100 protein-coding genes and 4 tRNA genes (1 of these 104 running past the window's edge) are annotated in these 115,343 nt (G+C 64.5%); 49 read left to right on the top strand and 55 right to left on the bottom strand.

The genetic code is table 11. The annotated features are described in order from the left end of the window. Nucleotides 1–325 precede the first annotated feature (325 nt). Nucleotides 326–1,909, top strand: coding sequence for an L-aspartate oxidase (nadB, locus tag PQU89_RS12165; RefSeq protein ID WP_272766081.1), 1,584 nt, complete (start codon nt 326–328; stop codon nt 1,907–1,909). 49 nt (nt 1,910–1,958) lie between these two features. On the opposite strand, the gene PQU89_RS12170 is transcribed toward nadB, so the two are convergent. Beyond that, complete coding sequence (locus tag PQU89_RS12170) at nt 1,959–4,262, bottom strand: PAS domain-containing sensor histidine kinase (RefSeq protein ID WP_272766082.1); 2,304 nt, start codon at nt 4,260–4,262, stop codon at nt 1,959–1,961. Nucleotides 4,263–4,428: 166 nt separating this feature from the next. On the opposite strand from PQU89_RS12170, the gene PQU89_RS12175 reads away from it, so the two are divergent. The 5 genes from PQU89_RS12175 to PQU89_RS12195 all read left to right on the top strand — a co-directional run bounded on the left by PQU89_RS12175 (nt 4,429) and on the right by PQU89_RS12195 (nt 10,147). Next, a complete protein-coding gene (locus PQU89_RS12175; protein WP_272766084.1) occupies nt 4,429–5,427 on the top strand; it encodes a TRAP transporter substrate-binding protein in 999 nt (332 codons plus the stop codon). A gap of 81 nt (nt 5,428–5,508) precedes the next feature. After that, entirely contained in the window at nt 5,509–6,120 is a 612-nt protein-coding gene (locus PQU89_RS12180; protein WP_272766085.1) for a TRAP transporter small permease, read from the top strand. Then, nucleotides 6,117–7,400: a TRAP transporter large permease gene (locus PQU89_RS12185; protein WP_272766086.1), complete on the top strand. Its 1,284-nt coding sequence runs from the start codon at nt 6,117–6,119 to the stop codon at nt 7,398–7,400. Before PQU89_RS12180 ends, PQU89_RS12185 begins: the two co-directional genes overlap by 4 nt. Nucleotides 7,401–7,541: 141 nt before the next feature. After that, on the top strand, nt 7,542–9,818 hold the full coding sequence (locus PQU89_RS12190) for an NADP-dependent malic enzyme (protein ID WP_272766087.1): 2,277 nt from the start codon (nt 7,542–7,544) through the stop codon (nt 9,816–9,818). 35 nt (nt 9,819–9,853) lie between these two features. Further along, nucleotides 9,854–10,147, top strand: coding sequence for a PhaM family polyhydroxyalkanoate granule multifunctional regulatory protein (locus PQU89_RS12195; RefSeq protein ID WP_373322816.1), 294 nt, complete (start codon nt 9,854–9,856; stop codon nt 10,145–10,147). A gap of 55 nt (nt 10,148–10,202) precedes the next feature. On the opposite strand, the gene PQU89_RS12200 is transcribed toward PQU89_RS12195, so the two are convergent. The 15 genes from PQU89_RS12200 to PQU89_RS12270 form a co-directional block, all read right to left on the bottom strand. Then, a complete protein-coding gene (locus PQU89_RS12200; RefSeq protein WP_272766088.1) occupies nt 10,203–10,703 on the bottom strand; it encodes a hypothetical protein in 501 nt (166 codons plus the stop codon). 80 nt (nt 10,704–10,783) lie between these two features. Next, nucleotides 10,784–12,166 (bottom strand): sodium-dependent transporter, encoded by a 1,383-nt coding sequence (locus PQU89_RS12205; RefSeq protein WP_272766089.1) that lies wholly within the window; start codon nt 12,164–12,166, stop codon nt 10,784–10,786. A 276-nt stretch (nt 12,167–12,442) separates the two neighbouring features. Further along, complete coding sequence (gene argE, locus PQU89_RS12210; RefSeq protein WP_272766090.1) at nt 12,443–13,606, bottom strand: acetylornithine deacetylase; 1,164 nt, start codon at nt 13,604–13,606, stop codon at nt 12,443–12,445. A 7-nt stretch (nt 13,607–13,613) separates the two neighbouring features. Beyond that, nucleotides 13,614–14,576, bottom strand: coding sequence for a flagellar hook-associated protein FlgL (gene flgL / locus PQU89_RS12215; protein ID WP_272766091.1), 963 nt, complete (start codon nt 14,574–14,576; stop codon nt 13,614–13,616). 21 nt (nt 14,577–14,597) lie between these two features. Then, nucleotides 14,598–16,436 (bottom strand): flagellar hook-associated protein FlgK, encoded by a 1,839-nt coding sequence (gene flgK / locus PQU89_RS12220; RefSeq protein ID WP_272766092.1) that lies wholly within the window; start codon nt 16,434–16,436, stop codon nt 14,598–14,600. Nucleotides 16,437–16,482: 46 nt separating this feature from the next. Further along, nucleotides 16,483–17,394, bottom strand: a complete 912-nt coding sequence (gene flgJ, locus PQU89_RS12225; RefSeq protein ID WP_272766093.1) for a flagellar assembly peptidoglycan hydrolase FlgJ — start codon at nt 17,392–17,394, stop codon at nt 16,483–16,485. A gap of 115 nt (nt 17,395–17,509) precedes the next feature. Continuing rightward, a complete protein-coding gene (locus tag PQU89_RS12230; RefSeq protein WP_272766094.1) occupies nt 17,510–18,607 on the bottom strand; it encodes a flagellar basal body P-ring protein FlgI in 1,098 nt (365 codons plus the stop codon). A gap of 10 nt (nt 18,608–18,617) precedes the next feature. Beyond that, nucleotides 18,618–19,307 (bottom strand): flagellar basal body L-ring protein FlgH, encoded by a 690-nt coding sequence (locus tag PQU89_RS12235; RefSeq protein ID WP_047967014.1) that lies wholly within the window; start codon nt 19,305–19,307, stop codon nt 18,618–18,620. A 17-nt stretch (nt 19,308–19,324) separates the two neighbouring features. Beyond that, a complete protein-coding gene (gene flgG, locus PQU89_RS12240) occupies nt 19,325–20,107 on the bottom strand; it encodes a flagellar basal-body rod protein FlgG (RefSeq protein ID WP_047967015.1) in 783 nt (260 codons plus the stop codon). Between the two features lie 24 nt (nt 20,108–20,131). Beyond that, nucleotides 20,132–20,875, bottom strand: a complete 744-nt coding sequence (locus PQU89_RS12245) for a flagellar basal body rod protein FlgF (RefSeq protein ID WP_272766095.1) — start codon at nt 20,873–20,875, stop codon at nt 20,132–20,134. Between the two features lie 36 nt (nt 20,876–20,911). Then, nucleotides 20,912–22,222: a flagellar hook protein FlgE gene (flgE, locus tag PQU89_RS12250; RefSeq protein WP_272766096.1), complete on the bottom strand. Its 1,311-nt coding sequence runs from the start codon at nt 22,220–22,222 to the stop codon at nt 20,912–20,914. 32 nt (nt 22,223–22,254) lie between these two features. Beyond that, the gene (locus PQU89_RS12255; RefSeq protein ID WP_272766097.1) at nt 22,255–22,926 is read right to left on the bottom strand and encodes a flagellar hook assembly protein FlgD; all 672 of its coding nucleotides are present in this window, start codon (nt 22,924–22,926) and stop codon (nt 22,255–22,257) included. A 16-nt stretch (nt 22,927–22,942) separates the two neighbouring features. Then, nucleotides 22,943–23,353: a flagellar basal body rod protein FlgC gene (flgC, locus tag PQU89_RS12260; protein ID WP_047967019.1), complete on the bottom strand. Its 411-nt coding sequence runs from the start codon at nt 23,351–23,353 to the stop codon at nt 22,943–22,945. 2 nt (nt 23,354–23,355) lie between these two features. Then, the gene (gene flgB / locus PQU89_RS12265) at nt 23,356–23,766 is read right to left on the bottom strand and encodes a flagellar basal body rod protein FlgB (protein WP_272766098.1); all 411 of its coding nucleotides are present in this window, start codon (nt 23,764–23,766) and stop codon (nt 23,356–23,358) included. 231 nt (nt 23,767–23,997) lie between these two features. After that, entirely contained in the window at nt 23,998–24,417 is a 420-nt protein-coding gene (locus tag PQU89_RS12270; RefSeq protein ID WP_272758385.1) for an OsmC family protein, read from the bottom strand. Between the two features lie 105 nt (nt 24,418–24,522). On the opposite strand from PQU89_RS12270, the gene tsaD reads away from it, so the two are divergent. After that, the gene (gene tsaD / locus PQU89_RS12275; protein WP_272766099.1) at nt 24,523–25,548 is read left to right on the top strand and encodes a tRNA (adenosine(37)-N6)-threonylcarbamoyltransferase complex transferase subunit TsaD; all 1,026 of its coding nucleotides are present in this window, start codon (nt 24,523–24,525) and stop codon (nt 25,546–25,548) included. A gap of 46 nt (nt 25,549–25,594) precedes the next feature. After that, complete coding sequence (locus tag PQU89_RS12280) at nt 25,595–27,496, top strand: ATP-binding cassette domain-containing protein (RefSeq protein WP_272766100.1); 1,902 nt, start codon at nt 25,595–25,597, stop codon at nt 27,494–27,496. Between the two features lie 87 nt (nt 27,497–27,583). Here the strand turns inward: PQU89_RS12280 and PQU89_RS12285 are convergent, their stop codons facing one another. The 4 genes from PQU89_RS12285 to PQU89_RS12300 all read right to left on the bottom strand — a co-directional run bounded on the left by PQU89_RS12285 (nt 27,584) and on the right by PQU89_RS12300 (nt 33,937). Beyond that, complete coding sequence (locus PQU89_RS12285; RefSeq protein WP_272766101.1) at nt 27,584–29,503, bottom strand: B12-binding domain-containing radical SAM protein; 1,920 nt, start codon at nt 29,501–29,503, stop codon at nt 27,584–27,586. A gap of 261 nt (nt 29,504–29,764) precedes the next feature. Further along, the gene (locus PQU89_RS12290) at nt 29,765–32,161 is read right to left on the bottom strand and encodes a S8 family serine peptidase (RefSeq protein WP_272766102.1); all 2,397 of its coding nucleotides are present in this window, start codon (nt 32,159–32,161) and stop codon (nt 29,765–29,767) included. Nucleotides 32,162–32,686: 525 nt separating this feature from the next. After that, on the bottom strand, nt 32,687–33,013 hold the full coding sequence (locus PQU89_RS12295; RefSeq protein ID WP_272766103.1) for a hypothetical protein: 327 nt from the start codon (nt 33,011–33,013) through the stop codon (nt 32,687–32,689). A 228-nt stretch (nt 33,014–33,241) separates the two neighbouring features. Beyond that, nucleotides 33,242–33,937 (bottom strand): pirin family protein, encoded by a 696-nt coding sequence (locus tag PQU89_RS12300; protein ID WP_272766104.1) that lies wholly within the window; start codon nt 33,935–33,937, stop codon nt 33,242–33,244. Nucleotides 33,938–34,352: 415 nt separating this feature from the next. Between PQU89_RS12300 and PQU89_RS12305 the strand changes: the two genes are divergently transcribed. Beyond that, nucleotides 34,353–34,679, top strand: coding sequence for a hypothetical protein (locus PQU89_RS12305; protein WP_272766105.1), 327 nt, complete (start codon nt 34,353–34,355; stop codon nt 34,677–34,679). Between the two features lie 275 nt (nt 34,680–34,954). Here the strand turns inward: PQU89_RS12305 and PQU89_RS12310 are convergent, their stop codons facing one another. After that, on the bottom strand, nt 34,955–36,655 hold the full coding sequence (locus PQU89_RS12310) for an AMP-binding protein (RefSeq protein WP_272766106.1): 1,701 nt from the start codon (nt 36,653–36,655) through the stop codon (nt 34,955–34,957). 133 nt (nt 36,656–36,788) lie between these two features. On the opposite strand from PQU89_RS12310, the gene PQU89_RS12315 reads away from it, so the two are divergent. From PQU89_RS12315 to PQU89_RS12365, 11 genes are all read left to right on the top strand, one after another. Further along, nucleotides 36,789–37,190 carry a MerR family transcriptional regulator gene (locus tag PQU89_RS12315; RefSeq protein WP_047967030.1) on the top strand — a complete coding sequence of 134 codons (402 nt, stop codon included), beginning with the start codon at nt 36,789–36,791 and terminating at the stop codon, nt 37,188–37,190. Between the two features lie 179 nt (nt 37,191–37,369). Next, complete coding sequence (locus tag PQU89_RS12320; protein ID WP_272766107.1) at nt 37,370–38,539, top strand: isovaleryl-CoA dehydrogenase; 1,170 nt, start codon at nt 37,370–37,372, stop codon at nt 38,537–38,539. A gap of 72 nt (nt 38,540–38,611) precedes the next feature. Next, on the top strand, nt 38,612–40,210 hold the full coding sequence (locus PQU89_RS12325) for a carboxyl transferase domain-containing protein (protein WP_272758373.1): 1,599 nt from the start codon (nt 38,612–38,614) through the stop codon (nt 40,208–40,210). A 142-nt stretch (nt 40,211–40,352) separates the two neighbouring features. After that, nucleotides 40,353–41,144, top strand: coding sequence for an enoyl-CoA hydratase/isomerase family protein (locus PQU89_RS12330; protein WP_272758372.1), 792 nt, complete (start codon nt 40,353–40,355; stop codon nt 41,142–41,144). A gap of 135 nt (nt 41,145–41,279) precedes the next feature. Further along, nucleotides 41,280–43,247, top strand: coding sequence for an acetyl-CoA carboxylase biotin carboxylase subunit (locus tag PQU89_RS12335; protein ID WP_272766108.1), 1,968 nt, complete (start codon nt 41,280–41,282; stop codon nt 43,245–43,247). A gap of 111 nt (nt 43,248–43,358) precedes the next feature. After that, complete coding sequence (locus tag PQU89_RS12340) at nt 43,359–44,252, top strand: hydroxymethylglutaryl-CoA lyase (protein ID WP_272766109.1); 894 nt, start codon at nt 43,359–43,361, stop codon at nt 44,250–44,252. A gap of 192 nt (nt 44,253–44,444) precedes the next feature. Then, entirely contained in the window at nt 44,445–45,512 is a 1,068-nt protein-coding gene (rfbB, locus tag PQU89_RS12345) for a dTDP-glucose 4,6-dehydratase (protein WP_272766110.1), read from the top strand. Then, nucleotides 45,509–46,420 (top strand): dTDP-4-dehydrorhamnose reductase, encoded by a 912-nt coding sequence (gene rfbD, locus PQU89_RS12350; RefSeq protein ID WP_272766111.1) that lies wholly within the window; start codon nt 45,509–45,511, stop codon nt 46,418–46,420. Before rfbB ends, rfbD begins: the two co-directional genes overlap by 4 nt. Continuing rightward, a complete protein-coding gene (gene rfbA / locus PQU89_RS12355) occupies nt 46,417–47,295 on the top strand; it encodes a glucose-1-phosphate thymidylyltransferase RfbA (RefSeq protein ID WP_272766112.1) in 879 nt (292 codons plus the stop codon). Before rfbD ends, rfbA begins: the two co-directional genes overlap by 4 nt. Next, nucleotides 47,296–47,841: a dTDP-4-dehydrorhamnose 3,5-epimerase gene (gene rfbC, locus PQU89_RS12360; protein WP_272766113.1), complete on the top strand. Its 546-nt coding sequence runs from the start codon at nt 47,296–47,298 to the stop codon at nt 47,839–47,841. It begins immediately after the preceding gene. 108 nt (nt 47,842–47,949) lie between these two features. Next, complete coding sequence (locus PQU89_RS12365) at nt 47,950–48,288, top strand: DUF2249 domain-containing protein (protein WP_047967039.1); 339 nt, start codon at nt 47,950–47,952, stop codon at nt 48,286–48,288. A 117-nt stretch (nt 48,289–48,405) separates the two neighbouring features. Here PQU89_RS12365 and PQU89_RS12370 read toward each other — a convergent pair whose 3' ends face one another. Both PQU89_RS12370 and PQU89_RS12375 read right to left on the bottom strand, forming a co-directional pair. Then, a complete protein-coding gene (locus tag PQU89_RS12370) occupies nt 48,406–49,170 on the bottom strand; it encodes an IclR family transcriptional regulator (RefSeq protein ID WP_189373891.1) in 765 nt (254 codons plus the stop codon). Between the two features lie 2 nt (nt 49,171–49,172). Continuing rightward, entirely contained in the window at nt 49,173–49,415 is a 243-nt protein-coding gene (locus PQU89_RS12375) for a hypothetical protein (protein WP_272766114.1), read from the bottom strand. Here PQU89_RS12375 and PQU89_RS12380 point away from each other — a divergent pair. Next, entirely contained in the window at nt 49,395–49,934 is a 540-nt protein-coding gene (locus PQU89_RS12380) for a VOC family protein (RefSeq protein WP_120811800.1), read from the top strand. The two genes, PQU89_RS12375 and PQU89_RS12380, sit on opposite strands and share 21 nt — an antisense overlap. A gap of 195 nt (nt 49,935–50,129) precedes the next feature. Continuing rightward, a complete protein-coding gene (locus tag PQU89_RS12385) occupies nt 50,130–52,091 on the top strand; it encodes an acetoacetate--CoA ligase (RefSeq protein ID WP_272766115.1) in 1,962 nt (653 codons plus the stop codon). 105 nt (nt 52,092–52,196) lie between these two features. Here PQU89_RS12385 and PQU89_RS12390 read toward each other — a convergent pair whose 3' ends face one another. Then, nucleotides 52,197–53,072: a LysR family transcriptional regulator gene (locus PQU89_RS12390; RefSeq protein ID WP_272766116.1), complete on the bottom strand. Its 876-nt coding sequence runs from the start codon at nt 53,070–53,072 to the stop codon at nt 52,197–52,199. 139 nt (nt 53,073–53,211) lie between these two features. On the opposite strand from PQU89_RS12390, the gene PQU89_RS12395 reads away from it, so the two are divergent. Together PQU89_RS12395 and PQU89_RS12400 are read left to right on the top strand one after the other, a co-directional pair. After that, nucleotides 53,212–53,889: a class I SAM-dependent methyltransferase gene (locus PQU89_RS12395; protein ID WP_272766117.1), complete on the top strand. Its 678-nt coding sequence runs from the start codon at nt 53,212–53,214 to the stop codon at nt 53,887–53,889. Between the two features lie 69 nt (nt 53,890–53,958). Then, a complete protein-coding gene (locus tag PQU89_RS12400; RefSeq protein WP_272766118.1) occupies nt 53,959–55,371 on the top strand; it encodes an MFS transporter in 1,413 nt (470 codons plus the stop codon). 236 nt (nt 55,372–55,607) lie between these two features. On the opposite strand, the gene PQU89_RS12405 is transcribed toward PQU89_RS12400, so the two are convergent. The 3 genes from PQU89_RS12405 to cysS form a co-directional block, all read right to left on the bottom strand. Continuing rightward, on the bottom strand, nt 55,608–57,251 hold the full coding sequence (locus PQU89_RS12405; RefSeq protein ID WP_272766119.1) for an ArnT family glycosyltransferase: 1,644 nt from the start codon (nt 57,249–57,251) through the stop codon (nt 55,608–55,610). Between the two features lie 93 nt (nt 57,252–57,344). Further along, nucleotides 57,345–57,560: a 50S ribosomal protein L31 gene (rpmE, locus tag PQU89_RS12410; protein ID WP_047967044.1), complete on the bottom strand. Its 216-nt coding sequence runs from the start codon at nt 57,558–57,560 to the stop codon at nt 57,345–57,347. 127 nt (nt 57,561–57,687) lie between these two features. Further along, nucleotides 57,688–59,058 (bottom strand): cysteine--tRNA ligase, encoded by a 1,371-nt coding sequence (gene cysS / locus PQU89_RS12415; protein ID WP_272766120.1) that lies wholly within the window; start codon nt 59,056–59,058, stop codon nt 57,688–57,690. Between the two features lie 162 nt (nt 59,059–59,220). On the opposite strand from cysS, the gene PQU89_RS12420 reads away from it, so the two are divergent. Further along, nucleotides 59,221–61,005, top strand: a complete 1,785-nt coding sequence (locus PQU89_RS12420) for an ABC transporter ATP-binding protein/permease (protein ID WP_272766121.1) — start codon at nt 59,221–59,223, stop codon at nt 61,003–61,005. Between the two features lie 171 nt (nt 61,006–61,176). On the opposite strand, the gene PQU89_RS12425 is transcribed toward PQU89_RS12420, so the two are convergent. Both PQU89_RS12425 and PQU89_RS12430 read right to left on the bottom strand, forming a co-directional pair. Next, nucleotides 61,177–61,521, bottom strand: a complete 345-nt coding sequence (locus PQU89_RS12425; RefSeq protein ID WP_189352195.1) for a RidA family protein — start codon at nt 61,519–61,521, stop codon at nt 61,177–61,179. Nucleotides 61,522–61,623: 102 nt separating this feature from the next. Further along, nucleotides 61,624–62,805, bottom strand: a complete 1,182-nt coding sequence (locus tag PQU89_RS12430; RefSeq protein ID WP_272758352.1) for a DesA family fatty acid desaturase — start codon at nt 62,803–62,805, stop codon at nt 61,624–61,626. A 158-nt stretch (nt 62,806–62,963) separates the two neighbouring features. Here PQU89_RS12430 and PQU89_RS12435 point away from each other — a divergent pair, with 158 nt between their 5' ends. Both PQU89_RS12435 and PQU89_RS12440 read left to right on the top strand, forming a co-directional pair. Continuing rightward, on the top strand, nt 62,964–64,544 hold the full coding sequence (locus tag PQU89_RS12435) for a YdgA family protein (protein ID WP_272766122.1): 1,581 nt from the start codon (nt 62,964–62,966) through the stop codon (nt 64,542–64,544). 294 nt (nt 64,545–64,838) lie between these two features. Next, a complete protein-coding gene (locus tag PQU89_RS12440; RefSeq protein WP_272766123.1) occupies nt 64,839–65,876 on the top strand; it encodes an oxidoreductase in 1,038 nt (345 codons plus the stop codon). 76 nt (nt 65,877–65,952) lie between these two features. Here PQU89_RS12440 and PQU89_RS12445 read toward each other — a convergent pair whose 3' ends face one another. Then, nucleotides 65,953–66,690, bottom strand: a complete 738-nt coding sequence (locus PQU89_RS12445; RefSeq protein WP_272766124.1) for a response regulator transcription factor — start codon at nt 66,688–66,690, stop codon at nt 65,953–65,955. Then, on the bottom strand, nt 66,672–68,711 hold the full coding sequence (locus PQU89_RS12450) for a PAS-domain containing protein (protein WP_272766125.1): 2,040 nt from the start codon (nt 68,709–68,711) through the stop codon (nt 66,672–66,674). The genes PQU89_RS12445 and PQU89_RS12450 overlap by 19 nt, the downstream gene beginning before the upstream one ends. Before the next feature lie 211 nt (nt 68,712–68,922). On the opposite strand from PQU89_RS12450, the gene PQU89_RS12455 reads away from it, so the two are divergent. Next, nucleotides 68,923–70,569: an acyl-CoA synthetase gene (locus PQU89_RS12455; RefSeq protein ID WP_272766126.1), complete on the top strand. Its 1,647-nt coding sequence runs from the start codon at nt 68,923–68,925 to the stop codon at nt 70,567–70,569. A gap of 200 nt (nt 70,570–70,769) precedes the next feature. Here PQU89_RS12455 and alkB read toward each other — a convergent pair whose 3' ends face one another. Further along, a complete protein-coding gene (alkB, locus tag PQU89_RS12460; protein ID WP_272766127.1) occupies nt 70,770–71,417 on the bottom strand; it encodes a DNA oxidative demethylase AlkB in 648 nt (215 codons plus the stop codon). Nucleotides 71,418–71,475: 58 nt separating this feature from the next. Beyond that, nucleotides 71,476–72,555 carry a bifunctional DNA-binding transcriptional regulator/O6-methylguanine-DNA methyltransferase Ada gene (ada, locus tag PQU89_RS12465; protein ID WP_272766128.1) on the bottom strand — a complete coding sequence of 360 codons (1,080 nt, stop codon included), beginning with the start codon at nt 72,553–72,555 and terminating at the stop codon, nt 71,476–71,478. A gap of 203 nt (nt 72,556–72,758) precedes the next feature. Here ada and PQU89_RS12470 point away from each other — a divergent pair, with 203 nt between their 5' ends. Beyond that, a complete protein-coding gene (locus PQU89_RS12470) occupies nt 72,759–73,454 on the top strand; it encodes a DNA-3-methyladenine glycosylase family protein (protein ID WP_272766129.1) in 696 nt (231 codons plus the stop codon). A 96-nt stretch (nt 73,455–73,550) separates the two neighbouring features. On the opposite strand, the gene pnp is transcribed toward PQU89_RS12470, so the two are convergent. From pnp to rimP, 7 genes are all read right to left on the bottom strand, one after another. Then, the gene (pnp, locus tag PQU89_RS12475; RefSeq protein WP_272766130.1) at nt 73,551–75,698 is read right to left on the bottom strand and encodes a polyribonucleotide nucleotidyltransferase; all 2,148 of its coding nucleotides are present in this window, start codon (nt 75,696–75,698) and stop codon (nt 73,551–73,553) included. Nucleotides 75,699–75,862: 164 nt separating this feature from the next. Continuing rightward, nucleotides 75,863–76,132 (bottom strand): 30S ribosomal protein S15, encoded by a 270-nt coding sequence (rpsO, locus tag PQU89_RS12480; protein ID WP_047967077.1) that lies wholly within the window; start codon nt 76,130–76,132, stop codon nt 75,863–75,865. Between the two features lie 75 nt (nt 76,133–76,207). Next, entirely contained in the window at nt 76,208–77,131 is a 924-nt protein-coding gene (gene truB / locus PQU89_RS12485; protein ID WP_272766131.1) for a tRNA pseudouridine(55) synthase TruB, read from the bottom strand. Beyond that, a complete protein-coding gene (gene rbfA / locus PQU89_RS12490) occupies nt 77,128–77,595 on the bottom strand; it encodes a 30S ribosome-binding factor RbfA (RefSeq protein WP_272766132.1) in 468 nt (155 codons plus the stop codon). Before rbfA ends, truB begins: the two co-directional genes overlap by 4 nt. A gap of 81 nt (nt 77,596–77,676) precedes the next feature. Then, nucleotides 77,677–80,616, bottom strand: coding sequence for a translation initiation factor IF-2 (gene infB / locus PQU89_RS12495; protein ID WP_272766133.1), 2,940 nt, complete (start codon nt 80,614–80,616; stop codon nt 77,677–77,679). A 36-nt stretch (nt 80,617–80,652) separates the two neighbouring features. Beyond that, nucleotides 80,653–82,131, bottom strand: coding sequence for a transcription termination factor NusA (gene nusA / locus PQU89_RS12500; protein WP_272758339.1), 1,479 nt, complete (start codon nt 82,129–82,131; stop codon nt 80,653–80,655). A gap of 54 nt (nt 82,132–82,185) precedes the next feature. After that, complete coding sequence (gene rimP / locus PQU89_RS12505) at nt 82,186–82,614, bottom strand: ribosome maturation factor RimP (protein ID WP_272766134.1); 429 nt, start codon at nt 82,612–82,614, stop codon at nt 82,186–82,188. Between the two features lie 276 nt (nt 82,615–82,890). On the opposite strand from rimP, the gene PQU89_RS12510 reads away from it, so the two are divergent. The 4 genes from PQU89_RS12510 to dapE all read left to right on the top strand — a co-directional run bounded on the left by PQU89_RS12510 (nt 82,891) and on the right by dapE (nt 87,298). Continuing rightward, on the top strand, nt 82,891–84,549 hold the full coding sequence (locus PQU89_RS12510) for a long-chain-fatty-acid--CoA ligase (protein WP_272766135.1): 1,659 nt from the start codon (nt 82,891–82,893) through the stop codon (nt 84,547–84,549). A 127-nt stretch (nt 84,550–84,676) separates the two neighbouring features. Continuing rightward, on the top strand, nt 84,677–85,798 hold the full coding sequence (locus tag PQU89_RS12515; RefSeq protein ID WP_272766136.1) for a PilT/PilU family type 4a pilus ATPase: 1,122 nt from the start codon (nt 84,677–84,679) through the stop codon (nt 85,796–85,798). 25 nt (nt 85,799–85,823) lie between these two features. Continuing rightward, the gene (locus PQU89_RS12520) at nt 85,824–86,174 is read left to right on the top strand and encodes an ArsC family reductase (RefSeq protein ID WP_255908337.1); all 351 of its coding nucleotides are present in this window, start codon (nt 85,824–85,826) and stop codon (nt 86,172–86,174) included. Beyond that, a complete protein-coding gene (dapE, locus tag PQU89_RS12525) occupies nt 86,171–87,298 on the top strand; it encodes a succinyl-diaminopimelate desuccinylase (protein WP_272766137.1) in 1,128 nt (375 codons plus the stop codon). Before PQU89_RS12520 ends, dapE begins: the two co-directional genes overlap by 4 nt. Nucleotides 87,299–87,360: 62 nt before the next feature. Here the strand turns inward: dapE and recR are convergent, their stop codons facing one another. From recR to hrcA, 5 genes are all read right to left on the bottom strand, one after another. Further along, nucleotides 87,361–87,960: a recombination mediator RecR gene (gene recR / locus PQU89_RS12530; protein ID WP_272758334.1), complete on the bottom strand. Its 600-nt coding sequence runs from the start codon at nt 87,958–87,960 to the stop codon at nt 87,361–87,363. Nucleotides 87,961–88,036: 76 nt separating this feature from the next. Further along, nucleotides 88,037–88,375, bottom strand: coding sequence for a YbaB/EbfC family nucleoid-associated protein (locus tag PQU89_RS12535; RefSeq protein WP_272758333.1), 339 nt, complete (start codon nt 88,373–88,375; stop codon nt 88,037–88,039). Between the two features lie 4 nt (nt 88,376–88,379). Beyond that, nucleotides 88,380–90,341 (bottom strand): DNA polymerase III subunit gamma/tau, encoded by a 1,962-nt coding sequence (gene dnaX / locus PQU89_RS12540; RefSeq protein WP_272766138.1) that lies wholly within the window; start codon nt 90,339–90,341, stop codon nt 88,380–88,382. Nucleotides 90,342–90,371: 30 nt separating this feature from the next. Beyond that, nucleotides 90,372–91,388, bottom strand: a complete 1,017-nt coding sequence (mltB, locus tag PQU89_RS12545; protein WP_272766139.1) for a lytic murein transglycosylase B — start codon at nt 91,386–91,388, stop codon at nt 90,372–90,374. Between the two features lie 47 nt (nt 91,389–91,435). Then, nucleotides 91,436–92,452, bottom strand: a complete 1,017-nt coding sequence (hrcA, locus tag PQU89_RS12550; protein ID WP_272766140.1) for a heat-inducible transcriptional repressor HrcA — start codon at nt 92,450–92,452, stop codon at nt 91,436–91,438. A 241-nt stretch (nt 92,453–92,693) separates the two neighbouring features. Here hrcA and recA point away from each other — a divergent pair, with 241 nt between their 5' ends. The 3 genes from recA to alaS all read left to right on the top strand — a co-directional run bounded on the left by recA (nt 92,694) and on the right by alaS (nt 96,962). After that, a complete protein-coding gene (gene recA, locus PQU89_RS12555; RefSeq protein WP_272766141.1) occupies nt 92,694–93,758 on the top strand; it encodes a recombinase RecA in 1,065 nt (354 codons plus the stop codon). Continuing rightward, a complete protein-coding gene (gene recX, locus PQU89_RS12560) occupies nt 93,758–94,213 on the top strand; it encodes a recombination regulator RecX (RefSeq protein WP_272766142.1) in 456 nt (151 codons plus the stop codon). Before recA ends, recX begins: the two co-directional genes overlap by 1 nt. 118 nt (nt 94,214–94,331) lie before the next feature. Then, a complete protein-coding gene (gene alaS / locus PQU89_RS12565; RefSeq protein WP_272766143.1) occupies nt 94,332–96,962 on the top strand; it encodes an alanine--tRNA ligase in 2,631 nt (876 codons plus the stop codon). Nucleotides 96,963–97,102: 140 nt separating this feature from the next. Here alaS and crcB read toward each other — a convergent pair whose 3' ends face one another. From crcB to PQU89_RS12595, 6 genes are all read right to left on the bottom strand, one after another. Beyond that, nucleotides 97,103–97,480, bottom strand: a complete 378-nt coding sequence (gene crcB / locus PQU89_RS12570; protein WP_189354085.1) for a fluoride efflux transporter CrcB — start codon at nt 97,478–97,480, stop codon at nt 97,103–97,105. Nucleotides 97,481–97,550: 70 nt separating this feature from the next. Further along, nucleotides 97,551–97,626 (bottom strand) — tRNA-Asn (locus PQU89_RS12575). 68 nt (nt 97,627–97,694) lie between these two features. Further along, a tRNA-Asn gene (locus tag PQU89_RS12580) sits at nt 97,695–97,770 on the bottom strand. A 71-nt stretch (nt 97,771–97,841) separates the two neighbouring features. Then, nucleotides 97,842–97,917 (bottom strand) — tRNA-Asn (locus PQU89_RS12585). 69 nt (nt 97,918–97,986) lie between these two features. After that, a tRNA-Asn gene (locus PQU89_RS12590) sits at nt 97,987–98,062 on the bottom strand. 89 nt (nt 98,063–98,151) lie between these two features. Then, on the bottom strand, nt 98,152–101,058 hold the full coding sequence (locus PQU89_RS12595; RefSeq protein ID WP_272766144.1) for an Rne/Rng family ribonuclease: 2,907 nt from the start codon (nt 101,056–101,058) through the stop codon (nt 98,152–98,154). A 512-nt stretch (nt 101,059–101,570) separates the two neighbouring features. Between PQU89_RS12595 and PQU89_RS12600 the strand changes: the two genes are divergently transcribed. From PQU89_RS12600 to PQU89_RS12635, 8 genes are read left to right on the top strand one after another with little or no spacing between them, the layout of a single operon-like run. Further along, complete coding sequence (locus tag PQU89_RS12600; RefSeq protein ID WP_272766145.1) at nt 101,571–102,512, top strand: RluA family pseudouridine synthase; 942 nt, start codon at nt 101,571–101,573, stop codon at nt 102,510–102,512. Next, a complete protein-coding gene (locus tag PQU89_RS12605) occupies nt 102,509–103,168 on the top strand; it encodes an HAD-IA family hydrolase (RefSeq protein WP_272766146.1) in 660 nt (219 codons plus the stop codon). Before PQU89_RS12600 ends, PQU89_RS12605 begins: the two co-directional genes overlap by 4 nt. Beyond that, nucleotides 103,144–103,506: a Rieske (2Fe-2S) protein gene (locus PQU89_RS12610; RefSeq protein WP_272766147.1), complete on the top strand. Its 363-nt coding sequence runs from the start codon at nt 103,144–103,146 to the stop codon at nt 103,504–103,506. The genes PQU89_RS12605 and PQU89_RS12610 overlap by 25 nt, the downstream gene beginning before the upstream one ends. 39 nt (nt 103,507–103,545) lie before the next feature. After that, on the top strand, nt 103,546–104,478 hold the full coding sequence (locus tag PQU89_RS12615; protein ID WP_272766148.1) for a S49 family peptidase: 933 nt from the start codon (nt 103,546–103,548) through the stop codon (nt 104,476–104,478). Nucleotides 104,479–104,497: 19 nt separating this feature from the next. Further along, nucleotides 104,498–105,310, top strand: a complete 813-nt coding sequence (gene motD, locus PQU89_RS12620; RefSeq protein WP_272766149.1) for a flagellar motor protein MotD — start codon at nt 104,498–104,500, stop codon at nt 105,308–105,310. A 27-nt stretch (nt 105,311–105,337) separates the two neighbouring features. After that, nucleotides 105,338–105,928: a malonic semialdehyde reductase gene (locus PQU89_RS12625; RefSeq protein WP_272766150.1), complete on the top strand. Its 591-nt coding sequence runs from the start codon at nt 105,338–105,340 to the stop codon at nt 105,926–105,928. Nucleotides 105,929–105,972: 44 nt separating this feature from the next. Then, nucleotides 105,973–107,001, top strand: a complete 1,029-nt coding sequence (locus tag PQU89_RS12630; RefSeq protein WP_272766151.1) for a quinone-dependent dihydroorotate dehydrogenase — start codon at nt 105,973–105,975, stop codon at nt 106,999–107,001. 25 nt (nt 107,002–107,026) lie between these two features. Then, complete coding sequence (locus PQU89_RS12635; protein ID WP_272766152.1) at nt 107,027–107,497, top strand: outer membrane lipoprotein; 471 nt, start codon at nt 107,027–107,029, stop codon at nt 107,495–107,497. Between the two features lie 66 nt (nt 107,498–107,563). Here the strand turns inward: PQU89_RS12635 and PQU89_RS12640 are convergent, their stop codons facing one another. Genes PQU89_RS12640 through fur form a run of 3 tightly spaced genes read right to left on the bottom strand, consistent with a single transcriptional unit; the run spans nt 107,564 to nt 109,411 of the window. Beyond that, nucleotides 107,564–108,289, bottom strand: a complete 726-nt coding sequence (locus PQU89_RS12640) for an arginyltransferase (protein WP_120811710.1) — start codon at nt 108,287–108,289, stop codon at nt 107,564–107,566. Then, the gene (gene aat, locus PQU89_RS12645) at nt 108,273–108,938 is read right to left on the bottom strand and encodes a leucyl/phenylalanyl-tRNA--protein transferase (protein ID WP_272766153.1); all 666 of its coding nucleotides are present in this window, start codon (nt 108,936–108,938) and stop codon (nt 108,273–108,275) included. Before aat ends, PQU89_RS12640 begins: the two co-directional genes overlap by 17 nt. Before the next feature lie 35 nt (nt 108,939–108,973). Continuing rightward, nucleotides 108,974–109,411 (bottom strand): ferric iron uptake transcriptional regulator, encoded by a 438-nt coding sequence (gene fur / locus PQU89_RS12650; protein WP_202902742.1) that lies wholly within the window; start codon nt 109,409–109,411, stop codon nt 108,974–108,976. Between the two features lie 89 nt (nt 109,412–109,500). On the opposite strand from fur, the gene PQU89_RS12655 reads away from it, so the two are divergent. The 5 genes from PQU89_RS12655 to PQU89_RS12675 all read left to right on the top strand — a co-directional run bounded on the left by PQU89_RS12655 (nt 109,501) and on the right by PQU89_RS12675 (nt 114,017). Further along, nucleotides 109,501–109,881: an outer membrane protein assembly factor BamE gene (locus PQU89_RS12655; protein WP_272766154.1), complete on the top strand. Its 381-nt coding sequence runs from the start codon at nt 109,501–109,503 to the stop codon at nt 109,879–109,881. Continuing rightward, nucleotides 109,881–110,684 (top strand): 4-hydroxy-tetrahydrodipicolinate reductase, encoded by an 804-nt coding sequence (gene dapB, locus PQU89_RS12660; RefSeq protein WP_373322817.1) that lies wholly within the window; start codon nt 109,881–109,883, stop codon nt 110,682–110,684. The genes PQU89_RS12655 and dapB overlap by 1 nt, the downstream gene beginning before the upstream one ends. Before the next feature lie 18 nt (nt 110,685–110,702). After that, complete coding sequence (locus tag PQU89_RS12665; protein ID WP_272766156.1) at nt 110,703–111,674, top strand: FecCD family ABC transporter permease; 972 nt, start codon at nt 110,703–110,705, stop codon at nt 111,672–111,674. Further along, nucleotides 111,667–112,413 carry an ABC transporter ATP-binding protein gene (locus PQU89_RS12670; RefSeq protein ID WP_272766157.1) on the top strand — a complete coding sequence of 249 codons (747 nt, stop codon included), beginning with the start codon at nt 111,667–111,669 and terminating at the stop codon, nt 112,411–112,413. Before PQU89_RS12665 ends, PQU89_RS12670 begins: the two co-directional genes overlap by 8 nt. Before the next feature lie 212 nt (nt 112,414–112,625). Then, nucleotides 112,626–114,017 (top strand): sensor domain-containing diguanylate cyclase, encoded by a 1,392-nt coding sequence (locus tag PQU89_RS12675; RefSeq protein ID WP_272766158.1) that lies wholly within the window; start codon nt 112,626–112,628, stop codon nt 114,015–114,017. Nucleotides 114,018–114,243: 226 nt separating this feature from the next. On the opposite strand, the gene PQU89_RS12680 is transcribed toward PQU89_RS12675, so the two are convergent. Continuing rightward, nucleotides 114,244–115,343, bottom strand: the 3' portion of a protein-coding gene (locus tag PQU89_RS12680) for a SpoVR family protein (RefSeq protein WP_120811693.1). The gene runs 415 nt beyond the window's last position; 1,100 of the gene's 1,515 nt are visible here — the last part of the coding sequence; its start codon lies off the right edge, out of view; its stop codon occupies nt 114,244–114,246.

Consider the following 115,343-nt stretch of genomic DNA (forward strand, 5'->3'; position numbering starts at 1 on the left):
GTGCAAGTATTTGGCTTGGCCAGACACTTACACCTATCGGTTATTCGTTTTGTTAAAGAGCAGTGCTGAACCGCGTTTCGTTTGCGGCGTCAGCTGAGGAGGCGAACTATAGCGAAGCCCGACACCCGCGTCAACACCCGCAAACACACTTTCCACCAAGAAATCGGCAAGCCATTGATTACAAAGCCAGCCGACCACCAAGAAAAATGAAAAAGGTTGGCCGCAACGATTCTTCGGCGTGACGCAGCACGCGGCAGGCGATTCTGCTAATCTTGCTTTTTTGTTTCAGCGCGTGCTTTCACCACGGTTTCAGAGCGATTCGACAATGACAACACTGAAGTTTGATGTCCTGATTATTGGTAGCGGCCTGGCCGGCATGACCCTGGCGCTGCATCTGGCCGAGCATTACGAGGTCGGCCTGATCACCAAGCGGGATTTGCTGGAGGGCAGTTCTTCTTATGCACAGGGCGGCATTGCCGCAGTGCTGGACACCGGCGACTCGGTCGCCAAGCATATAGATGACACGCTGATCGCCGGTGCCGGGCTATGTAATGAAGAAACCACCCGCTTCATCGTCGAGAACTCGAAGGATGCCATCGACTGGCTGGTGGATCTCGGTGTGCCGTTCACCCGGGATGCCAGTCACCAGACCGGTTTTCACCTGACCCGCGAGGGCGGCCATAGCCATCGCCGCATCATCCACGCCGCCGATGCCACCGGCGCGGCGGTAACGTCCACACTGGGCCAGAAGATCAAGGCTCATCCGCGCATCCGCGTGCTGGAAAACCATATTGCGGTCGACCTGATTACCGGCAAGAAGCTGGGGCGCACCGAGAACCGCTGCTATGGCGCCTATGCGCTAGACAAGGATCTGGACGAGGTGGTGACCATTGCGGCCAACCATACCATCCTCGCCTCCGGCGGCGCCGGCAAGGTCTACCTCTATACCACCAATCCGGATACCGCCACCGGCGACGGCATTGCCATGGGCTGGCGCGCCGGTTGCCGGGTCGGCAATATGGAATTCATCCAGTTCCACCCGACCTGCCTGTATCACCCGCACACCAAGTCGTTCCTGGTCTCGGAGGCGGTGCGCGGCGAAGGCGGCATCCTGCGCCTGCCGGACGGCACCCGCTTCATGCCGCAGCACGACGAGCGCGCCGAACTGGCACCGCGCGACGTGGTGGCGCGTGCCATCGACTTCGAAATGAAGAAGCACGGCCTCGACTGCGTCTATCTGGACATTTCCTACAAGCCGGCCAGCTTCATCCAGGAGCACTTCCCCAATATCTACGCGCACTGCCTGGAGCTGGGCATCGACATCACCCAGCAGCCGATTCCGGTGGTACCGGCGGCGCACTATACCTGCGGCGGCCTGGTCACCGATCTGGAAGGTCGCACCGATGTCGACGGCCTGTACGCGGTCGGCGAAGTCGCCTGCACCGGCCTGCATGGCGCCAACCGCCTGGCCAGCAACTCGCTGCTGGAATGCATGGTGATCGGCAAGGCGGCCGCGGCCAACATCGTGGCGTCGAAGACGGTGCCGCTGCCGGCGATCCCGGACTGGGACGACAGCCGCGTCACCGATCCGGATGAAGAGGTGGTGATCTCGCACAACTGGGACGAGCTGCGCCGCGCGATGTGGGACTACGTCGGCATCGTGCGTACCAACAAGCGGCTGGAGCGGGCGCTGCACCGCATCAACCTGCTGTCGGAAGAGATCAACGAGTACTACAGCCACTTCCACGTCACCAACGACCTGATCGAGCTGCGCAACCTGGTGCAGACCGCCGAGCTGATCGTGCGCTCTGCCCTGCTGCGCAAGGAGAGCCGCGGCTTGCACTTCAGCCGCGACTATCCGCAGACCGACGCCAGCTGCCACGATACCGTGCTGACGCCGGCAGGCTGAGGCACAAGGTTGGCCGCAGCCGTTGCGGCCAACCTTTGCCGGCGTCCGGCTACTGCGCGCCGTTATGGCCGGACAGCGGCAGGGTGAACCAGAACACGCAGCCGCCGGCCAGCGTATCGCTGACGCCGAATTCGCCATGGTGGAATTCGACGATGGAGCGGCAGATATTGAGGCCGATCCCCATCCCGTCCGGCTTGGTGGAATAGAACGGCGTAAACAGGTTGTCCTTCACCTCCTGCGCCAGCCCCGGCCCGCTGTCGCTGACCTCCACCCGCCAGAAGCGTTCGCCGGCCTCGGTGCGGATCGCCACCAGCGGCCGCCGCACGTCGGCCTCGCGCATCGCCTCCACTGCATTCTTGATCAGGTTGAGCAGCACCTGCTCGATCAGCACCGGGTCCATCTGTACCGTCACCGGCTTGCTCCCCGGCTCCCACAGCAGCTGGGCGCCGTACTTCTCCGCCAGCGGCAGAGCCAGCGCATGGGCGCGCGACACCGACAGATCAGGATCGGCATTCTCCAGCTGCGGCGCGTGCTTCTTGACGAAGGCGCGGATGCTGTTGACGATCTGCCCGGCCCGGCGCGCCTGCTGCACGATGGCCTGGATCGCCTCCTGCACGCCGTGCTGTTGCTGCACCGCCTCCGGCAGCCGCCGCGACACCCCGGCGGCGTAGGTGGAAATGGCGGTCAGCGGCTGGTTCAGCTCGTGCGCCAGGCTGGACGCCATCTCACCCATCGCGATCAGCCGCGAGGTGGTCTGGAAGCGCTCGTCCTGCGTGCGCGCCCGTTCGTCGCGCTGGCGCTGCTCGGTGACATCGACCAGCATCGCCAGCCACGCCTCTTCCTCGTTGACCCAGCTGATCTTGCGGTACTGCAGCTGGAACCAGTGCTCGTCGTGGTCCGGCGAAAACTCCAGCGACACGCGGTCTGCCGGTGCGGCGCCGGCCAGCCCCGGCAGCATCGGGCAATACAGCCCCGCCGGTTCGAACTGCGCCCACATCTCGGCAAAGGCCGGGTTGGCGTACAACAGCTGCGAGCTGGCGCCATCGGTCACGCACAGGCCAACATCGAGACCGTTGAGCACCGACAGGAAGCGCTGGTGCGAATAGTTGAGCGCCAGCCGCTTTTTCTTCAGTTCGGTGATGTCGTACAGCGACGCCACCCAGCCGGTGTGACGTCCGTCGTTGCCGCGCAGCGGCGTGGCATAGAAGCGCACCTCGAAACGCTCACCGTCGCGATGGCAGAACGGCAGCTCGAAGCCGTGCTCCGGCAATTCGCCGCCCAGCACCGCCTGCATTGCCGCCTGCAACAGCGCCCCCTCCTCCTGCGGCCAGAAGGAGTACGGCGGCGACTGGCCGACCAGCTCGGCCGCCTCCAGCCCAGTCAGCTCGCAAAAGGCACGGTTGACGTGCACGATCTGGCCGCGCAGATCCAGCGCCAGCAGCCCGCTTTTCATGCTGTTCTCGATCGCCTGGCGCAGGATCATCTCGTGCTGCAACGCCTTTTCCGCCTGCGCCCGCTCGCGCACGTGGCCACGGATGCGCCACAGCGAGTACAGCAGCGCCAGGGTCAGCAGGCCGATGAAGCTGGACAGCACCGGCAGCGCCAGCCCGACACCGGCGCGGTAGCTGACCGCGCGCAGGCTGAGGCCATAGCCGGGCGGATCGAAACTGATCTGGTGGAACAGCGTGTTCTGCGGCGGCGTCTGCTCGAACTTGCTGGCCAGCGCCTTGCCGTCCAGGTCCACCACACTGATGTGGTATTGCGAGGCGATCCACCACGGCACCTGGTGGTGCAGTAGCGCTGCCATGTCATAGACGATGCGCACCCCGCCCTGATAGCGGCCGTGCACCAGCACCGGTACCGCCAGATCGAAACGGTACTTGCCGTCCGCGGCACGGTACGGCGTGCCGAACACCGGCCGCTTCAGGCGCTCGGCGCGCCACAGGGCGTCGTAGCTGCCGCCTTCGAGTTGCTGGCCGCCATTGGCCATGCCACTGCCGTCGAGCAGCACGCGGCCGCGGCCGTCCACCCACTGCACCTCGGCGATCTCGCGGCTCTCGCGCCGCAGCAGGCTGGCGGCGGCGACAAAACGCTGCTGCCCGGCTTCGCCGCCCTGCAGGTCCGGCGTCATGCTCTCCACCGTCTGCTGGTGCCCTTCCAGATGCAGGCGCAGGCTCTGTTCCAGCCACAGCAGCTCCTGCACCAGGCTGTCGCGCTGTTCGTCGACCCAGTCGCGATAGACCACGGAGTAGAGACCAGCCAGTGCCGCCAGCAGTGCGGCCAAGGTCAGGGTCACCCCCAACCACAGCAGGCGGGGCGACGATTTCAACGGGGGAGTAGCTATCAATTGCATACGGGCAACCTTGGCAAACAGCATCAATCATTAGGGAAAACCCCAATGCGGAAGTCCCCAATGGTCAGCCCCCATTGCGGGAACTACTGTTGATGTGGCGGACAGTCCGTTTGTCTGACACGGACGATAACACGCACAACACAACAAATAACAGGAGAGTACCGAGATGAAACTGAAATATGCAGCCCTTGTAATCGGGGCCACTTTCGGCTTCGCTGGCGCAGCCCACGCCGCTGATTTCGTCATCAAATTCAGCCACGTCGTGGCGCAGGACACCCCGAAAGGCAAGGCCGCCGAATACTTCAAGAAGCTGGCCGAAACCCGTACCAAGGGCCGTGTACAGGTACAGGTATTCCCCAACAGCCAGCTGTACAAGGACAAGGAAGAACTGGAAGCGCTGCAGCTGGGCGCGGTACAGATGCTGGCACCAAGCCTGGCCAAGTTCGGCCCGCTGGGCGCCAAGGAATTCGAGGTCTTCGACCTGCCGTACATCTTCGACAGCTACGACGAGCTGCACAAGGTGACCCAGGGCCCGATCGGCATGCAGCTGCTGGCCAAGCTCGAAAACAAGGGCATCAAGGGCCTCGCCTACTGGGATAACGGCTTCAAGATCTTCTCCGCCAACAAGCCGCTGAAATCGCCGGCAGACTTCAAGGGCCTGAAGATGCGCATCCAGTCGTCCAAGGTACTGGAAGAAGAAATGCGCGCACTGGGCGCCATGCCGCAGGTGATGGCCTTCTCCGAGACCTACCAGGCGCTGCAGACCGGCGTAGTGGACGGCACCGAGAACCCGCCGTCCAACATGCTGACGCAGAAGATGCACGAAGTGCAGAAGCACGCCACAGTGAGCAACCACGGCTATCTCGGCTACGCCGTGATCGTCAACAAGAAGTTCTGGGACGGCCTGCCGGCCGACATCCGCACCACGCTTGATGGCGCGATGAAGGAAGCCACCGTCTACGCAAACAAGATTGCGCAACAGGAAAACGAAAGCGATCTGGCCAAGATCAAGGCCTCCGGCAAAACCCAGATCTACATCCCGACGGCAGCAGAACGCGCCGCCTTCAAGAAAGCCCTGACTCCGGTTCACTCCAAGATGGACGACCGCATCGGCGAAGGCCTGGTACAGCTGATCTACAAGCAGACCGGCTACACCCCGAACTGAACCGTACCTGACTGACAAAAGGTTGGCCGCATCCCGCAGCATGGCATGCGGCCAACCTTTGTCTTAACCGGAGTCACTATCATGAAATTCCTCGACCACCTCGAGGAGTGGCTGATCGCCACCCTGATGGCCGCCGCGACGCTGATCACCTTCTTCGCCGTCGTGCACCGTTACGGGAGCGGCATCGAGCTGCTTCAACCCCTGCTTGCCGATATCCACACCAGCTGGGCACAGGAACTGACCATCTACCTGTTCGTGTGGATGGCCAAGTTCGGTGCCGCCTACGGCGTACGTACCGGCATCCACGTCGGCGTCGACGTGTTGATCAACAAGCTGTCCGACCGCAACCGCGCCAAGTTCATCATCATCGGCCTGCTGGCCGGCGCACTGTTCACCGGCATCGTCGGCACCCTCGGCGCCACCTTTGTCTGGGAAATCGGCCATACCGAGCAGACCTCGGCCGACCTGGAAGTGCCGATGTGGCTGGTCTACCTCGCGGTACCGTGCGGCTCGTACCTAATGTGCTTCCGCTTCCTGCAGGTCATGGTCAACTTCCTCAAGACCGGTGAGCTGCCGAAACACGACCACAGCCATGTCGAAGGCATGGACGACGTCGCCGAAGACAGCAACTGGTTCGCGCTGGACGACAACCTGCACCCGCATGACGTAGCCAACAAAGGAGGCAAGCAATGAGCGCCCTCATCATTTTCGGCCTGCTGCTGGTGCTGATGCTGACCGGCATGCCAATCTCCATCTCGCTCGGCCTCACCGTGCTGACCTTCCTGTTCACCATGACCGACGTGCCGATCGAGGCGGTGGCGCTGAAGCTGTTCACCGGCATCGAGAAGTTCGAGATCATGGCCATTCCGTTCTTCATCCTCGCCGGCAACTTCCTCACCCACGGCGGGGTGGCGCGGCGGATGATCAAGTTCGCCTCGTCCATGGTCGGCCACTGGCATGGCGGCCTCGGCCTCGCCGGCGTGATGGCCTGCGCGCTGTTTGCCGCGGTATCGGGTTCCAGCCCGGCCACCGTGGTCGCCATCGGCTCCATCCTGCTGCCGGCAATGGTGAAACAGGGCTTTCCCAACAGCTTCGGCGCCGGTGTCATTACCACTTCCGGTGCACTGGGCATCCTGATCCCGCCGTCGATCGTGATGGTGATGTACTCGGTCGCCACCAACACCTCGGTTGGCCAGCTGTTCATGGCCGGCGTGATTCCGGGGCTGATGCTGGCCACCTTCCTCGGCCTCACCACCTGGTACCGGGCGCGCAAGTTCAACTACCCGCGCCTGCCTAAGGCCACCTTCAAGCAACGCGTCAAGGCGCTGCGCGAATCGATGTGGGGCCTGTTCTTGATCGTGGTGGTAATCGGCGGCATCTACACCGGCATCTTCACCCCGACCGAGGCAGCCGCGATGTCGGCGGTATACGCCTTCATCGTCGCCGTGTTCATCTACAAGGACCTGACGCTGAAGCAGGTGCCCAAGGTGCTGCTCGATTCGGCCAGCATGTCGGCGATGCTGCTGTACATCATCACCAACGCGGTACTGTTCTCGTTCCTGATGACCAGCGAAGGCATCCCGCAGGCGATGGCCGGCTGGCTGATCGACGCCGGTCTCGGCCCGATCGCCTTCCTGCTGGTGGTCAACATCCTGCTGCTGCTGGCCGGTAACGTGATGGAGCCGTCGTCCATCGTCTTGATCTTCGCGCCCATCCTGTTCCCGGTGGCGATGCAGCTGGGCATCGACCCGGTGCACTTCGGCATCCTGATCGTGGTGAACATGGAAGTCGGCATGTGCCACCCGCCGGTGGGGCTGAACCTGTACGTTGCCTCCGGCATCACCAAGATGGGCATCACCGAGCTGACGGTGGCGGTCTGGCCGTGGCTGCTGACCATGCTGGCTTTCCTTGGCCTGGTCACCTATGTGCCGATGATCTCGCTGTGGCTACCCAAGACCCTGGGCATGATGTAACAAGCACGTTGGCCGCAAAAACGCGATGGAACCTCCCCATCGCGTTTTTTGTCGGACACGGCATAGCCCGCAACTAAGGGTTGGCCCTATAATGTCAACCCTCTCCACACCCTCATGAAATAATAATCAGGAGCCAACAGAATGGACGAGCAACTGCGTCAAGCCGCACTCGATTTCCACCAGTTCCCACAGCCGGGCAAGATCCAGGTCGCCCCTACCAAGCCGCTGGCCACCCAGCGCGACCTGGCCCTTGCCTACTCGCCAGGTGTGGCAGCACCTTGCGACGCAATCGTGGAAGACCCGCTGAACGCCTACAAGTACACCGCTCGTGGCAACCTGGTCGCCGTGGTCACCAACGGCACCGCCGTGCTGGGTCTGGGCAATATCGGCCCGCTGGCCGGCAAGCCGGTGATGGAAGGTAAAGGCGTGCTGTTCAAGAAGTTCGCCGGCGTCGACGTGTTCGACATCGAGCTGAACGAGAACGACCCCGACAAACTGGTCGACATCATCTGTGCGATGGAGCCGACTTTCGGCGGCATCAACCTGGAAGACATCAAGGCGCCGGAGTGCTTCTACATCGAGAAGAAGTGCCGCGAGCGCATGAACATTCCGGTGTTCCACGATGACCAGCACGGCACCGCCATCGTCGCCGCCGCCGCGGTACTGAACTCGCTGCGCCTGGTGAACAAGGACATCGGCAACGTGCGCGTGGTGGCCTCCGGCGCCGGCGCCGCCGCCATCGCCTGCCTGGAGCTACTGGTCGCGCTGGGCGTGAAGCGCGAGAACATCACCGTCTGCGACTCCAAGGGTGTGATCTACCAGGACCGCGACGACAAGATGGACGAATCGAAGAAGCGCTTCGCCATCCCGGACAACGGTCAGCGCAAGCTGGCGGACGCCATGGTCGACGCCGACATCTTCATGGGTCTGTCCGGCCCGAAACTGGTGACCCAGGACATGGTGAAATCCATGGCCGCCAACCCGGTGATTCTGGCCATGGCCAACCCGGAACCGGAAATCCTGCCGCCACTGGTAAAAGAAGTCCGTCCGGATGCCATCATCGGTACCGGCCGTTCCGACTTCCCGAATCAGGTGAACAACGTGCTGTGCTTCCCGTTCATCTTCCGTGGTGCGCTGGACGTGGGCGCCACCACCATCAACGAAGAGATGAAGCTGGCCACCGTGCGCGCCATCGCCGATCTGGCCATGGCCGAGCAGAACGACGTGGTGGCCACCGCCTACGGTGACCAGGAACTGTCCTTCGGCCCGGAATACGTGATTCCGAAGCCGTTCGACCCTCGCCTGATCGTGAAGATCGCCCCGGCCGTCGCCCAGGCGGCGATGGATTCCGGCGTGGCCACCCGCCCGATCGCCGACATGGACGCCTATGTCGAGCAGCTGGCACAGTTCGTGTACAAGACCAACCTGTTCATGAAGCCGGTATTCACCCAGGCCAAGAAAGCCAAGGCCCGCGTGGTGATGGCCGAAGGTGAAGACGAGCGCGTGCTGCACGCCACCCAGGAAATCATCTCGCAAGGCCTGGCCTACCCGATCCTGATCGGCCGTCCGTCGGTGATCGAGAAGCGTATCGAGAAACTGGGTCTGAAGATGACCGCAGGTGTCGATTTCGACCTGGTCAACAACGAGTCCGATCCGCGCTTTGCCGAGTACTGGAAAGAGTACTACGAGCTGAGCAAGCGCAAGGGCGTGTCGCAGGAACAGGCGCGTCGCCGCGTGATCGGCAACACCACCCTGATCGGTGCGCTGATGGTACGTCGCGGTGAAGCGGATGCGATGATCTGCGGCACCTACGGCCCGTATCGCCAGCACTTCGACATCATCGAGAACGTGATCGGCTACGCCCGCCAGGACAAGGTCGCCGGTGCCATGAACGCGCTGATCCTGCCGACCGGCAACATCTTCATCGCCGACACCTACGTGAACCCGAATCCGGACGCCGAGCAGCTGGCAGCGATCACCGAGATGGCGGCACAGTCGGTACGCCGCTTCGGCATCAACCCGAAAGTGGCACTGCTGTCCAACTCCAGCTTCGGCACCTGGAACTCGGAAGGCGCCTGCAAAATGCGCGACGCGCTGGCTCTGGTGCAGGAAGCGCATCCGGAACTGGAAATCGACGGCGAAATGCAGGGCGATGCCGCGCTGATCGAAAGCATCCGCCAGCAGGCGATGCCGGACAGCACGCTGAAGGGCGCCGCCAACCTGCTGGTGATGCCGAACGTGGAAGCGGCCAACATCAGCTACAACCTGCTGCGCGTATCGGCATCCGACGGTGTGACCATCGGCCCGATCCTGATGGGCATGGCCAAGCCGGTGCACATCCTGACCCCGATCTCCTCGGTACGCCGCATTGTCAACATGGTGGCGCTGGCCGCGGTGGATGTACAAGCAAATGGCTAACCGCCGATAGTGGTTATACTGAACGGGTGAACGTCATGTTCACCCGTTTTTTTTATGTTGCGGCCAACCTTGTGGAGATTCCGATGAGCGCCGATTTCAACCCAGCCGATCCGTTCGCCCTGTTCCGCCAGATGATGCAAAGCGCGACCCCGCCGGGCGCCCAGCCGTTCCTGCCACCGATGAGCGAAGAGGAAATCGACCGCCGCATGGCCGAGCTGCGCGTGGTGGAAACCTGGCTCACCATGAACCTGGGCGCACTGTCGATGCAGATCCGCACCCTGGAAATGCAAAAGGCGGCCCTCGCCGCCCTGCGCCCGAAAGGCGAATAAAAAAACGTTGGCCGCAACAGCTTGCGGCCAACGTTTGCTTGATGGCGTGACCGGCTCAGCCCACCATCGCCGAGATGTCGAAACGGCAGGGGTTGAGCGGCGTTTCACCGTGCGGAATACGGCTGGCGCTGCGTTCGTACTGCTGCCACAGCTGCCGCCGCGCCTGGGTATCGAACATCCGCGCATGCAGCAGGTCGAGGAAGTGCAGCATGGTCTGCGCATCGACCTTGGCCTTGCCCAGCGTGTGCTCGCTCAGCACACAGGACATCGCGTAGCGCACCTGCGTCACTTCTGGCCCCAGCCTGGCCGGATCAGTCTGCCGCACTGCGCGCTGCCACGCCCGCGCCAGCTGGCTGCTGGCGGCAAACGCCGCCGCATTGCCGGCAAAGCGCGCCGCGATCAGCTCGCCGACGTCGTCACGCAGCAGGTCGCCATTGCGATCCGGCGGGAACACGGACTCCGCCACCGGCAGGCGCTCCTGCGACAGCAGCAACCACAGCACCAGTACGCCACCGCAGGCGGCGGCAACGGTGCTGACCAGCAATCGGCCTGCCATCTTCGTCTCCCGTTTCTGCTTGTCCTGTTACCGCTTGTTCCGTAGCCGGGCCGGCCGGCCCAGCCGCCCTGCCCACTCTATTACAGTAGCCCCAGCCCCTTGAGCATCACCAGCAGGATCAGCAGCGGAGTCACGTATTTCAGCAAACCGTACAGCAACTGCACCACGACACGGTTGTGCAGCACGCCTTCGTTCGACAGCGCCGGCCCCATCTTGTCCTTGCCCCACACCCAGGACACGAACAGGCAGATGAAGATGCCGCCTATCGGCAACAGGATGGACGACGACACGAAGTCGAACAAGTCGAAGAAGGTCATGCCAAACAGCTTGACGTCGGCCAGCACGCTGTTGGACAGCGCGCAGCTGGCACCGATCACGCCCAGCAGCAGCAGGTTGATCAGCGTCGCCCTGGCGCGGCTGATATTGAAACGGCCGACCATCACCGACACCGGCACTTCCAGCAGCGACAGCATGGCACCGGTAGCCGCCACCGCCGACAACACGAAGAACAGCACCATGAACAGGTGCCCCATCGGCATGCTGGCGAACACCGCCGGAATGGTGATGAACAGCAGCGACGGCCCGGCTTCCGGCTTGAAGCCGAAGGTGAACACCGCCGGGAACACCACGATACCGGCCAGCATCGACACGAACAGGTCGGCACTCATCACCCGCACCGTGGTGGCCGGAATGTTCTGGTCGTCACGGAAATAGCTGCCATAGGTCATCATGGTGCCCATGCCGATCGACAGCTTGAAGAACGCCAGCCCCATCGCGATCAGCGCCACTTCGGCGGTGATCTTGGAGAAATCGGGAGCGAACAGGAAGGCCAGCCCCTGCGCCGCACCCGGCAGCATCAGGCTGCGCACGCCCAGCACCAGCAACAGGATGAACAGCACCGGCATCAACCGCTTGGTGACCGCCTCGATGCCCTTGGCCACGCCCAGCAACAGGATGCCGCCGATGAACAGCAGCACGCCCCACTGCCACAGCAAAGACTGCAGCGGATCGGACACCAGCGCGCCGAACGCGGCCGAGGTCTGCGCCGGGTCCTTGCTCAGGATGTCGCCGCCGATGGCCTTGAACACATAGGCGAACACCCAGCCCGCCACTTCGGAATAGAACGACAGGATCAGGAACGCCGCCAGCACGCCGGAGGCGCCGATCAGCCACCAGTATTGCCCGGCCGGCGCCAGCACCCGCAAGGTGGTGACCGCGTCGGCCTTGGCTTTGCGGCCGAGCATGATCTCGGCAATCATCACCGGCAGGCCGACCAGCAGCGTGGCCAGCAGGTACACCAGCAGGAAACCGGCGCCGCCATTGGCACCGGTGACATAAGGAAACTTCCAGATATTGCCCAGCCCGACCGCGGAACCGAGCGTGGCCGCCAGCACGCCGAAGCTGCTGGTAAAGGCATCCCGCGCCTGACCCGCGGGTGTCGCGGGTTGCGTAGTTTGTTTCATGGTTTGTCCCACCTTGAAATGACAACAAGCCCGCCGCCGTGGATAACAGCGCGGGCATCACTCTCCACCGCAATGGAGGGTCGGGATTTTGAAGGGGGAACGAAAGACAGTAAAGAAGATTCTTAGAGCGTGTTCATGATCCGCACGCTCACGCGAGACAAGGCGAAAACGGCTGAGGAAACGGCGTTTCTCCAGAGATGAACAAGCATGCCGAAGCCGCTTTCAACGGCCTATCACCCCGCCGGGATCAAGTCGCAGCAGATCGTGAACAGGCTCTTACAGCCCAGCCGGGCGCACAAGGCGCCCAGTCAGCCGCAACAGCCAGTCGCGGCACAGCGCCAGCTGGCTGAGTTCGACAAACTCGTCGGGACGGTGTGCCTGCTCGATCGAACCGGGGCCGCACACCACCGCGGCAATGCCGGCCTCGGCAAAGCGGCCGGCCTCGGTGGTATAGGCCACCGCCTCGCCACGGCAACCGTGGCACAGCGCGTCGACATGCTGGCGCACGCTGCTGTCGGCATCCGATTCGAACGGCGGACAGTTGACCAACGGCTCAAAGCTGATCGCCGCCTCCGGCGCCACCTGCTGCATCTCCGCGCTCAGCAGCGCCGCGTATTCGCGCACCGAATCGACGAAGCGCTGGTGATTGTCACCCGGCAGCCAGCGGCACTCGAACACGAACTCGCAATCCTTGGGCACGATGTTGGCCGCGGTGCCGCCGTTGATGACGCCGGTCTGCAAGGTGGTGAACGGCACGTCATACAACGCCTGCCGCATGCCGAAACTCTGCTCGGCATCGGCCAGCTTGCGGATGTGCACGATCAGCTTGGCGGCATACTCGATGGCGTTGACACCCTTGGGCGTCAGCGAGGAATGCGCGGCGCGGCCGAGCACGCGGCAACGGTAATGGGCTATGCCCTTGTGGGCGATCACCGGCCGCATCATGGTCGGCTCGCCGATGATGCAGCCCTCGATCGGTAGCTGTCGCTGCTGCAGGTCGGCAATCAGGCGCCCGACCCCCAGGCAGCCGACTTCCTCATCGTAAGACAATGCGATACCGATGGCGCGCTGCAGCTGGCCGGCTGCGGCCAACCTTGTCCACTCCTCGACCAGGGACAGCACACAGGCAATGAAGCCCTTCATGTCACAGCTGCCGCGGCCATAGAGGCGGCCATCACGCTCGCTCATGGCAAAGGGGTCGCTCTGCCAGCTCTGGCCGTCGACCGGCACCACGTCGGTGTGCCCGGACAACACCACGATCGGCAGCGCCGGATCCCCGATTACCGCGAACAGGTTGGCCTTGTCGCCGGCATCGGAAAAGGTCAGCGTGCAGCCAACGCCAAACTGCGCCAGGTAGCCCTGCACCCACCGGATCAGGGCCAGATTGGACTCACGACTGGTGCTGTCAAAGGAAATCAGCTGGGCGAGGATGGCTTGCATGGCGCGATCAGAGGTAGTTGAACAGGGACAGGCTCTTCACCTGGGAAAAGGTTTTCTGCGTCACTTCCAGCGCCGTCCTGGCCATCTCGAAGTCGGACACCGCCTTGGCCAGATCCAGGTCTTCCAGATTGCTGATCTGCGACGCGTATTGCACGCTCAGGGCGTCACCCATCTCGATCAGCGAATCGGTCTCCTGCATGCGCGAACCGAGCGAAGCCCGACTGGCCAGCACCTGCGACAGGCCGTCATCCAGTCCCTGGATGACCGTCGCAATATTGGTGGCGTAGTTGGGATCAACCGAGCCGGCTGTCAGTGCCTCGTCGAACACCGACAGCGACTGCCACAGCTCGTTACCAGCCGCGGTCGGCCCTGCCGGAGCGGGTCCGGCCGGAGTTGAGGTACGACCGAACACTACCGAACCGGGCTCGGTGACCGCGATCTCGCGGCTGGACGAGATCGCCATGTACTGGCGCTGGTCATTGCCCTGGTAGTTGATATTCAGCTGCGGCGGGGTCGCCTGCACCGCCATGGTAAACGGCGGCTTGCTCTTGTCGGTGCCGCCGAAGATATAGTTGGAGGCACCATCGGTGGTGTTGGCGAGCGAAACCAGCTCTTTCACTTTCTCGCGCATCTCGTTCTGGATCGACTGCCGGTCCTCATTGGTCAGCACGGTGTTGCCCGCCTGCACCGCCAGGGTCTTGATCGAGATGATGGTATTGGAGACGTTGCCGAGAATGGTATCGGTAATCGCCAGCTGCGAGGCCGCCGCCTTGGCATTGCTGGATTGCTGCGTGTTCATCGACTTGGACTGGTTGATGTCGACCAGCGTGGCCGCCGCCACCGGGTCATCCGATGCCCGGTTGATGCGTTTCAGGGTCGACAGCTGCTCGTTGAGGCGGTTGAGCTGGGAACCCTTGCTTTGCAGGTTATAGGTGCCCATGATGTACTGGGTATTGCTGCTGACTCTCATTGCCTTATCCTCTGAAAACTATCAACGCAGGTCCAGCAGCGACTGGAAAATTTCCTGCGCCACCTGGATGACCTTGCTCGATGCCTGGTAGGCCTGCTGATAGCGTATAAGATTCGCCGCTTCCTCGTCGAGATTGACGCCGGAGAACGATTCCCTCTTCAATTTTACTTCCTGCAACGCCGCTTCCTGCGCCGTCAGGCTGACCTGCACCACGTTGGTACGGCTACCGACATAGCTGACGGTCTGGCCATAAAACGACTGCAGGCTGCCGGTACGCGCGGCGCCGACGGCGGGCAGGAAGGTCGAGGTGGAATTGGGCGTCGCCGCCATCAGTGGCCGCGTCTGCAAGCGAGCCATTTCCAGCAGGTTGGCGTTATCCAGCTGCGCCGACTCGCCTGGGGCGCCGGTGCGCGGAGTCACCGGGATGGTCTGGTTGGTTGCCGCCTGGCCCTCGAACTTGAAGGCGATATGCTGGCCACTGGCGAGGGTAAATTCGTAGACCCCGGCCTGGCTTGCCGACTGCGTCACCGGCACGATGGTGCCGCCAAAGTCCGCCTCGAACGGCGGGGTGTTGCCCGGAATATAGTTCAATGCCAGCGCCGGTGCTGCCGGCAGGGTCGGGTTGGCCGCCGGCGACAGATTGGATACCTGCCAGATCGCCGAAATGGACGGCTTGCCGCCCGGCACCTCGGTCGGGTCGACCGGCGTGGTGGCACCGGCCTGGATGCCGGAGGCGACCGCCAGCTGCGATGGCTCCTGCACCGCCACGGCAAAGCGGCGCAAGGCATCGCGCATCGCCTTGGCTTCACCGGCCGGCGTGGTCGCGTTCTCCGCCGTGGTGCGGAAGGCGGTCAAGTCGGCAAACATCGGCGTACTGGCCGGCAGGCCGTTGAGGTCGACACCCAGCGCCTGCTGCCGGTTCATCGCATCGGAAAACTCGACAGCCATGCGGCCGAGGTCGGCCTGCACGCGGGCAACATCGTAATTCAGCGTGGTCATGGCGCCGGCGATGCTGCCGCCGGCGATCAGCTGCGAATTGAGCACCACCGTGTTGTTGGTGCCCGGCAGCTTGATGCCCAGTGACGGCGCTTCCGGATCCTCCGGCTGCGCCGGTGCGCCACGCATCATGGTCATTTCGTAACTGGTCTCGCCTATCACCAGCGGATGACCCTGGCCGATGTAGACGCTGTACATGCCATCGGATTGCTCGACCACGTCGGTCTTGATCAGCTTGTTCAGGTCGCGCACCAGCGTATCGCGCTGGTCCAGCAGGTCGTTGGGCGCACGGCCCTCGCCCTGGTTCAGGGAAATGATCTGTTCGTTGAGGGCGGCAATCTGCCTGGCGTAGGAGTTGACCCCCTCCACCGAGGTATTGATCTGGTTGATCAGGCCGTTACGCACCTCTTCCATACGGGTGTTCATCGACTGGAAACGGCCGGACAGCGACTCGGCCTGGCTGATCACCGACTGCCGCGCGGCGATGGAGGTCGGCTGCTGGCTGAGGGTTTGCAGGCTGGCGTAGAAACCCTGCATCAGGTTGGAAAGGCCGGCATTGCCATCGGTAATCAGGTTGTCGATATCGGACAGGGCGGTGGCCTGGGTCTGGAAGCCGCTACTGGACGCGGTGACATTCTGCAGCTGCTCGTCCATGAAGCCGTCGTACAGCCGCGATACCGCGTACAGGTCGACACCACGGCCGGTGTAGCCGTAACCGACAAACTGCGGCGTCGCCGCACTCTGGGAAAGACGCTGGCGGTTGTAGCCATCGGTATTGACGTTGCTGATGTTGTGGCTGGTCACGTCCAATGCCGCGCGTGCCGCATTGAGACCACTGATACCGATACTGAAAATACCACTCATGATTCACTCTCCCGTTGTTCTTTATCGGCAGCTAGGCGGCTGAACTTTAGCGTGCCAGCAGGGACTGGGCGACGCCGGCCAGTTTGCGCGCATACGCCGGATCGGTGGCGTAGCCGCCCTGCTGCAGCGCCACGGCAAAGCCCTGCGCGTTATCGCCCTGGTTCAGCGCGCGCTGGTAGCGGCTGCTGCCTTCCAGCAACTTGGCGTAATCGTCGAAGGCCGCTTGCAGGCTCGGATAGGAACGGAACGATTCCACCTGCTTGCGTGCCTTGCCGTCGACGTATTCGGTGGTCAGCGTCGCCACCGATTCACCGCGCCACGCGCCGCCGGCCTTGATGCCGAACAGGTTGTAGCTCTCGCGGCCATCCGGATGACGGATGCTGCGGCTGCCCCAGCCGCTTTCCAGCGCGGCGTGACCGACCAGCAACTCCGGCGCCACGCCGAGGCGCTCGGCCGCCTGGCCGGCATGCGGCAACAGAGTGCTGACAAATGCCTGCCGCTCGCTCGGAATCGCCACCGGTGCCGGTGCCGGTGCCGCCGTGGCGGTGCCGGCAGCTTCCGTGTACTGGCGGATGGCTTTCGCCGTCGCGGCGGGCAGCGCCGGCAAGGGCAGCATGCCGCTGCTGGCGGCCGGCGTCGCGGTCTTGTCTATCCGCGCTACACCCTCGATCTGGCGGGCCAGCATCTCAGCCAGCCCGGTACCGCCGCCCTGCACCATCGCGTTGACCATCTGCTGGTCGAGCATGCCGCGGTAGGTGCCCAGCTCCGAGGAATCCTCTTCGCCGTCAAAACCGTTGCTGCGCATCGACGCCATCATCTGGTTCAGCAGGATGGCCTCGAACTGGCTGGCGACCTGCCGGATCGCTTCCTTCGGATTGCTGCGCGCAAGGGAAGACAAACGTTCGGTCGCATTGGGATCGATCGCTAACTGATTGCTGGCATCGCGGGAAACTTGCATGGCGGGAACGCTAAACAGACACAGACGCCGGATTTACAGCAAGAATCAGGCCAGCAAAAAAGGCGATGCCCGTCGGGACATCGCCTTGCCAGTGGCTTGCGGCCAACCTTGCCGCTCAGATGATCTGCAATTCCGCCTTCAGCGAGCCGGAGGCCTTCATCGCCTGCAGGATGGAGATCAGGTCCTGCGGTGTGGCGCCGACCGAATTCAGGGCGCCCACCACCTCCGACAGCGAGGCACCGCCGGGAATGTTGACCACCTTGCTGCCGTCGGCGCTGACACTGACGTCGGCCTTGCGGGTGACGGCGGTCTGGCCGCCGCTCAGCGGTGGCGGCTGGCTCACTGTCGAGGTGCTGTTGACCGTCACCGACAGGTTGCCGTGGGCAATCGCGCAAGGGTCGATGCGCACCGCCTTGTTCATCACGATGGAGCCGGTGCGGGCATTGATGATCACCACGGGGGAAACTTCTGCCGCCTCGACGGCAATATTTTCCAGCCGCGACAGAAACTGGATCCGTGCATTGCTGTCCTGCGGCGCCCGCACCTCGATCTGGCGGCCATCCAGCGCACGCGCCGTCTGCCCACCCAGCTCGCGATTGATCGCCTGCACCACGCGGTTGGCGGTGGTGAAATCCGACTCCAGCAGCTGCAGCGCCACCATATCGCCCATGCCCAGCGAGGCCGGCAACTCGCGCTCGACCGTCGCCCCCGCCGGAATGCGACCAACGCTGAGGTGGTTGATCTGCGTCTTGCTGCCCCCGGCAGCGGCGCCGGCACCGCCGACTACCACATTACCCTGTGCCAGCGCGTAGATCTGGCCATCGATGCCTTTCAGCGGCGACAGCAGCAAGGTGCCGCCGCGCAGGCTCTTGGCGTCGCCGATCGACGACACCGTGATGTCCAGCGCCTGACCGCGCCGCGCGAACGGCGGCAGGGTCGCGGTCAGACTCACCGCGGCCACATTCTTCGGGTCGATCTTCATCCCCTGCGGGATCTGCACCCCGAGCTGGTTCAGCATATTACCCAGCGACTGGCCGGTGAACGGCGAGGCACTGGCCTTGTCGCCACTGCCGTCGAGGCCGACCACCAGGCCGTAACCGATCAGCGGGTTGGAGCGCACCCCGGCCACGCTGGCCAGTTCCTTGATCTTCTGGGCGGCAAACAGCGGGCTGGCCACCAGCGCCAGACAGACCACCACAACAAAACGCGACATCGCTTATCCCTTAAAACGGCAGCAGTGACAGGAAGATTTTCTGCAGCCAGCCGGTGTCATTATAAGCGCGGCTACGACCCTGGTTGATCTGCTCGATGCGGGCATCCGCCATCCGCGTCGATTCGACGTTGTTGCCCTGCTTGATGTCGCGTGGATTGATCACCCCGGACAGGCGGATAAACTCGTGCTCGCCGTTGATCTTCATCTGCTTCTCGCCGCTGACCAGCAGATTGCCGTTCGGGTAGACGTCGATCACGGTCACGGTGATGGAGGCATTGAAGGAGCTGCTGTTGGTATTGCTGCTGGAACCGCTCTCGCTGGCGCTGCCACTGCCGTTCAGGCTGGCACCGCCCAGTTTCTTCTCAATGGCGCCGGGGAAGAACGGCAGCGACACGCCGGCATTGATGCCGCCGTTGATCGATGAGTCGCGTTCGCCCTCGGTCTCTTCCTTGCTGCTGGAGCGGTTGTTCTCGCGGATGGTGACGGTGAGGATGTCGCCGACACGCACCGGCACCTTGTCCTCGAACAGCGGCTGGTAGCTGGCGGCCTGGAAGATGGAGCCGTCGGCCGGCAGCTGCGCCGGCTGCGGCTGCGGCCGCACCGCCATCGGCTGATGCGTGATCGGTGCCGTCTGTACCGCGCAGGCGGCCAGCAGCAGCGCCGAGCACAGCGGCAACACGAGATTCAGCAGGCGCTTCATGGGCTACTCCTTAGACTTTAGAGCTGGGTCAGCTTCTGCAGCATTTCGTCGGCGGTCTTGATCGCGCGCGAGTTGATCTCGTAGGCGCGCTGCGCGGTGATCATGTTGATCAGTTCTTCGGTCACGTTGACGTTGGAACCCTCGACATAGCCCTGCGAAATGGTGCCGCGGCCATCGAGGCCGGGCTGGCCTTCGATCGGGTCGCCGGACGCGCCGGTCGCCAGATACAGGTTGCCGCCGATGCTTTCCAGCCCTTGCGGGTTGATGAAGGTGGCGGTGTTGATCTGGAACGAGCCGGTGGCGGTCGTCGCCCCGGCATCGAAATACTCCAGCAGGCCTTCCGGCGACAGTGTGATCTTGGTGGCGGTCGCCGGAATGGTGATCGCCGGATCCAGTGCGAGGCCGGCGGCATTGACCACCAGGCCCTCATTGTTGCGCTTGAACTCGCCGTTGCGGGTGTAGGCGATGGTGCCGTCGGTCTGCTGGATGCGGAAGAAACCGTCGCCGGCGATCGCCATGTCCAGCGACTGCTCGGTGCGGATCATCTCGCCCTGGGTGTGCACCCGCGCGGTGGCCACCGGTGCGGCACCGGTGCCGGCGTGCAGGCCGGTCGGCAGCACGTTGCCGTTCGACAGCTGGGCGCCGGGCTGGCGCAAGGTCTGGTAGTACAGGTCTTCAAAAATGGCGTTGGAGCGCTTGAAGCCCTTGGTATTCACGTTGGCGAGGTTGTTGGACACCACGTCCAGCTTGAACTGGCTGGCATCCATACCGGTCTTGGCCACATACAAGGCACGAATCATGTTGTTATCCTGTTATTGCTTCGTTTAGCCGGTAATCGACAGCAATTCTGTCGCCTGGCGGGCATTCTGCTCCGCCGTTTGCATCAGCTTGATATTGAGATCGTAATGGCGGGAGTGGCTGATCATCTGCACCAGGCTCTCGACCGCATTGACGTTGCTGGCTTCCAGGAAGCCGCTCTTCAGTTGCACGTTGGCCGCAGCCGGCGCGTCCTGGCCATCGTGCTGACGGAACAGGCCGTCATCGCCCTTGTACACCGCCCGCTCCGCCGGATTGACCAGCTTGATGCGGCCCAGCACCTGCACGGTACGGTCGGCGCCGACACTGGCCGAGGCCGATACCGTGCCGTCGATGCCGAGGGTGATGCGCGAGCCCGGCGGTACCACGATCTGGCCGCCCTCACCCTGGATTGCCAGCCCGGAACGGGTGCGCATCACACCTTCGGTGTCGACGATGTAGCCGCCGTCGCGGGTGTAGGCCTCGCCACCACCCGGTGCCTGCACCGCAAAAAAGCCCGGCGTTGCCAGCGCGAAATCGCTTTCGTTGCCTGTCAGCTGCAGCGAGCCCTGGCTCATGTCGTGACCGACGGTATTGTCGACCTGGTAGGTGCGCGTCGGCGCGCCGTCGCCGACCACGCGCAGCGCCCGGAAAGACGCCAGATCGGCCTTGAAGCCGTTGGTATGGACGTTGGCAAGATTGTTGGAAGTGGTCGCCTGTTGCCATGCGACGTGCTTCGCACCATTCATTGCCAGATACAGCACCTTATCCATGAATCCGTCTCTCCGCGCTTAGCGTGTCAACCCGCATTAACGCAGGTTGAGCAGGGTCTGCATGATAGTGTCTTGGGTCTTGATGGTCTGCGCGTTGGCCTGATAGTAGCGCTGCGCAATGATCATATTCACCAGCTCGGCGGTGGTATCGACGTTGGATTCCTCCAGCGCCGACGGCTTGATGTAGCCCATGCCGCCGGAGTTGGGGTCGGCCATGCTGCGGGCACCGGCGTCGCTGCTGTACAGCCAGCGGTTGTTGCCGTTAGGCACCAGACCCTGGATGTTGGAGAAGTTGTACAGCGTGATCTGGCCGATCGGCTCGGTCACGCCGTTGGTGTAGTTGGCGTAGATCACGCCGGCGGAGTCGGCACCGATACCGGTGAACTTGCCGGCCGGATAGCCGCCGGCCACCTGGCGGGAGACGCTGTAATCGCCGCTGTACTGGGTGCTGTTGGTGAAGTCGATATCGAATGCCGGGTGGGCACTGGCGGCACTGGTATCGGCAGCGATGGTGATGATGTTGTCCGACCACGCGGTCAGCTGACCCGACTGGTCAAACTTGACCTGGGTCGGCGCGCCCGCCACCAGGGTGCCGTCTACCGAGTGGTACACGTCCCAGTTGTTCACGTCCAGCGTCGATGGCGGCACGGTAGCCGGCACCACCGGATCGACGGTCGAGGCGCGGCGGGCAAAGTACACCGACACGGTATGCACGTTGCCGTAGTTGTCGTAGAACTTGGCACCGCTGGTATAGGAATAGGTGGACGCGTCCAGCGGGTCAAACGGCTTGACCGCCGGGTCGATCACCGCGCCACCACCGTTCAGGTTGAAGCTCCAGTCGATACCGCGCTCGCCGGGAGCACCGGTCGCCTTGGCGATGCCGCTGTTGATGGTGGACACCTGCAGCGGCTGTTCGGCACCGGTCTTCACGCCGTTGACCATCTGGTAGCCGTTCAGGTAGTAGCCGTTGTTGACGATGTAGCCTTCCTTGTCCAGCTTGAATTCGCCGTTGCGGGAAAACGCCTCGATGCCACCGTTGCCGGTGTTCTCGCTGGTCAGCCGGTAAAAGCCGTTACCGGAAATCGCCATGTCCAGCGGGTTGTTGGTGGTGGTGATGTTGCCCTGCTGGAACTGCTGCGACACCGCCAGCACCTGCACCCCGACGCCGGCCTGGGTATTGGTACCCGCCTGGGTCGAGGCCGAGGCCAGCGAACGGGCGTACAGATCGCCAAACTCGACGCGCGAGCCCTTGAAACCGATGGTGCTGCCGTTGGCAATATTGTTGCCAATCACGTCCAACTGCTTGGACGCCGCGCTCAGACCACTCAAACCTTGCTGGAAACCCATGTTCTATCCCCCGAATGCTTAACCGGAATGTCTTAGATAAGTTGCGTCACGTCGCTCATCGACATCCGCTTGCCGTTTTCCAGCACCAATGATGAAACACCCTTGTCGATCGCCACACTGCTGATCTTGATCGGATTCAGGATCTTGGCATCCACCGCCACCGAGCCGTTCACCGCCTTGATCGAGATCGAATACTGGCCGTCCGGCTGTTGCACGCCGGCCGCGTTCTTGCCGTCCCAGCCGACCGTCAGCTGGCCGGCAGTCTGTGCGCCAAGCTTGATCTCGCTGACCACCACGCCGGCAGAGTTCTTGATGGTGACCACCGCGTCGCTGGCCGACTGCGGAAAGTCCACCACTGCCTTGGCCGCGCCGCCGTTGAGGCTGACTTCGTTACCGGGGATCAGCGCGTAGCGGCCGATCATCAGCGTCGCCAGCAGCGACTGGCTGGCGGACTGGTTGTCCGACAGCGCCTTGATCGAGGCGTTGACGCTTTCCAGGCCGCTGACGGTACTGATCTGCGCCATCTGGCTGGTCATCTGCGCGTTGTCCATCGGGTTCGACGGATCCTGGGTCTTCAGCTGCGTGGTCAGCAGCTTCAGGAAGCGGTTCTGGATGTCTTCGGCGTTACTGGCCGCCTTGTTGCTGGCGACGTTGAACGACTCATAGTCGATGCCGGTGGCGGTGGCGCTGTTTACGGTTGCCATGCGAGACCTCTAACGGTTACTGGCCAAGCTGCAAGGTTTTTTGCAGCAAGGTCTTTGCGGTATTCATTACTTCGACGCTGGTCTGGTAGGAGCGCGAAGCGGAAATCATGTCGGCCATTTCTTCCACCGGGTTGACGTTGGGCATCTTGATGTAGCCACGCTCGTCGGCCAGCGGATGGCCCGGTTCGTACTTGAGGCGGAACGGCGAGGTGTCCTCGACGATCGAGGTCACCCGCACCCCGGCCACCTGCGGCATGTCGGCGGTCACCGGCGTGGCGGTGAACACCGCGTGGCGGCCGCGGAACGGCTCGCCGGTGGAGCTGGTGGCGCTCTCCGCGTTGGCGATATTGCTGGCCACCAGGTTCAGACGCATCGACTGCGCCGTCAGCGCCGAGCCGGCAATATTGAAGACATTAGACAGCGACATGCTTATTGCCCACCCTTGATTGCGTCCATCAGCCCGCTGATTCTCCGGTTAAGGAAGGTCAGCGTGGACTGGTATTTCATCGCGTTATCGGTAAACGCGGCGCGCTCGACGTCCATGTCGACGGTGTTGCCGTCGAGGCTGGGCTGTACCGCGCTGCGATACTGCAGACCGCCTTCATCGACGCTGGCGTGGCCCTGGGCCGCCAGATGGCGCTCGTTGCTGGTCGCCAGCGCCAGCCCGCTTTGCGATGCGCGCAGCTGGCCTTGCAACGCCTTGCCAAAATCGAAATCCACCGCCTTATAGCCTGGCGTGTCCGCATTGGCGATATTGCTGGCAATCACTTCCACCTTCTTGGCGCGCAGGCCAAGCGATTGCTGGAAGAAATTGAGGTGGTCGGAAATCTTGTCGAGCATGATCGGTCATCCGTTAAGTTGGCATCCTCAAAGCATGAACTGTGCCAATCAAAAAACGGCCGGCCAGCGCTCAAGTTTTGCCGGAGACGGCCGAAAACCCCTGCCCGGCGCCGTATCCGCCGCCGGCAAGGCGGCAAGATTTGCCGCCGCGCGCCGGAAACGGCAACGCCACCGGCAAGGGTGGCGTTGGGAACGGCAATGGCGGCCAACGTTGGCCGCAAGGTAGCGCGCTTAGTCGTCGCTGCGGATCTCGAAATCGTGAGTGATGTCGGCGGTCTTGCCGAGCATGATCGAGGCCGAGCAGTACTTCTCCGCCGACAGCTTGATGGCGCGCTCCACCACGTCCGCCTTCAGCTCGCGCCCCACCACCACGAAGTGGAAGTGGATCTTGGTAAACACCTTCGGATCGGTGTCGGCGCGCTCGGCGTCCATCTCCACCCAGCAGTCGCGCACGTCCTGGCGCGACTTCTTCAGGATGTTCAGCACGTCATAGCTGGTGCAGCCGGCGGTGCCCAGCAGCAGCAGTTCCATCGGCCGCGGGCCGAGGTTGCGGCCGCCGCCTTCCGGCGCGCCGTCCATCACCACCGCATGGCCGCTGCCGGTTTCGCCCATGAAACACACGCCGTCCACCCACTTCAGTCTTGCTTTCATCTTGCCTTCCCCTTGGATTCAGACCGCAAGCGTATCACTGCCGATTTGGGCGAACAAAGAATCACCGGTAAAATGGAAAGATTGTTTAGTTTTGAAGCCACTCACATGCTCGTATTGGGAATTGAATCGTCTTGCGACGAAACCGGCGTCGCGCTGTACGACACCGAACGCGGCCTGATCGCCGACCAGCTGCACTCGCAGATGGCGATGCACGCCGAATACGGCGGCGTGGTGCCGGAGCTGGCCAGCCGCGACCACATCCGCCGCGTCACGCCGCTGACCCGCGCCTGCCTCGCCGAAGCCGGCAAGACGCTACAGGACATCGACGCCATCGCCTACACCGAAGGCCCGGGCCTCGGCGGTGCGCTGCTGGTCGGCGCCAGCTTCGCCAATGCGCTGGCGGTGGGGCTGAACATCCCGGTGATCAGCGTGCACCACCTCGAAGGCCACCTGCTGTCGCCGCTGCTGGCCGAGCCGCGGCCGGAATTCCCGTTCCTCGCGCTGCTGGTCTCCGGCGGCCACACCCAGATCATGGCGGTGCGCGGCGTCGGCGATTACGAGATCCTCGGCGAGACCGTGGACGACGCCGCCGGCGAAGCCTTCGACAAGACCGCCAAGCTGCTCGGCCTGCCCTATCCCGGCGGCCCGCTGCTGTCGAAACTGGCGGAAGAAGGCGACCCGGAACGCTTCACCCTGCCGCGCCCGATGCTGCACAGCGACAACCTGGACATGAGCTTCTCCGGCCTGAAAACCGCGGTGCTGATGCTGAAGAAGCAGGTCGAGGCCGAATACGGCAGTATCGATGAACAAACCCGCAAGGACATCTGCCGCGCCTTCCAGGAAGCCATCGTCGACGTGCTGGTCAGCAAGTGCATGAAGGCGCTGAAACGGTACGGCCTGGAGCGCATCGTGGTCGCCGGCGGCGTTGGCGCCAACAAGCAGCTGCGCGCGGCGCTGGATGCCGCCGCCGCCAAACGCCGCTTCGGCGTGTTCTACCCGCCGCTGAAGCTGTGCACCGACAACGGCGCGATGATCGCCTTCGCCGGCGCCATGCGCCTGCAGTACGCGCGCACCGCCGGCAGCTTTACCGTGAAGCCGCGCTGGGACCTATCCACCCTGCCCAAGGCCTGACCCTCACCCGCCGGCCGCCACCAGGCGGCCGCCCTACCGAATCGCTATGATCCAGCTAAAAAACCTGTCCCTGCGCCGCGGCCTGAAAGAACTGCTTGTTGCGGCCAACCTCACCATCAACCCCGGCAACAAGGTCGGCATGACCGGTGCCAACGGCGCCGGCAAGTCCAGCGTGTTCGCGCTGCTGAAGGGCGAACTGCACGCCGAAAGCGGCGAAGTGCTGCTGCCGCCACAGTGGACCATGGCGCACGTGGCGCAGGAAACCCCGGCGCTGCCGCAATCGGCACTCGACTTCGTACTCGACGGCGATGCCGAGCTGCGCCGCCTGCAGCAAAGGTTGGCCGCAGCCGAAGCCAGCGCCGACGGCAACGCCATCGGCAGCCTGCACGCCGAGCTGGACCGCATCGACGGCTACTCCGCCGCTGCCCGTGCCGGCAAGCTGCTGGCCGGCCTCGGCTTTCCCGTCGAACACCAGAGCCGCGCGGTATCCACCTTCTCCGGCGGCTGGCGCATGCGTCTGAACCTGGCGCAGGCGCTGATGTGCCGCTCCGACCTGCTGCTGCTGGACGAACCGACCAACCACCTGGACCTGGAAACGGTGCTGTGGCTGGAAGACTGGCTGAAGGCCTACGAAGGCACGCTGATCGTGATCTCGCACGACCGCGACTTCCTCGACAGCGTGGTCACGCACATCGTCGACGTGTCGCAGCAGAAGCTCACCCTCTACACCGGCAACTACAGCCAGTTCGAGGTGATGCGCGCGGAAAAGCTGGCCCAGCAGCAGGGCAACTACGAGAAGCAGCAGCGCCAGGTCGCACACCTGGAATCGTTCATCACCCGCTTCAAGGCCAAGGCCAGCAAGGCACGCCAGGCGCAGAGCCGCATCAAGGCGCTGGAGAAGCTGGAACGCATCGCGCCGGCGCACGTCGATTCGCCGTTCGACTTCCACTTCGACACCCCGGACAACCTGCCCAACCCGCTGCTGAAGCTGGAACGCGCCGATGTCGGCTACGGCGACACCCCCATCCTGCGCCAGCTGTCGCTGTCGGTGGAATCCGGCAGCCGCATCGGCCTGCTCGGCGTCAACGGCGCCGGCAAGTCGACGCTGGTGAAGCTGCTGGCCGGTGAGCTGCAACCGCTGGCCGGCGAGGTGATCGGCGCCAAGATGCTGCGCATCGGCTACTTCACCCAGCACCAGCTCGACACCCTGCGTTCCGACGAATCGCCGCTGTGGCACATGCAGAAGCTGGCGCCGCAGGCACGCGAGCTGGAGCTGCGCAGCTTCCTCGGCGGCTTCAACTTCCGCGGCGACACCGTCAACAACCTGGTCGGCCCGATGTCCGGCGGCGAAAAGGCGCGCCTGGCGCTGGCGCTGCTGGTGTGGCAAAAGCCGAACCTGCTGCTGCTGGACGAACCGACCAACCACCTCGACCTCGACATGCGCCACGCGCTGATGCTGGCGCTGCAGGACTTTGGCGGCGCACTGATCGTGGTATCGCACGACCGCTCGCTGCTGGAATCCACCACCGACGCCTTCTGGCTGGTGGCCGGCGGCAAGGTGCAGCCGTTTGACGGCGATCTGGAAGACTACCGCCAGTGGCGGCTGCAGCAGCAGGCCGACAACGGCAAAGCGCCGGGCAGCGCCGCCAGCGACGGCGTCAACCGCAAGGAACAGAAGCGGCTGGAAGCCGACGCCCGCAACAAGCTGGCGGCGCAACGCAGGCCGCTGCAGACCAAGCAGAACAAGCTGGACAAGGACATGGCGCTGCTGGGCAGCGAGAAGGCCGAGCTGGACGCCTTCCTGCTGCTGGAAGAGGCCTACCAGGAGCACAACAAGGCACGCTTGGCCGCCGCGCTGAAGCGGCAGGGCGAACTCTCCGCCCAGCTGGACGAGATGGAAATGGCGTGGCTGGAACTGCAGGAAGCGATGGAGGCACTGGAGGGCTAAGCCGGCGGCGCCCGCCAAACCCGTCCTGAACAGCACTGCGGCCAACCTTGTTACCAAGGTTGGCCGCAGTGTTTTGTGCCTGTCGTCTCAGCGCTGGCTGAACAGCGCCTTGCTGATGAAGTGGCGCGACACCCGCGTGCGCGGCACCTTGCTGTCGAACCACTCGCGCACGTCCGCCTCCAGCCCGATGCCGTGCATGTAGTTGTACAGCGCCTTGTTCAGCGCGCGGCCCATGGCGTCGTGGTCGGTGCCAGTCGGGTCGATGAAGCCGATGTCGTTCTTGGCGAAGGTCACCTCCGGCAGTGGAATCAGCTTGACGCCGTACTCCTCCGGGTTCTGCCCCACTGGCGAGTGCACGGTGCAGGCGAAGCGGTGGAAGAAGCCGCTCTGGATGCAGCCGTTCTCGAACAGCTGGCGCACGTACTCCAGCGCGTCCACCGTGTCCTGCACCGTCTGCGTCGGAAAGCCGTACATCAGGTAGGCGTGCACCAGCACCCCGGCCTCGGTAAAGCCCTGCGTCACCCGCGCCACCTGGTCCACCGACACGCCCTTCTTCATCAGCTTCAGCAGGCGGTCGGAGGCCACCTCCAGCCCACCGGAGATGGCGATGCAGCCGGATTCGGCCAGCAGCTGGCACAGCTCGGGGGTGAACGACTTCTCGAAGCGGATATTGCCCCACCACGAGATGCTGACATTGCGGCGCAGCAGCTCCTCGGCCAGCGCTCGCAGCATCTTCGGCGGTGCGGCCTCGTCGACGAAGTGAAAACCGGTCTGGCCGGTCTCGGCGATGATGGCCTCGATGCGGTCGACCAGCGTGGCGGCGGACGCCGTCTCGTAGCGCGAGATGTAGTCCAGCGTCACGTCGCAGAAGCTGCACTTCTTCCAGTAGCAGCCGTGCGCCACGGTCAGCTTGTTCCAGCGCCCGTCGCTCCACAGCCGGTGCATCGGGTTGAGCATGTCCAACAGCGACAGATAACGATCGATCGGCAGCCCGTCCCAAGTCGGCGCGCCGACGTCCTCGAAGGCGATATCGCCTTCCATCATGTTGACGTAACGCACGGCACCGTCCTCGCGCACATAGGTGCGCACCAGCCGGCTGACGCCGCGCTGCCCCTGCAGGTGCTCCAGCAGCGCCAGGATCGGCTTTTCGCCGTCATCCAGCGTCACGAAATCGAAGTAGTCGAACACGCGCGGCTCGCGCAGTTCGCGCAGCTCGGTATTGGCAAAGCCGCCGCCGAGCGCAGTACGGATCTGCGGCCAACGTTGCTTGATGGTCTGCGCGATGCGGAACGCGGCGTACACCGAGCCGGGGAACGGCACCGACAGCAGCACCAGGTCCGGCTGGTGCTTCTCGATGGCGGCAAGGGTCAGCGCCTGCAAGGTGTCATCCACCAGCGTCGGCGGCGCCGAAAGCGCAGCGGCCAGCGGCTCGAAGGTCGGCTGGCTCATCGCCAGCGATTCGGCGTAGCGCACGAACTCGAAGCGCTCGTCCACCGCGTCGCGCAGCACGTCAGACAGGTCATTGAGGTACAGCGTGGCCAGATGCCGCGCCCGGTCCTGCGCCCCCAGCGCGCCGAACGCCCACGCCAGCGGATCGCCACCGTCCGGATCATCCGGGTCGACGTAATTGTCCAGCGCGGCAAAGCGCGCCCCCTCCGGCAGAAAGCCGCGGCTGCAGATGCGGTGGCTGACGGTGGAATCGCCGCCCTGCAAGAAGCGGATCACCGGGCCGATGGTGGCGAGATAGCGCTCGAAAAACTCGACAAAATGGCGCACCTGATGGCTGCGCTTTTTCGGCGCGATGGCGTCGATGCGCTCGCGCACCGCCTTCAGGCCGGCCACCGAGAACAGCTGCAACACCAGCGCCAGCGCCAGATCCTCCTGCACCGCATCGATCTGGCGCGAGCGCAGAAAGCCGGTGATATAGGCGGTGGACGGGTAAGGCGTGTTCAGCTGTGTCATCGGAGGGATGACGGACAGCACGTGGGGTGAAGCATTGTGGGGCATGGCAAGGTTCCGGCTGCAAAACAAGGCGGGCAGCTGCAAGCTGCCCGTGATGGCGGGGATTTTCTCATGAAACGGCGAGCGTGGGCAGCATTGCGGCCAACCTTGCGACCGTAGCCTCTGAGAGCGTGCTCAGGATCTCGCGAGCTAGAGCGAGACAAGGCGAAAACGGATGAGGAAGCGGAGTTGACATGGGGTCAATGAGCATTCCGAAGCCGTTTTCAACGCGGTACCGCCGAAGCACAGCAGATCGTGAACAGGCTCTTAGCGCACGACCAGCTCCACGCTCTGGCTATGGCTCAGGCTGCCGCTGCTGCCGGTGACCAGCAGGCTGCGGCTGCCGACCGGTGTCGTCTTGGCTGTCTTGACGGTCAGCGTGGACGAGCCGGCGCCGGCCACCGGATTGGGGGTGAAGCCGAAGGTGGCGCCGGCCGGCAGGTTGGACACGCTGAGCGTGACGGCGCCGCTAAAGCCGTTCAGCGCGCTGATGGTGGCGGTATAGCTGGCGCGGCCGCCGCGCTTCACCGTGCGGCTGGCCGGCGACACCGCCAGCGCAAAGTCGGCATTGGGCGCCGTCACCACCAGCGTGGCCGTGCTGCTGCGGCTCAGCCCGCCGCCTATGCCGCCGATCAGCAGCGGGTAGCTGCCGGCCGCGGTGGCGCTGCTGGTGCTCACGCTGAGGGTGGCCGTACCGCTCCCGCCGCTGAGCGGATCGGGGCTGAAGCTGCCGCTGGTGCCGGACGGCAGGCCGCTGACGCTGAGATCGACACTGCTGCCGAAGCCGCCCGTGGCGGTGACGGTGGTGGTGTAGCTGGTGCTGCCGCCGCTGACCACGCTGCGACTGGCCGGGGTCGTGCTCAGCGAGAAGTCCGGGCTGGCCACCGCGGCGGCCAGCGGGCCGCGCGACAGGTCGAACGCGAAGCTGCCGCCCTTGCCGTTATTGACGTCATCGACGGCGCCCTTCACCTCGATGCGGTAGGTGCCGGCCACAGTCGGCATCGCGTGCAGCGTTTCCTGGCGCCCGAGCGCCACCAGCGGCGCGCGCGGCGCGGCGCAGTCGCTACCCTCGCCCATGCAGCCGCTGGCCGACAGCAGCGTGCCGTCCGGCGCCAGCAGCCTGGCGTCGAGATCCGGGTCCCACTGGTAGGCAAAGCAGAAACCGCCAAACTGCAGCACGCACAGCGGCTGGCCGACGATGGTCACCGTGGCCGCCAGCGGCTGGCCGAGATCGCCTTCTGCAAGATTGAAACTATGGCTCCACACCTGGTTGTTGCCGACACTGGCATCCACATGCACGGCGGTGGGCATCGAGGTGCGGACGCTGGCAGCGGCATTCTGCGCGCGAGCGACAAAGGCGTAGCCGTCGAGCAGGCCGGCACCCCATTCGTTGTCCTTGCCGCTGGCGCCGCGATCCTGCGCACTGCTCTCCAGCAGGCTGCGCACCTGCGCCGGATTGCCCTTCAGCGCCGGATTGGCCTCTAGCGCCAGCGCCACGGCACCAGCGACAAACGGCGTCGCCATCGAGGTGCCGCTATAGACCACATAGTCGCCGACGCTGCCGGACTTGGCCGCGGCAATGCGGTGCCCCGGTGCGCAAACATCGGGCTTGATGTAGCTGGTGGTGGCGTTCACCGTGATCGGGCCGCGGCTGGAAAACGCCGTCAGGTAGACGCCGTCGGAATGGTTGGCCGCAGCCGGTGCCGCCGACCACTCGGCACAGGCGCCGACGGTGATCGCCCCCGCCGCCGCGCCGGGCGAGCCGACGGTGCCGGGTTCGTCGCCATCATTGCCGGCGGCTACCACCAGCACCTTGCCCGCCGCCACCGCGGCGTCCACCGCCTGGCTCATCGCGTCCTTGCCGTCGGCAGGCGGCAAGGCGGCCAGGCTCATGGAAATGACGTGTACCCCGGTCTGGGCGGCGCACCACTGGATGCCGGCGACCACATTGCTTTCCGCCCCGCTCCCCTGCGCGTCGAGCACCTTGGCGGCGTACAGCGCCGCGCCGCTGGCCACGCCCTGGAACGCCGCAGCGGCCGATCCGCCGCTACCGTCGCCGGCGGCGATGGCGGCGACATGGGTGCCGTGGCCGTTATCGTCATAGGGTGCGCTGCGGCCGGCGACATAGTCGATGAAGGCGGCCACCTTGCCGTTGTCCAGCTGCTCGTGCAGCGGATCGACGCCGGTGTCGACGATACAGATACCGACATTGCGCCCGATCAGGCCGCTGGCCCCCAGCCCACGTGCGGCCTCGATGCCGAAGTCGGCGCGCGCGGCGTCGAGCTGGGTCTGCACCGTGGCGTCTTCCTCGATGCGCAGCAGGCCCGGCGCGTGCATCAGCCCGCGGATCTGCGCCGCGCTGAGGCGGCCGGCAAAACCGGGGATCAGCTTGAATTCATGACGCGGCACGAAGTTGCCCAGCGTCTGGCGTGCGGCCGCCGCCTGCGCCGGCTGCCGGAAGGTGACCACCACGTCGAAGCGCGCATCCGGCGCCGCCGTGGCCAACTGCTGCTGCAGGCTGTCGCCGAGGCCGTCGCCGTCTCGGTCCGCCAGTACTGCCGGCGGCGCCAGCAGCGGTGCCGCCGCGGTCGGCGCAAGGTTGGCCGCAGTGGCGAAACACGGCAACAGCAAGGCCAGACAGCAAAGCAGGATCGAACGATGCATGGCATCCACCTTCGCGCCGGATCGCAGCCAGACCGCAACGGCCACCGCTCACCACGCCCAGTACCGGCCACGCCACGGCCAGCGCCGCCAGCCGCACGCGGCGGTGGCGCGCCTGAGCAGCGGCCGGTTTTGTTGCAACGGCGCGGCCGGTTACCGCGCGCCAAGCCGACCTTTCCGGCGGAGCACGGCCGGAAACGTCATCTCACCGTTATAGAAGGCCGCCGACGAAAAACCCACACCCGCCATCGGCCGGCAACGAGCATCGCGACATGGCATGGATAACGGCGATGACAGCAGCAAGCGCTTTGCGCACGAGACGATCAAGCGGGGGCACGCGGCGGCGAATGGGAGGCAAGTGACAGCCAGCACAGCAGGCCGCCACGCGGAGGAAGGCCGGGAGAAGACATGGATCAGACAAGTGCACGGTGACTGGGCAGCGGCGGCCCGGCATGCCGCTCAATGGCAACGACAGGGTGGCGCTGACAGGCATTGCGCCCGCCCACACCGGCAAGCTGGCGGCGACCCTCACGCCGCGCCGTCGTCACCGTGCCGGAAGCGTCGCAGCAGGGCCTGCCACTGCGCGTCGCTGCCGCCTTCCGGCTGCTCCAGACGCAGCAGCTGCAGGTGCAGCAGCAGGTTTTCCAGTACCAGCCGCGCGGTTGACAGCAGGTAGATCAGCTGGCACTCCTCCGCCGAGGCGCTGGCCTGCAGTTGCTGGTCACGCTGCAGCAGGTCGCTCAGTACCAGCCGTCGCAGCTGGTCTTCGTCCATTGGCAGGTCGCCAAAATCCAGCGGGTCGCCCTGCTCCACTTCCTGCAGCAGCTGCAGCATTTCCTCCAGCCCCAGCTTCATCGCTCGCCCTCCCGGCTCCCTGACTTTGAGTGTAGCCAGTAAATACCGGCGCGCTGGCACGGGGCGACGCTCGGCAATGGCTGACGCGCCATGCCGCGCGAGCGGCAGCCGGTGCGGCAGCAGACCTTGCGGCTAAACTTGGCCAGCCCCGAGCCGCCAAGCGGCGCGATGGCAGGACCTTGCGCCCTACCGGCCGCGCAGACAGCGGCAGGCGGCGAGCGCAACGGCTCAGGCCAAATCGAACAGCAGCGCCTGCAGCGGCTCGCTGCCGTTGTTGCGCAGGGTGTAGGCCGGCAACTCGCTGACCCTGGCGCCATCGCCCGGCTCCAGTTGCGTGTCCGCCAGTTGCAGGCTGCCGCGGATCAGGTGCACATAGCTGCGACGGCCGCTGTCCTGTGCAAAATCCAGCGCCTCACCCGGCGCCAGCAGCAGCTGGTACAGGCGTGCATCCTGGCGGATGGCGAGGCTGCCGGCGGCACCGTCCGGCGAGGCCACCAGCGTCAGCCCCGGCTGCAGGCCGAAGCCCTTCTGCCGGTAAGCCGGCACGCCGCCGGTCTCGCGCGGCTCGATCCAGATCTGCAGGAAGTGCAGCGGCGCGTCGTTGCTGGCGTTGAACTCGCTGTGCATGATGCCGCGACCGGCGCTCATCACCTGGAATTCGCCGGCGCGCAGCACCGCCTCGTTACCGGCGGAATCGCGGTGGCGGATGGCGCCGTCGAGCACGTAGCTGATGATTTCCATGTCGCGGTGGCCGTGAGTGTCGAAGCCGGCGCGCGGCGCGACGCGGTCGTCGTTGATCACGCGCAGATCGGAAAAGCCCATGTGCGCCGGATCATAGTAGTTGCCGAAGGAAAAGCTGTGGCGGCTCTGCAGCCAGCCAAAGTCGGCCTTGCCGCGGGCGTGGGCGGGACGGATAGCAATCATGTTCTGGCTCCTTGGGCGTGCGCTGACTGGCGATTGCCAATCTCGATGCCGGCATCGTAGCGCCCGCGCCGCGCGCACCATAGCGGAAAAAACCGACTGCCCGTTCAGGAAAACCGAACAAGGTACAGGACACCATCCGCCAAGGAAGCGGGACAAGCCGAGCCGCCGTCCGGCGGCAAGCGGCCGGGGCGCAACCGCGACAACGGCCACGCCGCGTTGGGCGCCTCCGGTTGCAGGTGGCCGGCGAGCGCAGCCGACCATGACCACCGCCCTCACCACGCCTGCCGCACACCACGGCAACGCCGTGGGCCAGCCTGCTCGCCGGCGCAGGACATCCCAATTCGCGATACAGCGGCTATAAAGCACTACAGGGTGCGGCGTCGATGCACCCGAAACCAATACGGAGGCAGAGACCATGGGTGACAAGATCAATGAACTGGTTGCCAGCTGGTGTAGCGGCACCGCCAGTGCCTATAGCTGCGACCTGCGCAGCTCCTCGGTACGCAATGTGTCCGGCCCGGTGCCGGCAGCGCTGGTGCGCGAGCTGGAAGCGCTGGCCCACCTGCGACAGCGCGATCCGGCGTGCATGGTCGGCGATCTGCTCGCCGCCGCCATCAGCGACGCCATCTCCGCACTGCCGGACACGGTGCGCGCCCAACTGAAGGAAGACCGCATCGCCACCGCCCGTGCCGAAGCGGAAGAACAGCGCGAAGTGCTGAGCTGGCACGTGGGCGGCACCTAGCCGCTAGCGGTCGCCGGCAGCCTGCCGGTGAGCACTTGGCCGCACAGACACCGCCGTCGGCTAAATTTGCCACCGGCAGCAGCGTTTGCCGCTGGCGCCAAGGCACGCCGGACACGGACCAACATTCGCTGCAGCGTCACGCACCGCCCGGCAGCGGGAGACCGCGGCCGGCAAGCCGCGACGGTTGCGGCCAACGTTGGCCGCAAATAAAGCCGTGGCGGTGGCGACACCGCGCACGGCTGTTGCTGCCCCGGCGCGCCGCAGGGGCTGCCGCGTCAGGCGGTTTTGGCTTCGTCCAGCCCCAGCTTTTCCTTCATCTGCTGCCGCATCATGAATTTCTGGATCTTGCCGGTGATGGTCATCGGGAAGGCGTCGACGAACTCTATGTAGCGCGGGATCTTGTAGTGCGCGATCTGGCCGTCGCAGAAGGCGCGGATCTCTGCCGCGGTGCAGCTTTCGCCGTCACGCAGCCGTATCCACGCGCACAGCTCCTCGCCGTACTTGGCGTCCGGCACACCGACCACCTGCACGTCCTGCACCTTGGGATGGCGGTACAGGAATTCTTCGATCTCGCGCGGGTAGATGTTCTCGCCGCCGCGGATCACCATGTCCTTCACTCGGCCGACGATATTGCAGTAGCCGTCGGCGTCCAGCACCGCCAGGTCGCCGGTGTGCATCCAGCCGGCGGGGTCGATCGCTTCGCGGGTTTTCTCCTCGTCGCCCCAGTAGCCGAGCATCACCGAGTAGCCGCGGGTCAGCAGCTCGCCGGTTTCGCCGCGCGGCACGATGCGACCCTCGACGTCGACGATCTTGACCTCGACATGCGGGTGGATGCGGCCCACGGTGGCCACCTTTTTCGCCACCGGGGTGTCGGTCGCGCTCTGGAAACTGACCGGGCTGGTCTCGGTCATACCATAAGCAATGGTCACCTCGGCCATGTGCATCTGCGCCACCACCCGCTCCATCACCGAGATCGGGCACGGGCTGCCGGCCATGATGCCGGTGCGCAGCGCGGACAGGTCGAACTCGGCGAAGCGCGGGTGATCCAGCACCGCGATGAACATGGTCGGCACGCCGTGCAGCGCGGTGCATTTTTCTTCCGCCACCGTCTGCAGCACCGCCAGCGGCTCGAACGCTTCCGCCGGGAACACCATCGCCGCGCCGTGGGTGAGGCAGGCCAGCACCCCCAGCACCATACCGAAGCAGTGGTACAGCGGCACCGGAATGCACAAGCGGTCGTGCTCGGTCAGCCGCATCGCCTCTCCGACGAAAAAGCCGTTATTGAGAATGTTGTGGTGGGTGAGCGTGGCACCTTTCGGGCTGCCGGTGGTGCCGGAGGTAAATTGAATGTTGATGGCGTCGTCGAACTGCAGCGTGGCGCCGACTGCGGCCAACGTGGCGCGCTCTGCCGCCGTCGGCTCGGCCAGCAGGGCCGGGAAGTTGAGCATCCCCGCCGTCGCCTCTTCGCCGAGGCGGATCACCCAGCGCAGCGCCGGCAGCTTCGCCGCCTGCAGTTCGCCCGGTTGGCTTACGGCCAGCTCCGGCGCCAGGTCGGCAACCATCGCCAGGTAGTCGCTGCTCTTGAAGCTCGGCGCCAGCACCAGCGCGCGGCAATCGACCTTGTTCAGCGCGTACTCCAGTTCGCTGCGGCGGTAGGCCGGGTTGATGTTGACCAGCACCAGCCCGGCCTTGGCGGTGGCGAACTGCATCAGCAGCCACTCGCTGTTGTTCTGCGACCAGATGCCGATACGCTCGCCAGTCTGCAGCCCCAGCCGGCGCAGGCCGCAGGCGAGGCGCTCGACCTGCTCCTGCAGCTCGGCGTAGCGCCAGCGTATGCCCTGGTGGCGCACGATCAGTGCGTCGCGCTCGGCAAAACGACGGCAGGCGTCGTCAAAAAACTGGCCGATGGTCTGGCCGATCAGCGGCTTGTCACCGGTGCCGTGCACATAACTGGGTAGAGCGGACATCGACGTCATGGTGTGTTCTCCGTTGCATTGTGCTGTTATCGCTTTGCCACTAACTTACTATTACGTTAACGTAATCTCAAGCCTTGTCGCGGCAAGGCCGGCAAAAAACGCTACAATCGCGCCAGACCAACAGGAACCATTCATGAGCGAAGAACGCCTTTTCACCATTTCCGACCTGGCACGGGATTTCGACATCACCCTGCGCACCATCCGCTTCTACGAGGAACAGGGCCTGATCGAACCGCAGCGCGAAGGCCGTCAGCGCCTGTTCACCCACCGCGACCGCGCGCGGCTGAAGCTGATCCTGCGCGGCAAGCGCATCGGTCTCGCACTGTCGGAAATCCGCGAGATCCTCGACCTGTACGAGCTGGCACGCGACGAGGCCAGCCAGTCGCTGAAGCTGCTGCAACTGCTGTCCGAGCGCAAGAAGCAGCTGGAAGAACAGCGCAACGACATCGACGCGGTGCTGTCCGAGATCGTGGTACTGGAAGGCCACTGCCGCCAGGTGATCGACACCATGACCGGCAAGGACGCCACAGCCTGAGGCTTTACCGCCATCCTGACGGATGGTTTCGTCATTTTGTATTGACGTTAACGTAAGCGTAATTCAAGATTAAGTCATGCCACAGTGCAGATGGCGCAATCGCCGCCATCCGCTACAACACAGAGATAGCCGCCACGAGATGCCAACGGCACCGGGCAGTTCGCACAAAGGAGAGAGACATGTACAGCAGCTTGCGCTTTGCCCACGGTGACACCTACGACATGCTGCGCGAAACGGTGCGCGACTTCGCCCAGAGCGAGATCGCGCCGCGCGCCGCCGACATCGACCGCGACAACCTGTTCCCGGCCGACCTGTGGCAGAAGTTCGGCGACCTGGGCCTGCTCGGCATCACCGTCAGCGAAGAGTACGGCGGCGCCAATATGGGCTACCTCGCGCACATGATCGCGATGGAGGAAATCTCCCGCGCCAGCGCCTCGGTCGCACTCTCCTACGGCGCGCACTCCAATCTGTGCGTGAACCAGATCTACAAGAATGGCAACGAAGAACAGAAACGCAAGTATCTGCCCAAGCTGATTTCCGGCGAACACGTCGGCGCACTGGCGATGTCGGAGCCGAACGCCGGCTCCGACGTGGTGAGCATGAAGCTGCGCGCCGACAAGGTCGACGGCGGCTACAAGCTCAATGGCAGCAAGATGTGGATCACCAACGGTGGCGATGCCGACACCCTGGTGGTGTACGCCAAGACCGACGTGAGCGCCGGCGCCAAGGGCATCACCGCCTTCATCGTGGAAAAAGGCTTTGCCGGCTTCAGCCACGGCAGCAAGCTGGACAAGCTGGGCATGCGCGGCTCCAACACCTACCCGATCTTCTTCGACGACTGCTTCGTGCCGGAAGAGAGCGTACTGGGCGGCGAAGGCAATGGCGTCAAGGTGCTGATGAGCGGCCTCGACTTCGAGCGCGCGGTACTGTCCGCCGGTCCGCTGGGCATCATGCAGGCGTGCATGGACGTGGTGGTGCCGTACCTGAACGATCGCAAGCAGTTCGGCCAGGCCATCGGCGACTTCCAGCTGATGCAGGGCAAGCTGGCCGACATGTACGTGAAGCTGTCCGCCAGCCGCGCCTACGTCTACGCCGTCGGCCAGGCGCTGGACCGCGGTGAATCCGGCCGCCAGACCCGCAAGGACGCCGCCGGCGCCATCCTGTACGCCGCCGAAGCGGCGACGCAGATGGCACTGGACGCCATCCAGTGTCTGGGCGGCAACGGCTACATCAACGAATACCCGACCGGCCGCCTGCTGCGCGACGCCAAGCTGTACGAGATCGGCGCCGGCACCAGCGAAATCCGCCGCTGGCTGATCGGCCGCGAACTGATGGCCGAGACCCGCTAAGCCCGGCCCGCCAGCAACCAGTGGTGCGGCCAACCTTGCCGCACCTTGTTCCGTACCGATAGAGGCGCAACCATGCCCATCATCGAATCCAAGCTCTCCCCCCGCGCCGCCGACTTCCAGGCCAATGCCGACAAGATGCGCGCGCTGGTGGCCGACCTGAAAGAAAAAGTCGCCAAGGCCGCGCTGGGCGGCGGCGACAAGGCGCGCGAGAAACACGTCGCCCGCGGCAAGCTGTTGCCGCGCGAGCGCATCAACCTGCTGCTCGACCCCGGCTCGCCGTTCCTGGAGCTGTCGCAGCTGGCCGCCTACGGCATGTATGGCGACGACGCCCCCGGCGCCAGCGTCATCACCGGGGTTGGCCGCATTTCCGGCATCGAGTGCCTGGTCATCGCCAACGACGCCACCGTCAAGGGCGGCACCTACTACCCGATGACGGTGAAGAAACACCTGCGCGCGCAGGAAATCGCCCGCGAAAACCGCCTGCCCTGCGTCTATCTGGTCGATTCCGGCGGCGCCTTCCTGCCGCTGCAGGACGAGGTATTCCCCGACCGAGACCACTTCGGCCGCATCTTCTACAACCAGGCCAAGCTGTCCGCCGACGGCATCCCGCAGATCGCGGTGGTGATGGGCAGCTGCACCGCCGGCGGCGCCTACGTGCCGGCGATGAGCGACGAGACGGTGATCGTCAAGGATCAGGGCACCATCTTCCTCGGCGGCCCGCCGCTGGTGAAGGCGGCGACCGGCGAGGTGGTGACCGCGGAAGAGCTGGGCGGTGGCGACGTGCATACCCGCATCAGTGGCGTTGCCGACCACCTGGCCCAGAACGACGCCCACGCGCTGGCTATCGCCCGCCGCATCGTGTCCGACCTCAACTGGCAGAAGCAGGGCACGCTCGACCGCATCGACCCGCGCCCGCCGCGCTACGGCGCAGAGGAAATCTACGGCGTGATCCCGGCCGACGCGAAAAAGCCGTTCGACGTGCGCGAGATCATCGCGCGCCTGGTCGACAACTCCGATTTCGACGAATTCAAGCAGAACTACGGGACGACTTTAGTAACGGGCTTTGCCCGTCTTAACGGTTACCGCGTCGGCATCATCGCCAACAACGGCATCCTGTTCTCCGAATCCGCGCTCAAGGGCGCGCACTTCGTCGAGCTGTGCTGCCAGCGCGGCATTCCGCTGATCTTCCTGCAGAACATCACCGGCTTCATGGTCGGCAAGAAGTACGAGAACGGCGGCATCGCCAAGGACGGCGCCAAGCTGGTGACCGCCGTGGCCTGCGCCAGCGTGCCCAAGTTCACGGTACTGATCGGCGGCAGCTTCGGCGCCGGCAACTACGGCATGTGCGGCCGCGCCTACTCGCCGCGCTTCCTGTGGATGTGGCCGAACAGCCGCATCTCGGTAATGGGGGGCGAACAGGCCGCCGGCGTGCTGGCGCAGGTGAAGAAGGAACAGCTGGGCGACGCCTTCACGCCAGAGCAGGAAGAAGCGCTGAAGGCGCCGGTGCGCGAGCAGTACGAGCAGCAGGGTCATCCCTACTACGCCAGCGCGCGGCTGTGGGACGATGGCGTGATCGACCCGGCGCAGACGCGCGAGGTGCTGAGCCTGGCGCTGGAAGCGACCCTGTCGGCGCCGGTGGAGAAGACACGCTTCGGCGTGTTCCGCATGTAATTTTCTTTAGCCACGGAATCCACAGAAAACACGGACAACGGCGTCCGCATTGATGGCCGCCACAGCGTAGAAACAGCCAGGCTGGCGTGACTTCGGTGTTCTTCCGTGGCTTCTGTGGCAAATAAAAAGAAAGGGTTTTCCAATGACTTACAGCACCTTGGAAATCGAACGCGCCGGCCAGGTCGCCACCGTGTGGATGAACCGCCCGGAGCTGCACAATGCGATGAACGAGCACCTGATCGCCGATCTCACCGCCGCCTTCCGCATCCTGAACGAGGAGGCCGGCGTGCGCGTGATCGTGCTGGCCGGCCGCGGCAAGAGCTTCTCCGCCGGCGCCGATCTGGACTGGATGCGCCGCGCCGCCGGTTACGGCGAGGCACAGAACCTCGACGACGCGCGCAAGCTGGCGGCGATGCTGAAAGGCATCTACCGCAGCAAGAAGCCGGTGATCGCACGCATCCACGGCGCGGCGATGGCCGGCGGTACCGGCCTGACTGCAGTGTGCGACATCGCCATCGCCACCGACGCCGCCAAATTCGCGCTGACCGAGGTGCGCCTCGGCCTGATCCCGGCCACCATCGGCCCCTATGTCGCCGATGCCATCGGCCCGCGCCAGGCGCGACGCTACTTCCTGAGCGCCGAACGCATCGACGCCGCCACCGCCGAGCGCATCGGCCTGGTACACGAGGTGGTGCCGGCCGAGGCGCTGGATACGCGCATCGCCGAGCTGGCTTCCGAGCTGGCCCGTGGCGGCCCGCACGCGCTGAGCGCCGCCAAGGAACTGCTGGCCGACCTGCGCCAGGGCTCGCCGCTGGACGACACGCTGCTGGACGACACCGCGCACACCATCGCCGCCACCCGCGTCACCGACGAGGCGCGCGAAGGCCTGGCCGCCTTCTTCGACAAGCGTCCCCCACAGTGGGTCAATAACTGAGCCACCCGCTCTTGCGGCCAACCCTTGACGTTGCCCGCAAGAGCCCAAGGTAAAGCACCAGTCAACCCGAACTGGCGGACTCCACCGGATGGTCCTCCCGTCAAGCGAACAGACAAGAAAAGGGAAAGCTCCCATATGTTCACCAAGATCCTGATTGCCAACCGCGGAGAGATCGCCTGCCGCGTGATCAAGACCGCCCGCTCCATGGGCATCCGCACCGTGGCGGTGTATTCCGACGCCGACGCCAGCGCCCGCTTCGTGAAGCTGGCGGACGAGGCCTACCGGCTGGGGCCGGCGCCGGCCGCCGAGTCCTACCTCAAGGCCGATCTGATCCTCGACATCGCCAGGCAAAGCGGCGCACAGGCAGTGCATCCGGGCTACGGTTTCCTGTCGGAGAACGAAGACTTCGCCGCTGCCTGCGAGGCCGCCGGCATCGCCTTCATCGGCCCACCGGCTTCCGCCATCGCCGCCATGGGCAGCAAGTCCGCCGCCAAGGCGCTGATGGAAAAAGCCAACGTGCCGCTGGTGCCGGGCTATCACGGCGACAATCAGGATGAACTGTTCCTGAAGGCCGAAGCCGACAACATGGGCTACCCGGTGCTGATCAAGGCCAGCGCCGGCGGTGGCGGCAAGGGCATGCGCATCGTGGAGCGCAGTGACGACTTCATCGCCGCGTTGGCCAGCTGCCAGCGCGAGGCGCGCGCCAGCTTCGGCGACGACAAGGTGCTGGTCGAGAAATACCTGACCCGCCCGCGCCACGTGGAAATCCAGGTGTTCGCCGACAGCCTGGGCGGCTGCGTCTACCTGTTCGAGCGCGACTGCTCGGTGCAGCGCCGCCATCAGAAAGTGCTGGAAGAAGCGCCGGCGCCGCACCTGCCGGCAGCAACCCGCCAGGCAATGGGCGAAGCGGCGGTGGCTGCCGCCCGCGCCGTCGGCTATGTCGGCGCCGGCACCGTGGAATTCATCATGGACGTGGAGTCGGGGCAGTTCTACTTCATGGAAATGAATACCCGCCTGCAGGTGGAGCATCCGGTTACCGAGATGATCACCGGCCAGGACCTGGTGGCGTGGCAGCTGAAAGTGGCCTGCGGCCAAGCTTTGCCGCTACAACAGCAGCAGCTGGCGATCCACGGCCACAGCATCGAGGCGCGTATCTACGCCGAGGACCCGGACAAGGGCTTCCTGCCGGCCACCGGCACGCTGGTGCACCTGCAACCGCCGGTGGAGAACGCCCATGTGCGCGTCGATACCGGCGTGCTGCAGGGCGATACCATTTCGCCGTTCTACGACCCGATGATCGCCAAGCTGATCGTGTGGGGCGAAACGCGCGAAGCGGCGCTGCAGCAGCTGGACGCCGCGCTGGCCGCCTACCAGGTGGTGGGCGTCACCACCAATATCCGCTTCCTGCGCCGCATTGCCGCCAACCCGGCATTTGCCAGCGGCGACGTGGACACCGGCCTGATCGCCCGTTACCACGACAGCCTGCTGCCCGCCCCCGCCGCACCGTCCAGCGAGCAGCTGGCGCTGCTGGCGGTGGGCGAAACGTTGGCCGCAGCCAGTAACGACAGCCACGCCTTCGGCGCGCTGCAGGGCTGGCGCCTGAACGGCACGCTGGAGCGCCGCCTCGGCTTTGCCCACGGCGACAGCCGCATCGAGGTGCTGCTGCGCCAGCAACAGGAGCAGCAGCTGGTCAGCGTCAACGGCAGCGACATCCCGCTGCGCGCCACGCTGCAGGGCAAGCAGCTGGTGGCCAATCTGGGCGGCAAGCAGATCAGCGCCACGCTGGTACGCCACGGTGCGCAGCGCGTGCTGTTTGCCGACGGCGAACGCGTGGCGGTCGACTACCTCGATCCTTACGCCTATGAAGAAGCAGGCGTGCACGGCGAAACCCACATGAAGGCGCCGATGCCGGGCCGCGTGGTGGCACTGCTGGCCGAAGCCGGCGCCCGCGTGGTCAAGGGCGAACCGCTGCTGATCCTGGAAGCGATGAAGATGGAACACACCATTACCGCGCCGGCCGACGGCAAGGTGCTGGCGTTCTGCTTTGCCGCCGGCGAGCAGGTGAGCGACGGCGACGAGCTGGTGGATTTCGAGGCGGACTGATGCAGTTTTGGCCACCGCAAGCCACGGCACAGCCGGGGGCGCACTGTCACCCGGCAGCCGGCTCCCGGTGCGATGCCGTTCCGTGACGGCGGCGGCAAACAGGAAATGACCATGACACACGTAAAAATCGTCGAAGTCGGCCCGCGCGACGGGCTGCAGAATGAAAAGCACACGGTCGCGCTGGCCACCAAGCTGGAGCTGATTGAAAGGTTGGCCGCAGCTGGCTTGCGCACCATTGAGGCCGGCGCCTTCGTGTCGCCCAAGTGGGTGCCGCAGATGGCCGACAGCCTGCAGGTGCTGCAGGCGCTGGACATGAACAGCCACATCGACTACCCGGTGCTGGTGCCCAACGACAAGGGGCTGGATGCGGCGCTGGAAGCCGGCGTGCGCGAGATCGCGGTGTTCGGTGCCGCCAGCGAGGCGTTCAGCCACAAGAATATCAACGCCAGCATCGCCGAGAGCCTGCTGCGCTTCGAATCGGTGATGAAGCGGGCGCAGGCGGCAAACATCAAGGTGCGCGGCTATGTGTCCTGCGTGCTGGGCTGCCCGTACGAAGGCGACATCGCCCCGTACAAGGTGGCCGAGGTGGCGCGGGCGCTATACAACATGGGCTGCTACGAAATCTCGCTGGGTGACACCATCGGCGTGGGCACCCCCAACAAGGTGACCGCAATGCTGGACGCGGTGACCGAGGTGGTGCCGGTAGCCAGGCTGGCCGGCCATTTCCACGACACCTACGGCATGGCCATCGCCAATATCCACACCGCGCTGCAGGCCGGCGTGCGCACCTTTGACAGCTCGGTGGCCGGGCTGGGCGGCTGCCCGTATGCCAAAGGCGCCTCCGGCAATGTGGCCACCGAAGACGTGGTCTATCTGCTACACGGGCTGGGTTATCACACCGGGGTGGATCTGGACAAACTGGCCGATACCGCCTGGTTCATTGCCGAGGCACTGGTGCGCGAACCGGGCTCCAAGTATGCCAAGGCCCGCGGCCTGCGCAGCTGAGTCCTTGTCGTTCATGCGGCCAGCCGGCGGCCAACGGTCGCCGGCTGGCCGTTGTGCGTTGCCGCTGCCGGCGTGATGCCGGCGGCTCGTGTTACGCCGCCAAGACCAGTACAATCCCGCAGCAAGCAGTGCCGTGGCCGTGCGCCGCCGCACTGCGATCCTCCCGATCGACCTCCGCAAGCAAAGAGCAACATGACCATACTGGTAACCGGTGGTGCCGGCTTCATCGGCGGCAATTTCGTGCTGGACTGGCTGGCCGGCAACGACGAGCCGGTCGTCAACCTGGACAAACTGAGCTACGCCGGTAACCTGCAGACGCTGGCCGGCCTGCAAGGCGATACGCGGCACCGCTTCGTGCACGGCGACATCGGCGACCACGCACTGCTGGGCCGCCTGCTGGCCGAACACCAGCCGCGCGCGGTGATCCACTTTGCCGCCGAAAGCCACGTCGACCGCTCGCTGCACGGCCCCGGCGACTTCATCGACACCAATATCGTCGGCACCTTCAGCCTGCTGGAAACGGTGCGTGCCTACTGGAGCGAACTGCCCGCCGCCGACAAGGCCGCCTTCCGCTTGCTGCACGTGTCCACCGACGAGGTCTATGGAACGTTGGCCGCAGACGACGCCCCGTTTACCGAAGAGCACCGCTACCAGCCGAACAGCCCCTACTCCGCCAGCAAGGCCGCTGCCGACCACCTGGTGCGTGCCTGGCACCACAGCTACGGCCTGCCGGTGCTGACTACCCATTGCAGCAACAACTACGGCCCCTACCACTTCCCGGAGAAGCTGATCCCGCTGGTCATCCTCAACGCGCTGGCCGGCAAGCCGCTGCCGGTTTACGGCGACGGCCAGCAGATCCGCGACTGGCTGTACGTGACGGACCACTGCGCCGCTATCCGCCGCGTGCTGGACGCCGGCACGCCGGGCGAGACCTACAACGTCGGCGGCTGGAACGAGAAGACCAACCTCGACGTGGTGCGCACCATCTGCCGCCTGCTGGACGAATTGCGCCCGCGCGCCGACGGCAAGGGCTACGCCGAACAGATCACCTTTGTTACCGACCGCCCCGGCCACGACCGCCGCTACGCCATCGACGCGCGCAAGCTGGAACGCGAGCTCGGCTGGAAACCGGCCGAAACCTTCGACTCCGGCATCCGCAAGACCGTGCAGTGGTATCTGGACAACCCGGACTGGGTCGCGGGCGTCAGCAGCGGCCGTTACCGCGACTGGCTGGACCGACAATACGGTAAGCAGCCATGAGCCGGCCGGCCACCATCCTCCTCACCGGCGGCAGCGGCCAGGTCGGTTTCGAGCTTAGGCGCGCGCTGGCGCTGCACGGGGTGCTGAGCTGCCCCGGCCGCCGGCAATTCGATCTGGCGGCACCGCACACCCTAACCGCGACGCTGGACGCCTTGCAGCCAGACATCATTGTCAATGCCGCGGCCTATACCGCGGTCGATCAGGCCGAGGATGAAATCGCGCTGGCCCATGCCGTCAACGCCACCGCACCGGCGCTGCTGGCGCAGTGGGCCGCGGCCAACAACGCGCTACTGGTGCACTACTCCAGCGACTACGTTTTTGACGGCAGCAAGTTCGGCGCCTGGCTGGAAGACGACACCCCCAATCCGCAATCGGTGTACGGCCGCAGCAAATGGCTGGGCGAACAGGCGATCCGCGACAGCGGCTGCCACCACTACATCCTGCGCAGCTCGTGGGTGGCCGGTGTCTACGGCCAGAACTTCCTGAAAACCATGCTCAGGTTGGCCGCAACCCGCGACCGCCTGGACGTGGTCGACGACCAGTTTGGCGCGCCGACCCCGGCCAGCCTGCTGGCGGACGTGTGCGCGCTGTTGCTGCCGCACTACGCCAACTACCCTGACAGCACCAGCTACGGCACCTACCACCTTGCCGCCAGCGGCCGTACCAGCTGGCACGACTACGCCGCCCACGTCATCGCGCTGGCCCGCGACGCCGGCTGGGCGCTGATGCTGCCGCCGGATGGCCTGCACCCGGTCAGCAGCGACGAGTACCCGCAACGGGCCACGCGGCCGGCCAATTCCGTGCTCGACTGCAGCAAGCTGCGCCTGACCTTCGGCCTGCAGCTGCCGTCGTGGCAGGAAGGCGTGGCCCAGTTGTTCCAGACCCTCGATAACGCAAGAAAACCATGAACCGCAAAGGCATCATCCTCGCCGGTGGCGCCAATAGCCGCCTGTATCCGGCCACCCTGGCGGTCAGCAAGCAGTTACTGCCGGTCTACGACAAGCCGCTGATCTACTATCCGCTGACCACGCTGTTGCTGGCCGGCATCCGCGACATCCTGATCATCTCCACGCCGCAGGACACGCCGCGCTTCCAGCAGTTGCTGGGCGACGGCAGCCAGTGGGGCATCCGGCTGCAGTACACGGTACAACCCAGCCCGGACGGCCTGGCGCAGGCCTTCATTCTCGGCGAATCGTTCCTCGCCGGTGCGCCGTCGGCACTGGTGCTGGGCGACAATATTTTCTACGGCGCCGAGCTGGCCAGCCAACTGCAGCGCACCGCGGCGCAAGCACAGGGCGCCACCGTGTTCGCCTATCGCGTCAACGATCCGGAGCGCTACGGCGTGGTCGAGTTTGATGGCGCCGGCCAGGCCATCAGCATCGAAGAGAAACCGGCGCGGCCCAAGTCCCATTACGCCGTCACCGGCCTGTACTTCTACGACGCGCAAGTGGTCGACATCGCCAAGTCGATCAAGCCGTCGCGACGCGGCGAGCTGGAGATCACCGACGTCAATGCCGCCTACCTCGCACGCGGCACGCTCACGGTCGAGACCATGGGCCGCGGCTACGCCTGGCTGGATACTGGCACCCACGACTCGCTGCTGGAGGCCAGCCAATTCATCGCCACCCTCGAAAAACGCCAGGGCCTGAAGGTGGCCTGTCCGGAAGAAGTGGCGTGGCGCATGGGCTATATCGACGACAGCCAGCTGCAAAGCTTGGCCGCACCGCTGGCCAAGACCGGCTACGGCCGCTACCTGCTGCAATTACTGCAAGAAGGGCGCTGAATGAGCCTGTTCCGCGAAACCAACCTGCCCGGCCTATGGCTGATCGAACCCCGCATCCACGGCGACGAGCGTGGTTTTTTCTACGAGAGTTTCCACCAGCAGCAGTTCGATGCCGCCATCGGCCGCCATGTCACCTTCGTGCAGGACAACCACTCCCGCTCCAGCCGCGGCGTGCTGCGCGGCCTGCACTACCAGCTACCGCCACAGGCGCAGGGCAAGCTGGTGCGCTGCGTGGCCGGCGAAGTGTTCGATGTCGCCGTCGACCTGCGTCGCGGCTCTGCCACCTTCGGCCGGCATTTCGGCACCCTGCTATCGGCTGCCAACCATCGCCAGCTGTGGATACCGGAAGGCTACGCCCACGGCTTTGTCACGCTGAGCGAACACGCCGAATTCCTGTACAAAACCACCGCCTACTGGAGCCAGCAGCACGAGCGTGCGCTGCGCTGGGACGACCCGCAACTGGCGATAGCGTGGCCGCTGCACGACCAGCTGCAGTTGTCGGCCAAGGATCTCGCCGCGCCCTTACTGGCGGACGCCGAATACTGAACGCCAAATACTGCCCCCTGGCGCCAGCGCGCCGGCGCTTATCTTGCCTCAAGGAAAGCGGTGCGGCGGGTGCGTAAGCTGGGCACTGTTACAGACAGGAGTCCATCCATGCACACCCACACCTCTGATTTGTCGGTTTTCCCTTTTGATGCGCGCGGCGTGGCCAAGCGTTTCCGTCATGCCGCCATTTTTGGCGCGCTGGAATCGCTGAACCATGGCGAGCGCATGCGCTTCGTCAACGACCACGACCCGCTGCCGCTGCTCGGCCAGATCGAGCAGCGCTATGGTGGTCAGGTGCTGATCAACTACGTGGAGCGCTCGCCGCAACAGGTTGTCATCGACTTCACCATCCATGTCGCCGACAGCGAGCCGGCACCGGCCCAGGCGCCGGCAGCCCAGCAAGGCGGTTGTGGCGGCGGCGGCGGTTGCGGCTGCTCCGGCGGCTAAGCAAGACGGCAACGGGCTGGCATCTGCCAGCCCGTTTTGCTTTTTGTGAGCTACGCCCCCGCGGTACCGGCCTCGCTACGGCAGCAAATACGGCCGGGCATCCCGCTCCCCCGCGACTCAGCCGCGGTAACCGATCTGCGCGGAGATGTCGGCCGCCGTGCTGCGCAGCCGCTGCGCGATCGTCCCGTTCCAGTCTGAGGAAAACGTCGCCGCCGGCCCCAGCGTGGTCATCACCAGCGCCAGCTGGCCGGCGTGATCGAACACCGGCACGCTGAAGGCGTTGATGCCGGGCAAGGGATAGCCCACCGCCCGCGCCATGCCCCGCTCGCGCACCCGCTGCAGCGCCGACTGGAACGCGGCCTGCTCCTCGATGCCGGCCTGCCGCGCCGCCATCTCGCTGGCGATCATCTCCTCGGTCAGCCTCGGCGGCAGATAGGCGGCAAACACCTTGCCGGTGGCCGAATCCAGCAGCGACATCACCGTGCCGGTACGCATATTGATGTGCACCACCCGATTGCACTCCTGGATCCGCACCACGGTCGGCCCGTGGTTGCCCCACACCGCCAGCGCCACGTTCTGCTGGATATCCAGTGACAGCGCCGCCGCCCGCTCGGTGGCGATCTTGACCGCGTCCAGCTCGTGCAGCGCCACCAGCCCCATCTGCAGCGCGAACGGCCCCAGCTTGTACAGGCCGCTGCCCGCGTCCTGCTCGATCAGCCCCAGCTTGCCGAAACTCACCAGATAGGGGTGCGCCTTCGCCGCCGGCATGCCGGCCTCGCCGGCCAGGTCCTTCAGCATCATCGGCGCCCCGTGGCGCACCAGCGTCTGCAGCAGGCTGCCGCCCACCTCGATTGATTGGATTCCGCGCCGGTCTTTTTCCATCGTTACCCCGTCTTGCCCGCTGGCATGGTCAGTGTTGTCGAAACGGCGGCAATTCTAGCATTTTCGCCACGCCGGTCACCGCGATAATATTTGTTATTATCGAACAAATTGACCAATAACGAATTAATGGTTAACTTGCCAGCATCGCCACTGGCCGCCACCGCGATCAGTGCCAGACTGAAATCAGCGCCGCACCCCGGCCACCGTTCACGGAGAGAACCATCATGCTGATCAAGAAAATCCACCACGTCGCCTATCGCTGCAAGGACGCCAAGGAAACGGTGGAGTGGTACGTGAAACACCTCGACATGAAGTTCGTGCTGGCGATCGCCGAGAACGAAGTGCCGTCCACCAAGGCGCCGGATCCGTACATGCACGTGTTCCTCGACGCCGGCCAGGGCAACATCCTCGCCTTCTTCGAGCTGCCGACACGGCCGCCGATGGACCGCGACCAGAACACGCCCAACTGGGTGCAGCATCTGGCGATGGAAGTGGACTCGCTGGACACCCTGCTCGCCACCAAGGCACGGCTGCAGGCCGCCGGCATCGACGTGATCGGCCCCACCGATCACACCATCTTCAAGTCGATCTACTTCTTCGACCCCAACGGCCACCGCCTGGAGCTGGCCTGCAATACCGGCACGCCGAAGATGATGCAGATGCTGGACGAGGTGAAGTGGGACATGCTCAACGAATGGGCGGAAACGCGGAAGGCGCCGCAGCACGCGCGCTGGATGCACGACGGCAGTTATTCGGAAGACTGAGCCGCCACGCTTGCGGCCAACCCGGCACAAGGTTGGCCGCAACACGCCGCCAGCTGGCCACACGCGGCACCGATCGCGCGGCCGGCGACCTATACCGCAGGCATGGCTGTGCAGTAAACTGGCCGGCAAACAGCTTTCATAATAAAGAATGACACCCTTGAGCGACCCCACACGCTTCCTGAGGAGAGACTTGATATGCACGCAGCAGACCATCCGATCTGGCAGCCGTCGCCGGCCCGCCTGAGCGCGACCCACCTGACCGCCTTTACCCGGCTGGCGGAAACGCTGGACAACCAGCGCTATCCCGACTACTCCAGCCTGTGGCACGCCAGCATCGCGCGCCCGGAGCGCTTCTGGAGCCAGCTGTGGGATTACGCCGGGGTGATCGGTGACAAGGGCAGCGTGGCGCTGGAAGACAAGGACGGCATGCGCGCCGCGCGCTTCTTCCCGCAGGCCGCGCTGAACTACGCGGAAAACCTGTTGCGCCGCCGCGATGACACGCTGGCGATGGTGTTCTGGGGCGAGGACAAGGTCAAACGCGAGCTGACCTGGTGGGAGTTGTCCGATCTGGTGTCGCGCCTGCAGCAGGCGATGCTGGCGCACGGCATTGCCGAAGGCGACCGTGTCGCCGGCTACATGCCCAACATGCCGGAAACGGTGGCCGCGATGCTGGCCGCCAGCAGCATCGGCGCGGTGTGGACCAGCTGCTCGCCGGACTTCGGCACCGACGGCGCGCTGGATCGCTTCGGCCAGACCGCGCCGCGCCTGCTGTTCTGCCCGGATGGCTACTGGTACAACGGCAAGCAGGTCGACATCAGCGAGAAGATGCAGATCATCGCCAGCGGCCTGCCGTCGGTGGAAAAAGTGATCGTGGTGCCCTACCTGGAGCGCGCCGACGCCTTCGCGGAAACAGTGCCCAAGGCCGTCACCCTGGAGCGCTTCGTCGACAGCTTTGTCGCCAGCGAGCTGCTGTTCCGCCGCGTCGGCTTCAACCACCCGCTGTTCATCCTCTATTCCAGCGGCACCACCGGCAAGCCGAAATGCATCGTGCACGGCCACGGCGGCACCCTGCTGCAGCACCTGAAGGAGCACCAGCTGCACGCCGACGTGCACGCCGGCGACCGCCTGTTCTACTTCACCACCTGCGGCTGGATGATGTGGAACTGGCTGGTGTCCGGCCTCGCCAGCGGCGCCACGCTGATGCTGTTCGACGGCTCGCCATTCGCCAAGGGCGGCCACATCCTGTGGCAATACGCCGAGGCCTATCGCTGCGCGCAGTTCGGCACCTCGGCCAAGTACATCGACGGTCTGCGCAAGATCGACCTGCAGCCCAAGCGTGACTACGACCTCAGCTGCCTGCGCGCGGTGTTCTCCACCGGCTCGCCGCTGGTGGCGGAAAGCTTCGACTGGGTGTACGACGCGATCAAGGACGACATCAACCTCGCCTCCATCTCCGGCGGCACCGACATCGTGTCCTGCTTCGCGCTGGGCTGCGCCAGCCTGCCGGTCTACCGCGGCGAGCTGCAGTGCCGTGGCCTGGGCATGGCGGTGGAGATCTGGAACGATGCCGGCCAGCCGGTGGTCGGCGAAAAGGGCGAGCTGGTGTGCACCAAACCGTTCCCGTCGATGCCGGTCGGCTTCTGGGGCGACGCTGATGGCGAGAAGTACCGCAAGGCCTACTTCGAGCGTTTCGACAACGTGTGGTGCCACGGTGACTACGCCGAGCTGACCGAGCACGACGGCATGATCATCTACGGCCGCTCCGACGCGGTGCTGAATCCCGGTGGCGTGCGCATCGGCACCGCCGAGATCTACCGCCAAGTGGAAACCTTCGACGCGGTGCTGGACAGCATCGTCGTCGGCCAGCGCTGGCAGGACGACGAGCGCGTGGTGCTGTTCGTCAAGCTGCGTGACGGCTGCGAGCTGGACAAGACGCTGCAGGCTGCCATCCGCGACAAGATCAAGAACGGCGCCAGCCCGCGCCACGTGCCGGCCAAGATCATCGCCGTCGCCGACATCCCGAAGACCATCAGCGGCAAGATCGTCGAACTGGCGGTGAAGAACGTGATCCACGGCCTGCCGGTGACCAACCTCACCGCGCTGGCCAACCCGGAGGCGCTGCAACTGTTTGTCGATCTGCCCGAGCTGCAGAGCTAGCGCCTGCGGCCAACGTTGGCCACAAACGTCAAACGCCAGCCTACCGGCTGGCGTTTGTCATTGTGGCGCGCACGTCAGGCAAACCTCAGGACGGGCCGGTCCGGCTCACTCCATGCAGACTGCGTGCACCACCGAACGCAGCCACTTGTGTGCAGGGTCGGCATCGAGCCTGGGGTGCCAGAGCATGGAGAGCGTGATCTCCGCCACGGCAAGCGGCAGGGGAAAGGTGGCCATGCCGGTGCGCAAATAGCGGGTATGCCGCTCCGGTACGGTGGCCACCAGGTCGGTATTGCGCGCCAGCGCCAGCGACGTGGCAAAGCCGGCCACCGAGGTCACGATGCGGCGGGGTGTGCCCAGCGCCTCCAGCGCCACATCGACCGGATCATGACCGGGACCGTGCCGCGAATCGGCGACGTGGCCGCAAGCGGCGTAGCGCGGCAGCGAGATGTCGCCCGTCAGCAGCGGGTGCCCCTCGCGCACCGCGCCCACGAAATGATCGCGAAACAGCGCACGGGCGTGCAGCGCCTGTGCCGTGCCCTTGCCGATCACGCCGGTCTCCAGATCGGCCGTGCCATCCCGCAGATAGCTGCTGTCGCGCCGGACTTTGGGCAGGAAGCTCAGGTGCAGGCCGGGCGCCTCGCTGCCGACCCGCTGCAACAGCCGCGGCCCGAAGTTTTCGACAAAGCCGTCGCTGCACAGCAGGGTAAAGCGACGGTTCACCTTGCCAAGGTCCAGCGTCGCGGCGGGGCTCAAGGCCTGCAGCGCCTGCTGCACCAGCCCGCTCACCTGTTCGCGCAATACCACCGCCCGCGGGGTCAGCACCAGGCCGCGGCCCGAGCGCACCAGCAGCGGATCGCCGGTGCTGTCGCGCAGCCGCTGCAGGGCACGGCTCATCGCCGACGGACTCAGGCCGAGACGCCGCGCCGCACCGGCGACACTGCCCTCGCTGAGCAGCGCATCCAGCGTAATCAGAAGATTCAAATCCGGTGTTCCCATGCTGCCCTCCTGCCACCTGCCGTGATGATTGCGTTTCATGCATGTATCAGGTGCAAACCATGCGTCTTCCGCCATGTTATACCCGGACCTAAGCTACTAGAAACCCACTTCAGGAGCCAATGACATGACAACCCGACACGACAATGCACTGCCGCACGAGCCGCAGGCCGCCAGCATTCCCGGTGAACCCTGGCTCATGCAGGTAGACGACTGGAACCGGCGCTACGCCAACGATGACTTCATCTGGAGCGTGAATCCCAACCGCTCCCTGGAACAGCATGTGCGGCCACTACCCGCGGGGCGGGCACTGGATTTGGCGGCCGGCGAGTGCCGCAACGCGGTGTGGCTGGCCAGCCAGGGCTGGTCGGTGGAGGCCGTCGATTTTGCCCGGCTGGCGCTGGAGAAGGGCCAGCGTCTGGCGCAATCGCGCCAGGTGGCGGAGCGCATTCGCCTGGTGGCGGCGGATCTCAATGACTACACCCCCGCCGAGCGGGCTTTCGACCTCGTCACCCTGGTTTACCTGCAGCTGCCATGGCAGGAACTGGCGCCCATCCTCTTGCGCGCGGCACGAGCCGTGGCACCGGGCGGCACCCTGCTGCTGATTGCCCACCACACGCACAACCTGATGCACGGCCATGGCGGACCACGGCACGCCGAGGTGCTCTACACCGCGGAACAGGTCGCCACGCTGCTGGCCCCCGAGTTACGGATCGAGCGCGCCGAACGGCTGCGGCGCCCGGTGCACACCGCTGACGGCACCCTCTACGCCATCGACTGCCTGGTGCGTGCCACACGCGGCTGAGGCAACCCACGGCCGGCTTGCGGCCAACGTTGGCCGCAAGCCACGGCAACCCGAACAAAAGGAATCATCATGAACCGCGATAAACAATCCATGCCAGCAGCTACCGCCGGCGAGCGTCACGCCCTGCTGAGCCTGTCCCTGGCCATGCTGCTGTCGGCGCTGGGCACCAGCATCGCCAATGTGGCGCTCCCCACCCTGAGCGAGGTGTTCTCGGCCTCGTTCCAGCAGGTACAGTGGGTCGTGCTGTCCTACCTGCTGGCCATCACCACGCTGATCGTCAGCGCCGGGCGGCTGGGAGACCTGTTCGGCCGCCGGCCGCTGCTGCTGTTCGGGGTCGGGCTGTTCAGCGCGGCCTCGCTGCTGAGCACCTACCCGTCACTGCCGGTGCTAATCGCCGCCCGGGCCGTGCAGGGTCTGGGAGCGGCGCTGATGATGGCCTTAAGCATGGCCTACGTCGCCGATCTCGTGCCAGGGGAAAGAACCGGCAGCGCGATGGGCCTGCTGGGAACCGCCTCGGCCATCGGTACCGCAATGGGGCCGTCGCTGGGGGGCTTGCTGATCGGCACTCTTGGCTGGCAGTCGGTCTTTGCGGCCAACGTTCCGCTCGGCATCGTCACTTTCTTCCTGCTGCAACGCCATCTGCCGGCCACCCCACCACGCCAGACGGCACGCAGCCGCTTTGACTATACCGGCACCGTGCTGCTGAGCCTCGCCCTGGCCGCGTATGCGCTGGCCATGACGGTTGGCCGCGGCGACTGGGGGCTGCGCAATAACGCCCTGCTGGGACTGACGCTGCTGGCGGCCACACTGTTCGTCGTCAGCCAGCAGCGGGCCAGCGCGCCCCTGGTCAAGCTGTCGCTGCTGGGCAGGCCGCTGCTGGTGGCCGGCATGGCGATGAGCACGCTGGTGACGGCAGTGGTGATGGCCACCCTGGTGGTCGGCCCGTTCTATCTGACGCAGGCGCTGGGACTGTCCACCACCCGGCTGGGGCTGGTGATGTCGGTCGGGCCGCTGGTGGCCGCCGTCAGCGGCGTGCCGGCCGGCCAGCTGGTCGACCATTACGGCGCACACCCGATGACACTGCTGGGTCTGCTGCTGATGCTGACCGGCAGCTGCGCCCTGGCACTGCTGCCCGTCGCCGCTGGTATCACGGGCTACGTGGCGGCCCTCAGCGCCACCACCGCAGGCTATGCCTTGTTCCAGGCCGCCAACAATACGCAGGTAATGGCCGGTGTGACTGCCGAGATGCGCGGTCTCGTGTCCGGCCTGCTCAACCTGTCACGCAATCTGGGCTTGATTACGGGCACTGCCGCCATGGGCGCGGTGTTCGCCATGGCCAGCAAGAGCGCCGCCTTGCCGGCAGGCAGCCCGCAGGCCGCCAGTAGCGGCCTGCACGCTACCTTTGCCGTGGCAGCGGCGCTGATCGTGCTGGCCCTGTTGCTGGGGCTGCGCAGCCGGGTTTCGCAGATGCAAACCGCGTAGCAGCCCGCCAAGCTGACGCGCGTTCACCTCGGACCAGTGCGCCTGCGCTCCCGCAACTCAACGGCTACGCCGACCACATCATCCGGATTGCGGCGGCCAACCACCGACCACACACCTCTCGCAACAAGCCTGATCGCGCCTTGCCGTAGAACAGCACCGGGAAAAATCCGCAGAAAAAATGCCGCTCACTGGCCAAGTGAGCGGCATTGCGGCAGCGGTAGCCTTGCTGCGACTCGTCAGTCCTGTCGCTGCCACAGCACGAACTGCTCGCGCTTGTCGCGGGCGCGGTTGCCGCGCCAGCGCTCCTGCCAGCCCGGCAGCGGCGCGTCAGCATGGCGGTCGCGCACCATCAGCAACAGCTTGCAGGCCGGTGCGGCACCGTCGGCCACCGGCTGCAGGCGCAGGCCGGCGTAATAGCCCCAGCTGATGCGCGCCAGCTGCTGGCTGGCCGATACCGACACGCAGTACTCACCGGCCGGCATCGCCCGCATCATGCTCTGCACCACCGGCTGGTAACTCTTGGCGGCATCGAGGAACGGCAGCCACAGCGTCATCAGCAACCCCCACAGTAGCGCCAGTCCGGCGGCCCAGTTGGTCACCGCCTGGCGGCCGCGCAGATGGCGCCGCGTCACCGCCCAACCCCACAGCGCGGTGGCGACCAGTGCCAGCAGCAGCGCCAGCCACGATACCTGTGGCTCATAGTAGGGGCTGAAATAGCTGGCGCGCTGCGCCAGCTTGGCCGGCCAGCCGAAGTTCATCGCCGCCCAGCCCAGCCACACCAGCAGCGAGAACAGGCCGAACGCCATCAGGCCGAACCAGTTGAGGAAGGCAGCTGCGCCACGGCGCAGGCTATCCAGCTCCACCGCCGCCAGCACCGCCAGCGGCAGCAGCAGCGGCATCGCGTCCTCGGTATGGCTGCGATTGGAGAAGGTCAGTAGCAGCAGGATCACCGCGAAGAACAGCAGCGGCAACTGCAACAATGGCAACTCGTAGCGGCGGTTCTTCCACAGCGTCCATGCCGCCAGCGGCCACGCCGGCCAGGCGTACCACAGCACCAGTTTCGGGTAGTAGCCGAACTCGTGGAACAGGCCGAGACCGCCGAAGCCGTCCAGCGGCCCCAGCGCGTGGAACTGCCACCAGGCGTGGAATACCGCCGGCGCGCCGCGATACAGCGCCAGCGGCCACAGCGCCGCCAGCGGCAAGGCAAACAGCAGCGCCATCAGCAGCGTGATGGCGTAGCCCTTGTTGCGCCAGCTGACGAAGGCCGGCAGCATCAGCGCCACGCTCCACACCAGCAGCACCGGCAACAGGCTGGTGGACAGAAACAGCACCACCGTCGCCGCGCCGAGGATGGCGCCGGCCAGCGCCGGCGCCCGCCGTGTCAGCGCCAGCGCGTACAGCGCCGCGGCAAAACCGGCAAAGCCGGCCACTACCGGATTCATCTCGTGGCCGGTGACGATCAGGCCCAGGCAGCCGATCAGGATCAGCACCACGCTGCGGCCATGACGGCGCCCGATCAGCTCGCGGCCGACGCCGCCGGCAAAGGCGAGGCCGATCGCCATGAACAGCGGCGTCGCCAGCCGCGCCGCATCATGCAGCGGCAGCAGCCACGGCGACAGCAGCCGCGCGAACAGCGTCGCCACCCAGTAATACAGCGGCGCACTGTCGAGATACGCCTGGCCGTCGATCGCCGGCAGCCACCACGGGCCGCCGGCCAGCATGTGCTGCACCACGGCGGTGACGTAGGGTTCGTCAGGCTTCCACGGCGTGTGCCCCACAATGCCCGGCCACAGCCAGACAAAGGTCAGCAACAACAAGAGCCACGGTTTTTCGGTGGCGGCAGGCAGGCGGGACTGGGAGGAGTCGCTATAGGTCAGCATGGGACAGCCGTACTCGGACAATGGGCTTCAGGATAAACCGGAACAACAAAAAAGGCAGCCGTGGCTGCCTTTTTCCGGACTGCTGCAAGCGGATTAGCGCTTGAAGAAGCTGCCGAACTTCTGGTTGAAGCGGTCAACACGGCCAGCGGTGTCAACGATCTTCTGTTTGCCAGTGTAGAACGGGTGGCATTCGGAGCACACTTCGATGTGGAAGGCGTCTTTGGCCATGGTGGACTTGGTGGCAAAGGTGTTGCCGCAAGAGCAAGTCACGTTAACTTCTTTGTAGTTCGGCTGGATGTCAGCTTGCATGTTCGGTTTCCTTTTCAATCGGGCGCAGGGGTTTTGCCTGCGCTTCATCTAAAACGCAGCATTATCCGCACTTGACAATGGTTTGGCAAGCAAAAGCTGGCCAGCGGCCAGCCCTGCCCGCCCGCGCTCAGGCACGGCGCCAGGTGGTGGTGCCGGCGCTGTCTTCCAGCACGATGCCGGCCGCGGTCAGCTGGTCGCGGATGCGGTCGGACTCGGCCCAGTTCTTGGCGGCGCGTGCATCCTTGCGCGCCTGGATCAGCGACTCGATCTGCGCCGCCGACAGGCCATCGCCGGCCTCGCCCTGCAGGAAGGCTTCCGGGTCACGCTGCAACAGGCCCAGCACACCGGCCAGGTCCTTCAGCAGCCGCGCCAGCTGCACGTCGCGGCTCTTATTGACTTCGCCGGCCAGCTCGAACAGCACGGAAATCGCCTCGGAGGTACCGAAGTCGTCGTCCATCGCCGCCTTGAAACGCGCCGCGTAGGCATTGCTCCAGTCGATACCGCTGGAGGCCGGCAGTTCCAGCCCGCGCAGCGCGGTGTAGAGCCGGGTCAGGCCCTGCTTGGCGTCGTTGAGGATGCCATCGGTAAAGTTGACCGGGCTGCGGTAGTGGCTGCGCACGATGAAGAAGCGGATCACTTCGCCGTCGAAATGGCCGAGCACGTCGCGGATGGTGAAGAAGTTGCCCAGACTCTTGGACATCTTTTCGCCGTCGACGTTGATGAAGCCGTTGTGCATCCAGTAGTTCACGTACTGCTGGCCGTGCGCGCCTTCGCTCTGCGCGATTTCGTTCTCGTGGTGCGGGAACTGCAGGTCCTCGCCGCCGCCGTGGATGTCGAAATGCTCGCCCAGGTGATGGCAGCTCATCGCCGAGCACTCGATATGCCAGCCCGGACGGCCGGCACCCCACGGGCTCGGCCACTGCGGCTCGCCCGGCTTGGCGGCTTTCCACAGCACGAAGTCGTGCGCGTCGCGCTTGTTGGGATCGACCTCGACGCGCTCGCCGGCGCGCAGATTGTCCAGCGTCTTGCCGGACAGCTTGCCGTAGCCGTCGAACTCGCGCACCGCGTAGTAGACGTCGCCGTTGGCTGCAGGGTAGGCCTTGCCGCGGCTGATCAGCTTGCTGATGATGCCCTGCATGCCGTCGATGTGCTGGGTGGCGCGCGGCTCGAAGGTTGGCCGCAACAGGCCCAGCGCCCCGGTGTCGGCGTGCATGTCGGCGATCGTTTCTTCCACCAGCGCTTCGGCGCTGATGCCGCGCTCGGCGGCGCGCTTGATGATCTTGTCGTCGATGTCGGTGATGTTGCGCACATAGGTGACGTCATAGCCGGAGGCGGCAAACCAGCGGTAGATCACGTCAAACGCGGTCAGCATGCGCGCGTGGCCGATGTGACACAGGTCGTAGACAGTCATGCCACACACATACATCTTTACCTTGCCGGGTTCGATCGGGTTGAATGCTTCTTTCTGGCGGGTCAGTGTGTTGTAAAGATTAAGCATGACTGGATGAGCCTGTGCAGTTGGTTATTGGTGAACCGCTATTGTAGCAAAGCTGTCAATCCCCCCGCAGCGGAGTTTGCCGCTGCCCCGCCCGCGCAAAAAACGCTATGCTGGCGGCCATATCGAACCGGGATTTGCATTACCGCACCATAAGGAGAACCGATGAACTGGAGTCAGGAATTACTGTTGAGCGCGATCTGGCTGGGAAAGGCCTTTGCCATCACGCTAGTGTGCAGTCTGCTGGCGGGCTGGAGCCTGCTGCATTTTTCGCGCTGGGGACGCCAGTTCTGGCGCCTGAGCGGCGACTTGTTCCGCCCCTCGCTCAACGGCTGGCGACCAGTGCTGTCGCTGCTGGTCATCGTACTGCTGACCCTCAGCGGCGTGCGCCTGAACGTACTGTTCTCGCGCTGGTACAACGAGATGTACACCTCACTGCAGAAGCTGGATGCCAAGCTGTTCTGGGCCTCGATACTAATTTTTGCAATCCTGGCCACCGTCCATGTTAGCCGTATCCTGCTCAACACCTACCTGAGCCAGGGCTTCCTGATCCGCTGGCGGGAGTGGCTGAACGAACGCCTACTCACGCGCTGGCTGGATCACCAGGCCTACTACCGCAGCGAGCACCTGGCCAAACCGGCGGATAACCCGGACCAGCGTATCCAGCAAGACATCGCCAGCTTCGTCAATTCCTCACTGTCGCTATCAATGGGAGTAATCGGCTCGCTGGTGTCGATCTTCGAATTCACTCTGATCCTGTGGGGGCTGTCCGGCACACTGGCTCTGCTCGGAGTAGAAGTCCCGCGCGGCATGGTATTCGCCGTTTACCTGTACGTGATCATCGCCACCGTGTTTGCCTTCCGCATCGGCCGGCCGTTGATCATGCTGAACTTTCTTAACGAAAAACTGGGTGCCGATTACCGCTATGCTTTGGTCCGGCTGCGTGAATACAGCGAGAGCATTGCCTTCTATGGTGGCGAAGCCGTCGAAGGCAGCACCCTGCGCCTGCGCTTTGCCAAAATCATCAGCAATGCCTGGGCCATCGTGTTCCGGACGCTGAAGTTCTCCGGCTTCAATCTCACCATCAGCCAGACCGCCGCCATCTTCCCGTTCGTGATCCAGGCACCACGCTTCTTTGCCAAGCAGATCTCGCTGGGTGACATGATCCAGACGGCAAATGCCTTCGGCGAGCTGCAGGACGGGTTGTCGTTCTTCCGCTCTGCCTACGACGAATTCGCCGGCTTCAAGGCGGTGCTGGATCGTCTAACCGGTTTTCTTGATGCCGTCGAAGGCGCCGCCGCGCTACCGACACCGCGCGTGCGCGACCATGCGCGCCGCGTGGAGCTGCAGAATGTCAGCATCCGCACCCCAGCCGGCCGGGTCCTGCTGGACTGCGCCACCATGCACGTCAATGCAGAATCGTCGATGCTGATCCGCGGCCCGTCCGGCAGCGGCAAGACCACGCTGCTGCGCGCCATCGCCGGGCTGTGGCCATACTGCGACGGCGTCATCCTGCACCCGCATGACGTGCTATTCCTGTCACAAAAGCCCTACCTGCCACTAGGCAGCCTGCGGGCGGCCCTGTGCTACCCGCATCCGGCCACCGGCAACGAGGCAGTTAGCGAGGCACTGGAGGCCGTCCATCTGGGACACCTGCAGAGCCGACTGGACGAAGAGGCGGACTGGAGCCACATCCTGTCGCTGGGCGAACAGCAACGGCTGGCTTTCGGGCGCCTGCTGCTGGCGGCACCGGCGGTGGCGTTTCTGGACGAGGCCACCTCGGCAATGGACGAGGAACTGGAAGACACGCTCTACCGGCTGGTACGCGAGCGCCTGCCGCATACCGCACTGGTCAGCGTCGGTCATCGCAGTACCTTGCTGGTCCATCATGCACAGATCCTGCAGCTAGACGGCAAGGGCGGCTGGCAGCTGGCAACCATCAACAGCTGATAGTTGTCGCAAGGTTGGCCGCAGGCCACGCCTACGCACCCCCGGGATGGCCACACCCTGGCGCCCAGTAACAATGCAACAAAATGGCCGCCAGCACTGAAAGATGCTGGCGGCCAACGTTTTTGTCGCCATCGTGCCGGCACCGCCGGCCTCAGCTACCCCACTCAAACCTTAGCGGCTGGCGACGATGCGGATCTCGATCTTCCAGTCCGGATGGGCCAGTTTCGCCTGTACCGTGCAGCGCACCGGGGCATTGCCCTCCGCCACCCAGGCGTCCCATGCCTCGTTCATGGCATCGAAATCGGCGAGGTCGGTCAGGAAAATGGTGGCTTCCACGATCTTGCTCTTGTCGCTGTCCAGTTCGGCCAGCACGGTGTCGATCAGGCCTAGGGTCTCGGCGGTCTGCGCGCGGGCATCACCCTGACCGCTTTCCGGTACCTGTACGGTGTAGATCAGGCCGTTGACGACCACGGCTTCCGACATGCGCTTGCCTGGTTTGTGGCGATACAGACTCATTGCGACTCCCGAATAAATAGATGGTGGCACTGGCGCCGCTCGGCGGCACCAAACAAAACGCCGGAGACTCGCTCCGGCGCTGGGTTCAGACAACAGCGGCGATCAGGCCACCGAGGCGCGGCGCAGGCTCAGCGAGAAACGCTGCAGCGATTCGATACCGCTGGCCTCGGCGCGGGCGCACCAGTCCTGCAGTTCCTTCAGCAGCTCGTCACGGGTCAGCGACGAACGCTCCCACAGGCGAGACAGTTCCTGGCGCATCGAGTACACGGTATGCAGCACCTGGCTCTTTTCCAGTACCACCGCCAGCTGTTCGCGTTCCTGCACCGGGGTGTCCTTGGCGTCCTGCTTCAGCCAGACCTTCATCTTGCGCACCAGCTGCGGCGCCTTCAGCTCCGGCAGGTGCAGCTTTTCCACCTCGACGCGGTAAACGTCCTTCAGCTCGCGAGCATAGCGAGCCGCCACCGCGTAGCGGTTGGCGATGATCGCCTGCAGGTGTTCCAGATCCAGCTGCTGGGTACGCTGCTCTTCCACCAGCCGCGGCGCCACCTTGCGCACCTTGGCCAGACCGGCGATCTCCAGCATGCGGATGTACATCCAGCCGATGTCGAACTCGAACCACTTGTACGACAGCTTGGCCGAAGTGCCGAAGGTATGGTGGTTGTTGTGCAGCTCTTCGCCACCGATCAGGATGCCCCACGGCAGCACGTTGGTGGAGGCGTCTTCGTTCTCGAAGTTGCGATAGCCCCAGAAGTGGCCGATACCGTTGATCACGCCGGCGGCGAAGAACGGAATCCACGCCATCTGCACCGCCCAGATCGACAGGCCGGCGGCACCGAACAGCACCACGTCGATGGCCAGCATCAGCAGGATGCCCTTGCCGGTGTGCTTGGTGTACAGGTTGTGTTCCAGCCAGTCGTCAGGCGTGCCGTGGCCGAATTTTTCCATGATGCTGCGGTCCTTGCAGGCGGCACGGTACAGTTCGGCGCCTTCCCACATGACTTTCTTGATGCCCAGCACTTGCGGGCTGTGCGGGTCTTCCGCCGTTTCGCAGCGCGCATGGTGCTTGCGGTGAATCGCCGCCCATTCCTTGGTGACCTGGCCGGTCGTCAGCCACAGCCAGAAACGGAAAAAGTGGCTCGGAATCGGGTGCAGATCCAGTGCGCGGTGCGCTTGATGACGATGCAGGAAGATGGTCACCGACGCGATGGTGATGTGGGTCAGGACCAATGCCACCACGATATAACCCCACCAGGGCAGGTCGATCAGACCGTTAAGCCATTCCATTCGTAGTCAAACCTCATTGTTTTAATAGAGATAACGCGCCATTTTACACAAATCGCCGGCGTAAACGGCAAAAGAATCGACAGTCGCCAGCGTACCGATTCGTCACACCGGCGCGGCTATTGTAAGATACGCAGTCATTTCGTCACTCAGGCCGGATCGTGAACGTCAACAAGCACGCTATCAAACTCACCGCCGCCGCTGTCGCCGGCACTTTTGCTTTCTATGGCGCTTTTTCCTACTGGGCCGGCATCAAGGCCGAGGAAACGCTGGCAGAGCAACACCAGATGATTGCGGCGATGTCGGTGTTCAAGGTCAAGTCGCACCAGTACCAGCGCGGCTGGTTCTCGTCGCAGGAAACCACCGAGCTGGAGTTCAACCAGGAACTGCTCGGCCCCTACATCGGCCTGCTGCCGGAAAACGTGCGCCCGCTGTTCCAGGGCACCATCCGCTACCACCACGACGTGGCGCACGGCCCGCTGCCGGGCCTGCTCAGCGGCCACTTCAGCCCCGGCCGCGCCCGCGTCGAAACCACCTTCGACATGAGCGAGGGCACGCGCAAGACACTGCAGCGCTTCTTTGGTGACGCCGAGCCGATCACCGTGGTCAACCGCCTCGGCCTCGCTGGCGGCGGCGAACTGAGCGTGGCGGTGCCGCAATTCGACTATGAGGAAACCCTCGCCGGCGTGAAGATGACCTGGCGCGGTTTCGACCTGCACCTGAACTACGCCGCCGGCTACAAGGAATACCAGGCCGAGTCGGTATCACCCGGCTTCGTGCTGGAGGCCGGCCCCAAGGGCCGCTTCAGCTTTGACAACATCCGCTACCTGTCCGACGTGCGTCCCGGCAACACCGGCGTCAAGCTCGGTACCGGCGAGCTGTCGGTGGCCAATGTCAGCCTGAAGTGGAACGAGAGCATTCCGTACAGCATCAAGCTCAACGAGCTGATCCACCTGGTCAGCCGCGTGCGCGTCGGCGAGTTCATCAACCCGAGCGGCGAATTCCGGCCGTCGAATGTCGAGCTGAAGAACCTGAAGTACCAGATCGTCACCAGCGAGCAGGAAGAATTCATCAATACCCGCGGCAAGCTGGATTTCGACACCTTCAGCTACAACGACAGCGTGTACGGGCCGCTGAAGCTGGACATCTCCGCCAACCACCTGCACGGTCCGACGCTGGTGAAACTGGACCAGGCCTTCACTCGCATCCCGTTCGAGGAGAAGGACCCGACCCAGCTGCGCAAGCGCTACATCGAGGCGATCACCAAGCAGGGCCTGCCGCTGCTGATCAACGATCCGAAGATCATGATCAATACCTTCTCGCTGCGCATGCCGACCGGCGAGGCCAAGCTTGACGGGCAGATCGCGCTGCAGGGATTGCAGGAAAGCGATCTGAAGACGCCGCTGGAATTCATCAAGCGCTTCATCGCGCTGCTCAACATCGAGCTGCCGCGTCAGACGCTGGAAAACATGGTGGTGGCGCAGGCGCGCAACCTGTTCACCGTCGACGCCAGCGCCGAAGAGCAGCCGGATCTCGGCGAAATCGACAACCTGGCCAAGAGCCTGCTCGACGCCCAGCTCAGCGAATGGGAAAACCAGAAGCTGATCACGCAGCAGAACGGCCAGCTGGCCACCAAGATCGACTTCAAGAACGGTACGCTGCTGGTCAACAGCACCCGCGTCGCCCTGCCGTGGGAAGAAGAGGAAGATCCGGCGCCGCCGGCCGCCTCGGCCGCCCAGTAAGAGCCTGTTCAAAGTCTCGCGAGCTAGAGCGAGACAAGGCGAAAGCGCCTGAGGAAGCGGAGTTTACAAGTCGTAAATGAGCATTCCGAAGGCGCTTTTAACGCGGTATCGCCGAAGCGCAGCAGACATTGAACAGGTTCTAAGGCCAGCGGCCCCGTATCACGACACGGGGCCTTTTTCTTGCCCCCTGCCGCGCCATGCCAGGCCATTAAAGCGCTGCCGGGCGCGCAATGAATCCAGCCGCCCGCCACCCTTGGACTAGGCTGAAAGTAAAGACCCACCGGAAGACCCACCATGAGCATGCCCCTGAATGTCGCCCTGATCGGCTACGGCTACGCCGGCCGCACCATCCACGCCCCGCTGCTGCACGCCTGCCCGGCGCTGTGCCTGCACACCATCGTCAGCAGCAAGGGCGAACAGCTGCTGCACGAGCACCCCGGCAGCCGCGTACTCAGCGACGTGGCGCTGGTGCTTGCCGACCCGGACATCGATCTGGTGGTGATCGCCAGCCCCAACGACAGCCACTTCCCGCTGGCCGCGGCGGCGCTGGCCGCCGGCAAGCACGTGGTGGTCGACAAGCCGTTCACGCTGACCGCAGCCGAGGCGCAGGAGCTGCAGGTGCTGGCCGGCGTGCACCGGCGCCTGCTGTCGGCCTTTCACAACCGGCGCTGGGATGCCGACTTCCTCACCCTGCGCCAGCTGCTGCAGGACGGCACGCTGGGCGACATCGCGCTGTTCGAGTCGCGCTTCGAGCGCTACCGGCCGCAGGTGCAGGCGCGCTGGCGCGAGTCCGCCAGCGCCGGCGGCGGACTGTGGTTCGACCTCGGCCCGCACCTGCTGGACCAGACGCTGCAGCTGTTTGGCCGACCACGCACCATCCACGCCGACTTCGCCGCGCAGCGCTGCGGCGCCGTCGCCACCGACTACTTCCACGTGCAGCTGCACTACGGCCGGCTGCGGGTGCGGCTGTCGGCCAGCAGCCTGATCAGCGGCGGCGTGCCGCGCTTCGCGGTGCACGGCACGCTGGGCAGCTACGTGAAATACGGGCTGGACACCCAGGAAGCGGCGCTGAAACGCGGCGAGGCGCCGGGCGGCCCCGGCTGGGGCGAGGACCCGCTGCACGGCTTGCACTACTGGCAGCAGGATGGCGAGGAACACGGCGACGTGGTGCCGACCCTGAACGGCGACTACCGCCACTACTACGCCGCGGTGGCGGCGGCGATCCATGGCGAAGGCGCCAACCCGGTGCCGGCTGACGACGCGATCGCAGTGATGCAGCTGATCGAGCTGGGACTGGACAGCGCCCGCAGCGGCTGCGAACTGCCGGTGTAACGGCAAATGTCAAAACGCTGCGGCCAACCTTGGCCACAAGGTTGGCCGCAGCCTTATTCCGCAGCGCGCGAACGCGCTATTCCCACACCACGCTGCTGACGAACAGGTAGCCGGCGCCGTACACGGTCTTGATCAGGCGCGGATTGTAGGAGTCGTCTTCCAGCTTGCGCCGCAGCCGCGAGATGCGCACGTCGATGCTGCGGTCGAACGGCGAGATGTCGTGCTGCCCCAGCAGCTGCTCGCGCGGCAGCACGCGGTTGGGACGCTCCAGGAAGCGCAACAGCATCAGCCCCTCGCCGGCGCTGAGCGGGCGCTCACCACCGTCCGGCGCGTACAGCGACAGCCGCGCCACGTCGAAGCGCCAGCCGGAAAAGTGCGCCACCCGCTGCCGTGCCGCGTCGCCAATCTCGCCCGGCGCCTCGCAGCGGCGCAGGATGCTGCGCACCCGCGCCACCAGCTCGCGGGGCTCGAACGGCTTCATGATGTAGTCGTCGGCGCCGCTCTCCAGCCCCATCACCCGGTCGCCGACATGGCCGCGGCCGGTGAGGATGATCACGCCGCAGCGATGGCGCTCGCGGATCTGTCGCACCAGCGCCATGCCGTCCATGTCCGGCAGGCCGAGGTCGACGATGCACAGGTCCGGCGCCTGCTGCCGCAGCCGTTGCAGGAAGGCCTGGCCGGTACGGAACGATTCGTGACGGAACTGGTACTCCGCCAGCACGCCGCTGATCAGCCGCGCCACCGCCAGGTCGTCTTCCACCACGTAGATCAGTTTTTCGGGCGGCACCGCCGCCGTCAGTTCGTTCTGGGACACAACATCACCTCGTCGAGCATCCGGCCCAGCTGGGCCTCGGTAAAGGGTTTGGCCAGCAGCGGAATGTCGCGGGTGCGGTCATCCGCCGCCTCCGCAGGCGCGGCGTAGCCGCTCATCAGCAGGATGCGGATCTCCGGCCGCTGCTGCCGCGCCAGCGCCGCCAGCTGGCGGCCGCCGAGCCGGCCCGGCATCACGATGTCGCTCAGCAGCAGGCCGATGTCGGCGATGCTGGCCAGCAGCGTCGCCGCCTCGTCGCCGTTTTCCGCCTCCACCACCGGATAGCCGAGCGCGCTCAGCTGCCGCTGCACCACGCGGCGCACCTCCGGATCGTCCTCCACCAGCAGCACCAGCGGCCGTTCGCGGCCACCGGCCCGGCCGCTGAAATCGAGCCGGCCGTGCGGCTGCGCCGTCGGCGTGGTACGCGGCAGGCGCAGGCTGAACACGCTGCCGCCCCCCGGCTGGCTGCTGACGCTGACCTGGCCGCCGGACTGGCGCGCAAAGCCGTACACCATCGCCAGCCCCAGGCCGCTGCCGCTGCCGAACTGCTTGGTGGTAAAGAACGGCTCGAACACGCGCAGCTGCACCTCCGGCGTCATGCCGCAGCCATTGTCGGTCACGTCGATGCGGATGTAGTCGCCGCCGGCCAACTGCCACTCGGCGGCGGCGCGCGCATCCAGCGTCTCGACGTTGGCCGCAATCTGCAGCCTGCCGCCGTCCGGCATCGCGTCGCGCGCGTTCAGCACCAGGTTGAGGATGGCGCTTTCCAGCTGATTGGCGTCGGCCATCACGTAGTCGTGCTCCGCCGCCAGCTGGCAATCCAGCGCAATGTTTTCCGGCAGCGAACGCTGCAGCAGCTGCATCATGCCGCCGATCAGCCCGCCGATCGGCACCGGCTGCGCCAGCAGCGGCTGCTGGCGGGCAAAGCCCAGCAGGCGCCGCACCAGTTCCACGCCGCGTCCGGCGGCGTGCAGCGCCGGGTCGAGATAGTCCAGCAGCGCCGGCTGCTGCGGCAGACGGTGGCGCAATTCGCCGAGGTTGCCCAGCACCACGGTCAGCATGTTGTTGAAGTCGTGTGCCATGCCGCCGGACAGCTGGCCGATGGCTTCCATCTTCTGCGCCTGCACCAGCGCCGCCTGGGTCTGCTTCTGCTCGGTGATGTCGAAGGACAGCACGAAGCAGCCGAGCACCTCGCCGTCGGCGGCGATCTCCGGCACCAGCGTGCTGCGCGCGAAGATGGTGCTGCCGTCGTCCTTTTCCATCGAGTACTCGTAGCTGAGCTGCTTGCCGGTCAGCGCCTCCTCGACATAGTGCTGCACCGCGGCGTAGAACTTGCTGCCAAGCGCCAGCGAGATGTGGCGCCCGCTCATCTGCGCGCTGTCGCGGCCGAACCAGTCGGCGTAGCCCTTGTTGGCGTAACGGTAGATCTGGCCGTGGTCGAAATAGGCGATCAGCGCCGGGATGGTGTCGGTGATCAGCCGCAGCCGCTGTTCGCTGCGCTGCAAGTCGGCGCCAAGCTGCGCGTTGGCCGCCTGTGCGGCACGCAGCTGGTGCCGCGCCTGCTCCAGCTCGGCGGTGCGCTGTCCGACGTGGCCTTCCAGATCCAGCTTCTGCTGCTGCAGCAGTCGTGCGTAGGCCTGCTGTTCGGTCTGGTCGGTGTACAGCGCGATGAATCCACCCTGCGGCAACGGCTCGCCGCGCACGCGCAGCACCGAACCGTCCGGACGCATGCGTTCAGTGTCATGGCGCTCGAAGCGCTGCGCGCGCACCACCCGCTCTGCCACCTGCAACTCCGCATCGCCGGGGCCGTATTCGCCACGGCAGGCGTTATAACGGATGTAGGCTTCGAACGGCGTGCCCACCGCCGCCAGCTGCGGCGGGAAATCCAGCAGCGTCAGGAAACGCTGGTTGCAGGCCACCAGCTTCAGCTCGGCATCGAACACGGTGACGCCCTGGTCCAGCAGGTCCAGCCAGGACAGCAGCATGGCGCCGGGCGCGGCCTCTGGCGGCGGGTGTTGCATCATCACGACGCTCCTTCGCCAGAAAACACTGGCATAGCGAGTAAAAACACCATTTTAGAGCAGCACCACCACAAAATGCCGCGGTGGCAACGATTCGTTACATTTGACACAAAGTTGCGCAAGGTTTTGCCGCAACCATCGACCGGATAACAGTTGGCGCCGCCCTGCCCCGGGCCGGACGGCACGACACAAAGCAGCACCACAGGAGAGCCGGATGTCACAAGCAAGCAAGCCCTACCAGAGCGGTCTTTGCAAGACCGCCGCCAATTTCACCGCGCTGTCGCCGCTGGGTTTCATCGAGCGCGCCGCCAGCGTCTACCCCGAACACATCGCCGTCATCCACGGCAGCCTGCAGCGCAACTGGCGCGACACCTACAGCCGCAGCCGGCGCCTGGCCTCGGCACTGCAACGCCACGGTGTTAGCGCCGGCGACACCGTGGCGGTGATGCTGCCCAATATCCCGGCGATGGTGGAGTGCCATTTCGGCGTGCCGATGTCCGGCGCGGTACTGAACACCCTCAACACCCGGCTCGATCCAGAAGCGATCGCCTTCATGCTGCAGCACGGCGAGGCCAGGGTACTGATCACCGACCGCGAGTTCGCCTTCACCATCGCCCCGGCGCTGGCGCTGCTGCAGACGCCGCCGCTGGTGATCGATGTCGACGATGCGGAATACGACGGCCCCGGCGAGCGTCTGGGGCAGATGGAGTACGAGGAGTTCATCGCCGGCGGCGACCCGGAATTCGCCTGCCAGCTGCCGGCCGACGAGTGGGACGCCATCGCGCTGAACTACACCTCAGGCACCACCGGCAACCCGAAAGGCGTGGTCTACCACCATCGCGGCGCCTACCTCAACGCCATCAGCAACATCGTCGACTGGGGCATGCCGCACCACGCCATCTACCTGTGGACGCTGCCGATGTTCCACTGCAACGGCTGGTGCTTCCCGTGGACGGTTGCGGCCAACGTCGGCACCAACGTCTGCCTGCGCCGCGTCGACCCGCGCCTGATTTTCGAGCTGATCAAGCAGCACAAGGTCAGCCACTACTGCGGCGCGCCCATCGTGCACACCATGCTGATCAACGCGCCGGCGGAGTGCAAACAGGGCATCGAGCACCCGGTCAACTGCCTGGTGGCCGGCGCCGCGCCGCCGTCGGCGGTGATCGAGGGCATGGAGAAGCTCGGCTTCAACATCACCCACGTCTACGGCCTGACCGAAACCTACGGCCCGGCCGCGGTCTGCGCCAAGCAGCCGGCGTGGCAGGCGCTGGACCTGTCCAGCCGCACCGAACGCAACGGCCGCCAGGGCGTGCGCTACACCATGCAGCACGGCATGACGGTGCTGGATCCGGAGACGATGCAGGAAGTGCCGCACGACGGCGAGACCATGGGCGAAATCATGTTCCGCGGCAATCTGGTGATGAAGGGCTACCTGAAGAACGAGGCCGCCACCGCCGAGGCGCTGGCCGGCGACTGGTTCCACACCGGCGACCTGGCGGTGATCCAGCCCGACGGCTACGTCAAGATCAAGGACCGCTCCAAGGACGTGATCATCTCCGGCGGCGAGAACATCTCGTCGCTGGAAGTGGAGGACGTGCTGTGCCGCTTCCCGGACGTGATCGCGGCGGCGGTGGTGGCACTGCCGGACCCGAAATGGGGCGAGGTGCCGTGCGCCTTCATCGAGCTGCGCGAAGGCGTCAGCGGCGACGAGGCGGCGGTGATCGAACACTGCCGCGCCCACCTCGCCCGCTTCAAGGTGCCCAAGCGCATCATCTTCGGCCCGATCGCGCGCACCTCGACCGGCAAGATCCAGAAATTCCTGCTGCGACAGCAGACGCGTGCCAGCTCGGCCATCGAGTAAGGCGCAAGGTTGGCCGCAACGCTGCGGCCAACCTTGTCGCGGCTACCCGCGCCGACCGGTCGTGGCGGCAATACCGATCAGCCATAAAAAGCCAACGCCGCGTCCCCACTGTGGGGTGCGGCGTTGTTGCCGGAACGGGTGCCCAGCTGTGCCGGCAACGCCAGACGCGTGACCGAGCATGACCAGGTCAAGGGCCGCCGCTAGCGCGCCTTGCGGAAAGTGAGATTGATGCGCTGCGCCCCCAGCAGCGGATGGCTGCCCGGCTGCAGCGGCAGCACGCCGTGGTAGCGCAGGCGCGCCGGTCCGCCCCACACCACCACGTCGCCGTGCGCCAGCGACACCCGTTGCGCACGCTCGCTGCGCTGCATGCCGCCAAACAGAAACACCACCGGCAGCCCCAGCGATACCGACACGATGGGCTGGCTGAAGTCGCGCTCGTCGCGGTCCTGATGCAGCGCCATGCGCGCGCCCGGCTGATAGCAGTTGATCAGGCAGGCATCCGGTTCAAAACCGGCAAAACCGGCCGCCGCCGCCGCGCTGGCGGCCAAGCGCAACCAGTCCGCCGGCAGCGGCGGCCATGGCTCGCCGCTGGCCGGGTCCTGCGCCGCGTAGCGGTAGCCGCGGCGATCGCTGACCCAGCCGTAGTCGCCGCAACTGCTCATCGCCACCGACATCGGCTGGCCGCCCGGGGTGAGCATGTGGCGCAACGGCGCCTGCGCCAGCAAGGATGGCAAGGCCTGCAGTAGCGCCGCCGCGTACGGCAGCGCAAAGCCGCGCAGCACCAGCGCACCGTCGCCGAGCGACTCCTGCCACTGTGGCGGCTGGTCGGCAAACAGGTCGGCCGTCATCGTCCGCGTACCCGTTTGAACACCGCAGCCGTCATCGCCGCGCCTTGATCGCCAGAGCTCACGGTTTGGCCTCGCGCGCCAGCAGTGCCTGTTTGCGCGCCACGCCCCAGCGGTAGCCGGACAGGCTGCCGTCGGTGCGCACCACGCGGTGACAGGGAATGGCCACCGCCAGCACGTTGGCCGCACAGGCGCCGGCCACCGCGCGCACCGCCTGCGGCGCGCCGATACGCCGGGCGATGTCGCGGTAACTGGCGGTCTCGCCGGGCGGAATCTCGCGCAAAGCCTGCCACACCCGCTGCTGGAAGGCGGTGCCGCGCACGTCCAGCGGCAGGTCCAGCCCCAGCGCCGGCGCCTCGACAAAGCCGACCACCGTCGCCACCAGTTGCTCGAAGGCGGCGTCACCGCCGATCAGCTCGGCACGCGGGAAGCGGTCCTGCAGCTCGTGCAGCAGCGCCTCGGCGTCATCCCCCAGCGAAATCGCGCACACGCCGCGTTCGCTCTGCGCCACCAGGATCGCGCCCAGCGTGCACTGGCCGACGGCGAAGCGGATCACCGTGCGCGCGCCGCCGGCGCGGTAGTCGCCGGGCGTCATGCCCAGCACCGCGTCGGCCTGCGCGTAGAAGCGGCTGTTGGCGTTGAAACCGGCGTCGAAAATCGCCGCCGTCACCGTGTCATGCTGCTTCAGTCCGTTGCGCACGCGCTCGGCGCGACGCGCGGCGGCGTAGGCCTTCGGTGTCAGCCCGGTGTGCTGCTTGAACAGGCGATGGAAGTGGTAGCGGCTGAGGCCGACCGCTGCGGCCAACGTTGCCAGGTCCGGCAGCGTGTCCGCGTCGTCGATCAGGCGGCAGGCGACGGTGACCTTCTGCGCGTGCTGCTGCGCCAGCGACGGCTGGTCCGGCTTGCAGCGCCGGCAGGGGCGAAAGCCGGCACGTTCGGCGTCGGCGCAGCTGGCATGAAAGCACACGTTCTCCGGCCGCGCCTGCCGCGCCGCACACGACGGCCGGCAGTAGACGCCGGTGCTCTGCACCGAGTAATAGAAGCGGCCGTCGGCGCGCGCATCGCGTGCCAGCACCGCCGCCCAGCGCGGGTCGCTTTCCGTTGCCGCCGCCAGGGCGCGGCGTTTTGCTGTCGCGTTCATGGTCATGTCCTTTTGCACTCGTCAGCCACTGTATGAGCCTACTGTAGCCAACGCGGCGGCGCCCGGCACCCCGCCGCTTGCTGCCGAATTCGCCTATTTTGCGACAGTGGCCGCCATTGCAACAAGCCGGCGCAAGAAACAGGATGCGGTCGGCGCGGCGCAGGGGTAGCGTGCCCTGTCTGCCATCCTCTGCCCTGCTAGCCATGTCTACCCTGCCGCACGCCCCCTACTATGGCCCCTACCACGCCGCCAGCCGGCATCTGGCCGCCATCGATGCCGACTGGGCGCGACTGGTGGCCGAGGTCGGCCACTGCCGGCTGCAGCCCAAGCCGGCGCGCGAACCGTACGAGGCGCTGGTGCGCGCCGTCGCCTACCAGCAACTGCACGTGCGCGCCGGCGATGCCATGCTGGCTCGGCTGCTGGCCTGCCAGCCGCAGCCAGCGTTCCCGACACCGGCGCAACTACTGGCGCTGGACAGCGGACAGTTGCGCGGCTGCGGCTTTTCCGGGCGCAAGAGTGACACCATCCACGCCATCGCCGCCGCCACGCTGAACGGCCGCGTGCCGTCACGGCAGGAGGCCGCGCGGCTGAGCGATGCCGCACTGATCGAACGGCTGGTGACCTTGCCGGGCATCGGCCGCTGGACGGTGGAAATGCTGCTGCTCTACACCCTGGCACGGCCGGACATCCTGCCGGTCGATGACTTCGGCGTGCGCGAGGGCTACCGCTTCCTGAAAGCCCTGCCGGCGCTGCCCGGCCGCCGCGAGCTGCTGGCCGCCACTGCCGCCTGCAGCCCCTACCGCAGCGTCGCGACCTGGTATCTGTGGCAGGTGCCGAGCCTCGCCGACTACCAGCCGCGACCGGGCAAGCGCCGCGCACAGGTCGGCAGCGAAGGCTGAACTTGCCGGCGACCACGCCCAAGGTTGGCCGCACATAAAAAAACCGCCTGCCCGGCAAGCCGGACAGGCGGTTTGTTCATGCGCTAGCGTACGGGCTTAGGCGCCGGTTTTCAGGCCGAAGGCAGCGTCGCCGCTGGCCGGAGCCGCCGCCGGATTGTCCAGCAGCGCCTTGATCGACAGACGCACGCGACCGCGGTCATCCATCTCGATCGCTTTCACTTTCACGATCTGGCCTTCCTGCAGGTAGTCGGCCACGTTCTTGATGCGCTCGTGCGCGATCTGCGAAATGTGTACCAGACCATCCTTGCCCGGCATGATCGAGACGATAGCACCGACGTTGTTGTCGAGGATCTTCACAACCGGACCTTCGTAGACCTTGCCCACTTCCACTTCGGCAGTGATCTCTTCGATGCGCTTCTTGGCCGCTTCCGCGCTTTCGGTCGAAACCGAAGCGATGGTGATGGTGCCGTCTTCGCCGATATTGATCTCGCAACCGGTGTCCTTGGTGATGGCGCGGATGGTTTCGCCGCCCTTGCCGATCACTTCACGGATTTTCTCCGGGTTGATCTTCATCACGTACAGGCGTGGCGCGTGGGTCGACAGCTCTTGCGGGCCTTCGATCGCCTCTTTCATGTGACCGAGGATGTGGATACGACCTTCCTTGGCCTGCTCCAGCGCGATCTGCATGATGTCCTTGGTGATGCCCTGGATCTTGATGTCCATCTGCAGCGCGGTGATACCGGCAGCGGTACCGGCAACCTTGAAGTCCATGTCGCCGAGGTGGTCTTCGTCACCCAGGATGTCGGTCAGCACCGCGAAGCGGTTGCCTTCCAGGATCAGGCCCATGGCGATGCCGGCCACGTGCGCCTTCAGCGGCACACCGGCGGACAGCAGCGACAGGCAGCCGCCACATACCGATGCCATCGACGAGGAGCCGTTGGATTCGGTGATTTCCGACACGATACGCATGGTGTAGCCGAAGTCGGCTTCCGATGGCAGTACCTGCGCCAGTGCACGCTTGGCCAGACGGCCGTGACCGATTTCACGACGCTTCGGCGGGCCCATGCGGCCGGCTTCACCGGTGGAGTACGGCGGGAAGTTGTAGTGCAGCATGAAGCGGTCGGTGTATTCACCGGCCAGCGCGTCGATGATCTGCTCGTCACGCTTGGTGCCCAGCGTGGTGGTCACGATGGCCTGGGTTTCGCCACGGGTGAACAGCGCGGAACCGTGTACGCGCGGCAGCACGCCGGTGCGGATGGCGATCGGACGCACGGTGCGGGTGTCGCGACCGTCGATACGCGGTTCGCCGGCCAGGATCTGGCCACGCACGATTTCGGCTTCCAGCGACTTGAAGATGCCCTTGATCTCGTTGGCCAGCAGGGTGTCGGTGTCTTCGTTGATCAGTACGCTCTTCACTGCGGACCAGGCGGCACCCAGTGCTTCGGAACGGGCGCCCTTCTGGCGGATGCGGAAGGCGTTGGCGATCATTTCGCCGGAGATGTCGCGGATCTTACCGATCAGCTCTTCGTTCTGGGCCGGTGCGGTCCAGTCCCACATCACCGGGTTCACTTCGTCAGCGAATTCGTTGATGGCGTTGATCGCGGCTTGCAGCTGCTCGTGGCCGAACACCACGCCGCCGAGCATGATCGCTTCGGACAGTTCCTTGGCTTCGGATTCCACCATCAGTACGGCACGCTGGGTACCGGCCACCACCAGATCCATGTCCGAAGTCAGCAGCTCGGTAGCGGTCGGGTTGAGGATGTATTCGCCATTGGCGTAACCAACGCGGGCGGCGCCGATCGGGCCGTTGAACGGCAGACCGGAGATCGCCAGTGCAGCGGAGGCACCGATCATTGCCGGGATGTCGGAATCCACTTCCGGGTTCAGCGACATCACGGTGGCCACGATCTGCACGTCGTGGTAGAAGCCTTCCGGGAACAGCGGACGGATCGGACGGTCGATCAGGCGGCAGGTCAGGATTTCTTTTTCGGACTGCTTGCCTTCACGCTTGAAGAAGCCGCCCGGGATCTTGCCGGCAGCGTAGGTACGCTCCAGGTAGTCCACGGTCAGCGGGAAGAAGTCCTGGCCCGGCTTGACGTTCTTGGAGCCGACAACCGATACCAGCACCACGGTATCTTCAACAGTAACGACTACGGCACCGGATGCCTGACGGGCAACTTCGCCGGTTTCCAGGGTCACGGTGTGACGACCGTACTGGAACGATTTGGTAACTTTATTAAACACGTGAGGTTTCCTTTGATTTAAGGAATAGAACTTGCAACGGGAACCCCTAGCAATCAACACCGTAACCGATACCGATTCCTAGAGGCTCCCCCCGTTGACTCAATAAGATACTGCAGAAACGAAAAAGTCGCAGACAGGCTGCGACTTTTTCGAATTTAAACCGATTACTTACGCAGACCCAGACGAGCGATCAGAGCGCGGTAGCCAGCGACGTCAGTGCGCTTGAGGTAGTCAAGCAGACGACGACGGGAGCTAACCAGTTTCAGCAGGCCGCGACGGCTGTGATGATCCTTGGTGTTCGCTTTGAAGTGCGGGGTCAGATCGTTGATACGAGCGGTCAGCAGCGCTACCTGAACTTCGGTAGAACCGGTGTCGCCTTCCTGGCGCTGGTAGTCTTTAACGATCTGTGCTTTTTGAGCGGCGGTCATTGCCATAATAATAAACTCCGATATCGGTTTAGGGTGTTGCCACCCGACAAGTGTAGCGAGCCGAAACCCATCCACACTTCACTATTCGGTTGCCGGAGCAACCATTACCCGCACCGGTTGAAGCAAGCCATCTTCGCTTGCATCCGCCAGTCCGAGAAACTCCCGTGTCTGCGCTTGGTAAACACGAAAGCGCTGCATTGTCGCACAGTTTTTGGCACCGCGCACGGCCTGGCCGTGACAAAAACGGCGCGCGTCTTCTGCGGCCAACGTTTGTTCGGGGAAATGCGACACCAGGATATCGACCGGCAGCAGTAGGCCGTCGCGCGCCTCGCGCGGCAGGGCCTCGATGGCTTCCAGCGTGTGCGCGTCCTCCAGCCGGAAGCCACCGGTGGTGGTACGGCGCAGGCCGGTGAGGTGCGCGCCGCAACCAAGCCGCTCGCCCACATCCTGTGCCAGGGTACGGATATAGGTACCCTTGCTGCACAGCACCTCGATCACCGCGGTATCGACACCGTCAAACGACAGCAGCTCGATGCGATGGATGGTGACCTCGCGCCCGGCTCGCTCGATCTCGATGCCTTCGCGCGCATACTCGTACAGCGGCCGCCCCTGGAATTTCAGCGCCGAATACATCGGCGGCACCTGGGTAATCACACCGCAGAATGCGGCCAACGTTTGTTCCAGCGCCGTACGGTCAAACGTCACCGGCCGTTCGATGACCACCTCGCCCTCGATGTCACCGGTGGTGGTGACCTGGCCGAACTTGACGGTGGCGCGGTAGCCCTTGTCGGCATCCAGCAGATAGGACGAAAACTTGGTCGCCTCGCCAAAGCACACCGGCAGCAGGCCGGTCGCCAGCGGATCGAGCACGCCGGTATGGCCCGCCTTGGCGGCGCTATACAGCCAGCGCGCCTTCTGCAGGGCACCGTTGGAGCTGACGTCGTAAGGCTTGTCCAGCAGCAGCACGCCGTTGATCGGCAATTTCACCCGACGTGGTGCACTCATGCCTTGTCGCCAGCCTCATCATCCGCGTCGTCGATCGGCTCATCGCCTTCGGCTTCATCCGCCACCGGCTCGTCCGCATTGCTGTCCGCGTCCTGGGCCACCGTCACCGCGGTGCCGTTGACCTCATCGATCAGGCGGCTCATGTACACGCCACGCTCGATGGAATCGTCATAGATGAAGTGCAGCTGCGGCGTGGTGAAAATCTGCAACACCTTGCCGATGCCGTTGCGCAGGTAACCGGCGGCACTCTCCAGCGCTTCCTGGGTGATCTCGCGCTTGCCCTCTTCCATCACCGTGTAAAACACCTTGGCGTGGGAGTAGTCGCGGGTCACTTCCACCGCGGTGATGGTGACCCAGCCGACGCGCGGGTCCTTCAGACCCTTGCGGATCAGCTCGGCCAGCTCGCGCTGGATTTGCTCGGCGATGCGATCCGAGCGGGAGAAACCTTTTTTGGCTTTTGCCATGTCTTGTGTCCTGTTCCAGAAAGACAAAGGCGAGCGCTGCCCAGCCAGTGGCCGGGACAACGCTCGCCTGCAGCTTAACACTTACAGAGTACGGGCGACTTCCACGATCTCGAACGCTTCCAGCTGATCGCCTTCCTGGATGTCGTTGAAGTTCTTCAGCATCAGGCCACACTCGTAACCCTGACGCACTTCCTTGACGTCGTCCTTGAAGCGCTTGAGCGAGTCGAGTTCGCCGGTATGCACCACCACGTTGTGACGGATGAGACGCACGCTGGCCGAGCGCTTGATGATGCCGTCGGTCACCATACAACCGGCGATGTTGCCCACCTTGGACACCGAGATAACCTGACGGATCTCGACGGTACCCAGGATCTGCTCCTTCTTCTCCGGTGCCAGCATGCCGGACATGGCAGCCTTCACGTCGTCTACCACATCGTAAATGATGTTGTAGTAGCGGATCTCGACGCCTTCGCTCTCCGCCAGCTTGCGCGCAGCGGCATCGGCACGGGCGTTGAAGCCGACCACGATGGCCTTGGACGCGATCGCCAGGTTGATATCGGATTCGGAAATGCCGCCCACGCCAGAGTGCAGGATGTTGACCCGCACTTCGTCGGTCGACAGTTTCTGCAGGCTGTGCGCCAGCGCTTCGTAAGAACCCTGCACGTCGGCCTTGATAATCAGCGACATGCTCTGCACTTCGCCTTCCGCCATCTGGGCAAACATGTTTTCCAGCTTGGCGGCCTGCTGCTTGGCCAGACGTACGTCACGGTACTTGCCGGCACGGAACAGCGCAATTTCACGCGCCTTGCGCTCGTCGGTCAGCACCATCGCGTCTTCACCAGCGGACGGCACGTCGGACAGACCCAGGATTTCCACCGGAATCGATGGACCGGCTTCGTCGATCTGCTTGCCGTTCTCGTCGATCATGGCACGAACGCGACCGAAGGCGGTACCGGCCAGAATCACATCGCCCTTCTTCAGGGTACCGGACTGTACCAGCAGCGTGGACACCGGGCCGCGACCCTTGTCCAGACGCGCTTCGACGATCACGCCCTTGGCCGGCGCATTGACCGGCGAGGTCAGTTCCAGCACTTCGGCTTGCAGCAGGATGCTTTCCAGCAGCGAGTCGATGCCCTGGCCAGTTTTTGCCGACACTTCGACAAACATGGTGTCACCACCCCAGTCTTCCGGCACCACTTCATGGGCAACCAGTTCCTGGCGCAGGCGCTCGATGTTGGCCTCAGGCTTGTCGATCTTGTTCACTGCCACCACGATCGGCACACCGGCCGCTTTGGCATGGTGAATCGCTTCAATGGTCTGCGGCATCACGCCGTCGTCGGCAGCTACCACCAGAATCACGATGTCGGTCGCCTTGGCACCACGGGCACGCATAGCGGTAAACGCTTCGTGACCCGGGGTATCAAGGAAGGTCACCACGCCGCGAGGAGTTTCCACGTGGTAGGCACCGATGTGCTGGGTAATGCCACCGGCTTCGCCGGAAGCAACCTTGGCGCGACGGATGTAATCGAGCAAGGAGGTCTTACCGTGGTCAACGTGACCCATCACGGTCACCACCGGCGGACGCGGCAGCGCTTCGACGGCTTCGGCCACTTCATCCTTGTCCAGGTACGCCTCCGGATCGTCCGCTTGGGCGGCCTTGCCGACGTGACCCATTTCTTCCACGATGATCAGCGCGGTTTCCTGGTCCAGTACCTGGTTGATGGTCACCATCATGCCCATCTTCATCAGTACCTTGATCACTTCGGCGGCCTTCACTGCCATCTTGTGAGCGAGGTCACCAACGGTGATGGTTTCCGGCACCAGCACTTCGTGCACGATAGGCTCGGTTGGCGCCTGGAACGCGTGGGCGTTATTGCTGTTCTTGTGCTTGCCACCCTTGCGGCTCTTCCAGTCATTGCTGGCGTCGCCACCACGGGTTTTCAGGCCCTTGCCTTTTTTGCCGTCATTCCAGTCACGACCACCGGCACCACCTTTTTTCGCCGGACCGCGACGGACATCACCGGCTGGCGCCGGAGCGGCGGCAGGTGCGCCAGGCGCAGCCGGACGCGACGGGGCCGCACCTGGCGCCGGACGGGCACCAGCACCGGCAGGACGACCTGCACCACCCTGGCCCGGACGCTGACCACCGGCACCGGCGGGACGCTGGCCACCTTGTGGACGGGCACCATCGGGACGCGGCGCGGCGCCGTCACGGCCGCCAGCAGCAGGCTGCATGCGCGGCTGGGTTGGCTTGGCCGAACGCGGCATGTCTTCGGTACGAGCGGCAGGCTTGACCTCCACCGGTGCCGGCTTGGCAACCGGCGCTGGTGCTGCGGCTTCCAGACGAGCGGCGGTACGGCGGGCTTCACGCTCCTGCTTCTCACGCATCAGTGCTTGCTGACGGGCACGGAATTCGGCCTGACGAGCCTCTTCCGCAGCGCGGGAGGCCAGTTCGGCGTCAGACAGGATCGATGCCGGACGGCTGAGTGTCGGCTGTTTCACTGGCACTGCCGGCGTTTCCGCAGCGACAGGCTTGGCCTCCACCTTGACTTCCGGTGCTTTTTCGGCGGGCTTTTCCGCTTTGGCAGCAACCAGCTTGGCTTCTACCGGCTTCGCCGCTTCCACTTTGGCCGGCTCGGCAACCACGACTGGCTCGGGCTTGGCTTCCACCACCGGTGCGGCAACCGCTACCGGCGCGGCCTCCACCACTGGCGCAGCAACCGCCTTCGGTGCCTCGTCTTCCGGACGCACGAACACACGCTTCTTGCGGGTTTCCACCTTCACCGTACCACCCGTTGCGCTCTGCACTTCGGAAGTCTGTTTGCGGGTCAGGGTCACCTGGTTACCATCGCGCGCACCGTGCGAGGTTTTCAGGAAGTCCAGCAAACGCTTCTTGTCACCCTCGGTCAGGGTTTCTTCCAGGCCGCGCTTGGCGACACCGGCCTTGTTCAACTGCTCAACGAGCCTCTCAGGAGAAAGGCCAAGCTCACTGGCAAACTGCTTAATATTTGTCAAAACCATGCGTATTCCTAATTCCTCTAGCAATCGTTCCGGGCCTTACTGGTCAAACCAGTGCTCACGAGCCTTCATAATCAAGGCGCGGGCAGCCTCGGACTCCATGCCGGTCATGTCGACCAGATCGTCAACGGCGAGATCGGCCAGGTCGTCACGGTTAGTCACGCCGTTTTCGGCCAGCTTGCGCAAGAGCTCGGCATCCATACCTTCCAGATCCTTGAGCTCGTCGGCCACTTCTTCCACTTTTTCTTCCGAGGCAATGGCCAGGGTCAGGATGGCATCGCGGGCCCGGCTGCGCAGTTCATTCACCAGCGCATCGTCGAAACCTTCGATTTCCAGCATTTCCGCCACTGGCACATACGCCACTTCTTCCAGCGTAGCAAAACCTTCCTGCACCAGCAGGTTGGCCATGTCTTCATCGACACCAAGATGCTGGATGAAGTGTTCGCGCAGCTTGGCATCTTCTTCCAGATGCTTTTCTTCCGCTTCGGTCACGGTCAGGATATTCAGACCCCAGCCGGTCAGTTCGGCAGCCAGTTTCACGTTCTGGCCGCTACGGCCGATGGCCAGTGCCAGCTGCTCTTCTTCCACCACCACGTCCATATTGTGGTTGTCTTCGTCAATCATGATGCGATTGACTTCGGCAGGCGACAAGGCATTGATGACGAACTGGGCAGGATCCGGCGACCACAGCACGATGTCGATACGCTCGCCCGCCAGTTCCTGGGTCACCGCCTGCACGCGCGAACCGCGCATGCCGATGCAGGTACCCTGCGGATCAAGACGCGCATCGTTGGATTTCACCGCCATCTTGGCGCGCAGGCCAGGATCACGTGCAGCTTCCTTGATTTCCAGCGTGCCTTCTTCGATTTCCGGCACTTCCAGCTCGAACAGCTGAACCAGGAATTCGCGTGCGGTACGCGACAGGATCAGCTGTGGGCCACGGCCCTGACGATCAACACGCATCAGGTAGGCCTTGACGCGGTCACCAACACGCAGGTTTTCCTTGGGGATCATCTGGTCACGCGGCAGCACCGCTTCCAGACGACCGCACTCGACGATGGCATTGCCGCGCTCGATACGCTTGATGGTACCGACCACGATGCTCTCGCGGCGCTGCAGGAATTCGCTCAGCAGCTGCTCGCGCTCGGCATCACGGATTTTCTGCAGGATGACCTGCTTGGCGGCCTGGGCGCCGATACGGCCGAACTCGACCGCTTCCATCGGTTCTTCGATCACGCCATGCAGCTCGATGGCAGGGTCACGCTCGCGCGCCTCTTCCAGGCTCAGTTCGCGATCTTCGAATTCCAGCGCTTCGGCATCGACCACGGTCCAGCGACGGAAAGTATGGTACTGACCGGTATGACGGTCGATCTCGACACGAATATCCAGCTCATCTTCATTGAACTTCTTCTTGGTCGCCGAGGCCAGGGCCAGTTCCAGCGCACCGAATACCACTTCACGGCTGACGTTCTTTTCACTTGCCAGTGCATCCACCAGCAACAAGATTTCACGACTCATCCAACCCTCCGAATTTCTTCTTTACCTTATATATGCGGCCAACATCCTGCCCGATCAGAACTCAGGCTCCAGCCTGGCTTTGTCGATATTGGACAGGGGAATGGCCACAGTGCGACCATCTTCGAGCTGAAGCTGCAAGACGCTGTCCTGGATGCCCGCGATACGGCCCAAGAAACGCTTCTGCTGCTCGACCGGCAAACGGGTTCTTACCTTGGCCAGACTCCCCTGGAAGCGCACATAATCCGCCTCCTTTTTCAAGGGGCGATCAAGACCCGGCGAGGACACTTCCAGTCGGTCATAGTCGATGTTTTCAACCATGAACAGACGTGTCAGGTGATTACTGGTGCTGACACAATCCTCGACCGTAATGCCGCCCGGCTTGTCGATGAATACGCGGAAACCACCACCGGGGGTCAATTCAAAATCAACCAGTTCATACCCCAGACCGGGCAGCGTATTCTCAAGCAGCAAACGTACATCCATGGGCATTCGATTCCAGAAATGAAAAATGGGCGAACCGCCCATCCCTTAAAATGGCGCGATTATACCTGATTTCACGACAGATGAAAACCAATGCACCAAGTGCACGCCAGAGCCCGCGCTTTGCACTTGTAGTGACATCCTGTACATTTGCAATGATTCCGAACGATCGTTTGGAATACAGCTTTGGATAATGCTAAAAAAGATAGATACAACACACCGCACCGAGGGGCTCGGCTGCGGCATCGCATAAACAGCACGATGGAGAAGCCACACGTTATGGAAAAAATCTGGCTAAAAAACTACCAAGCCGGTGTTGCCCACGAGATCGACATCGACGAATTCCAGTCGGTCGTCGAGGTTTTTGAGCGCAGCGTCAACAAATTCCGCGACCGCCCGGCCATGGCGTGCATGGACAAGATTCTGAGCTACGGCGAGCTGGACACCCTGTCGGCCAATTTTGCCTCCTATCTGCAAAACACCCTGCAACTGGCCAAGGGCGCCCGCGTCGCCATCATGATGCCCAACCTGCTGCAGTATCCGGTGGCGGTGTTCGGCATCCTGCGCGCCGGCTGCACCGTGGTCAACGTCAACCCACTGTACACCCCGCGCGAGCTGGAGCACCAGCTCAAGGATGCCGGCGTCGAAACCATCGTCATCCTGGAGAATTTCGCCGGCGTGCTGGAGGACGTGATTGCGCGCACTCCGGTGAAAAACGTGGTGGTTGCCGCCATCGGCGACATGCTCGGCTTCCCCAAGTCGCTGATCGTCAATTTCGTGGTGCGCAAGATCAAGAAGATGGTGCCGCCGTGGAATTTGCCGGGTCACACCCGCTTTAACGACACCCTGGCACTGGGCAGCAAGCAGCCGCTGTGCAAGGTTGCCCTCGGTCATGACGACATCGCCTTCCTGCAGTACACCGGCGGCACCACCGGCGTCGCCAAGGGTGCGATGCTGCTGCACAAGAACATCGTCGCCAACATGCTGCAGGCCGGCGAATGGGTGAAGCCGGTGGTACGCGAAGGGCAGGAAATCATCATCACCGCCTTGCCGCTGTATCACATCTTCTCGCTGACCGCGAACCTGATGGTGTTCACCGAGCTGGGGGCACTCAACGTGCTGATCACCAACCCGCGCGACATCCCCGGCTTCATCAAGGAGCTGAAGAAGTACAAGGTCACCGCGATGACCGGGGTCAACACCCTGTTCAACGCACTGCTCAACCACCCGGAGTTCAAAACCGTCGACTTCTCCACCTGGCGCTTGGCACTGGGCGGCGGCATGGCGGTACAGAAGGCGGTGGCGGAAAAGTGGAAACAGGTCACCGGCACACCGCTGATCGAAGCCTACGGCCTGACCGAAACCAGCCCCGCTGCCTGCATCAATCCGCTGGATCTGAAGGAATACAACGGCACCATCGGCGTGCCGGTCCCGTCCACCGAGATCGAACTGCGTGACAACGACGGCAAGCCGGTGGCGCGCGGCGAGGCTGGCGAGCTGTGCATTCGCGGCCCGCAGGTGATGAAAGGCTACTGGAACCGCCCTGACGAGACCGCCAAGGTCATCGACAGCCAGGGCTTCCTCGCCACCGGCGACGTCGCCGTGATTACCGACGACGGCTTCGTGAAGCTGGTCGACCGCAAGAAGGACATGATCCTGGTGTCCGGCTTCAACGTGTACCCGAATGAAATCGAAGACGTGGTGGCCATGCACCCGGGAGTACTGGAAGTGGCCTGCGTCGGCGTCCCCGACGACAAGTCCGGCGAAGTGGTCAAGGTCTTCGTGGTGCGCAAGGACATGAGCCTGAACGAGAAGGACATCATCGAGCACTGCAAGACCAACCTGACCGGCTACAAGGTGCCGAAGGCGGTCGAGTTCCGCAACGAACTGCCAAAAACCAATGTCGGCAAGATCCTGCGCCGCGCGCTGCGCGCCTGACACCTTCGCACCTGTCACCAACAACCCGCCGCCTCGGCGGGTTTTTTCATGGCCAAGCTCTCTACAGCCAGCCCCCATTCGGGCTAGACTAGCGCCACCCGAGGCGACCACAAGGCAACCTGCAACCATGCTCATGCTCCCGTTCCTGAAACTGATGGCCGACAAGAAGGCCAGCGACCTGTTTTTCAGCTGCGGCGCCCCACCGCAAATCAAGATCGACGGCCATACCCTGCCGGTCAACGACAAGCCGCTGAGCGCGGAAAACGTGCAACGCCTCGCCCACAGCCTGATGAGCCCGGAGCAGATCGACGAATTCGAACGCGAGCTGGAGATGAACTTCGGTACCGCGGTAGACGAGTTGGGCAACTACCGCGTCAATATCTTCCGCCAGCGCGGCAGCATCGGCATCGTCATCCGTTACATCGCACCGAAGATCCCGTCGCTGGGTCAGCTCAACCTGCCGGAAACGCTGAGGGAGCTGACCTCGCTCAAGCGCGGCCTGATCTTTGTCGTCGGCGCCACCGGCTCCGGCAAGAGCTCGACGGTGGCGGCGATGATCGAACAGCGCAATCAGACGCAGACCGGCCACATCCTGACGGTGGAAGACCCCATCGAATTCATCTTCGAACACAAGCGCTCGCTGGTGAATCAGCGCGAAATCGGCGTCGACACCCACAGCTACCAGAACGCGCTGAAAAGCGCGATGCGCGAGGCGCCGGACGTGCTGATGATCGGCGAGATCCGCGACGCCGAAACGCTGACCCACGCCATCAACTACGCCCAATCCGGCCACCTGTGCATCTCCACCCTGCACGGCAACAACAGCTACCACGCGCTGAACCGCATCATCAGCTTCTTCCCGCTGGAAAACCGCAGCGCGCTGCTGATGGACCTGTCGGCCGCGCTGAAGGCGGTGATCTCACAACGCCTGATCCCCGCCAGCGACGGCAAACGCCGCCCGGCGCTGGAGGTGCTGATCAACACCTCGCACATTGCCGACCTGATCCGCAACGGCGAGATCGACAAGATCAAGGAGGCCATCGAGGCCAGCATGACCGAGGGCGCGCAGACTTTCGAACAGTCGCTGTTCCGCCTGTACAAGGATGGCCTGATCTCGCTGGAAGAAGCACTGCACAACGCCGACTCGCCGACCAACCTGTACTGGCTGATCAACCACGACAACAGCAAGCCGGAAGACAGCAAGCCGGAAGACGGCGAAAGCTTTGCCGGCTTTACCCTATCCCACTGAACCACAGCCGACGATTACACCCACCATGATTACCCTTTACGGCATTCCCAACTGCGACACCGTCAAAAAAGCCCGCCAATGGCTCAGCGCGCAGGGCATTGACTACGCCTTCCACGACTTCAAGAAACAGGGCATCGCCGCCGACAAGCTGGCGCAATGGATAGACAGCCTCGGCCTCGAACAGGTGATCAACCGCAAGGGCACCACCTGGCGCGCGCTCAGCGAGGCCGAAAAGGCACTGGCGACCATCCCGGCCAGCGCTATCGACCTGCTGATCTGCAAGCCGTCGCTGATCAAGCGCCCGGTGCTGGAGCACAACGGCAAGCTGCACCTCGGCTTCAAGGAAGCCGACTATCAGGAGGCATTCGGCAAATGAGCGCAACCCTGGAACTGACCCGGACCCTGATCGCCCTGGACTCGATCACCCCGCGCGACGAAGGCTGTCAGGAACTGATGATCGCCCGCCTGGAAGACCTCGGCTTCACCATCGAGCGCATGCCGTTCGGTGACGTCAGCAACTTCTGGGCCCATCGCGGCCACGGCGCACCACTACTGTGCTTTGCCGGCCACACCGACGTGGTGCCCACCGGCCCGGTCGACCAGTGGGACAGCCACCCGTTCCAGCCGGTGATCCGCAACGGCCACCTGTTCGGCCGCGGCGCGGCCGACATGAAGGCGTCGCTGGCTGCCTTCATCACCGCCAGCGAACGCTTTGTCGCGGCCAACCCGCAGCACAAGGGCACCCTCGCCTTCCTGATCACCTCCGACGAGGAAGGCATCGCCACCGACGGCACCGTGCGCGTGGTGGATGCGCTGGAAGCACGCGGCGACGTGATCGACTACTGCATCGTCGGCGAACCGACCTCGTCGCAGCAGTTCGGCGACACCATCAAGAACGGCCGCCGCGGCTCGCTGTCCGGCCACCTGATCGTACACGGCATCCAGGGCCATATCGCCTACCCGCACCTGGCCAAGAACCCGGTGCACCTGGCGGCGCCGGCACTGGCGGCGCTGGCCACCGAGGTGTGGGATCACGGCAACGAATACTTCCCGCCGACCAGCTGGCAGATTTCCAACATCCACGCCGGCACCGGTGCCACCAACATCATTCCCGGCAGCTGCGACATCAAGTTCAACTTCCGCTTCTCCACCGAGCACACCGCGGAGACGCTGAAGGACCGCGTGCACCAGATCCTGGACCAGCACGGCCTGGCCTACGAGTTACACTGGCTGCTGTCCGGCAACCCGTTCCTGACCGCACCGGGCGCACTGACCGACGCCATCAGCAGCGCGATCCACGAGGTTTCCGGCGTGGAGCCGGAGCTGAACACCACCGGCGGCACCTCCGACGGCCGCTTCATCAAGCGCATCGCGCGCGAGCTGGTGGAGTTCGGCCCCATCAACGCCAGCATCCACAAGCTGAACGAGTGCGTCAGCGTCGACGACATCGAGCCACTATCGCAGGTGTACGAGAAAACCCTGCACAAGCTGCTGGATTGAGCACAAGATCGGCCGCAAAAAAGCCGCCCGGACCGGGCGGCTTTTTCATGGCCGACAAGCATTCAGCTCAACGTGCGCCGCTCGTACATCGCCTGCGCCAGCGTACCCGGATCGACATACTCCAGCTCGCCGCCGACCGGCATGCCGCGCGCGATGCGCGTCACCTTCAGCCCCTGCGCCTTCAGCATTTCCGCGATCAGGTGCGCGGTGACCTCGCCTTCGGCGGTGAAGTTGGTGGCCACGATCACCTCGGTCACCACGCCGTCACAGGCGCGCGCGATCAGCCGCTCCAGGTCGATGTCCTTGGGACCGACCCCGTCCATCGGCGACAACCGTCCCATCAGCACGAAGTAGAGGCCGTCGTAACAGCGGGTCTGCTCCAGCATCAGCAGGTCGGCCGGCATCTCCACCACGCACAGCACTTCCTGCCGGCGCTTGTCATCGGCGCAGACATTGCACAGCGGCGTCTCGCTGAAGGTGTGGCAGCGCTCGCAGTGGCGCAGATTGAGCAGCGCCCGATCCAGCGCCCGCGCCAGCTTGTCGGCGCCGGCCTTGTCGCGTTGCAGCAGATGAAAGGCCATGCGCTGCGCCGACTTGGGGCCGACGCCGGGCAGCACTTTCAGCGCGGCGATCAGTTGATCGAGGGACGGTGGATTTTTCATGACAGGACCTGTTGATCACAAAAAAGGTTGGCCGCAAGCACGCACGGCTTGCGGCCAACCTTTGTCGGGGCATGACTCAGAACGGTAGTTTCATCCCGGCCGGCAGGTTCATGCCGGCGGTAAAGCCGGACATGCGCTCCTGCGACAGCGCATCGGCCTTGCGGCTGGCGTCGTTGAAGGCCGCCGCGATCAGGTCTTCCAGCATTTCCTTGTCTTCCTTGGCATCTTCCAGCAGGCTGTCGTCGATGCTGACGCGCTTCACGTCGTGGCTGCAGGTCATCACCACCTTGACCAGACCGGCGCCGGACTGGCCCTCGATCTCGACCTTGGCCAGTTCTTCCTGCGCCTTTTTCATGTTTTCCTGCATTTGCTGGGCCTGTTTCATCAGACCCGCGATTCCGGCTTTACCAAACATCGTCTTACTCCTGAACGGGTTGTATCGTCTCGGCCAGCAAGGTCGCGCCCATTTCCTGCACGAGTTGCTGTACCACCTTATCGTTTTGCATGATCAGCCTGGCCTCGGCCAGCTGCTCGCGCTTGAAGCGGGCGTCCCGCATCGCCGGGGTTTCCACATCCAGCGTCTCGATCGACACGCTGATCTGTACCGCACGGCCCAGATGCTCGCCCAGCACCGTGCGTAGTTTGTCCTGAAAATCGCGGCCCGCCATATTGCGGAACGCCTCCGGCACAGCAAGGTGGAACACCTCGCCGTCCCACTGTTTCAGCGCGGCGTTCTGCGCCAGCATGCGCGCGGCGCCCATCCTGGCCCCCAGCTGGCCGATCAGCGCCGACCAGTCGCCATCGAAGACTATGACCGCCGGCTGCGCCAGTGTGGCGTCGGCTTCCGCCTGCAACAGCGCGTACTCGGCCAGTTCGCCGTCGGCGTCGCCGGCTGCCGGCAGCTCGACCATCTCTTCGTCGACCGTATCGGCCGCGTCAGCCTCATCGGCCACCGTCACCGTTGGCGCGCTCGCTACGCTTACTGCCGCTGGCTCTGCCACCGGCGCCTCGTGCCACGGCGCCAGATCGGCCGGTGGTGGGGGTGGCGTGACATCAGCCGCTGGCGGCGCGACGGCCGGCGTCGCCGCAGGGGCGGGCTCGGGTTCCGTTTCTGCCGCCGGCAGCGGCTCGGCGGCGGCGGCAGGCGTCACCGCCGACTTGCCGCCGATATTGGCCAGCAGCGCGCGCGCCGGCGATGGCGCCGCCGTTGCCGGCGCAAGGTTGGCCACAGGCTGTGGCGCGCCCGGTGCCGGGCGGTTCTGCGCAGCGGCACGCGGCGCCACGTCGGCGCCACCCTGTGCCGGATGGAAGGCCAGCATGCGCAGCATGGTCATGCTGAAGCCGGCGTGTTCGTCCGGCGCCAGCGCCAGATCGCGACGGCCATGCAGCGCGATCTGGTAGTAAAGCTGTACGTCCTCGGCGCCTAGGCGCTGCGCGAGGGCAAACAGCGCGTCGCGCTCCGGCTCGTCGGCGGCGATGGCGTCCGGCACCGTCTGCGCCAATGCCAGCTGGTGCAGCAGCATCGCCAGCTCCGCCAGCGCGCTGTCGAAACCGATACCGCGCGCCACCAGCGCTTCCACTTCCTGCATCAGGCGCGCGCCGTCGGCATCGGCCAGCGCCTCCAGCAGGGCAAACAGGTAGCGCTGGTCGACCGCGCCCAGCATCGCACGCACGCCGTCTTCGCGCACGTCGCCGACACCGTAGGCGATGGCCTGATCCAGCAGCGACAGCGCATCGCGCATCGAGCCGGCGGCGGCGCGGCCCAGCAGCGCCAGCGCCGGTGCCTCGAAGCTCACGCCCTCGGTGTCCAGCACGTGCGCCAGATGACCTGCCACCTGCTGCGGCGTCATGTTGCGCAGGCTGAACTGCAGGCAGCGCGACAGCACCGTGACCGGCACTTTTTGCGGGTCGGTGGTGGCGAGGATGAACTTGACGTGTGCTGGCGGCTCTTCCAGCGTCTTCAGCATCGCGTTGAAGGCACTCTTGGACAGCATGTGCACTTCGTCGATGATGTAGACCTTGAAACGGCCCATGGTCGGCGTGTACTGCGCGTTTTCCAGCACTTCGCGGATGTTGTCGATGCCGGTATTGGATGCGGCGTCTATTTCCAGCAGGTCGACAAAGCGACCGGCATCAATCTGGGTGCAGGCCTGGCACACACCGCACGGCTCGGCGGTGGTGCCGGTCTCGCAGTTCAGGCTCTTGGCCAGGATGCGGGCAATGGTGGTCTTGCCCACGCCGCGGGTACCGGTCAGCAGGTAGGCGTGGTGCAGGCGCGATTCTTTCAGCGCATTGCTGAGCGCGCGCACCACGTGTTCCTGGCCGACCAGATCGGCGAAGCGTTTGGGGCGCCATTTGCGGGCGAGAACTTGATAGGTCATGGCGGGCGATTCTAGCAGTTTGCGCCCGATTCAGGGAGCAGGCGTGGCGGCAAAACGCGTCGCCAGGTAGCGGTTGCGGATTTCCTGCGCCAGCTCGTGCGCCACCATCGCGTACAGCATGCTCTTGTTGTAGCGGGTGATGGTGTAGAAATTATTGAGCCCCAGCCAGTAGCGCACCTCGCCCGGCGCCACCTCCAGCGCGAACAGCACCGCCTTGGCGTCGTCACGCACCGGCGCCTGCGGCGACACCCCCAGCGCCTTCAGCTCGGCCACGCTGTAGTGCAGGTTGAATTTGTCGGCCAGCAACTTGTCCAGCGCCTCGCCCGGTGCCACCTCGGCCGGCACCACCACGTCGTCGCCACCCAGCCAGCCGTGCAGCTGGAAGTAGTTACCGACGCTGCCGATGGCGTCAACGCGGTTGCTCCAGATATCGCGATGGCCGTCACCGTCGAAATCCACCGCCCACTTGCGGAAGCTGGACGGCATGAACTGCGGCAGCCCCATCGCCCCGGCGTAGCTGCCCTTCAGCGACAAGGCGTTGACGTTCTCGCTGCGCGCCAGCAGCAGCAGCTCGGTCAGCTCGTCGCGGAAGAACGCGGCGCGGCGCGGATAGTCGAAGGCCAGCGTGGACAACGCATCGGCCAGGCGAAAGCTGCCGGTGTTGCCGCCGTAGCGGGTCTCGATGCCAATGATGGCGACGATCATTTCCGGCGCGACATGGTATTGCTGCTCGGCGCGGCGCAGCGCGTCCTCGTTGGCCTGCCAGAACGCCACGCCCTCGCCCATCAGCCGCTCGCTGTAGAAATTGGGACGGAACTGGTACCACGGCCGCGCAGTAGACGGGCGGTCCATGATGTTGATGATGTTCGGCTTGAGTTCGACATTGGCGAACACCGCCTCCAGCTCCGGCCGCGTCAGCGCACCGGCGGCGACCTGTTCGTCGATGTAGCGCTGCACGTCCTGGCGCGCCAGAAAGGCGGCATCGGCACGGGCCAGCGCGGCGCACAGCGCCAGCAGGGACAACAGCATCTTGGGCAGAAAAGACATGGCGGATCCGTCAAAAGGTTGGCCGCAAGGCGGCCGGTGATTGAATTCTAGTCGTTGAAATTGAGTGCGCTGGAGACCAGCCGCGCGGTGATGTCGACGATGGGGATCACCCGCTCGTAAGCCATGCGCGTCGGACCGACCACGCCGAGGGTGCCAACCACCTGGCCGCCCATCCGGTACGGCGCGATCACCACGCTGCAGTCGTCCAGCGTCACCACGCCAGACTCGTCGCCGATGAACAGGTTCACCCCCGGCGCCTGCCGGCTCTGCTCCAGCAGCTGCAGCAGCTCGGTCTTGCGCTGGAAGGTGTCGAACAGCTCGCGCAGCCGCTGCAGGTCGCCGCCGAAGTCGTTGGCGCACAGCAGCTTGCCCTCGCCGGACACCATCACCTCGTCGCCGCTCAGGCTCTCGCGGCCGAAACGGATCGCCTCCGTCATCAGTCCGGAGATGTCGCCCTGCAGGCAGGTCAGCTCCTGCTCCATGCGGTCGACCACCCCGGCCAGCGCCTGGCCGGCGTAGTGCTGGTTGAGGAAATTGGCGGCCTCGATCAGCTCGCTGCCGCTGTAATCGCGCGGGGTGTTGAACAGGTGGTTGCGCACATCACCTTCCAGCGTCACCAGGATCAATAGCACCCGCCGCTCGGACAGGCGCAAAAACTCGATCTGGCGGAAGGCGCCGTCCGGGCGCTGCGGCGTCATCACCACGCCGGCAAACTGGGTCAGCTCCGACAGCATCTGCGACGCCGCCTGCAGCACGCGCTGCGGGCTATCCGGCTGCAGGTTGTGGCGCAGCTCCTGCACCATCGGCGCCGCCAGCGGCTGGATGGTGATCAGGCGATCGACGAACAGGCGGTAGCCGCGCTGCGTCGGCACCCGTCCGGCCGAGGTATGCGGCGACGCAATCAGGCCCATCGCCTCCAGGTCCGCCAGCATGTTGCGGATGGAGGCCGGCGACAGTTCCAGACCGGAGACTGCGGCCAACGTTTTCGAGGCGACCGGCTGGCCGTCGGCAATATAGCGCTCGACCAGCACCTTGAGCAGGCGTTGCGTACGTTCATTCAACATGCAGCCATTCTGGCACAGCTTGGCTTGCCGCCAAAAGCATTACTTGCGCCGCCGGCTATGCCAGAAGCAAGCTTGGCCTCCGGGGGTTTTGTGCGATAATCCTGCGCTTGATATCCCGCGCGCCCCTGCCCTTGTGGCGCGCACGCATCGTTGCCTGTCGCTTTTATTTGGCACGCCAGATGAAAACGTACATAATCAAACCTAATCCCTTACACCACACCGTTGAATGAATGGAGCAAGCATGGCGGAGCGTTCCGAAGACAAGAGCAAGGCCCTGAGCGCAGCACTGGCCCAGATCGAAAAGCAGTTCGGCAAAGGCTCGATCATGCGCATGAGCGACAACCAGGTGCATGAAAACCTGCAGGTGATCAGTACCGGTTCTCTCGGCCTTGACCTCGCCTTGGGCGTTGGTGGCTTGCCGCGTGGCCGCGTGGTGGAAATCTACGGTCCGGAATCGTCCGGCAAGACCACACTGTGCCTGCAAGTGGTCGCCGAGGCGCAGAAGCTGGGCGGCACCTGCGCCTACATCGACGCGGAAAACGCGCTCGACCCGTCCTACGCGCAAAAGCTGGGCGTCAAGGTCGACGAGATGCTGATCTCGCAGCCGGATACCGGCGAACAGGCACTGGAAATCTGCGACATGCTGGTGCGCTCCGGCGGCGTCGACATCATCGTGGTCGACTCGGTGGCGGCACTGGTGCCGAAGGCGGAAATCGAAGGCGAAATGGGCGACAGCCACGTTGGCCTGCAGGCGCGTCTGATGTCACAGGCACTGCGCAAGCTGACCGGCAACATCAAGCGCACCAACACGCTGGTGATCTTCATCAACCAGATCCGCATGAAGATCGGTGTGATGTTCGGCAGCCCGGAAACCACCACCGGCGGTAACGCGCTGAAGTTCTACGCCTCGGTGCGCATGGACATCCGCCGCATCGGCGGCATCAAGAAGGGCGAAGAGGTCATCGGCAACGAGACCCGCGTCAAGGTCGTGAAGAACAAGGTGTCCCCACCGTTCAAGCAGGCGGTGTTCGATATCTTCTACGGCGAAGGCATCTCGCGCGAAGGCGAAATCATCGACATGGGTGTCGAGCACGACTTCATCAGCAAGTCCGGCGCCTGGTACGCCTACAACGGCCAGAAGATCGGCCAGGGCAAGGACAATACCCGCCAGTGGCTGAAGGACAATCCGGAAATCGCCAAGGAAATCGAGCGCAAGATCCGCGAAACCGTCGGCGTACAGACCGTGGCCAACAAGGATGACTCAGCAGACGAAGAAGAGCTGCTCGACGACACCTTTGATGCCTGATGGCCGGCACTGAAAAAAGTCTGAAGGCGCGAGCCGTCGATCTTCTGTCCCGCCGCGAGTACTCGCGGCTGGAACTGAAGCGGCGGCTCGCGCCGTTTGCCGACAGCGAAGCAGAAGTCGACGCGCTGCTGGAGCAGCTGGCGGCCGATCACTGGCAATCGGACAGCCGCTTTGCCGAAGCCTTTGCCAATAGCCGCAGCCAACGTTACGGCAGCCGCCGCCTGGCGCAGGAAATGCGCGAACGCGGCATCGACCGCGACACCATCCAGTCCGCGCTGGCGCAGCAGGACGATCTGGCGACCGCGCGTGCCATCTGGCAGCGCAAGTTCGGCCGCCCACCGGCCGACCAGCAGGAGCGGCTGAAGCAGATGCGCTTTCTCGCCAGCCGCGGCTTTACCATGGACATCATCCAACGCATCCTGCGCGGCGCCAGCCGTGACATTGACGACGAATGAGCGGCAGCGGCACTTGCCAGCACCGGCCACGCTTGCCACAATCGGGCATCGCTTTTTGCACCGCGCCACCGCAAGGTTGGCCGCAACCCGAATTCACTGAAGATACTGACCAATCACCATGAAAACAGCTGAAATCCGCCAGAAGTTCCTCGACTTCTTTGCCTCGAAAAACCATCAGGTGGTTGCCTCCAGCAGCCTGATTCCCGGCAACGACCCGACCCTGATGTTCACCGTGGCCGGCATGGTGCAGTTCAAGGACCTGTTCCTCGGCTTCGAAAAGCGCGACTACACCCGCGCCACCACCAGCCAGAAGTGCCTACGCGCCGGCGGCAAACACAACGACCTGGAAAACGTCGGCTACACCGCGCGTCACCACACCTTCTTCGAGATGCTGGGTAACTTCAGCTTCGGCGACTACTTCAAGCAGGACGCCATCACCTACGCCTGGGAATTCCTCACCGGCGAGCAATGGCTGGCGCTGCCGAAAGACAAGCTGATGGTGACCGTCTACGCCAGCGACGACGAAGCCTACGACATCTGGCACAAAACCGTCGGCCTGCCGGCGGACAAGATCATCCGCATCGGCGACAACAAGGGCGCGCCGTACGCGTCCGACAACTTCTGGACCATGGGCGACACCGGCCCGTGTGGCCCTTGTACCGAGATTTTCTATGACCACGGCGAAGAAGTCGCCGGCGGCCCACCGGGCAGCCCGGACGAAGACGGCGACCGCTTCATGGAAATCTGGAACAACGTGTTCATGCAGTTCAACCGCGACGAGAGCGGCACCCTGCACCCGCTGCCGAAACCATCGGTGGATACCGGCATGGGTCTGGAACGCCTGTCCACCGTGCTGCAGGGCGTACACTCCAACTACGAAACCGACGCCCTCGCCTGCCTGGTGCGCGCCGCCGCGCGCGAAACCGGCATCGAATACAGCCAGAGCGTGCCGTCGCTGAAAGTGATCGCCGACCACATCCGCGCCTGCTCGTTCATGATCGCCGACGGCATCCTGCCGTCCAGCGACGGTCGCGGCTACGTGCTGCGCCGCATCGCGCGCCGCGCCATCCGCCACGGCTACAAGCTGGGCCAGAAAGGCCTGTTCTTCCACAAGATCGTCGCCGACCTGGTGGCCGAGATGGGTGACGCCTACCCCGAGCTGCGCCAGAAACAGGCGGTGATCGAGGACACGCTACGCCAGGAAGAAATCAAGTTTGCCGAAACACTGGAAACCGGCATGGCGCTGGTCGATGCTGCGCTTGCCGGCGGCAAGACCGCGATGGACGGCGACACCGTGTTCAAGCTGTACGACACCTTCGGCTTCCCGGTCGACCTGACCGCCGACATCTGCCGCGAGCGCCACATCGAGGTCGACATGGCCGGTTTCGAGCGTGCGATGGAAGAACAGCGCAGCCGCGCCCGCGCCGCATCCGCCTTCAAGGTCGCCGGCAACGTCAGCTACGATGGCGCCGATACCAGCTTCCACGGCTACAGCAAACACAGTGTCGATGCCAGGGTGATCGCGCTATATCAAGGCACTCAACCAGTCGAAATGTTAAATGCTGGTGACGAGGGTATCGTGGTGCTGGACAACACCGCGTTCTACGCCGAGGGTGGCGGTCAGGTGGGTGACGTCGGCGAGATTTCCATCGCTGGCGGCGTAAGCGCCCTGTTCGATGTCAACGACACCCAGAAGATCAAGTCGGCGGTATTCGGCCACACCGGCCGCCTGGCCCGCGGCATCTTGTTTGTAGGTGACACCGTGCAGGCCACCATCGACCTGCACAAGCGTCTGGCCACCGCGCGCAATCACTCGGCCACACACCTGCTGCACGCCGCGCTGCGCAAGGTACTGGGTAGCCACGTTGCGCAGAAAGGCTCGCTGGTCAACGCCGAACGCACCCGTTTCGACTTCGCCCATGGCCAGCCGCTGAGCGCCGAAGAGATCGCCGAGATCGAACGCGTGGTCAACCACGTGGTGGCGGCCAACCACGAAGTCAAGGCCAGCCTGATGGGCTACGACGACGCCATCCGTGCCGGCGCCATGGCGCTGTTCGGTGAGAAATATGGCGATGAAGTGCGCGTACTGCAGATGGGCGACTTCTCCGCCGAACTGTGCGGCGGCACCCACGTTGGCCGCACCGGCGACATCGGCTTCTTCAAGATCGTGGCCGAAGGCGGCGTCGCGGCCGGTGTGCGCCGCATCGAAGCGGTGACCGGCGAAGGCGCGGTCGCCTATGTACAGGCCCAGGACAGCCTGCTGAAGAGCGCTGCGGCCAACCTCAAGGCGCAGACCAGCGATGAGATACTCAGCAAGATCGGCGCGCTGCAAAGCGAACTAAAGGCACTGGAGAAGGAGCTGGCCGCGGCCAAGGGCAAGCTGGCCGCCTCCGCCGGTGACAGCCTGGCGGAACAGGCCATCGAGGTAAACGGCATCAAGCTGCTGGCCGCCGAGCTGGACGGCGCCGACAGTGCCGCACTGCGCGACCTGCTCGACAAGCTGAAGGACAAACTCGGCTCCGCCGTGATTGCACTGGGCAGCAAAGCTGACGGCAAGGTAGCGCTGATCGCCGGCGTCACCAAAGACCTAACCGGCCGCTTCAAGGCCGGCGAGCTGGTCAACCATCTGGCACAGCAGGTTGGTGGCAAGGGTGGTGGCCGTCCGGACATGGCCCAGGCCGGCGGCACCCAACCGGAAAACCTGAGCGCAGCCATCGCCAGTGCCAAGGACTGGCTGGCCACCAAGTAAGTCACGCCAGCAGCAAACAAAAAGCCCACCTTCCAAGGTGGGCTTTTTCATGTGCTATCGCCACCAGCATGATGCGGGTTAGAGATCATGCTGGCACCAGTGCGACGGTAACAGGCTGCGGCGAACTCGCGCCCTGCGCCCTACCCCAGCCAGCGCGCGGTGGCGAAGCCGGCAATGGTCAGCAGCAGCGAGCCAAACAGGTGCAATGACACCGCCAGCAGTGCGGTGCCATAGCGCTGCAGCTGCAGCAAGGACACCACCTCCAGTGAGAAGGTGGAAAACGTGGTCAGTGCACCGAGAAAACCGGTAAGGATGAACAGCCGCCACTCCGGCAGCCAGTGCGGATTGGCCACGAACAGGCCGGCGATCAGCCCCACCAGATACGCGCCCAGCCAGTTGGCAACCACGGTACCCGGCGGAATGGCCGGAAACAGGCGGTTGAGTTGCGCCGCAAAGCTCCAGCGCAGCAAGGCGCCCAACACCGCCCCACTGGCAATCGCCACTACCGACTTGATCATGCCGTTTTCTCCATTGCCGCTGCCACATGCTAAACAAAAAACCCGCCGGAAGGCGGGTTTTTGATTTGGCTGGCTCCCCGACCTGGACTCGAACCAGGGACCTGCGGATTAACAGTCCGTCGCTCTACCGACTGAGCTATCAGGGAACATCAAACTTGTTACTGCTGACATCAAGCCAGACATTACATCACGGGCTTGCTGCTTTGGGTATTGCTGGCTCCCCGACCTGGACTCGAACCAGGGACCTGCGGATTAACAGTCCGTCGCTCTACCGACTGAGCTATCAGGGAACATTCAAACTTAATTACTGCTGACATCAAGCCAGACATCACATCGGCTGGCTTGCTGCACTGGGTGTTGGTGGCTCCCCGACCTGGACTCGAACCAGGGACCTGCGGATTAACAGTCCGTCGCTCTACCGACTGAGCTATCAGGGAACATTCAAACTTAATTACTGCTGACATCAAGCCGACATTACATCGCTGGCTTGCTGCACTGGGTGTTGGTGGCTCCCCGACCTGGACTCGAACCAGGGACCTGCGGATTAACAGTCCGTCGCTCTACCGACTGAGCTATCAGGGAATTGCCTAAAGAGGTGCGCAGTTTAGACAGCGATCGCCGATTCGTCAAGCCCGAAAAATGAATTTTCCGGGCTTGACGTCCGCATCAACTTAGGCGTCCGGGCTAGCCGGGGCTTGAGTCTGCACCTGTACCAGCTCGACAGGCGCTTCGCCGTCTTCAGCCTGGCGTACCACTTCGCGACGACGCTTGCCCTTCAGCACCGGCTCTGGCTGCACCACTTCCGGCAGCTCGCTGGCGGCACGTGTAGTCACCATCACCAGACCGGCTGCCGCAGCGGCGTCGGCCACCACTACTGGCGTCGGCTCGACCACTACCTCTGCTACCGGGGCCAGCACTTCCTCGACCGCAGCTGCTTCGGTAACGACTTCGGTAACGAGCTCGGCAGGCACTTCCTCCACCGGCTCGGACACCACTTCCGCCACTGCCACAACGTTGACCGCAGGCTCGGGCTGGATCTCGGCCACAGGCGCCACCACCACGACCTCGTCAAGCGCAGGCTCTACCACCGCGGCGGTAACCAGTTCCGGCGCCACCGGCTCGGCGGTTGCCACCACAACGGCTTCGACAACTTCGGCTTCCGCCACCTCAACCGCAGCAACCGGCTGTGCCACTTCCTCGGCGGCCACTGGCGCAGCCTCGGCCACTACAGCGGCATCGGCTACCACCTCGGTCGCCTGCTGTTCGGCCGTCACTTCGGCGCCGGCTTCACCGGCCACCGCCGTGTCATCACGACGATCACGACGGCTGCGACGACGACGACGTTCACGTGGCTCGCGCGCTTCGCGCTCGCCCTGCTCCGGCGCAACCACTGCCTCTGTTACCACCGCATCCGCCACCACGGCATCCACCGCTGGCTGCTCGGTTTCCAGCTCCGGCGCCTGCACCACTTGCTGTTCCTTGGCGACACGCTGCTGCTCTCGTTCACGGCGACGGTCGTTACGCTGATTGTCACGCTGCTCTTTCACCGCGCCATCAGCAGCGGCATCGCTGCGCGCCACCATTGCATTTGCGTTATCGCGCGGCTCACGCGGCTCACGCTCGCGGCGTGGCGCACGCTCTGCACGGGCCGGCGCCTGACCTTCTTCACGCACTTCATTGCGACGATTGTCGTTGCGTGGCTGGCGTTCCTGACGTTCGGCACGGCCTTCGCCCGGTGCGCGCTCTTCCCGCTCGCGGCGGCCATTGCTACGACGCTCGCCGTTACGCTGGCGCGGATTGCGCGCTTCACGCTGCGGACGCTTCTCTTCGACCACCGGCTTGGCTTCGCTCACCTGCGGCTCCGGCGACAGCACCGACTTGAACCAGCCGACCACCCGGGCCAGCAGACCCGGCTCGGCGACTACCACCGGGGCGACAGCCACCGGGGCAACCGGTTCGGCGGCCTGTGGTGCCGGCTGCGCCGGGGTCACGCCCTTGACCGCGGCTTCCTGGCGCTCCACTTTCGGCTTTTCCTGGCCGAACGGGTGCGAGGTGTCTTCTTCCGGCATTTCGACGCGCTGATAGCTCGGCGCATCGCCCACTTCCGCCAGATCGTCGTGGCGTACGCGTACGATCTTGTAGTGCGGGGTTTCCAGGTGCAGGTTAGGAATCAGCACCACGGCCACATCCAGACGCGCTTCGATGGAGTAGATTTCGGCACGCTTCTCGTTGAGCAGGAAAGTGGCCACATCGACCGGCACCTGCGCGTGCACCGCGCCGGTGTTTTCCTTCATCGCCTCTTCCTGAATGATGCGCAGGATGTGCAGCGCGGAGGATTCGATACCACGGATGAAGCCGATACCGTGGCAGCGCGGGCAGGCTTCGTGACTGGTTTCACCCAGACTAGGCTGCAGACGCTGACGCGACAGTTCCAGCAGGCCGAAACGCGACAGCTTGCCCATCTGCACGCGAGCGCGGTCGTGCTTCAGCACGTCACGCAGACGGTTTTCCACGTCACGCTGGTTTTTCTGGCTTTCCATGTCGATGAAATCGATCACGATCAGGCCACCCAGGTCGCGCAGGCGCAGCTGGCGGGCGATTTCTTCCGCCGCTTCCAGGTTGGTACGGAACGCGGTGTCCTCGATGTCGGAACCCTTGGTGGCGCGCGCCGAGTTGACGTCGACCGAAACCAGCGCTTCGGTGTGATCGATGACGATGGCACCGCCGGACGGCAGGGTCACAGCGCGCGAGAACGCGGTTTCGATCTGGTGTTCGATCTGGAAGCGCGAGAACAGCGGCACCGGGTCCTTGTACAGCTTCACGCGGCCAACGTTGTTGGGCATCACGTGGCTCATGAACTGGCGGGCCTGTTCGTAGATTTCTTCGGTATCGATCAGGATTTCGCCGATGTCAGGCTGGTAGTAGTCGCGGATGGCGCGAATCACCAGGCTGCCTTCCTGCAGAATCAGGAACGGCGCGGACTGGGCACCGGCGGCGCTGTCAACGGCACGCCACAGTTGCAGCAGGTAGTTGAGGTCCCACTGCAGCTCTTCCAGCGAACGGCCGATACCAGCAGTGCGCGCGATCAGGCTCATGCCGCCCGGCACTTCCAGCTGCGACAGCAGGTCTTTCAGCTCCTGACGCTCTTCACCCTCGATGCGGCGCGACACGCCACCACCACGCGGGTTATTCGGCATCAGCACCACATAGCGGCCAGCCAGGCTGACGTAGGTGGTCAGCGCGGCACCCTTGTTGCCACGCTCGTCCTTTTCGACTTGCACGACAACCTGCATGCCTTCACGCAGCACGTCCTGGATACGCGGACGACCGCCTTCGTGCTGCTGGAAATAGCTGCGGGAAACTTCCTTGAACGGCAGGAAACCGTGACGGTCGGTGCCGTAGTCGACAAAACACGCCTCCAGCGATGGCTCGATCCGGGTGATGGTGCCCTTGTAGATGTTGCCCTTGCGCTGTTCTTTACCGACGGTTTCGATATCGAGGTCGATGAGCTTTTGCCCATCAACGATGGCGACACGCAGTTCTTCTGCCTGTGTCGCATTAAAAAGCATGCGTTTCATTAATCATGTCCCTACGCGTGCACTCACGCTAGGGGTACAGCAAGTATTTGACGGCTCAATGAGTGTAATGAGCGCATGCCGTTAAGAAGTGTCGGAGTAAAGAGCAACTGAACTACGATCGGATTAAGCCAACTTCTTGTTCTACACGCGGCCCCTGCTGCGCCATGCTTCGGCGCTTACCAAACCCACCCTGCCTTGGTGGCAGGATCGGCAAAATCGGGTGGCCACGTCGGGTCAAATTTTGCTGCAAAGCTTCGGTGCGGGCCTTATCGCCCCGAAACGGGAAACTTGCGTGAGTGCGTCATGCATCTAAATGCATTAACATCGCTACTTCGGGGTGAGCGAGATAACCATGGCTGCGCCCGGTACAACCGGCGTCAGGTCAGGACCAATGTCCTGCCGGCCGGTTTTTGTTGCGCAGCAGCGCCACAGGCAGTATTGTCTGCGACCCATTTCCGGTGTGCTACACATCGCACTATTTCAGGCGAAGGAGCCAACGGAGTATAAGCAATATGACTGACATTCGCAAAGATTCCGTTACATTCATCACCGTCGACGAAAACGGTGCCGATCAGCGCCTGGACAACTACCTGACCCGCCTGCTCAAGGGCGTGCCGAAAAGCCATATTTACCGCATCATCCGCTCCGGCGAGATCCGCGTGAACAAGGGCCGTGCCGACGCGATGCAGCGCCTGCAGCAAGGCGACGAACTGCGCATTCCGCCGATCCGCCTCGCCGCCAAGGCGACCGACGGCCAGGTGGTACCCGGCGCCAATTTCCCGATCGTGTACGAGGATGATGCGCTGCTGGTGATCAACAAGCCGGCCGGCGTGGCCGTGCACGGCGGCAGCGGCGTGTCGTTCGGCGTCATCGAGCAATTGCGCAAGGCGCGTCCGGATGCGCGCTACCTGGAGCTGGTGCACCGCCTCGACCGCGAAACCTCCGGCCTGCTGATGATCGCCAAGAAGCGCTCGGCGCTGGTCAAGCTGCACGAAATGATCCGCAACGACGTGCCACAAAAGCGCTACTTCGCGCTGGCGCTGGGACAGTGGCCGGACAATATCCGCCACGTGAAGCTGCCGCTGCACCGCTTCCACACCCCGAGCGGCGAGCGCATGGTGCGCGTCGACGAGACGCTCGGCATCTACGCGCACACCATTTTCACGGTGCAGCAACGCTACCGCGACTTCACCCTGCTGGAGGCGCTGCTGCGTACCGGCCGCACCCACCAGATTCGCGTGCACATGCAGGCCAACGGCTGCCCGATTGCCGGCGACGAAAAATACGGCGATTTCAGCGCCAACCGCGAGCTGCAACGCCACGGCCTGAAGCGCATGTTCCTGCATGCGGCCAACCTGGTGCTGCCACACCCGCTCACAGGCGAGGAGCTGCAACTGCAGGCACCGCTGCCGCCCGAACTGACCCGCTTTCTGGATACCCTGCCCCAATCATGACTACCCGTTTCGATCTGATCGTGTTCGACTGGGACGGAACCCTGATGGATTCCACCGCCCACATCACCCGCTCCATCCAGGCCGCCTGCCAGGACCTCGGCCTGCCGATCCCGCCGCGCGAGCGCGCCAGCCACGTGATCGGCCTCGGTCTGGTCGACGCCATGCGCGTGGTGTGCCCGGGCCTGCCGGAGCCGCGCTACCAGGACATGGTGCAGGCCTACCGCCACCACTATCTGGCCGGCGACGAGACCATCGAGCTGTTCGATGGCGTGGCCGAAGGGTTGGCCGCACTGGAAGCCACCGGCTACCTGCTGGCGGTGGCCACCGGCAAGAGCCGTGTTGGCCTGGACCGTGCGCTGAGCGTCACCGGCCTGGCACCACACTTCCTCACCACCCGTACCGTCGACGAGTGCCACTCCAAGCCTCATCCGCAGATGCTGCTGGACATCACCGCGCAGCTGGGTGTCGCACCGGAGCGCACGCTGATGGTCGGCGATACCACCCACGACCTGCAGATGGCGCTCAACGCCGCCACCCTCAGCGTCGGCGTCAGCTACGGCGCGCATCCGGTGGAAGACCTGCTCGATTGCGAACCGCTGGCGATTTTCGACGTCTTTGACGATCTGCAGCAATGGCTGATCCAGCAGCGCAGCTGATCTGCGACGCCGACGCCCTGCAGGACGGCGGCAACGGCGTGCGCTTCGAGTTCCGGCAGCACGGCGAAACGGCCGCCGCATTTGTCATTCGTCATGGCGGCGTGGTATACGGCTACCTCAACCGCTGCCGTCACGTACCGGTGGAGCTGGACTGGCAGGAAGGCCGCTTCTTTGACGGCGACGGCGACTACCTGATCTGCAGCATGCACGGCGCGCTGTACCTGCCGGACAACGGCTACTGCGTTGCCGGCCCCTGCCGCGGACTATCGTTGCAGTCGCTCGCGATCGCCGAGCGCGAGGGTCGGATATACTATTTGCCGCAAGCCGACGGCGCCTGATGCGCCTTGCGGCCAACGTTGCGGAAGATTGAGGCAAGCATGGAGCAAGAACCCAAATGGGAGCGCCAGCTGATTGAAAAGCTGGCTGGCGCGGCACTGCTGGAACAGAAACGCACCCGCCAGTGGAAGACCTTCTTCCGCCTGGTGTGGCTGCTGCTGATCGGCACGCTGCTGGCACTGTTTTTCTGGCAGGACGAACAGGACAGCGGCACGCTGGGCGGCAAGCACACCGCGGTTATCTCGCTGGACGGCGCCATCGACAGCGAAAACAATGCCAGCGGCCGGCTGCTGGAAGGACTGGAGCACGCCTACAACGATCGCAATACCAAGGGCATCATCATCCGCGCCAACAGTCCCGGCGGCAGCCCGGTGCTGTCCGGCATCGCCAATGACGAAATCCGCCGTCTGAAAAAGCTGCACCCCACCATTCCGCTGCACTTAGTGGTGGAAGAAGTGTGTGCCTCCGGCTGCTACTACATCGCCGCCGCCGCCGACAAGATTCACGTCGACAAGGCCAGCATCATCGGCTCCATCGGCGTGGTGTCGGACGGCTTCGGCTTCGACAAGGCGATCGAGAAGCTCGGTATCGAGCGCCGGCTGACCACCGCCGGCAGCAACAAGGCGATGAACGACCCGTTCTCGCCGCGTGATCCGCAGCAGCAGGCCATCCACCAGTCGCTGCTCGACGAAATTCACCAGCAGTTCATCGCGGTAGTGAAACAGGGGCGCGGCAACCGGCTGAAGGCCGACGCCGAAGTCTTCAGCGGCCGGGTGTGGCTGGGCAGCAGCAGCATCGCGCTGGGGCTGGCAGATGACCTGGGTTCGGTCAGCTCGGTGGCCCGCGAGCAGATCCAGGCCGAAGAGCTGGTCGACTTTACCCCCAGCGACGGCCTCGGCAACTTTTTTGCCAAGCGCATCGGCGTCAGCTTTGCCGGCGGCATCCGTGCGCTGTTCGACACCCGCCTTTTCTGATCTCTGACACGGAGCATTCATGGCACGACGCCGCAAACAGGAAGAAGTCCACGAAAACCACGAACGCTGGCTGGTTTCCTACGCCGACTTCATCACCCTGCTGTTTGCCTTCTTCGTCGTGATGTATGCCATTTCGCAGGTCAACGAAGGCAAGTACCGGGTGTTGTCGACGTCGATGATCGACGCCTTCCGCAGCGGCAACCTGGCGATCCAGGCCACGCCGCCGTCCGGCAACGCCAACACCATGATCGAGATCCCCAATACCAAGCCGATCGCCACCGCGGTCGAGGGGCAGCAGCGGCTGCAGGAACGTGCACGCCTGAAACAGCTGGCCGCCGACATCGGCAAGAGCCTGGCACCGCTGATGCAGGGCGGTCAGGTCAGCATGCGTCAGGACGACGAAGGCATCCACATCGAGATCAAGGACACCGCACTGTTCCCGGTCGGCCAGGCGCTGCCGTCCGGCAATTCGCCGCAGATCCTGTCGGCGGTGGCGCAGCAGCTGGCGCAGGTGCCGAACGAGGTGCGGGTGGAAGGCTTTACCGACAACATCCCGATCCGCAACGCCTTCTTCCCGTCCAACTGGGAACTGTCCGCCGCCCGCGCCGGCAGCATCGTGCGTCTGTTCATGGAAAACGGCATCGCGCCGGAGCGGTTGGTGGCCGTCGGCCGCGCCGAGACCATGCCGGTGGCCAACAACACCTCCGCCGATGGCCGCGCTCGCAACCGCCGCGTGGCGATCACCATCATTGCCAAGACCAGCGGCAAGAGCGAGGACATCAGCGCCGCGACCGCGAGCAACCTGCTGCCGACTTCGGCCACCGCCCCCTGAATTACTGCCAAGAGAGAGATCCTCCACATGAGCACACCTGTCAGCCACGCCGCGCTGGAACAACTGTTCCTCAATGCCCGCACCCACACCCACTGGCAAGACCGCCCGGTCAGCAAGGAAACCCTGCACCAGCTGTTCGAGCTGATGAAAATGGCACCGACCAGCGCCAACTGCTCGCCGGCACGCCTGGTGTTCGTGCAGTCGCCGGAAGCCAAGGCCAGGCTCAAGCCCTGCCTATCGGAAGGCAACCGCGACAAGACCATGGCCGCACCGGTCACCGTGATTGTCGCCATGGATATGCAGTTCTACGAACAACTGCCGCGCCTGTTCCCGCACACCGACGCCCGCAGCTGGTTCGCCGGCAACGACGCCGTGATCCAGAGCACCGCCATGCGCAACAGCTCACTGCAGGGCGCCTACCTGATCATGGCCGCCCGCGCGCTGGGGCTGGACTGCGGCCCGATGTCAGGCTTCGACAACGCCGCCGTGGACGCCGCCTTCTTCCCGCAAGGCGACATCAAGAGCAACTTCCTGATCAACCTCGGCTACGGTGACGCCAGCAAGCTGTTCCCGCGCGCACCACGCCTCGGTTTTGACGACGCCTGCCAGATCCTTTAACCCTGTTGTGGCGCGAGCCGCGCTCGCACCTTACGGAGAAAGCCATGCTTTACCCGCTGTTACGCCCCTTGCTGTTCCGCACCGATGCCGAATCCGCACATGAAACCACCCTGTCGCTGCTGGATACCGCGTATCGCCTGCAATTGACCGGCTTGCTTAGCCGCAAGGTTGGCCGCAATCCGGTAAAAGCCATGGGCCTGACCTTCCCCAACCCGGTCGGCCTCGCCGCCGGCCTGGACAAGAACGGCGACCACATCGACGCCCTCGCCGCGCTCGGCTTCGGCTTCATCGAGATCGGCACCGTGACGCCGCGCCCGCAGGACGGCAACCCCAAGCCGCGCCTGTTCCGTGTGCCGGAGTACGAAGGCATCATCAACCGCATGGGCTTCAATAACAAGGGCGTCGACGCGCTACTGGAGAACGTGCGCAACAGCCACTTCCAGGGCATCCTCGGCATCAATATCGGCAAGAACGCCAGCACCCCGATCGAGAACGCCAAGGACGACTACCTGACCTGCCTCGACAAGGTGTACGAGTGCGCCAGCTACGTCACCGTCAACATCTCCTCGCCCAACACCAAGAACTTGCGCCAGCTGCAGCAGTCCGATGAACTGGGCGAGCTGCTCGCCGCGCTGAAGAACCGCCAGTCGCGCCTGGCCGACCAGCACGGCCGCTACGTGCCGCTGGCGGTGAAGATCGCGCCGGATCTGGACGCCGAACAGACGCAGGAGATCGCCCGCCTGCTGACCGAGCACCAGCTGGACGCGGTGATCGCCACCAACACCACGCTGTCGCGCAGCGAGATCGCCGGCCATCCGCTGCAAGGCGAGGCTGGCGGCCTGTCCGGCGCGCCGGTGCGCGAGCGCTCGACGCAGCTGATCCGCAACCTGGCGCGGGCGCTGGACGGCGCGCTGCCGATCATCGGTGTCGGCGGTATCCTGTCCGGGGCCGACGCCCAGGAGAAGATCGACGCCGGCGCCACGCTGGTACAGCTGTACTCCGGTCTGATCTACCGCGGCCCGGGCCTGATCAACGAATGCGCCGAAGCACTGCGCGGCAAGCGCCACGGCTGACACCCAGCCCATGAAAGGGAGCATCATGAACCGCAGACTACTGCAACTGAGCGGCATCGCCCTGCTGGCCGCCGGTCTGGCCACCGGCTGCGCCAACACCTCCGACTCCGGCCAGGTCTACAGCAAGGACCAGATGCGCCAGGCGCACGTGGTCGAATTCGGCCAGGTGATCGCCGTCAAGAACGTGCTGATGGAAGGCAACCGCAACGAGCTGCTGACCATGGGCGGCACCGCGCTGGGCGGCTTGGCCGGCAGCAATATCGGCAAGGGTAGCGGCGCCGGCGCCGGTGCCATCGTCGGCGCTATCGCCGGCGGACTGGCAGCACAATCGGCGCAGCAGTCGCTGAACACCAAGCCGGCGCTGGAAATCACGGTAAAACTGGATAACGGTGGCAAGATGCTGTCCATCGTGCAGGAAGCCGATGTCCCATTCAGCCAGGGCCAGCGCGTGCGGGTACTCAGCGGCGGTGGCACCACCCGCGTCAGCCCGCTGTAAACGGGCAGCGCCCGCAAAAAAAACAGGCACTCGAGGTGCCTGTTTTCATGACAAGGTTGGCCGCAATCAGGGCTCGAACGCGCGCCAGCGGCCATCGTCCAGCCGCTCCAGCGGCCGGTAGCGCGTCTTGTAGGCCATCTTCGGCGATTCAGCGATCCAGTAGCCGAGATAGAGATAGGACAACTGCAGCCGGCGCGCGAGATCCACCTGCCACAGCACGTTGTAAACACCGTACGCGGTGCGCGGCTGGTCCGGATCGAAAAAGGTATACACCGCAGACAGGCCGTCATCCAGCCGGTCGATCAGGCTGACCATGCGCAGCACGCCCTGCTCGCGAAACTCCACCAGCCAGCTCTCGACCCGGCTCTTCAGGATGAACTCCGCATACTGCCCCGGATCATCCTCCGACATGCCGCCACCGTCGTGGCGCGCCTGTTGATAGCGGCGGTACAGCTGGAAATGCTCGTCGACAAAGCCGAGCGGCAGGATGCGCGTACTCAGCTCGCCATGGCGGCGCAACGCGCGGCGCTGGCTGCGGTCCGGCACGAAGCGCGCCACCGGGATGCGCACCGGCACACAGGCGCGGCAGGCATCGCAATACGGCCGGTAGGTGAAGTGGCCGCTGCGCCGGAAGCCCAGCCCTACCAGCTGACTGTAGACCGTGCTGTCGATCGCTTCCGCCGGCACCGCAACCTGGGAGCGGGCCTGGCGGTCATCCAGGTAGCTGCAGGCATACGGGGCCGTGGCGTAGAAATGGATGATGGCAATGGCGTCGTTATCGCGATGGCTCATGATCGTAGACGTAATCCCACACTGTATCCGGCAATGGACAACGCAGCAGCTGCTGCACCCGGGCGACAAACAGCTCCCGCCCGATCAGGCGCGCACCAAGGCTGGCGAGGTGCGCGGTCGGCATCTGGCAATCGATCAGCCCGACACCGTGGGCAAACAGATGCTGTGCCATGTGGATGAAGGCGATCTTGGAGGCGTCGCGCCGGCAGTGAAACATCGACTCGCCGTAGAACATGCCGCCGATGGCGACACCGTACAGCCCGCCGGCCAGCTCGTCGTCCATCCACACTTCAAAGGAATGGGCATAACCCTGCCGATGCAATTCAGTATAGGCGGCGATCATCTCCGCGGTGATCCAGGTGCCGCCCTGCTCGTCGCGCTGCACGGCGCAAGCCTGCATCACGGCGCCGAAGGCACGGTCGGTGGTCACGCGGTAGCGGCGGTTGCGCAGCACCTTGGCCATCGAGCGCGAGACTTTTAGGGCGCCCGGTTCCACCACCATGCGCTGTGACGGCGACCACCACAGGATGGGGTCTTCCGGGGAGAACCAGGGAAAGATGCCGTGAGAATATCCGGCAAGCAGACGGGCAACGGACAGGTCGCCGCCGGCGGCCAGCAAGCCATCCGGCTCGGCCATTGCCAGCGACACGGGCGGGAATTCCAGACTCCGCCCAAGCCAGGGAATCATCGACGGAAAGGCTTGCGCTCGCTCTTGCTGCAGTCTTCGCATTCACCGTACAGATAGAGCGAGTGGTCCTGGATACTGAAACCGTGCTGCGCGGCGATCTGGTTCTGCAATTCCTCGATTTTCGGGTCGAAAAACTCGGTCACCTTGCCGCAGCGGTAGCACACCATGTGGTCATGGTGACCGCCTTCGTTCAACTCGTAGACCGCCTTGCCGGATTCGAAGTGGTGACGAATCAGGATACCGGCCTGTTCGAACTGGGTCAGCACGCGATAGATGGTGGCCAGACCGATATCCGCATCTTCGGCGATCAGCTTCTTGTACACGTCCTCGGCCGACAGATGGCGATCCTTGCTGTTCTCGAACAGCTCCATGATACGCAGGCGCGGGCCGGTTGCTTTCAGGCCGATGTCTTTAAGATGGCTGGCTTTGTTCATCATGGGGGGTGGGTATCTTTGGTGAGTGGTCTTACAGTATGATAAAACCTTTTCCAGGATTCCCCAACCCGTACGGTGGTGTGGTCACGATGTTCAAGACAATTTCTACGCTTTTCATAACCAGCCTGCTGTTGTCCGCCTGCTCCTCGGTCAATCCGATGACCTGGTTCTCGCCTCACCGCATGGTGATCCAGCAAGGCAATTACGTGACAGAAGACGCGGCCGCCCGCGTCAAGCCGGGCATGACCCGCTCGCAAGTACGCTTCCTGCTGGGCACCCCGCTGCTGAATGACATCTTCCATGCCGACCGCTGGGACTACCCTTACCGCATCGAGCGCCAGGGCCAGCCGGCAGAAGAAAAACGCCTGACCGTGTTCTTTGACAAGGACACCGTCACTCGCGTGGAAGGCAACGCCTTCCCGGCGACCCGCCCCGCTATCGACAACCCACCACCTGCCGGACAGAATTGATGAGCCTGAACATTGTCATCGTCGGCGCCGCTGGCCGCATGGGCCGCACGCTGATCGAATCCGTACTCGACACCCCTGAAGCCCGCCTGCACGCCGCACTGGAACGTGAAGGTTCGCCGTTTGTCGGCCAGGATGCCGGCCTGTTCATGGGCCGCGACACCGGCGTCAAGATCAGCACCGACTTCAACGCGGCGCTGGATGGTGCGCACGTGGTGATCGACTTCACCCGCCCGGAAGGCACACTCACACACCTGGCCGCCTGCGTCGAGAAAAAGGTGCAGATGATCATCGGCACCACCGGGTTTGACGACGCCGGCAAGGCCGCCATCGCCGCTGCCGGCGAACAGATCGGCATCGTATTTGCGGCCAACTTCAGCGTGGGGGTGAACCTTACCTTCAAGCTGCTGGACATGGCCGCCCGCGTGCTGAACGAAGGCTACGATATCGAGATCACCGAGGCGCACCACCGCTTCAAGGTGGATGCCCCATCCGGCACCGCGCTGCGCATGGGCGAAGTGGTGGCCGAAGCGCTGGGTCGCGACCTGAAACAGTGTGCCGTCTACGGCCGTGAAGGCGTCACCGGCGAGCGTGATCCGGGCACCATCGGCTTTGCCACCGTGCGCGCAGGCGACGTGGTCGGCGACCATACAGTGCTGTTCGCCGCGCTGGGCGAGCGCGTGGAGATCACCCACAAGGCCTCCAGCCGCGCCACCTTCGCCAACGGTGCGGTGCGCGCCGCCAAGTGGCTGGCTGCCAAGCCGCACGGCGTTTTCGACATGCAGGATGTGCTGGGCCTGCATTGATGCCCGCACCGCACTGAGATGTCGGCACGCACGCTGCTGATCCTGCTGGCCAGCCTCACCGGGCTGGCCTTCTTTATTTCCCTGCTCGCCGGCGAACACGCCACGGCCAGGCTGGCCGCCCTGCTGGCGCTGCCCGGCCACGATGCGCTGGAGCGCGAGCTGTTGTTGGCGCTGCGCCTGCCGCGCGTGCTCAGCGCCGCCGCCGCCGGCGCGCTGCTGGCCACCGCCGGCCTCGCCATCCAGGCCCGCTTTCACAATGACTTGGCCGAGCCGGGCCTGATCGGCATCTCCGGCGGCGCGGCACTGGCCGCCGCACTGGCACTGGCCGCCCACTGGCCGACGCTGGCGGTCTCCATCGCCGCCTTTGGCGGGGCGCTGGCGGCACTGCTGCTGGTCAGCCATCTGGCCCGCGGCCGCGCCACCGCCACGCTGATTCTGGCCGGCGTCGCCGTCAACGCGCTGTGCGGCAGCCTGTTGACGCTGCTGATCAGCACCCTGCCCGACGGCGCGCTGCGCAGTGTCACCTTCTGGCTGATGGGCAGCTTTGCCGGCAGCGACGGCCGCCAGGCCTGGCTGCTGGTGCTGCTGGCCGTCGCCGTCACCGTGGCGCTGCAGCGCCAGGGCCGTTTCCTGCAGGCGCTGCAACTGGGCGACCGTGCCGCGTTCTACAGCGGCTTCAACATTGGCCGCAATGGTGCCATCACCATCGCGCTGGCGGCGCTGGCCGCCGGCGTGGTGGTGTCGCAGTGCGGCATGGTCGGTTTTGTCGGGCTGATGGCACCGCACATCCTGCGCCGCCTGACCGGGCTGCACCTGCCGACGCTGCTGAAGCTGGCACCACTGGCCGGCGCCCTGCTCACGCTGCTGGCCGATCTGGCCGCGCGCGAACTGCTGTACCCGGCCGAGCTGCCGGTGGGGGTGATCACCAGCCTCGCCGGTGCGCCGTTCTTCCTGTATCTGCTGACCCGCAAGCGGCCAACCCATGCTTGAGATCCGCCAGCTGTCGCTGCGCCACCCCGCCCCGCTGCACGACATCAGCTTTGCCTGCGCCGCGGGCGAAGTCACCGTCATCCTCGGCCCCAACGGCGCCGGCAAGAGCACGCTGCTGCACGCCATCGGCGGCTATTACCCGGCCGCGGCGGGCGAGGTCCGGCTCGCCGGCGAACCCCTCGCCGGCATCGACGCCGCCCGCCTCGCCAGCTGCCGCGCGCTGGTCGAACAGCATCCGGCGCGACCGGCGGGCATGCGTGTGGCCGATCTGCTGCATATCGGCGTGGCGCACGCGGATCACGCGATGCTGGCGCAGGCGCTGGCCCTGTGCGGCTGCCAGACACTGCTGGCGCGCGACTGCGCCAGCCTGTCCGGCGGCGAACTGCAGCGCGTGCACCTGGCGCGGGCGCTGCACCAGCTACTGGCCAGCAAGGCCGCGCAGCGCTACCTGCTGCTGGACGAGCCCACCGCCGCGCTGGATATCGGCGCCGCCAACCAGCAGCTGGCAACCCTGCGGCAGCTGGCACAGCGCTGGCAGTTGGGTATGGTCGCGGTGCTGCACGACGTCAACCTGGCATTGCGCCATGCCGACAAGGTGCTACTGCTCAAGGACGGCGTGCAAATCGCCCATGGCGACACGGCACAGGTGATGACGCAAAGCCGGCTGGAACAGGTCTACGACACCCGCCTCGCCGAGCTGAGCGATCGCCACGGCCAGCGCGCCTTCATCGCCTGCTGAGACGGCAAGCGGAGGCCGATGGTCACCCGTCGACGACACAAGAAAAGCCTATCGAAGCCCGGCAACATTGTGCGCACCAAATTCAAAATGTCATAAAGAGCTGCCGGAGCGACGTCGCCACAGGCTACAATCGGCCAACCACCAGCGTTGCCGGCACCATCCGCGCGCCGCAACGCTTAGCCTTTACCGCGTCGTCCGTTCCGAGCCACCGCATGAAAGACAATTTCTCCACCGCCCCCAGTCGCCCGGCCATGATTCTGGCCGGTATGCTGATGCTGTTGATGACGGCCGCGGCCGCGTTATTGCTGCCTTACGCCAACCAGCCCACCGCTGGCAGCAATCTGCGGCCGGTACTGATCACCGCGCTGGCGGTCAACAACAGCATCATTGCCTACCTGATCCTGCTGCATTTCTACGTCAAGCGCCGCCCCGCTACCGGCCTGCTCGGCACCGCGTTCGCCTACTCGGCGCTGATGGCCATCTACCAGCTATTGATGCTGCCCGAGGTGCTCCCCGGGCAACTGGGCCTGCAACTCGGCTCGCACCTGAGCATCTGGCTGTGGTTCGCCCGCCTCGCCGGTTTTGCCATGCTGATCATGCTGGCGATGCTGTGCCTGGCGTGGCAACCGAAACCGCCACTGTCGCCGCGTAAGAGCAGCGCCTTCCTGCTCGGCTGTCTACTGCTGGCGCTATCGCTGATCTGGCTGGTGACACAGTGGTTGCCACCTTATCTGCCCGATCTGGGACAACTGGTCAGCCAGCAGGGCGACTATCGGGCACTCCGTAACAGCGGTCTGGTGATTGCCCTGCTACTGTGCTGGGGCGGCGCGCTGCTCAGCGTGCTGCTGGTGACGCGGCTGCGCAGCGCCTTTCACTGCTGGCTGGCGCTGTGCTGCTATGGCTACCTGCTGTATCTGGTGCTGCTGTTCTCCTCCAGCCAGCGGCTGACGGTCGGCTGGTACGCCTCGCGCTTTTTCGAACAGCTCGCCGCCACCATCATGCTGGGAGCGCTGCTGTTCGAGGTATTCCGCCTGCAGAAGCGGCTGCAAAGCTCCTACAGCCAGGCATACGAGACCTCGATCCGCGACAGCCTGACCGGCCTGTTTTCCCGCCGCCACTTCGACAACGCACTGGACGCCATCCGCCAGCGCCCGCCGGAGCAGGCGCGCCCGTTCACGGTATTGATGGCCGACATCGACCACTTCAAGCGCTACAACGACAGCTTCGGCCATGTGCAGGGCGACGACTGCCTGCGTCAGATTGCGGCCTGCATGGCGCAACAGCTGCGTGACGGCGACACCCTGGCCCGCTACGGCGGCGAGGAATTCATCGCGATCCTGGATGGCTGTGACGAACTGCATGCGGCGCAAATTGCCGAACGCATCCGCTGCGCGGTGGAGCAGCTGGCCATTCCGGCGGCCAGTGACAGTCCGGCGCAGCGCGCGGTGGTGACCGTCAGCATCGGGCTGCATTGCCAGCCGGCAACGGTATTGTCCGAGGAACACCAGCCGGTCGAGCTGGCCGACAAGGCGCTGTACCTCGCCAAGCATCAGGGCCGCAACCGGGTCTGCAGGCTGTCGGGCACTGCGTTGCCGGCTGGCTGACGCCAGTCTTGCGCCACGGTGGTCCGGCATGGCGGCAGGCAGCCGCTTGTCGCCGAAGACACGGCACCGGTTGTCATCCCTGCCAGCCATCGCGCTCCACTGCTGCGATGCCTCGCTATCCGCTGCCATCAGGGCATCATCGGCTCCCGCGCGGCGGGCAGCACAAACGACTTGCGGCCAACGTTGGCCGCAAGTTCGGAGCAAGTGACCGGCGGCTGCCGGCAAGTTAGAGGCTGGCTGCCGCCACCTCCGGATGGCAGTCAAAACGCTGCTGTACCGTGCCGTCGCTATCGACACTTTCCAGCTTGACGCCGAAGCCCCACAGCCTGGCGACATGCTTCAGCACCTCCTGCGCGCTGGCCTCGTCCAGCGGTTTGCGGTTGTGGCGGGTATGGCGCAAGGTCAGGCCGCGATCACCGCGCACGTTCACCGACCACACCTGGATATTTGGCTCGCGCGAGCCGAGGTTGTACTGCTCCGACAGTTTGGCACGGATCGCCTGGTAGCCCTGTTCATCGTGAATGGCGGACACCTCCAGCTTGTCGTCGCGGTCGTCGTCGCGGATGGCAAAAAAGCGGAAATCGCGGATCAGCTTGGGTGACAGGTATTGCGAGATGAAGCTCTCGTCCTTGAAGTTCTTCATCGCGAACTCCAGCACCGGCCGCCACGGCGTGCCGGCAATATCCGGGAACCACTCGCGATCTTCGTCGGTAGGGGCTTCGCAGATGCGCTTGATGTCCTGGTACATGGAAAACCCCAGCGCGTACGGGTTGATGCCGTTGTACCAGCGCGCGGTCACCGGCGGCTGGTACACCACATTGGTGTGGCTCTGCAGGAATTCCATCATCGCGCCATCGGTCAGCATCTCCTTGTCGTACAGCCGGTTCATCAGCGTGTAGTGCCAGAAGGTGGCCCAGCCCTCGTTCATCACCTGGGTCTGGCGTTGCGGATAGAAATACTGCGCCACCTTGCGCACGATGCGCACGATCTCGCGCTGCCACGGTTCCAGCAGCGGCGCCGATTTTTCGATGAAATAGAGGATATTTTCCTGCGGTTCCGACGGGAAGCGCGGCGCTGCCCGGCTGGCACCGTCCTTCTCCCGGCGCGGAATGGTGCGCCACAGGTCGTTGACCTGCAGCTGCAGATAGTTTTCACGCTCGACCTGCCGTGCCTGCTCCTCGGCCAGTGACAGTTTCTGCGGCCGCTTGTAGCGGTCGACACCGTAGTTCATCAGCGCGTGGCAGGAGTCCAGCAGCTCTTCCACCGCGTCGATGCCGTAACGCTCCTCGCAGCGGCTGATGTACTGCTTGGCGAACACCAGATAAT

This window comes from Vogesella indigofera (assembly GCF_028548395.1).
Lineage (GTDB): Bacteria > Pseudomonadota > Gammaproteobacteria > Burkholderiales > Chromobacteriaceae > Vogesella > Vogesella indigofera_A.

Excerpts from the sequence above, each read along its gene's own strand:
- nadB (WP_272766081.1), top strand. The coding sequence starts at position 326 with ATGACAACACTGAAGTTTGATGTCCTGATTATTGGTAGCGGCCTGGCC.
- PQU89_RS12170 (WP_272766082.1), bottom strand. The coding sequence starts at position 4,262 with ATGCAATTGATAGCTACTCCCCCGTTGAAATCGTCGCCCCGCCTGCTG.
- PQU89_RS12175 (WP_272766084.1), top strand. The coding sequence starts at position 4,429 with ATGAAACTGAAATATGCAGCCCTTGTAATCGGGGCCACTTTCGGCTTC.
- PQU89_RS12180 (WP_272766085.1), top strand. The coding sequence starts at position 5,509 with ATGAAATTCCTCGACCACCTCGAGGAGTGGCTGATCGCCACCCTGATG.
- PQU89_RS12185 (WP_272766086.1), top strand. The coding sequence starts at position 6,117 with ATGAGCGCCCTCATCATTTTCGGCCTGCTGCTGGTGCTGATGCTGACC.
- PQU89_RS12190 (WP_272766087.1), top strand. The coding sequence starts at position 7,542 with ATGGACGAGCAACTGCGTCAAGCCGCACTCGATTTCCACCAGTTCCCA.
- PQU89_RS12195 (WP_373322816.1), top strand. The coding sequence starts at position 9,854 with ATGTTCACCCGTTTTTTTTATGTTGCGGCCAACCTTGTGGAGATTCCG.
- PQU89_RS12200 (WP_272766088.1), bottom strand. The coding sequence starts at position 10,703 with ATGGCAGGCCGATTGCTGGTCAGCACCGTTGCCGCCGCCTGCGGTGGC.
- PQU89_RS12205 (WP_272766089.1), bottom strand. The coding sequence starts at position 12,166 with ATGAAACAAACTACGCAACCCGCGACACCCGCGGGTCAGGCGCGGGAT.
- argE (WP_272766090.1), bottom strand. The coding sequence starts at position 13,606 with ATGCAAGCCATCCTCGCCCAGCTGATTTCCTTTGACAGCACCAGTCGT.
- flgL (WP_272766091.1), bottom strand. The coding sequence starts at position 14,576 with ATGAGAGTCAGCAGCAATACCCAGTACATCATGGGCACCTATAACCTG.
- flgK (WP_272766092.1), bottom strand. The coding sequence starts at position 16,436 with ATGAGTGGTATTTTCAGTATCGGTATCAGTGGTCTCAATGCGGCACGC.
- flgJ (WP_272766093.1), bottom strand. The coding sequence starts at position 17,394 with ATGCAAGTTTCCCGCGATGCCAGCAATCAGTTAGCGATCGATCCCAAT.
- PQU89_RS12230 (WP_272766094.1), bottom strand. The coding sequence starts at position 18,607 with ATGTCGCGTTTTGTTGTGGTGGTCTGTCTGGCGCTGGTGGCCAGCCCG.
- PQU89_RS12235 (WP_047967014.1), bottom strand. The coding sequence starts at position 19,307 with ATGAAGCGCCTGCTGAATCTCGTGTTGCCGCTGTGCTCGGCGCTGCTG.
- flgG (WP_047967015.1), bottom strand. The coding sequence starts at position 20,107 with ATGATTCGTGCCTTGTATGTGGCCAAGACCGGTATGGATGCCAGCCAG.
- PQU89_RS12245 (WP_272766095.1), bottom strand. The coding sequence starts at position 20,875 with ATGGATAAGGTGCTGTATCTGGCAATGAATGGTGCGAAGCACGTCGCA.
- flgE (WP_272766096.1), bottom strand. The coding sequence starts at position 22,222 with ATGGGTTTCCAGCAAGGTTTGAGTGGTCTGAGCGCGGCGTCCAAGCAG.
- PQU89_RS12255 (WP_272766097.1), bottom strand. The coding sequence starts at position 22,926 with ATGGCAACCGTAAACAGCGCCACCGCCACCGGCATCGACTATGAGTCG.
- flgC (WP_047967019.1), bottom strand. The coding sequence starts at position 23,353 with ATGTCGCTGTCTAATGTCTTCAATATTGCCGGCTCGGCGCTGACGGCG.
- flgB (WP_272766098.1), bottom strand. The coding sequence starts at position 23,766 with ATGCTCGACAAGATTTCCGACCACCTCAATTTCTTCCAGCAATCGCTT.
- PQU89_RS12270 (WP_272758385.1), bottom strand. The coding sequence starts at position 24,417 with ATGAAAGCAAGACTGAAGTGGGTGGACGGCGTGTGTTTCATGGGCGAA.
- tsaD (WP_272766099.1), top strand. The coding sequence starts at position 24,523 with ATGCTCGTATTGGGAATTGAATCGTCTTGCGACGAAACCGGCGTCGCG.
- PQU89_RS12280 (WP_272766100.1), top strand. The coding sequence starts at position 25,595 with ATGATCCAGCTAAAAAACCTGTCCCTGCGCCGCGGCCTGAAAGAACTG.
- PQU89_RS12285 (WP_272766101.1), bottom strand. The coding sequence starts at position 29,503 with ATGCCCCACAATGCTTCACCCCACGTGCTGTCCGTCATCCCTCCGATG.
- PQU89_RS12290 (WP_272766102.1), bottom strand. The coding sequence starts at position 32,161 with ATGCATCGTTCGATCCTGCTTTGCTGTCTGGCCTTGCTGTTGCCGTGT.
- PQU89_RS12295 (WP_272766103.1), bottom strand. The coding sequence starts at position 33,013 with ATGAAGCTGGGGCTGGAGGAAATGCTGCAGCTGCTGCAGGAAGTGGAG.
- PQU89_RS12300 (WP_272766104.1), bottom strand. The coding sequence starts at position 33,937 with ATGATTGCTATCCGTCCCGCCCACGCCCGCGGCAAGGCCGACTTTGGC.
- PQU89_RS12305 (WP_272766105.1), top strand. The coding sequence starts at position 34,353 with ATGGGTGACAAGATCAATGAACTGGTTGCCAGCTGGTGTAGCGGCACC.
- PQU89_RS12310 (WP_272766106.1), bottom strand. The coding sequence starts at position 36,655 with ATGACGTCGATGTCCGCTCTACCCAGTTATGTGCACGGCACCGGTGAC.
- PQU89_RS12315 (WP_047967030.1), top strand. The coding sequence starts at position 36,789 with ATGAGCGAAGAACGCCTTTTCACCATTTCCGACCTGGCACGGGATTTC.
- PQU89_RS12320 (WP_272766107.1), top strand. The coding sequence starts at position 37,370 with ATGTACAGCAGCTTGCGCTTTGCCCACGGTGACACCTACGACATGCTG.
- PQU89_RS12325 (WP_272758373.1), top strand. The coding sequence starts at position 38,612 with ATGCCCATCATCGAATCCAAGCTCTCCCCCCGCGCCGCCGACTTCCAG.
- PQU89_RS12330 (WP_272758372.1), top strand. The coding sequence starts at position 40,353 with ATGACTTACAGCACCTTGGAAATCGAACGCGCCGGCCAGGTCGCCACC.
- PQU89_RS12335 (WP_272766108.1), top strand. The coding sequence starts at position 41,280 with ATGTTCACCAAGATCCTGATTGCCAACCGCGGAGAGATCGCCTGCCGC.
- PQU89_RS12340 (WP_272766109.1), top strand. The coding sequence starts at position 43,359 with ATGACACACGTAAAAATCGTCGAAGTCGGCCCGCGCGACGGGCTGCAG.
- rfbB (WP_272766110.1), top strand. The coding sequence starts at position 44,445 with ATGACCATACTGGTAACCGGTGGTGCCGGCTTCATCGGCGGCAATTTC.
- rfbD (WP_272766111.1), top strand. The coding sequence starts at position 45,509 with ATGAGCCGGCCGGCCACCATCCTCCTCACCGGCGGCAGCGGCCAGGTC.
- rfbA (WP_272766112.1), top strand. The coding sequence starts at position 46,417 with ATGAACCGCAAAGGCATCATCCTCGCCGGTGGCGCCAATAGCCGCCTG.
- rfbC (WP_272766113.1), top strand. The coding sequence starts at position 47,296 with ATGAGCCTGTTCCGCGAAACCAACCTGCCCGGCCTATGGCTGATCGAA.
- PQU89_RS12365 (WP_047967039.1), top strand. The coding sequence starts at position 47,950 with ATGCACACCCACACCTCTGATTTGTCGGTTTTCCCTTTTGATGCGCGC.
- PQU89_RS12370 (WP_189373891.1), bottom strand. The coding sequence starts at position 49,170 with ATGGAAAAAGACCGGCGCGGAATCCAATCAATCGAGGTGGGCGGCAGC.
- PQU89_RS12380 (WP_120811800.1), top strand. The coding sequence starts at position 49,395 with ATGCTGATCAAGAAAATCCACCACGTCGCCTATCGCTGCAAGGACGCC.
- PQU89_RS12385 (WP_272766115.1), top strand. The coding sequence starts at position 50,130 with ATGCACGCAGCAGACCATCCGATCTGGCAGCCGTCGCCGGCCCGCCTG.
- PQU89_RS12395 (WP_272766117.1), top strand. The coding sequence starts at position 53,212 with ATGACAACCCGACACGACAATGCACTGCCGCACGAGCCGCAGGCCGCC.
- PQU89_RS12400 (WP_272766118.1), top strand. The coding sequence starts at position 53,959 with ATGAACCGCGATAAACAATCCATGCCAGCAGCTACCGCCGGCGAGCGT.
- PQU89_RS12405 (WP_272766119.1), bottom strand. The coding sequence starts at position 57,251 with ATGCTGACCTATAGCGACTCCTCCCAGTCCCGCCTGCCTGCCGCCACC.
- rpmE (WP_047967044.1), bottom strand. The coding sequence starts at position 57,560 with ATGCAAGCTGACATCCAGCCGAACTACAAAGAAGTTAACGTGACTTGC.
- cysS (WP_272766120.1), bottom strand. The coding sequence starts at position 59,058 with ATGCTTAATCTTTACAACACACTGACCCGCCAGAAAGAAGCATTCAAC.
- PQU89_RS12420 (WP_272766121.1), top strand. The coding sequence starts at position 59,221 with ATGAACTGGAGTCAGGAATTACTGTTGAGCGCGATCTGGCTGGGAAAG.
- PQU89_RS12425 (WP_189352195.1), bottom strand. The coding sequence starts at position 61,521 with ATGAGTCTGTATCGCCACAAACCAGGCAAGCGCATGTCGGAAGCCGTG.
- PQU89_RS12430 (WP_272758352.1), bottom strand. The coding sequence starts at position 62,805 with ATGGAATGGCTTAACGGTCTGATCGACCTGCCCTGGTGGGGTTATATC.
- PQU89_RS12440 (WP_272766123.1), top strand. The coding sequence starts at position 64,839 with ATGAGCATGCCCCTGAATGTCGCCCTGATCGGCTACGGCTACGCCGGC.
- PQU89_RS12450 (WP_272766125.1), bottom strand. The coding sequence starts at position 68,711 with ATGATGCAACACCCGCCGCCAGAGGCCGCGCCCGGCGCCATGCTGCTG.
- PQU89_RS12455 (WP_272766126.1), top strand. The coding sequence starts at position 68,923 with ATGTCACAAGCAAGCAAGCCCTACCAGAGCGGTCTTTGCAAGACCGCC.
- alkB (WP_272766127.1), bottom strand. The coding sequence starts at position 71,417 with ATGACGGCCGACCTGTTTGCCGACCAGCCGCCACAGTGGCAGGAGTCG.
- ada (WP_272766128.1), bottom strand. The coding sequence starts at position 72,555 with ATGAACGCGACAGCAAAACGCCGCGCCCTGGCGGCGGCAACGGAAAGC.
- PQU89_RS12470 (WP_272766129.1), top strand. The coding sequence starts at position 72,759 with ATGTCTACCCTGCCGCACGCCCCCTACTATGGCCCCTACCACGCCGCC.
- rpsO (WP_047967077.1), bottom strand. The coding sequence starts at position 76,132 with ATGGCAATGACCGCCGCTCAAAAAGCACAGATCGTTAAAGACTACCAG.
- truB (WP_272766131.1), bottom strand. The coding sequence starts at position 77,131 with ATGAGTGCACCACGTCGGGTGAAATTGCCGATCAACGGCGTGCTGCTG.
- rbfA (WP_272766132.1), bottom strand. The coding sequence starts at position 77,595 with ATGGCAAAAGCCAAAAAAGGTTTCTCCCGCTCGGATCGCATCGCCGAG.
- infB (WP_272766133.1), bottom strand. The coding sequence starts at position 80,616 with ATGGTTTTGACAAATATTAAGCAGTTTGCCAGTGAGCTTGGCCTTTCT.
- nusA (WP_272758339.1), bottom strand. The coding sequence starts at position 82,131 with ATGAGTCGTGAAATCTTGTTGCTGGTGGATGCACTGGCAAGTGAAAAG.
- rimP (WP_272766134.1), bottom strand. The coding sequence starts at position 82,614 with ATGGATGTACGTTTGCTGCTTGAGAATACGCTGCCCGGTCTGGGGTAT.
- PQU89_RS12510 (WP_272766135.1), top strand. The coding sequence starts at position 82,891 with ATGGAAAAAATCTGGCTAAAAAACTACCAAGCCGGTGTTGCCCACGAG.
- PQU89_RS12515 (WP_272766136.1), top strand. The coding sequence starts at position 84,677 with ATGCTCATGCTCCCGTTCCTGAAACTGATGGCCGACAAGAAGGCCAGC.
- PQU89_RS12520 (WP_255908337.1), top strand. The coding sequence starts at position 85,824 with ATGATTACCCTTTACGGCATTCCCAACTGCGACACCGTCAAAAAAGCC.
- dapE (WP_272766137.1), top strand. The coding sequence starts at position 86,171 with ATGAGCGCAACCCTGGAACTGACCCGGACCCTGATCGCCCTGGACTCG.
- recR (WP_272758334.1), bottom strand. The coding sequence starts at position 87,960 with ATGAAAAATCCACCGTCCCTCGATCAACTGATCGCCGCGCTGAAAGTG.
- PQU89_RS12535 (WP_272758333.1), bottom strand. The coding sequence starts at position 88,375 with ATGTTTGGTAAAGCCGGAATCGCGGGTCTGATGAAACAGGCCCAGCAA.
- dnaX (WP_272766138.1), bottom strand. The coding sequence starts at position 90,341 with ATGACCTATCAAGTTCTCGCCCGCAAATGGCGCCCCAAACGCTTCGCC.
- mltB (WP_272766139.1), bottom strand. The coding sequence starts at position 91,388 with ATGTCTTTTCTGCCCAAGATGCTGTTGTCCCTGCTGGCGCTGTGCGCC.
- hrcA (WP_272766140.1), bottom strand. The coding sequence starts at position 92,452 with ATGTTGAATGAACGTACGCAACGCCTGCTCAAGGTGCTGGTCGAGCGC.
- recA (WP_272766141.1), top strand. The coding sequence starts at position 92,694 with ATGGCGGAGCGTTCCGAAGACAAGAGCAAGGCCCTGAGCGCAGCACTG.
- recX (WP_272766142.1), top strand. The coding sequence starts at position 93,758 with ATGGCCGGCACTGAAAAAAGTCTGAAGGCGCGAGCCGTCGATCTTCTG.
- alaS (WP_272766143.1), top strand. The coding sequence starts at position 94,332 with ATGAAAACAGCTGAAATCCGCCAGAAGTTCCTCGACTTCTTTGCCTCG.
- crcB (WP_189354085.1), bottom strand. The coding sequence starts at position 97,480 with ATGATCAAGTCGGTAGTGGCGATTGCCAGTGGGGCGGTGTTGGGCGCC.
- PQU89_RS12595 (WP_272766144.1), bottom strand. The coding sequence starts at position 101,058 with ATGAAACGCATGCTTTTTAATGCGACACAGGCAGAAGAACTGCGTGTC.
- PQU89_RS12600 (WP_272766145.1), top strand. The coding sequence starts at position 101,571 with ATGACTGACATTCGCAAAGATTCCGTTACATTCATCACCGTCGACGAA.
- PQU89_RS12605 (WP_272766146.1), top strand. The coding sequence starts at position 102,509 with ATGACTACCCGTTTCGATCTGATCGTGTTCGACTGGGACGGAACCCTG.
- PQU89_RS12610 (WP_272766147.1), top strand. The coding sequence starts at position 103,144 with ATGGCTGATCCAGCAGCGCAGCTGATCTGCGACGCCGACGCCCTGCAG.
- PQU89_RS12615 (WP_272766148.1), top strand. The coding sequence starts at position 103,546 with ATGGAGCAAGAACCCAAATGGGAGCGCCAGCTGATTGAAAAGCTGGCT.
- motD (WP_272766149.1), top strand. The coding sequence starts at position 104,498 with ATGGCACGACGCCGCAAACAGGAAGAAGTCCACGAAAACCACGAACGC.
- PQU89_RS12625 (WP_272766150.1), top strand. The coding sequence starts at position 105,338 with ATGAGCACACCTGTCAGCCACGCCGCGCTGGAACAACTGTTCCTCAAT.
- PQU89_RS12630 (WP_272766151.1), top strand. The coding sequence starts at position 105,973 with ATGCTTTACCCGCTGTTACGCCCCTTGCTGTTCCGCACCGATGCCGAA.
- PQU89_RS12635 (WP_272766152.1), top strand. The coding sequence starts at position 107,027 with ATGAACCGCAGACTACTGCAACTGAGCGGCATCGCCCTGCTGGCCGCC.
- PQU89_RS12640 (WP_120811710.1), bottom strand. The coding sequence starts at position 108,289 with ATGAGCCATCGCGATAACGACGCCATTGCCATCATCCATTTCTACGCC.
- fur (WP_202902742.1), bottom strand. The coding sequence starts at position 109,411 with ATGAACAAAGCCAGCCATCTTAAAGACATCGGCCTGAAAGCAACCGGC.
- PQU89_RS12655 (WP_272766154.1), top strand. The coding sequence starts at position 109,501 with ATGTTCAAGACAATTTCTACGCTTTTCATAACCAGCCTGCTGTTGTCC.
- dapB (WP_373322817.1), top strand. The coding sequence starts at position 109,881 with ATGAGCCTGAACATTGTCATCGTCGGCGCCGCTGGCCGCATGGGCCGC.
- PQU89_RS12665 (WP_272766156.1), top strand. The coding sequence starts at position 110,703 with ATGTCGGCACGCACGCTGCTGATCCTGCTGGCCAGCCTCACCGGGCTG.
- PQU89_RS12670 (WP_272766157.1), top strand. The coding sequence starts at position 111,667 with ATGCTTGAGATCCGCCAGCTGTCGCTGCGCCACCCCGCCCCGCTGCAC.
- PQU89_RS12675 (WP_272766158.1), top strand. The coding sequence starts at position 112,626 with ATGAAAGACAATTTCTCCACCGCCCCCAGTCGCCCGGCCATGATTCTG.